Raw genomic sequence first — 87,307 nt, forward strand, 5'->3', positions numbered from 1 at the left:
CTACCGCCACCGATGCCGTCGATTTCCAGTTCATGCCCGGAACCCATCAGGTTGATCAGCAATTCGTCGCGTTCGACCACATTGGCAGGAAGGTCCCATGCATGGAAAAACGGGCCCTTGGAGGTGCCACCGCGCATGAGTACGCAAGGAATTCGTTGCATGATTTCGCACTCTTGTTGATCAATGGACATCATTGATGCTGTGGACAAAAGATTGACAGGGATGGATAAATCAATCCAATGCAAATATCGTAGCTATTGTTCCGATTCAAGCATCAATACCGAACCAGGGCCCAAGAGCGATCCGAGATGGAATATGAGCTGCAAGACATACGATCTTTCGTGAAAATCGCCGAACTCGGTAGTTTCCACGAGGCTGCAGAAGCGTTGCACCTGTCGCAACCCGCCCTGAGCCGGCGGATTAAAAAGCTCGAGGAAGGGTTGGGCACTTCGCTGCTGGAACGCACTACCCGTCGCGTCAGCCTTACCAGCGTCGGGCGTGACTTCCTGCCCAAGGCCAGGCGCCTGCTGGATGACTTCGAAGACTCGATCCTGAGCATTCGCGAACTCGCAGAACGCCAGACCGGGCAGGTCACCCTCGCCTGCATCCCGACCGCGGCGTTCTATTTCCTGCCGTCGGTGATCCGCGACTACAACGAGCAATACCCGAAGATCCGCATCCGTCTGCTGGACCTCAGCGCCAACGACGGGCTCGAAGCCGTGCTGCGGGGTGAGGCCGATTTCGGTATCAACATGATGAGCGGCCAGCACCCGGACATCGAGTTCGTCTCCCTGGTACAGGAGCACTTCGTGCTGGCCTGCCGCAGGGACCACAAGCTGGCGAACCGTGACGCCGTGACCTGGACAGAACTGGCCGACTACCGCCTGATCGGCGTAGGCCGGTTGAGCGGCAACCGGATGTTGCTGGACCATGCGCTGTCCGGGCTCAACCTGCGGCCCAAGTGGTTTTATGAGGTTCAGCACCTGTCCACCTCGCTGGGCATGGTCGAAGCCGGGCTGGGCGTGTCGGCCATGCCCAGCCTGGCCATGCCCAACGCCGACCACCCGACGCTGGTCAGCGTGCCGCTGATCGAACCCCAGGTCACCCGCACCCTGGGGCTGGTCTATCGCAGAGGGGCGTCGCTGTCGCCAGCAGCGGAGAAGTTCGTGTCGATCCTGCTGGACAAGTGGCCCAACCGGTAAGCGAAACGCCTTGCATGTCGCGTGGTGCGGCACAGAGGAAAAACCGGCTGCGTGCATGGTTCACTCCCCTCCCAGACCCAGCTCGTTGGGCCGGCGCTTCTCGATCGCGAACTTCAGCAGTGCCGCGCTGCGGAACAGGCCATGGGCAAACTTGCCATAGGGCAGCGTGATGAACAGCGCCATCACGGTGCCCAGATGGATCGCCAGCAGAATCGCCATCGCTGCGGTATCACGCAGGCCCAGCAACGCAAGGCCCGTGACGCTGACCAGCAGCAGAAGCAGGATGAACGCCCGATCCATGGGCCGCTGGGCAACATCGCCCTGCTCCGGCGCCCTGCGCAGGTTCAGCGCCAACAGCCCGGCCGGCCCGACGACCAAGCCAATTCCGCCCAGAGTTCCAAGCAACACCGGTGCGCTAAGCAGCGGGTACGGCGCCTGCTGGCCCAGCAGGTAGTGATACCCGGTGGCGACTACCGTGGCGGCAAAGCACAGCATGAAGCCGTAGAAGGTGAAGTGATGGAAGCGACGGCGCCAGAGCGTGTAGCGATCATCGGCATTGTTGCAACCTTGGCCGTGCCCACCGTCCAGGTACTTCAAGGTCAATGCCGCGCTCGATGCCTCGAACACCGCCCCTTTGGCGGGTTGCGCCAGCGTCTCGGCAGGCGAGGCCGAGCGCCAGAAGCGACGTACCGCCACCGCCAAGGCCAGAGCTGCAGCGGCAAACACGCTACCGAACATCAGCGCGAGGGTGTTGTGCGGGAAGACCGCATAGAAGTTACCCGCCAATCGCCCCGGCAGCAGCGTGCCGTTGACGAACAAGGTCAGCAGCAGGAATAGCGACAAGGCTACGGCCAATGCAGTGGCGACATAGGTGCCGTTGTGCCTGTACAGCCGCCCGAAGAAGGCCGGCCAGGCGTACTCGGCGTAGGTCTGCCCGCGCACCTTGGCCATCGCCTGAGGCACGTTGACGGCGAATTCATGGGGCTGCGCGTACTGGCAGGCATGCAGGCAGGCGCCGCAGTTGTGGCACAGGTTGGCCAGGTAATGGATGTCGGCCTTGCCGAACTCCAGCCTGCGGGTCATTGCCGGGAAAACTGCGCAGAAGCCTTCGCAGTAACGACAGGCGTTGCATATCCGCATTTGCCGGTCCACTTCCCGCTCCTCGACGTTCAACACCGGGATCAGTTCGAGGGCCGCCCCGGCGGCATCAGGCTGGCGTGGTTCAGGCAGTTGCGCAGTCATGGCGGTTCTCTTTTTCTGGATGTTCGTAACCCGCCGCTGCGGCGGCGCTGGTCCCGGCGATACGGCCGAAAGCGGTGCCGATGGACATGCCGACACCTGCGGTGTAACCCTTGCCCAACACATTGCCCGCCATCATCTCGCCGGCAACGAACAGGTTCGGGCTGGGACGCCCGTCGAAATGGACGGCGGCGGTTTCATCGGTGCGCAGCCCCAGGTAGGTGAAAGTCACGCCAGGGCGCAGCGGGTAGCCGTAGTAGGGAGGCGTATCGATCGGGCGCGCCCAGTGGCTTTTCACCGGCTCCAGGCCAACGGTGTGGCAGTCGTCCAGCCGGGTGTGGTCGAACGTGCCCACCTGGCAGGCACGGTTGTAGGCATGCACGGTTTCGAGGAAGGCCTGCACAGGCAAACCGAGCAGGCCGGCCAACGCCTCCAGGCTATCGGCGGTGGCGCCCGGGAAAACCGGTGGCATGAAGCGCCCGAGGGCCTTGCGGTCGATGATCGAGAACCCCACCTGCCCAGGCTGATGCGCCACCAGGCGCCCCCAGATGGCATAGCGCTTGGGCCAGAAATCCTCGCCTTCATCGTAGAAGCGCTGGCCGTCGCGGTTGACTACCACGCCCAGCGACACACAATCGATGCGCGTGCAGATGCCGCCATCGTAAAGCGGTGCGCGGGCATCGATCGCCACCATGTGCGCCTGGGTCGGGTCGCCAATCGTGTCGGCACCCTGTTCGATCATGCGGCGCAACAGCACACCGTCATTGAAACGAGTGCCACGGATCAAGAAGTTGTCCGAAGGCCACTCCCCTCGCTCGTTCTGCCCCCATGCCTGGCGCAACCATTGGCGGTTGGACTCGAAACCACCGGCGGCAAGCACACAGGTACGCGCCTCGATGCGCTCGGCTGGCAGCTGTCGCCCCTGAACTTCACGCGCCGGCACATGGGCCGCGACGAAGCGCCCGTCCTGCAGCTCGATGTCGGCTACCGGTGTGTCGTAGCGGATCTGTACGCCAAGGTTTTCGGCGCTGCGAAAGTAGGCATTGACCAGCGCCTTGCCGCCGCCCATGAAGAAGGCATTGGTCCGCGCGGTGTGCAGCGCACCGGATAACGAGGGCTGGAAATGCACGCCATGGCGGCGCATCCACCCGCGACAACGGGCGGATGCGCGAATCACCAGGCGCGCGAGCTTTTCATTGGTCTGGCCACCGGTGACCTTGAGCAGGTCCTGCCAGAACTCTTCTTCCGGGTATGCCTCGAGCAGTACGTCCTGGGGGCCATCATGCATGCACCGCAGGTTACGCGTGTGTTGTGAGTTGCCACCACGCCAGGCGCGGGGTGCGGCCTCGAGCAGCAGCACGCTGGCTCCGGCCTCTCGCGCCATCAGCGCGGCACAGAGGGCGGCATTGCCCCCTCCGATGACTAGCACATCGATCATTTCGCCTCCAGATCACGAAGAGCCGAATGTTCGGCTGCTCCTCGTGACCAGGGACTTTAATGAGAGCCCGGAGGGTGCGAAACGCGATCGTCGAGGGGAGGCATTCAGTTTTTCTAAAGGGGCTGGGTGAGCGTATCCAGAATCCGGGTCAAAGCAGCCGGGCCCCAGGCCATCGGCCCTGTTCCACCAGATCCCGAGCGACCTCCTGCAGTACGATCCGGGTCGCCAACGCGGCAGGCGAAAGCTCGTCATCGGTCAGGCTGACAATCACATTGCGACGCTGCGCCTGAGCTTCATCGATGGCAAACACGCGCAGGCCCGCCTGGTGCGCCCGGGCCACTGTCGCGCCGGGCTGGATGGTGGCGGCATGGCCCGCACACACGCAGTCCATCAACAACGACAAACCATCTACTTCCATGACGATGCTGGCCTCCAGCCCTGCCCGCTCGAAAATCGAGCGCAACGTCGTGCGCAGGCCATGTTGCGTGCTGGGCATCACCAAGGGGAGCGTCGCGATCTGCTGCAACGTGAGCGACTCGCCCCACCCTGCCTTGACCAGCGGGGCGGGAACCAGCACGAAAAGCCGCTCCGTCAGAAGCGTCCGGACATCCAGCCGTGGTCCCGTTTCTGCCTGGAACAGCACCGCCAGGTCAAGGTGCCTGGCGTTGAGTTGGTTCATCAGATAACCAGACAGCATTTCCACCAGGTGCAGACGGATGTCGGGGTAGCGCTCGCGCATCCTGTCGATCAACGCCAGGCCAAGAATCGATGCAGTGGTCGGTGCCAGCCCCACACTGGCATAGCCGCTCATGCGACCACTTTGTGCCGCCAGCACGGCGTGTTCCGCCTGGCGAAGCGCCAGGCGCGCATGGTATTCGAAGGCCAGGCCTGCCGCCGTCGGCGAAACGCCGGTGCTCGCACGTGTCAAAAGCCGGGTACTCACCTCGCTCTCCAGCTTCGACAGTTGCTGGCTCAATGCCGAGGCGCCAACCCCTAGCTCGAGCGCAGCCCGGCCAAGACTGCCGTACTCCAGAACACTGAGGAAATAGCGAAGCTGACGTAACTCCATACAGGTCTCTTTTCAACGATGGGGGCGGGCCTGGAGCATGTTAAACGTATTTGCACAGCCTGGATCGACAGAACGCTACCGTGAAAAGGAATGGCCTCGGGACCCTGTGAGAGCAACTGTCTTGGATACCTCTTCAAGCCAGCACTGGCCCTTGTAGGAGCGGCCTTGTGTCGCGATGGGCCGCAAAGCGGCCCCGACAATCTTTGCTGTGAAGCTGAAAACCTGGGGCCGCTTCGCGCCCCATCGCGACACAAGGCCGCTCCTACAGGGATCGCGCAAGCTTTGGGAATTGAGCAAGGCCGTTGCTTTCAAAAGGTGCGCGGAACAGATCCGGCGGCCTTGCAATACATTCGAAAATACGTATATTCGAAAAAACACATATTCTGAATACCCCGCCATAGGCACCCGCTGCCCGCGCCGAATACGCCCATGACTGACTCGCTGACCCCAACCCAGGTCTTCAAATGCCTCGCCGACGAGAACCGCATTCGGATGATGCTGCTGATCGCTCGCGAGGAAGAGCTGTGCGTCTGTGAACTGATCTGCGCCCTGGAAGAAAGCCAACCCAAGGTTTCCCGCCACCTCGCACAACTGCGCACCTGCGGCCTGCTTGAAGACCGCAGGCAGGGCCAATGGGTTTACTACCGCCTGCACCCAGAGCTGCCCAACTGGGTACGCGATGTCCTGGTAACCACGCTGGATGCCAATCGCGAATGGTTGAGCATCAGCGCCAAACGACTGGACACCATGGGTGGCCGCCCTCAGCGCGTCGCTGCCTGCTGCTGACCACTGCCGAGAAATACACTTGAGAACGAGACCATGGCAATCAAAGTAGGCATCAATGGGTTTGGCCGTATCGGTCGTCTGGCGCTACGGGCATCCTGGGACTGGCCGGAGTTCGAATTCGTCCAGATCAATGACCCGGCCGGCGATGCCCAGACCCACGCCCACCTGATCAATTTCGATTCGGTCCACGGCCGCTGGCAGCGTGAAGCCGGGGCAGAAAGCGACTCGGTAGTAATCGAGGGCAAGCGCATCAAGGTCACCGCGAACACGGCGATCACCGACACCGATTGGTCGGGCTGCGACCTGGTCATCGAAGCCAGCGGCAAAATGAAGTCGGTAGCCGTGCTCCAGGCTTACCTGGACCAGGGCGTCAAACGCGTGGTGGTCTGCGCTCCGGTGAAAGAGAAAGGCGCGCTGAACGTGGTGATGGGCGTCAACCAGCACCTGTTCGACCCGGCGCAACACCGTATCGTCACCGCCGCTTCCTGCACCACCAATTGCCTGGCCCCGGTGGTGAAGGTGATCCACGAGAACCTGGGCATCCGCCACGGCTCGATCACCACCATCCACGACCTGACCAATACCCAGAGCATTCTCGATACGCCGCACAAGGACCTGCGTCGCGCCCGTGCCTCGGGGATGAGCCTGATCCCCACCACCACGGGTTCGGCTACCGCAATCGCCGAGATCTTCCCTGATTTGCGCGGCAAGCTGAATGGCCACGCCGTGCGTGTACCGCTGGCCAACGCCTCGCTGACCGACTGCGTGTTCGAGGTGGCGCGCGAGACCACGGCTGAAGAGGTCAATGCGTTGCTGAAGGCGGCTGCCGACGGCCCGTTGAAGGGTATCCTGGGTTACGAAGAGCGACCACTGGTGTCCATCGACTACCGCACCGACCCGCGGTCCTCGATCATCGATGCGCTATCGACTTTGGTGGTCAACGGTACCCAGGTAAAAATCTATGCCTGGTACGACAACGAGTGGGGCTACGCCAACCGTGCAGCGGAACTGGCCCGAATGGTCGGCAAGGCGGAGTAGCCGGCAATCATGAAGGCGTTGTCAGCCCTGCCCGCACAAGTGCGTCAGTACCTGCTGGTTACCGGCAACTACTGGGCCTTCACCCTCACCGACGGTGCATTGCGCATGTTGGTGGTACTGCACTTCCATACGCTGGGCTACACGCCGCTGCAGATCACTGCGTTGTTCCTGTTCTACGAAGTGTTCGGCGTGATCACCAATCTGGTGGGCGGCTACCTCGGCGCCCGCCTGGGGCTCAACCGCACCATGAACATCGGCCTGGGCATGCAGGTGCTGGCCTTGCTGATGCTCACGGTGCCGGCAGCCTGGCTGACAGTACCCTGGGTGATGACGGCCCAGGCGTTGTCCGGCATCGCCAAGGACCTGAACAAGATGAGCGCCAAGAGCTCCATCAAGCTTCTGGTGCCGGACAGCCAGCAAGGCACCCTGTACAAGTGGGTAGCCATTCTCACCGGTTCGAAAAACGCGCTCAAGGGCGTGGGTTTCTTCCTTGGCGGCGCCTTGCTCGCCCTGCTCGGCTTCACCCTGGCGGTGCTGGCCATGGCAGCGGTGTTGGCATTGATCTGGATCGGCAGCCTGATCCTGCTGAAGAAGGACCTGGGCAAGGCCAAGGCCAAACCGAAGTTTCGCGACCTGCTGTCCAAGAGCCGGGCCATCAACATTCTCTCGGCCGCACGGCTGTTTCTCTTTGGCGCTCGTGACGTCTGGTTCGTCGTGGCGTTGCCGGTGTACCTGAGCACGGCTTTTGGCTGGGACTTCTGGCTGGTCGGAGGTTTCCTGGCTACGTGGATTATCGGCTACGGCATCGTCCAGTCGCTTGCCCCCCGCATCACCGGCAAGAAACGCGGCCATGTGCCCGACGGTCGTGCGGCCTTCATCTGGGCGATCGCCCTTGCCGGGCTGCCGGCGCTCATCGCCGTGGGCCTGTCGGCAGGCTGGTCAGCGCAAGTGGTGCTGCTCGGTGGGTTAATGCTGTTCGGCGTGCTGTTCGCGGTGAATTCGTCGCTGCACAGCTACCTGATCGTCAGCTATGCCAAGGAAGACGGGGTATCGCTGGATGTGGGCTTCTATTACATGTCCAACGCGCTAGGGCGGCTGGTCGGTACGCTGCTTTCCGGTTGGCTATTCCAGGCCTGCGGGCTGGTAGCCTGCCTGTGGATCTCCGCAGTATTTGTTCTGCTGGCTGCGCTGATTTCTATCGCACTGCCAAGGCATGCTGCCGGGGTGCTTCAGGCCAACGAAGAGAAAAGGTAATTTTCGCTCTGGGAAAGCTGGCGCTCATCCTTTACAGGAAATGGGCGCCAGCACGTTCATGTATCCCGATGACGCATGTCATGCGGGTAGCCGGAAAGAAGCTCCATATGCAGTCGCTGGCAAGCGGCTGGATCCGTCAGCTCTCAATCTGGATCGCAAGCTCCCGCTCTGCGGACTGGTTCGGTAGAGCCCTCTCTTTTGCAGCTCTGGTACCACCAGTTCCACAAAGTCCTCCAGGGTGCCAGGGCTGGTCAAAGGGTTGAGCATGTAGCCGCTCGTAGCCGAGATCCGCGCATGCTCCTCGATTCGGTCTGCGACCTGTTCCGGGGTGCCCACCAGGATCAGATCGGTGCCCCGTGTGACGTTGGCGAAGCGCTTCCTGACGTCCCCTGCGGTGAGCGGCTTACCGCTTCCGTCGGGTCGCATCATGTAGGAAGTAAGACCTTCGGTATGGTTCGACAATGCATCGCTGTCCGCGTAGCGGCTCAGATCGATTCCTGTGTCGCCAGCATAACTGACAAGTTGTGCTTCCAGATGGTAGTTGCTCTGGAGCTCATCGTACTTTCGCTGGGCTTCAATCTCGGTTTTCGCAGTTACGATGCGCAGCACTGTCAGCGACTGTATGTCATCCCGAGCACGGCCCCGCGCCTCCGCCATCGTCCAGATTTCTTCCAGGCCTTGGCGGATTTCATGTGGGTTCGACTTTGCTATGAAGATCAGTTCGGCATGTTTGGCCGCGAACTCGCGCCCTCTCCCGGACCAACCCGCCTGGATCAGCAGTGGCGTTCGTTGTGGCGACGGAGCAGACAGATGAGGCCCGGCAACTCGATAGCGCTCTCCCGCATGATTGATGGGCTTGACCCGGTCACCTTGGGCGTAAACTTGACGGGCTTTGTCAGCGACCACTGCGTCGTTTGCCCAACTGCCCTCCCAAAGCTTGTAGACCACGTCCATGAACTCCTCGGCACGATCGTACCGATCTCCGTGCTTGATCATTTCCTCCAAGCCGAAGTTGCGCGCGGCGCTGGACAGATAAGATGTGACGATATTCCATCCGACCCGCCCGTTGGTCATGTGATCGAGCGTGCTGAAACGACGGGCATGGGCAAAAGGATGCTCATAAGTCGTGGACACGGTAGCGCCGAACGCCAGGTTCTTCGTGATCGCTGCCAAGCCCGGGATAATCATCAACGGGTCATTTGCAGGAGCTTCGACAGCCCACTTCACGGCTGCCTCCGCGTTACCTCCAAAGACATCATAGAAGCCCAGAACATCTGCGAAAAACAGCATGTCGAGGTTGGCCTGATCAGCGATGCGTGCCTGGTTGGCCCAGAATTCGAAGGTGTTGGCGGCCAGGCGTTCATCCGCCGGATGCGTCCACAAGCTCGGTGCACCACCGCAGCCGACGCTGGCTTGTTCGTAGAGGGCAAACAATAGGGGTTTAGGGTCGGACATCACGGTTCCTGTAATCATTGATATCAGCGCTCACGTCATCGCTGATCCTGAAAGCCTTTGCCGTAGTGGCGCTCGAGCCGGTGCTGGATAAGCTCCAGCCCAATGGACAGAAGCCAGTAGATGAGTGCGGCGGTGGCCAGCATCTCGATGTATCGATAGGAAGAGCGCCCGTAGGACTGCGCCAGGAACATCACTTCCCATACCCCCATCACCGAAATCAGCGACGAGTCTTTCAGCATGGAGATGAACTGGCTGGTGGTCGGAGGGATGATCGTTCGCATCGCCTGAGGGAGAATGATGTAGAAGAACGTCGTTGGCGGCGTCATTCCCAGCGCCACTGCTGCCTGTCGCTGCCCTGGTGGTACAGCCATGATACCGGCGCGGAAAATCTCGCTCAGGTAGGCACCATAGTTGAGGGACAGTGCGATAACGCCGGCACTGATTGCGCCGGGTACTACACCGAGCTGTGGCAGCCCCAGGTAAATAAGCAGAATCTGAATCAGCAAAGGCGTGCCGCGGAAAAAGGAGGCGTAGAAGCTGGCAACTCCAAAGGCCACAGCGCTTCGAGAAAGCCGCGCCAGCGCTGTTACGAACCCCAGCACCAGCGAAAGCCAGATCGAGCAAAAACACAGGAACAAAGTCAGTGCAGCGCCCTGCAGGAACCCATTGGGTCCCAACTTGAGCCCAACCAGATTCGGCAACTTGTCGAGAATGATCGAGAACTTCAGGTCGAAGCTCAGAAAGAAAAACACACAGGCACCGAGCAGGGCCGCCCATGTCAGATACAAGCGGGTTTTAAAGCCAAATATTCGTCGGATGCGATCCGTCTGCGTCCTGGACGCCAGCGCAGTTTTGGCCGGGTGTGGATTGAGGGCTGTCATTTAGTGATATCGGCGCCAATCCACTTTTCCGAGATCCTGGTCAGCGTTCCATCAGCCTTGAGCTCAGTCACGACCTGGGCGACCTTTTCACTCCACTGGGGATCGTTTTTCTCAACGGCGACTACGTTGGGCTCGGCATACAAGGTCTCACCAGCAATCTTGAAGCGTGGATCCTGGGCGATACGTTCTTTTGCCGTGATCAGATTGGTGACCATGGCATCCAGCCGTACGCCGGTCCCCAGTGCCAGATCCTGAAATGCCACGGTTTCGTTGTCGTAGGGCGCAACCTGGACACTGTCAAACGGGTATGTCAGGGGTTTGTCCTCTGCCCCCTCGATGACGAGATCCTTGTTCAGATAGGCTTCGTAGGTGGACGCACTGATGACGCCAACCTTTCTTTGCGACAGGTCTTTACCGGAACTGATGGTGCTGTCTTTAGCGTTGACCACGATCACCGCGGGTGATTGGTAGTACTCGACAGGAAAATCGAACACCTCCGCCCGCGCCTTGCTTGGCGTCATGGAGCAAACACAAATGTCGTAGCGCCCACTCCAGCGTCCAGCGGCGATCACATCCCAAGAAGGTGTCTCGAGCTTGAGCTTGACCCCAAGCCGTTTAGCCACTGCTTTGGCGACATCGACGTCGAACCCGTCGAGCTGGTTCTGTTCATTCAGGAATGAGAACGGGGGGTAATTTTCCATCAGCACACCGGTCAGCTCGCCTTTACTTTCGATACGTTCAAGGGTCGAACCGGCCAAGGCACTTGAACAGGCGGCAAGGAGCGCCAGGCCTGCAGGCAAGAGAGAAATTGCTTTCAACTACAAATACTCCGCTAGTAAAGGGTTTAAATATTAAAACGCAATATAAAAACACTTTGTAATATCATTACGGAATATTAATGGATTGCTCAGCTATATCCCTTCTGTTTCGAGATTGCAGACAATGGGGGAAGTGTCGTGCTGGAGCTATTGGCCTGGCTGGCCGCAATTGCTGCGGCCAGCACTTGTAATGGGCCGGTAACGCAAGGATCAGTCGTCGTGGCGGTGTTTGCGCCAGCCGTAGTGATGACCACGGTCGTGGCGGTGACGACGCCAGCCCCGATCATCGTCATCGTCGTCATCATCACGATAACGATGCCCACTCTCGTCATCGTAGTCCCGGCCCATGTGGTTGCCCAAGGCACCGCCCACACCGCCACCGGCTGCTGCGCCGATCATGCTGCCAGTGGTGCCGCCCATCTTGCGACCCACCACGTTGCCGCCAGCTGCACCCAGTGCGCCGCCAATGGCCGCCTCGCCACGGCTGTGTTTGTTGGCGCCTACCGCACTACCGGCCGCGCCACCCAGGCCGGCGCCGATTGCCGAGCCGGTGCTGCCGCCGATCGACTGGCCGACGACCGAGCCCAATACTCCACCCAATGCGCCACCTATACCTGCTTCGGTATTGCCGCCTGCCGATGCAACGCCGCTCAGCAGGCCAAGTGACAACAAGAGAATCGAGGAGTACTTCATATGTGAAAGCCTCAAAGGGATACGGCGGCGATCCTGAGGCTCTGGACAGGGGCTTACAATTGAAATCCGACGAATGACACGACTTGGAAAAATTCTCCAAGTTACTGTTTTCACAATGGAAACTTTAGGGTTTTTCGACGGTCACAGGCTGATTGCGAAAGGCCTTTCCAGGGATGGAAAGGCCTTTTTCTTTACCGTGTCACGCACTACCCTCCTACCCCAAGCTTGCGTGCCCCAACCCGCTGGATCAACAAGGTGACAAGTGCGCCGAGCAAAGCCAGGGCCATGTCCTTTTGCGCATCCCAAGGATCTTGCTGGGTCGCGAGAAAGGCTTGTGCCTGGTCATCGCCCAGGTATTGGCCGCCTATCCACTCCAGCAGTTCGTACAGCGCCGATGTCGCAAGCACCAACGAAACAGTGCACAACGCCAACCACACGCCTCGCAACAAGGCCTGGCGCTTGAGCAATTCCCTGATCGGCAGGACAAACAGAAGGCCGTAGCTCAGATGCACCAACCGATCGAACTGGTTGCGATGCCAGCCCATCCAGGCATTCAGAGAGTGGTCGGTAAGCGCACGCAGCCAAGCGTCATAGGGCACCTTGGCATAGGTGAAATGCGCACCTAGCTCATGGATCGCCAGCATCATCACGATTGCCAGGTAGGCATGCCATGAAAAGCGCCAATAGCGGCTGGTTGCAGCCAAGGTGAGCAGGAGCGCCAGCGGCAGAACGTTTTCGAGCCACCAATCTGCACGGTCAAGCGGCGCAACCCCCGAGACAAGCACGATCAAGGCGGCCGATGCGAGCAAGCCTGCAGCCTGCCTTGGCGTGGCCGACGGGGCAACGTTTGCTTGCAGCACTGGATGCTTGGTCATGGCTTTACGCTCGGCTTGAGCACGGTTGAGCCTGGCAGGGCAGCTAAAGTTTCCTTCGGCACTGAAACCTGCCACTGGATGATTCCACCTGAACTTTACCTCCCCCCTTGGCTTCCCCTGCATAGACCATCCGGTCCCCCCTCTGCAGGAGATGAACCCATGAGAGCATTGACATACCACGGAAGCCAGGACGTCAGGGTCGACAATGTCCCCGACCCGATCATCCAGGACGAGGACGACATCATCCTCCGGGTAACCGCCACCGCCATCTGCGGCTCCGACCTGCACCTCTACCACGGCAAGATTCCACAGACCGAGCCGGGCGATATCTTCGGCCACGAGTTCATGGGCATCGTCGAGGAAGCCGGTCGCGGTGTCACCAATCTGCAGGTCGGTGACCGCGTGGTGATTCCTTTCGTGATCGCCTGCGGCAGCTGTTTCTTCTGCCAACTCGACCAGTTCGCCGCATGCGAAACCACCAACACCGGCCGTGGTGCAATAATCAACAAGAAAGGCATTCCACCAGGTGCAGCCTTGTTCGGCTACAGCCATCTGTATGGCGGCGTGCCCGGCGGCCAGGCCGATTTCGTGCGGGTGCCCAAGGCCAACGTTGGCCCGTTCAAGGTGCCTACCGCCCTGCCGGACGACAAGGTGCTGTTCCTCTCGGATATCCTGCCCACTGCCTGGCAGGCCGTCACCAATGCACAGGTGGGCCCAGGCTCGACAGTGGCCATCTATGGCGCCGGGCCGGTCGGCCTGCTGAGTGCAGCCTGCGCACGCATGCTGGGCGCCCAGACAATCTTCATGGTCGACGACAACGACTACCGCCTGGCGTTTGCCCGCGACGCGTACGGTGTGGTGCCGATCAACTTCGAGCAGGATGACGACCCGGCCGACAGCATCATCCGCCTTACCCCCGGCATGCGCGGTGTGGATGCTGTCATTGATGCGGTCGGTTTCGAGGCCAAGGGCAGCACCACCGAAACGGTGCTCACCACACTGAAGATCGAGGGCAGCAGCGGCAAGGCGCTGCGCCAGAGCATCGCTGCGGTGCGCCGGGGCGGGGTGGTCAGCGTGCCTGGGGTTTATGCGGGATTTATCCACGCCTTCATGTTTGGCGATGCCTTCGACAAGGGGCTGACGTTCAAGATGGGCCAGACTCACGTGCAGAAGTTCCTCCCGGAACTGCTCGAGCATATCGAGGCCGGGCGTCTGGAACCGGAACTCATCGTCACTCACCGCCTTGCCCTGGAAGAAGCGGCCCTGGGCTACAAGTTGTTCGACCAGAAGCAGGACGACTGCCGCAAGGTCATCCTGGTGCCGGGCGCTGCCGCTGGCACCTTGGGCGCTGACCATGCGTTCGGCGGAATCCAGCGCTGATCGATGCCGTAATCGGGTTTACCCGCAAAACAGGCAACGCGGCTCAGGGCACCGGCTTCGCCGGTGTTCGCGGGCTTGCCCGCTCCCACAGGGATCGCGCCAACCTTTAGAAATTGAGCAAGACAGTTGCTCCCACCTCGAGCACACCGGCCTCAAGCCATGTGCAAAACCCTGTAGGAGCGGCCTTGTGTCGCGATGGGGCGCGAAGCGGCCCCAGGTTTTCAGCTTCGCAGCAAAGATTGCCGGGGCCGCTGCGCGGCCCATCGCGACACAAGGCCGCTCCTACAAGGGCCAGTGCTGGCTTGAGGAGATAGCCCGCTTAACGTTTGCGTTGCGTTTCATCACGAGCTGTTTTCTGCGCAGTGGAATCATGCGACGTGCCAGTGGAACCATCAGGACGCTGCGCATCATTGTCCCGCTCTTCTTCACCCTGGGTTTCGCTGCGAGGTGTCTCAGGCTTTTTGCTCATCTCCCCTCCTAACCCTTGCTATGTTCAGGCGAAGACGGCCCGGTACCGCGCTTGATTCCACGCGGCCCAAGCACGCCCCAGATGGCCAGGCCGACAACGGGCAGCGCCAACAGCAGCAGTGCCCACATCGCCTTCGTCACGTCGCTCTTGTCACTGCGGAAAACACTGACAATGGCCCATACATCAAGCAACAGAATGATCGCTGCAACAGCGATCCAGAAATACGTCACTGGCTCGGTCATGACCGCTTCTCCTCTGCTTGTTCCGGCAGCAGCGCGTGGTCCGCGCTACCTACCTCCTATCCAGAGGAAGCCAGCAGATGGCACAAAGTTCAGGAAGCTTTTCCCGCCATTGATGGGTGGCGCACAAGTAATGAACCAATCCCGCGGGGAACACGTCCACCTCAAAACAACGCACGAGTGACCGACCATGGCAACCGACCCTGTTATAGAGGCCCTTGAATACCTCAAGGCCAACAAGCTGGTGCTGACCACTGCAGAATCCTGCACGGCTGGTGCCATGGTTGCGCTGCTGGCAGCAGTACCCGGAACCGGCGAGGTACTGGAAAGCGGCTACGTGGTGTACTCGCCAAGTGCCAAGAAACGCCTGCTCGGCGTCAACCCACAGACTATCGAACGCTATGGCCTGACCAGTGAGGCGGTAGCCTGGGAGATGGCGCTCGGCGCATTGAAAGACAGCGACGCCACCGTTGCCATCGCCAGCACGGGCGTCGCCGGGCCGCAGCCACAGGACGCCATCCCCCCGGGCACCGTGTGCTTTGCCTGGGCCTTTGCCGGCGAACCCTTTGCCGTATTCACGCGCAGCCAGCGTTTTTTTGGCGAGCGCGCGGATGTAATCCGCCAGGGCGCGCTCTACGGGTTGTCGCACCTGGCTCATTACCACCAGCGCTGGCTGCGCGGTGAGCGCGCCTGAGGGGTCAAGAGCATGGACGAAGAAGAGCTGGCTTCAAGGCACCACCCCGTCGAGGAAGACATGCGCATGCAGCAGCGGGTCTGGCGTTTCGAACGGCTGGGGTGGTATGCCCTTTTGCTGGTCGTGCTGCTGGCCCTGGCCGGGGTGTTCGGCAATGGTCCGCTCAGTGATGCCCAGGTCATGAGTGAAGACGGCCGGGTGCATGTGGAATATCAGCGCCTCAGCCGCAGCGGCACCACCGACAACCTGCGCATCACGGTGCGCGGCACTGCCGGTGAGCCTGTGATGTTGCTGCTCGGGGGTACCCTGCTACGCGAAGCCAGCATCGAAACGCTGCAGCCAGAGCCACAAGTATCGCGTTCCCATGGCAGGTCGCTTCTGCTCCAGCTCGGCACCAGCCAAGAGGGTATCGCCACGCTCTACCTGACCCTGCGCAGCGAATACGTCGGCACTCTGGAAGGTGTTGTCAGCGCCGGCCCGGACAGCGCAGTGCATTTCTCGACCTTTCTCTACCCCTAGGAGCGCGACATGGACTCCATTCTTCGTGCGACAGGCATGTACATCGCGCTGATGTTGCTGTTTCGCGTGGCCGGCAGGCGCTCACTGGCAGACCTCACCACCTTCGACTTCGTCCTGCTGCTGATCATCGGCGAAGCAACCCAGCAGGCATTGCTCGGCGAGGACTTCTCGTTCACCAACGCCATGCTGGTGATCGCCACGCTGATCGTCCTGGATGTCGGCCTGTCGCTGGCCAAGCTCAATTCCAGGCGCCTGGCCCGGCTGCTCGACGGCCACGCGACACTGGTCGTCGAGCAGGGGCGCTTTCTCCACCACCGCATGCGGCGGGCACGGTTGACCGAAGACGACATCCTCGAATCCGCCCGGGACAGCCAGGGTATCGAAAGCGTCGAGCAGATCAAGTTCGCCATCGTCGAGCGCAACGGCAAGATTTCGATCATCCCGCAGGAATGACCCTGCCTGGCCGGTGCGACCGGCGTGGGCCCTTGCAGGGCCAACCTTTCGCGACACCGGTACGCTGATCATCCACTTTGAACCTTGGTGCGCGTGCCCTACTCCATCGAAGGCAACCGTGATTTTTCCGTCCCCGAAGAGGTGCAGCATGAACGCTATCGAACTGTTGATCCAGGACCATGAGCTGGTGAAGAAGCTGCTGGAGGAACTCTCCTCCACCACTGAGCGTGCGGTGAAAAAGCGCGCCGAGTTGCTCGAGCGCATCAAGCAGGAGGTGAGCATCCACACCGCTCTGGAAGAAGAAATCCTGTACCCGGCCATCAAGCAGGCCGGCGGCAAGGAAGAAGCGAAGATGTATTACGAAGCCAAGGAGGAGCACCGCACCGTCGACTCGCTGGTACTGCCGGACCTGCTGCAGACCGACACCGGCACCGTCGAGTTCGCCGGGCGGGTCAAGGTGATGAAGGAGCTGTTGGAACACCATATCGAGGAAGAAGAAAGCGAGCTGTTCCCGACCGCTCGCAAACTGCTGGGCAAGCAGCAGCTGGATGAGCTCGGCCAGGCCATGGAAGCGCAGAAGAAACTGCTCAAGGGCGAACAGCGTGCCGCGTGATGGAGGCCTGGATCGACTTTCTTGAATGGCCCGCCATGGCCCTGACGGTACTTGCCGCCTGGTGCATCGGCTCACGGCGCCCAGGCCGGCGCAAGCTGGGTTTCTGCTGCTTCATTGGCAGCAACGTGCTGTGGGCCGTGTGGGGTTGGCAGGCGCAAGCCTGGGCGCTGATCCTCCTGCAGGTTTGCCTGTGCGCCATGAACCTGCGGGGCTGGAAAAAAAACACTGCAGCGGAGTCGGGCTGAACGCCCGGAAACATGCCTGAACGCCAGACAGCGAGGAGCCAGACCATGATCGACCCCAACCACCCCGACCCTTACCTGGACGACATACCGCACAACCCAGGCGAGCCTGTGCCCGATCAGGAAAAGGAGCAGCAAGCACCCGACTGGCCCGAAGGCCAGGTGCCGCCAGAGGAGCAGTCCGACGGCTGAGGCTCGCCTGCGCAGTGGCGTTGCCTGCCTTGCCGGCAATGCCGCTCCCCCAGTTACCCAATCCTTGCGCAAGGAGGCAAGTTTCTCATGAGTGATCGCATCATCGCGTTGTTCACCGATACCACACTGTTCGGAGTTTCCGTTCTCAATTTGTTGCTGGCACTGGCGGTAGCCCTGCTGACATTCCTCGTGGCTCGAGCGGCCATCAGTTTCATGCTGCATCGGGTCAAACGCTGGTCCGAGCGTGACGGCGCGCTCAGCCAGGTACTGGCCAAGGTGCTTGCCGGTACCAGCAATTTTCTGCTGTTCCTTGCCTCGCTGCTGGTAGGCCTGAGCATGCTCGACCTGCCCGAGCGCTGGCTGACCCGGGTCGGTAGCCTGTGGTTCGTGGTCGCGGCATTGCAGATCGGGCTGTGGGCCAACCGCGCCATCGGCCTGGGCTTGAACCGCTATTTCGCCCGGCACCGCACCGACGGGTTGAACCAGGGCAGCGCGCTGGCCACGCTGTCGGCATGGGGCGCGCGGGTGCTGTTGTGGTCAGTGGTGCTGCTGGCGATGCTCTCCAACCTGGGCGTGAACATCACCGCCTTCGTCGCCAGCCTGGGCGTAGGCGGTATCGCTGTTGCGCTGGCCGTGCAGAACATCCTTGGCGACCTGTTCGCCTCGTTATCCATCGCCGTGGACAAGCCGTTCGAGGTGGGCGACTTCATCGTCATCGGCCCGCTGGCCGGCACGGTTGAACATGTAGGGCTGAAGACCACACGCATCCGCAGCCTGGGCGGCGAACAGATCGTCATGGCCAATGCCAGCATGATCAGCAGCACCATCCAGAACTACAAGCGCCTGCAGGAACGACGGATCGTGTTCGAATTCGGCCTGTCCTACGACACGCCAACCGAAGCAGTGAAGAAAGCGCCCGCCATCGTCGAGGAAGCGATCAAGGCGCAGCAACAGGTGCGCTTCGACCGTGCCCACCTGCGCGGCTTCGGCAAAGAGGCGCTGGAATTCGAGTGCGTGTATATCGTCAAGGACCCCGGCTACAACCTGTACATGGACATCCAGCAAGCGATCAATTTCCACTTGCTCGAGCGCTTCTCGAAGGTCGGTGCCAAATTCGCCGTACCGGTACGGGCGATCAAGGTCACGGCCTTGCCAGAGGAAGCGAAGCGCGGGCCTCAAAGTATTCACGTGGGATAACTCCCTCGTGCATGTCAGCGCTCCATGCATTCCGTCGATTTCACGGCACGGCCGTGGGCAATGCTGGCCGAACGGAAGGTAACCAATACGCAAAGGAGTATCGCCATGAAGATCATGCTGCCTCACTCGTTACTGCTCGCACTGTGCCTGGGGGCTAGTGCACCCGTGGTGCTGGCCGCCACCGACCTGAACGATCAGCGTGCCCCTGGCACGCAGCCGCATGACAGCGGGCATATGAACGGCCAAGGCGGGGCAACAGGCTCCGGTACACCTGCGGACGCCATGGGGTCGGGCTCTGGCGGAACCGATGACAATGATACTGACAACACTGGAGGCGATGGCACCACCGACCAATCGGGTAGTGAGCGCAGTGGGTCGGAACGCGGCAGCGGGACGGGTAGCGGAACCGGAGGCTCTGGTGGTTCGGGCTCCAGTGGTGGCTCCGGTAGTTGAAGGCGGTCGCCCACCCTGCCCCGATGCAGGTTTTTCTAAATGCCCTACGGCCTGCGACGCGTGCCCAACTCGATCCAAACGGGCGCATGGTCGCTGGCCTTGGGCTCGTTACGCACCCAGGCATCGACGCCAGCCCGCTTCAGGTAAGGCGCCAGTTCAGGGTTGAGCAACAGGTGGTCGATACGTAAACCAGCGTTGCGTGCCCAGTGGTTGCGGAAGTAATCCCAGAAGGTGTAGATGCGTTCGTCCGGATACAGATGGCGAAGGGCATCGACCCAGCCTTGCCGCAGCAGTTTCTGGTAATACGCGCGTGATTCGGGCTGCAGCAGTGCGTCCTTCATCCAGGAGCGCGTGTCGTAGATGTCCATATCGGTGGGCACCACATTGAAATCGCCCGCCAGCACCACGGGATGGCCACTGTCATGCAGCCCTTTCGCATGCTCGATCAGGCTCTCGAACCAGCGGAGCTTGTAATCGAATTTCGGCCCCGGTTGCGGGTTGCCGTTCGGCAGATACAGGCAGGCCACCACTATCCCCTGCACTGCGGCCTCAAGGTAGCGGCTCTGGTTGTCATCCTCCATGCCAGGCAGGCCACGCCGTACTTCCAGCGGTTCGCTGCCTCGCGACAGAATGGCCACGCCGTTCCACGAAGGCTGCCCTTGGTAGAGGCTGCCATAACCCGCTGCTTCGAGTGCCTGACGGGGGAACTGCTGATCAGCCGCCTTGAGCTCCTGCAGGCAGGCGATGTCGGGCCTTTCCCGCTCCAGCCAGGCCAGCAGTGCCGGCAGTCGGCTACGAATGCCGTTGATGTTGAACGTGGCAATCTTCAGCGCTTTCATGCGTCGGGGTCGCTGACATGGGCCTGCACGGCATCTTCCAGAGCGCGCACATGGGCGTCATCGGCCAAGGCCTTGAGTGCCAGCCAGTCGTCCCAATCGATGGCGCCATCGTCACGCAGGGCCTCGGCGGTGCGCAGCAGTTCATGGTGGTAGGCATCCGGCGACTCACGGCGGTAACTGATGTCGTCGTACTGGGCGTACCAGGCCTCGAGTTCGGGGATGCTGCGTTCAATGCTCATGATGGAGCCCTCACGGTGTCCTTTGCATTAAGAGCCACAACCGCACAGCGACGTTCAAATTCAACGCCACGGGCCTGATGCCTGTCTCAGGAGTGCGCAGAACTCAGCAATTGCGCAATCTCTGTGGGGGCAACTGTCTTGGATATCTCTTCAGCCAGCACTGGCCCTTGTAGGAGCGGCCTTGTGTCGCGATGGGCCGCGCAGCGGCCCCGACTATCTTTGCTGCGAAGCTGAAAACCTGGGGCCGCTTCGCGCCCCGTCGCGACACAAGGCCGCTCCTACAGGTATTTGCACATGGCTTGAGGCCGTTGTAATCGAGGTGGGATCTGCGCATTGAACGAGCTCGCCGCGAACCAGGTTTCCCGGTTCGCGGCGCAATCGAAGCGTTACTCAGGCAGTCAGACAGGAATGCCTGCCAGTCGCCAGACAGGCGCTGGAACCGGTTCGGCCTGGCTGCGGCTGCGTGCCCACTGGGTCAGGGCAGCCATCATGGCGAAGCCGAGCAGGATCAGTACCGGATAGGCCAGCAGCAACTCGGTCAAGGAGTATTTCCAGGCCAGTGGCCGACCGACGCCCAGCATCGCCGCATACAGCCAGGACACACCCGACAATGCGCCGGAGAACAGCGCGAACATCCGCACGCCAAAGTTCAGGTCGAGCAAGTTGCCCGCTTTCAGCAGGGCAGGCAATACATAGCGATGCAACAACATGCCGTTGAAGGTCAGCAACATGACAATAATGACCTTCGCTTGAAGTTTCGGATTGGCAAAATAGTTCATACCTTTATCAAGGTAGTCAATTCCAATCACTGCGGCACCCGTGAGCCACAGGAAGATCAGGGCATTGGCCACGGATTTCTGCAAGCTCGTCATATGCTGACTGTCATGCCCGGCCTGTTTATGACCTTTCAACAAGTTCCTGACCATCTCGGCGTCACTGGCGAATACCAGACCGATGGCGATACAACAGGCCAGTAAATGAACGTAAATCACCGACAACCGCACCAGCTCCATGGATTCTTTCTGCCCGAACAGGCTAATAATTGTATTAATCTCCACGACGTTTTCTCCACGTAATGCGTTAGCGCTAGATGACCTTGCAATAGGCGTACGAACGATTTAATCGCAGCGGCAAAGTCAAATTCGAATCGTTAAATGAAAAAGCAGATAGTTATTCAACACACACACGGTGGCTCACCCGAAGAGCCTCGGTTTGGCATGGCATTACTCCGGTATTCAGGAAAAAAAAAGCCCCATGAGCATCCCAGTGATGCCGATGAGGTTGAACGTCCATATGTTCTGGGGAAAGGCGCGAGGTGCAATCACATTGAAGGCACCTGCTGGCAAATAGGAGTCAGCGTCACCCAAATCGTTCATTTCTCGAGTAAAACGACCGACAGGCGGCATACTAAATGAAGTTAGTTAGTTTGCTAAGTTGTTGTAATTTGACCGAATGGAAAGTTTTACCAGGCAACTGGATCCAAACTTCGCAAGTGACTTTGAATGCTCTATTTCGCCGTTTCGCAGTTCTTGGTTTGCCAGCGGCCGTGGCTGAAGTGCCATCAGCCAGGCCAGGGCCAGCCCCATTCCGATCGCCACGCACGGTCAGCAATCCGTCTGTCGCCTTCAGCCTGCCAGCACCCTCAATTTGCCCTGGGTTATGGCAGGCAGTGCAAATAACCTCAATGATTGCCGAGAGCTACAGACGCCACGTGCCCCGGCGCCTCCTCATCGATCTGCGCCATGCTCAACCGCGCTGTCTCGCGCAACATGAGCGAACATACCGCCACCAGTGCCAGGGCCCCCGCGCCATACAGCGCCACGCCCAGCGGGTCATGGTCGGTGAGGATCAGGATGGCCGTGGCGATGCTCGATGCAGTGCCGCCGCCCAGCGCGGCGCCGATCTGGTAGCTGGCCGAGATGCCCGAGTAACGCATGCTGCGCGGGAACTGCTCGCCGAGGAAGGCCGGGATAGGCCCTTGGGTCGCCCCCATCAGCAGGCCGGTCAGGCTGTAGGCGCACAGGGCGATGGCGAAGCTCTTCATGCCCACCAGGGAAAAGAACACGAACAGCCCCAGGGCCATGGCCACTGCGCCGAAGGCCATTACCGTGCGCCGCCCCAAACGGTCCGACAGGTAACCGAAAAACGGCGCCGACAGCACGATGGCGACCGACAGCGCCAGGTCGAACATCAACGCGTCGGTACTGCCAAAGCCCACCTGCGTGGCGTAAGTCAGGAAAAAGGTGCTGCCGATATAGGCAATGGTGCAGTAACCGAAGGCGATCCCGGTGCACAGCAGCAGCTGCCGCGGACGTTGGCGCAAGGCCGCGGCCAACGGCGCAGCTACGGGCTTGGGCAAGGGCGCGGTGACCGCTGCCGGCGCCTTCAAGCGCGCGTACAGGCCGACCAGCACCAAGGTGCCGCCCAGCCAGAACGGGATGCGCCAGGCGAAATCGACCAGGTTGTCGTCGAAGGCCGCACTGACGATGGCGAATACTCCAGCCCCGAGGATGCCACCCACACCGATCCCCATGCTTGTGAAACTGCCCCACAGCCCGCGCCGCCCTGGTGGCGCCGACTCGATGCCGAACAGCGCGGCGCCACCCCACTCCCCGCCTGCCGCAAAGCCCTGCACCAGGCGCAGCAGCACCAGCAGGACCGGTGCAGCCACGCCGACGCTGGCATGGCCGGGCAGGCAGCCGATGAGGAAGGTACTCAGGCCCATCAGCAGCAAGGTGGCGACCAGCACCTTCTGCCGGCCGATGCGGTCACCGAAGTGGCCGAATACCAGGCCACCCAACGGTCGGGCAAGAAAGCCCGCACCGAACGCGCTGAAGGCCACCAGCGTGGCGGTGAGGTGGTCCATCTGCGGGAAGAACACCTGGGGAAACACCAGTGCGGCGGCGGTGCCGTAGATGATGAAGTCATAAAATTCCAGCGCCGTCCCCAGGCCGGAGACGCAGAAAGTTCGCAGGGCGGAGCGGGATGACGCAGGGCGGGAATGTTGCGCATGCATTGTTGTTGTTCTCGTTCAGCGGTGCCGCCTTGGGCTGGCGGCACCGGGTTGGCTCAGAAGGTGTCGAAGCCGGCCTTGGCCAGTTGCACAGGCGTGCCGGCCACGTACTGCAGGGCACAGCGTTCGGTGTCGATGCCGACGCTGAGCAAGGTTTCCCAGCGCTCGGTATCAGGCATCGTCATGTCCGGGTGGAAGCAGATCGGCGCCCTGTCGCCCTCGGCGCCGCACATGGCCTGGGCTCGGGCACGCAGGTCAGCGCTGGCCATCTGGCCGACCACCTGCTCAAGGTGGCCCAGGCGGCATTGGGTATCGGCACGGTCGGCGACCTGCTCGCCCAGGCTCAGTTGTGGGTCGAGGAAGTGGTTGGTGTGCAGCAGCCAGCCGTCTTCTCGCGGCAGGACCAACGCTGTGCGCGCGGGGCTCAGTTCGATGCTGGCCGCGCGCGGGCTGCTGTCCTGGCGGGAGAACACTGTCAGCACGGTAGAGGCACTGACCCGCGCCGACCGGGCAAGCTCGATGGCCTCCTCGACGCTGCTGGCTTCCTCCAGCAGACGCCGGGCGATGGCGTGCACCGGCACACCACCACTGTCGTTGTCACTGGCGTGGTGGAGGATATTGAAGTGCAGGCCGAGGCCCGCGCTGTTCACACCAAGCTTTGCAAGCATGCCGAACTCGCAGAACAGCTTGACGTTCATGCCGCGCTCGGTGTGCAGCGCCAGCATCAGGCCGTGGGGGCACAGGCTGTCATGCCAATCCCAGGTCTGCAGGGTCTGCGGTGCACGTGCACCACGGGGTGCATGCACGGTGGTCGAGCATTCGCTGTGGCGGGTTCGGGCCGCCAGCACTTCGGTGCGGGCGTTCAGACTCGCCAGTTGCCACAGCGGCAGTTCGGCACCGCTGGCCATGCCGACCACTTCAGCGGCCAGGCCCGGGCTCCAGGCCTCCAGGGCGGCCAAGCTGTTTTCGCCGATGCGCTGCGCCTCACTCAAAGGCACGCCTACCCGCGGAAAAAAGTCCAAGTACAGTGCAGTGGTGGTACGGATCTGCTCGGCGAAGCGCGCACCTGTCTGGTGGCCTCGCTCGAGGGGGTTGCGGATGTCGCTGACATGGGTGTGGATCTTCAAGGCGGGGAACTCCTGGTACAGGCCGGGGTGGTCCGGCAAGTACCGCTAGCCTAGCGAGCCCCCCCCAGTCGATCATCGCCACAACCCGCACAACTTTTGTGCCCCGATGGAAAAACTCAGCCCCGCACCAGCGTCTGCACTTCCTGCCCATGCAGGTGCTCATGCAGCAAGGCAATGAACGCCTGTACCTTGCGGGTATTGCGCCGGTGCGGCAGGTACAGCACGTGCACCCAGGGGCCGAACGCGCTCAGCGCCCGCCAGTAATCGGGCATTACCTCCACCAGCTGTCCATTGGCCAGGTAGGGGGCGGCACACCAGGTGGGTACGAACTGCAAGCCCTGCCCATCGAGCAGGCAGGCCAGCAGGAAGTCGAAGTTGTCGCTCACCAGTCGGGGGGTGGGCTGGCGCACACGCAGCGTCTGGCCGCCGTGTTCAATCCACCAGAAGCTGCGGTTGAGCAGCGGGTGGCGCAGCAGCAGCCAGTCGTGCTGGGCGTAGTTCTCCAGGGTGATCGCCTCGCCGTGTCGGGCCAGGTAGGCAGGGCTGGCGCAAAGGATCACGCGGTTCTCGATCAGCGGCTGGGCGATCAGCTCTGGCTGGTCGGTGGGGCCGTCGCGCAGAGACAGGTCGTAGCCGCCATCGATCAGGTCCTCGTTGGCATCGTTGAGATTGACCTCCAGGCGCACTTGCGGGTGCTCGCGCATGAAGCGGCAGCACACCTGGTTGAGAAACGCAGGGCCGAACGACGGTGGCGCGGTGATGCGCAGGGTGCCGCGCAGCGCGTGCTGCAACTGCTCCACCTCCTCCGTCACCCGTTGCAGGTGCATCAACGCCTGGCGGGCGCCTTCCAGGTACAAGGTACCGGCCTCGGTCAGGGCCATGCGCCGGGTGGTGCGTTCGAACAGGCGCACGCCCAGTTCGCTCTCCAGGTGCGCAACAGCCTTGGTGATGGCAGACGGTGTTTTGCCCAATTGCTCGGCCGCACGGCTGAAGCTGCCGTGTTCGGCAGCAGCGACGAAGATGGTCAGGGCCATCATCTTGTCCATGGTTTCTTCCTGTTCGGCACAAACGGTGGGGGCAATGCGAAGGTGGCGAGTATCTGCCCCTCGCTATCAAACCCGCAAATGCTGGCAATTTGAATAGGCACGGCGAAGGCCGCTGCTTGCACCTTGGCAATCGATGGCTGGGGATTGTTTCCCGATGGCAAAAAAAGTTGTGCCTGCCCTCGCCTTTATCCGCCCTTGCCCCCTTGACTAGGCTGCGGCGCCATCACGACAAGAACGAGGCACAGCATGAAGCAGCTCCTGAAAATGGCAATCAGCGCCGGCCTGGCCTGCACGTGCACACCGGGTTTCGCGGCGGTGGACCTGATCCTGCACAACTCCAAGGTCTACACCGCCGAACCCGGCCAGCCCTTGCAGCAGGCCGTGGCCGTCGAAGGCGAGAAAATCGTCGCGGTAGGTTCCGATCAGGCCGTACTACGCCTGAAGGCCGAAGGCACCCGGGTCATCGACCTGGGCGGCAAGGTACTGATGCCTGGCATGCTCGACGCCCACTCGCATGCCATCAAGGGTGGCCTGCAACTGGTGCTGGCCGACCTGGCAGGCGAGCAGGTCGCCCTGGACGAACTGGAGCGACGCCTGAAGCAATGGCGCAGCGACGGCAAGGCCGTACGCGGCGAGTTCCTTGTCGTCGGTGGTGTACCGGGCACCTACTGGAATGACATCCCTGCGCTGGAACAGCGCTTCAACCACGGCGAATGGGCCGCGCAACCGATTCTGTTCGCCGCCAACGACATGCACACCGGCTGGGCCAACCAGGCCATGCTCAAGCGTGCTGCAATCGATGCCGAAACCATCGCTGCCCTGCCTGCCGAGGCACGCAACACCATTGGCCAACACCCGGACGGAACACCAAACGGTTTCCTCGCCGATGCCAGCTACTACCCGGTGACCGACCTTCTGCCCCCGCTGCCCCACGCCACCCTGCTGAGCGCAGGACGCATGGCCCTTGACCACTACAAGCAGCTGGGCATCACCGGCTGGATGGACCCGCTGGCCAACGAGCTGCCGGGGGCCGATGTGAAAAACCATTCGCTGGGCGTGCTGCCGGTGTACAAGGACCTCTCCGCGCGTGGCGAGCTGACCGCCCACGTCGCCGCCCTGCTGATGGCCGATTCCAGGGCCCGCCCTGCCGACCTGGACGAACTGGACCGGGTTCGTCAGCAATTTCTCGGCGTTCGCAACCTCACCCTGCCAGGCATCAAGGTATTCGCCGACGGCGTTGCCGAAGCGCCTGCGCAGACGGCGGCAATGCTCGAGCCCTACAGCAACTCCGGCAAGCACGGTGAACTGCTGCTGGACCCGCAACACTTTGGCGAACTGGTCAGCGCCGCCGATGCCCGTGGCTGGTTGGTGCATGTGCATGCCATCGGCGACCGCGCCGTGCGCGAGGCGCTCAACGGCATCGAGCAGGCCCGGCGTGATCGCCACAGCGGCATCCCCCACTCCATTACTCACTTGCAGCTGGTCAACCCCAGGGAATACGCCCGTTTCAAACAGCTCGACGTGATTGCAGCAATGCAGCTGTACTGGGCCAGCGCCGACCAATCGAACATGGAACTGGTCAAGCCGTACGTGAATGCCATGGCCTTCATGCACACCTACCCGGCACGTTCGCTGCTCAAGCATGGCGCTACCATTGCGGGCGCCAGCGACTGGCCGATCACCACCCCGGACCCTTGGCAAGCGATCTACCAGGCCATCAGCCGCAAGGGGCCCAAAGGCGTGCTCAACGCCGCTGAAGCCATCGACCGCCAGGTGATGTTCCAGGCCTATACCCTCAACGCCGCCCGCACCATGCGCCTGGAGCAGCAGATCGGTTCGCTCAAGGTTGGCAAGCAAGCCGACATGATCGTGGTTGACCGCGATGTGCTCGACGTCGATGCCGAAACACTGCGCGATACCCAAGTGGTGCAGACCTGGTTTGCCGGGAAGCAGATCTACTCACGCTGATCGGCGAACGTCATCGACGCGGTCTATCAGATCATCCATCCCATCGATTTGACCGCGTCAAATTGCCTCATGTAGCTTGCCGCCCTCTTCGAAGTTGGCCCAAAGGTGTGCGTTACACCGCAGGGCCGACTGCGCAGGCCATCCCCGTACTGTTAAAGCCCCACCACGGCGAGCCTACCCGCTGTAGTCGCCGTCACTGTGTTCGAGTTTCCGAAATGTCCGTCAATAGCCCCACCCGTATCACCGAGCTCGTCATCGAGAGCGGCGTCAAAAAAGCCCATCTATCCACCCAGGCGACACTGGTCCTGGGGTTTCTCGCAGGTGCATTCATTTCGCTGGGGTTTCTCCTGGCTATCCACGTCAGCACCATGATCCCGGCACAGTGGGCCTCGTTCGGCACACTGCTGGGCGCCGCGGTATTCCCCATCGGCCTGATCCTGGTGATTCTGGCCGGTGGCGAACTGCTCACCGGCAACATGATGAGCTTGCCCTTGGCGATGTTCGCCCGACGTATCGGCCCAGGCGCCTTGGCGCGCAACTGGCTGCTGGTGACGGTAGCCAACATGTTGGGTGCACTGTTCGTTGCCGGGTGCTTCGGGCACCTGCTGGGCCTGACCGAGGGGGCCTACCTGAACAAGGTGCTGGCGGCTGCGACCAGCAAGACCAACGCCGACTTCCTTCACGCCTTCGTGTCCGGCATCGGCTGCAACTGGTTGGTGTGCCTGGCAGTGTGGCTTTCGTATGCCAGCCGTGAAATGAGCGGCAAGATTCTCGGCATCTGGTTCCCGATCATGGCGTTCGTCGCCATCGGTTTCCAGCACGTGGTCGCCAACATGTTCCTGATCCCCGCTGCGATTTTTGCCGGGTACTTGAGCTGGGCGCAGCTGGCGGAGAACCTGGTGGCCGTGTTCCTGGGTAATGCGGTGGGTGGGGCGATATTCGTGGGGCTGGCGTATTACGTGTCCTACGGTGTGCCTTCGCAGGAGGCGTGCGAGGTGCAGTGAAGCTTTACGCGACCGAGGTGCATGGCACCGGCTTCGCCGGTGTTCGCGGCTGAAGCCGCTCCCACAGGGACCGCGCATTGTCTGAGCATCGCGCCAAACCTGTGGGAGCGGGCAAGCCCGCGAAGGGCCGCAGCCGCCCCAATTGGCTTGACTGCCCGCCTGCACCTGCATGAATTGCTACCCAACGCCGATCTCTAGAAGGGCGACAGGTAACGCAGCGTCAGCTGCTTGCCCTCAGTTCGGTTCCTTGCACCCTGCTCCACATAGAAGTTGGCGTAGAACGCCTGCTTGCCTCTGCTGTACATCACACCAGGCCCCAGGGCCAGCACGCGTTCCTTGGACGCTGACTGCCGGTGGCCGTCGATCCGGTCGGCCGATATCTGCTCCAGGTGATAACCGGCAAGGCCCACCCGCCAGGCATCGGAGATTGCGTAAGACACCGAGAAGTTGCTGTGCACCGCCTCGCCGGGCTGGATATCGTCGGCCTGCAAATGCCTGGCCGGGTCTTCGTTGCGGCTCGACCAGGCGTAATGAAGGCGCCCACTGACCTCGAGCCGGTCGGTCAGCTCCCAGGTAAAGGCGTAGTGCGGGCTGACCACCCACAGGTTGCTGCCGACGTTGATGCTGGCATCACGGTGGTAATCCCCGGTGGGTGCGGTGATTACCAGGTTCAAACGCTGCCAGTACGGGCGCCCGAACAGTTGCACCGGCGCCCATTGCAATAGCAATGGGCTGAAGATCAGGTCGCCCTGGCGCGTGCGTGAACCGTCAGGGCCGTTGTCGATATCGACGTCCAGGTGCACCAGCGGCAACAGCACTTCCATGCCGTAGTTGGCGCCCAGCAGCTTGTGTTCGGTAATGTAGGCCAGGTGCGGCAGCACAGTGGTGCTGTGCACTTTCTGACGGCCCGGCACCGCGCTGCCGTGGCTGTCCGTGGCGTCCTGGGCACGATAGTGCTGGATCGGCAGCTCGAACAGCATGCCTGGCCGTACGATCCCATCCAGGAAGCTGGTGTTACCCAGCGGCAACGGCGGCAGGCTGACAGCATCGGCCATGACTTTGGCGCTACCCAGTGCCGTCGCCAGCGACAACAGTGCAGCGGACTTTCTATAAGGCCTCATTCAGGTCTCCTGTGGGCATTAATGTTTCAACGCCAAGCTGGAAACGTTAGTGCCCTCACGCTGCAAGCGCTAGAGCTGATAGATTGGCCACAGAGTTCCATCTGGTGAACGATCGAACATGGAAGACCTGAACGACCTGTACTACTTCGCCCAAGTCGTCGAGCACGGCGGTTTCGCGCCTGCCGGGCGGGCACTGAACATTCCAAAATCCACACTCAGCCGACGCGTCCTGCAGCTGGAGGAACTGGGCGTTCGCCTGCTTCAGCGTTCCACCCGACACTTTTCGGTGACCGCGACGGGCCAGGAGTTCTTCCAGCATTGCAGGGCCATGCTGGTGGAAGCGGAAGCGGCCCAATGGGTGGTCGAACGCACCCGCGCCGAGCCCCAGGGCACCGTCCGCATGAGCTGCCCGACAACCCTGCTGCATTACCGGGTCGGCGGGCTGGTCAGTCGTTTCATGGCCGAAAACCCGAAAGTGAAGGTGCACCTGGAACCCACCAACCGCCGTGTGGATGTATTGGGCGAAGGCCTCGACCTGGCGCTGCGGGTGCGCTTCCCGCCGCTGGAGGACAGCGACCTGGTCATGCGCACACTGGCCAGGAGCCCGCAGCGGCTGGTCGCCAGCCCCTCGCTGGTGGAGCGACTGGCGCTGCAGCTGCCCATCGAACCAGAGCACCTGAGTCAGCAGCCGAGCCTGGATTGGGGGCCGCCCAGAGACCACATCTGGCAACTTGAAGGGCCCGATGGCGCGCATGCCGAAATCCGCCACACGCCGCGCTACATCACCGATGACATGAGCGCTCTGCGGCAGGCGGCGCTTGACGGTGTAGGCATCGTGCAATTGCCGTTCATGGTGGTTGACCAGGACCTGAAAAACGGCCGGTTGGTGGAGCTCAACCCGCAATGGGAACCGCGCTGCGGCATCGTCCATGCGGTGTTCCCTTCCCGCCGCGGGCTGTTGCCCTCAGTGCGCAGCCTGATCGACTTTCTGGCCGAACATATCTGGGAATGACCGGCGGGGGCCGCCTTGCGGCCCTTCGCGGGCACGCCCGCTCCCACAAGTACGGCTGCGCTGTCGCGTAGAGAACTGAATTCGCAAGCAATCCGCGTCACCCTGTGGGAGCGGCTTTAGCCGCGAAGAATCCAACGCGGTGCATGGCACCGGCTACGCCGGTGTTCGCGGCTAAAGCCGCTCCCACAAGGCCCCTGCTAATTCAATGAGATATGTGCAGTTCCATGAGAGCGGGCTTGCATGACCAAGAATCATCCCTTCAGCGGGCCTGTGCGTCGTGGCTTGCGCACATCACACGATCAAAACAGGCTGATCGGGTAATCGATGATCAGCCGGTACTCATCGGCACTGGAGTTGCCGCGGGTATTGCCGGGCGCGGTATAGCCATCACCCTCGCGATGCGTTGCCCAGCGCAGGGTCAGCGAGAGGTCCTTGGCCGGGCCGGCTGGTACCTGGTACTTGAGAGCAAGGTCGCGTTCCCAGTGCTTGGCGTGCTTGCCGTCCGGGTTGTAGATATAGCCATAACCGACGCTTGCTGGGTCGACCCGGGTGAGGTCGGCCTCGCCCCGGGTGTAGGCCGCGATGAACTGCAGCGCAGGCGCTCCCAGCGGCGCCAGGCTGGTTTCGTACTGCAGGCGCCAGGACTTTTCACCGGGGCCGTTGAAATCGGCAAATTGCTGGGAATTGCTCAGGTAAAGGAAGACACGGTCGTTCTGCGTGATGTAGTCGAACGGCGTTCGGCCGTCGACCTTCTGCAAGCCCAGGGTCAGGGTCTGGCCATAGGCGGTCGCGGAGATGCCGGCGCTGTAGGTGTCGTTATCGATGTCACCCAGCTGGCTGCGCCCTTGGTCCCGGGTCTTGAAGTAGTGCAAGTAGGGTTTGAGCAGCAGCGCATCATTGACCCGAAACACCTCCGAAACCCCCAGGTAGTACTGATTCCAGATGTCTTCCAGCTGGCCGCCATAAACGGTCAGCTGCAGCCCTTGCGGCCGGCCATACACCGCGCCAAGCCAGCCGATATGAGGGCTTTCGCGGTCCGCCGCCACACCCGCGCCGTTACGCGCGCCATAGGCGGTGACCAGGTGGGAGTGGCCGCTCTGGTTGCGCAGCCGGGTAGATTCCACCAACCCGGCATCCAGCCACAGGTCGTCAATGCCATGGTTCTTCAGGGTGACGCCACGATACGTCTGCGGGAACAGCCGGCTTGTGCCACTCGCCACTACCGGGTTCTCGACCAACTGGTCGCCGGCCTTCACCAAGGTGTCGAGGTACCTCAGCTTGAGCGCCGCGCCGCCACTGGAAAACATGTCACCCGGCTTGAGCGATGAGTCGAGCGGGAGCAAGCCAGCACCGCCACTTCCGCCGCCGCCATCGAGCTTGATGCCGAGGAAGGCATGCGCATCCAGGCCCAAGCCGACAGGCGTATCGGTAAAACCCGACCGGAACGAAAGCAGAAAGCCCTGGGCCCATTCGGTCGGGTCGCGGGGTACCAGGTCAGAGTGGTTATCGCGCTGGAAATAGTAGTTCCTCACCAGCGCATCCAGGCGCGCGCCTTCGACCAGACCGGGCGCGATGCCCAGCTCCACGGCCTGTCTGTCGTTGACACCGGTGAAAATGTTGTCCTTCTGGCCCAAGGCGTTGTCGGCCTGAGCCGGCACGGCAAACAGCAGACCGAGCCCCAAGGGGCAAAGCAGCAGACACCGGTTGGCGTTCAGGGCCACCATCGTCGTACTCCTCAGGTTCGCCAACGGTCAGGCGGCGGCAGCCGGCAGGCGCAACGCTGCACGTTGCCTCATTCAACCAGCTTGCTGGCGATGATGATTTCGCCGCTCAACACCTTGTGAATAGGGCAGGCATTGGCAATTTCCAGCAAGCGTGTGCGTTGCTCTTCGCTCAGCGGCCCGCTCAAGCGAATGTCACGAGCGATCTGGATCCGGGGTTCACGCCCCAGTTGCTCCTGCTCGATACGGACATCCACATCGATGGCTTCCAACGGCATTTCCTTGCGCTGTGCATACATGGCCACCGTAATGGAGGTACAGGCGCCGAGGGATGACAGCAACAGCCCATGGGGTGACGGCCCGACATCCCCGCCACCTGCCGTCGCCTCGACATCGCTGGCCCACTGGTGCAGGCCATCTGTCACGTTCACCTGGTACGCCACACCTGCAAAAGAAGCGCGGATTGCTCGCTCTGACATTGAAACTCCTGATTGACGGTTGCCTGTGGCCACCTTGCTGCACAGGCTGCAAAGCTTGAATGATAGGTGCACGACGCAGCTCACGATAGGTGGTGAAATGCGCCGCTGCGTTCTGCCTGATGAACGCTGCCCCGGTCAAAGGCGCTACGCCGAACGCTCGAACGCCACCGCAAGAAAGTCGATCAGCTCCCGTACAGCCGGCGTCAGCCCTCGCCGCGAAGGAAACAGGGCGATTACCTCGCCCATCCTGGGTACCCAGCCCTCCAGCACGTTCAGCAAGCGCCCGGCGGCCAAGTCATCCTCCACCATGTCCGCTGGCAGCAGCACCACGCCTACGCCTGCAAGCGCGCCCTGGTACAGCACCGCGATATCGTCGGAGACCAACCGTGGGCGGAAGCGAATGGAAGCCACCCCGCCTTCGGGGCCGTCCAGGTCCCAGACGTACTCCTGAACATTCGCCCCCCAGCCAAGGCTGGGCAGCTCAAACAGGTCGGCAGGCTGCAGAGCGCGGTCATACTGCGCCAGCAACCCGGGTGCAGCCACCAGGCACTGGCGGCTCTGCGCCAGTTTGCGCATCACCAGCTCGCTGCTCTCCAGCGGTTGATGGCGCACGCTCAGGACCAGGTCGAAGCCCTCGCCGATCACATCGACCCGCCGGTTGTAGCTTTTCACCAGCAATTCCACCGCCGGGCATTGCACCATGAACTGCCCAAGCATCGGCGCCAGGCGTGCATCCAGCAGTGAGGTGCTGCAGGCCAGCCGGACAATACCGCTGGGCACGGCGCGGCTGCGCTGGATAGCATCCTCGGCAGCAAATGCCCGATCGACCATCGACATACAGTGATGGTAGTACTCCAGCCCCACCTCGGTGACCGCGAACTGCCGGGTGGAGCGCTGGATCAGGCGCACCCCCAGGCGGTCCTCCAGATTGGCGACTCGCCGGCTCAGCCGCGACTTGGGCAGGCCGAGCGCGCGCCCGGCCGATGCGAAACCGCCACACTCGACCACCTTGGTATACAGGTACAGCTCATTCAAATCGAACATCATGCTCATCGCCCACCCCCTGCTATTCGAGAATGGTCACGGTGGCAGTGGTACCCGCACGCAAGGGTGGGGCGTCGGCACTGCGCTCCAGGCGCAGCCGTACCGGGATGCGCTGGGCAAGCTTGACCCAGGTGTAGCTCGGGTTGACGTTGGCCAGCAGGCGGTTGCCCGGCTGGTTCTCACGGTCGGTAATGGCATAGGCGATGCTTTCTACCGTGCCATCCAGCACCTCGCCACTCATCAAGGCGATGCGCGCACGGCTGCCCACCTTGATTTTCGGCAACTTGGTTTCCTCGAAATAGCCACTGACATGGAACGACGAACTGTCGACCAGCGCCAGCAGCGGCATGCCCGGCTGGGCATAGTCGCCCTGGCGGGTCAGCAGGTTGGTCACATACCCACTGGCCGGGGCGCTGACCCGGGTGCGTTCGAGGTCGAGCCGGGCCTGTTGCAGCGTGGCCTCGGCGAGTTGCACGTTGGCCTGTGCCAGGCCGAGGTTGGACTGTTCGCGCAGCAGGTCGGCCTGAGCCACGGCCACGTCGGTGCCAGCCTTTTCCCATTCTTCGGCAGAGATTGCCGACATCGATTGCAGCTTGCGTCGACGTTGCTCTTCGCTACGCCGCTGCTTGAGCTGCGCCTCGTTGGCGACGATGGCGGCCTGCGACTGGCCCAGCGCCGCGCGTGCGACCTCGACGGCTCGCACGGCATGCAGCACGGCCAGCTCGTAGCGCGCCGGGTCGATCTGCAGCAACAGGTCGCCTTGCCTGACGAACTGGTTGTCTTGCACCGGTAGCTCGATGATGCGCCCGGCCACCTCGGCCGACAGGGTCACCACATCGGCCCGCACACGGGCATCACGGGTCCAGGGCGCACGGGTGTAGTAGTCCCAGGCAAACCAGCCCAGCACCACCGCAAGCGCCAGCACTGCCAGGGTCACGGCCTTGGCTAGAACAGGTTTCAACACAGGCATTTTCAGGCACTCACTCCCATCGACAACACCAGCACCGCGCAAATCGCGGCATACAAGGCGCCCTGCAACAGTGCCGGGTGCCACACACGCGCCAGCACACCACTACGCCGCAACAGGGCGTCCAGCACCAGGAACAACGGCAACCCCAGCAACAACGCCTGGGCAATCGGCGGTAGGTAGACCCCGCCAAACTCGAAATCAACGGGCATAGGCGCCCTCCTCCTCAGGCAACGTCTGCGCTGCCAGCACCCGCCGATAGCGCTGCAGCAGCAGGCCGGCAACCAATAACGCGACCCGCAGGATGAACAACTGCCGCAGCGTCTCGCGGCCCGCCTCGGCGTGGGCCTGGTGCAGTGCATCCAGGCTTTCGCCAAGCTCGGCCAGCTCGCGCAGCAGCCCGTCCACATCCACTCGCCGGCGTGCTCCGATCAGATCTGCCATCTCCTGCAACCCTAGGCGCAAACGCGCCCTCGTGCCTTCAGGCAGCACCGTGAGGTTCACCCACTGGGCATGTGCCTGGCCCAGCGCAATGGCCAGCGCCGGGCACACCAGGCTGCAATCGAACAGTTCCCGGGAGCGCGGATCAGTGGTAGCGGGCAACAGCCCGATCATCGCCGACAGGCGGTCCAGCATGCGGCTCTCGAAATCGAACTGACGCACCACGCTGGCGGGTGCTGTCACGTACTCATGCACATCCTCGCGGGTCAGGTGAAACAGCCGGGCCATGCGCTTTTGCGGGTTGAACGGGAACACCAGGGCGAACACCGCCATCGCCAGCCCGCCAGCGGCCGCATAGCCCCCGGCGAATTCGAACCACTGCATGGCACTGTTGTGGTAGGCGCCAACATTCTGTGGCCCGATCATCAACAGGCTGATCAGCCCGATGCCCATGCCGATGCCCGCGGTCATGGGGCTGGCCAGGCCGACGGCGGCCAGGTACAGCAACGGCACCAGGCACACGGCAAGCATTTCGAAATCGGTGAATATCGGCAGCAGGGCAAACTGGTACAGGGCGGACAACAGCAGCGCTACCAGCAGGCCACGGTTATAGTTCTGGCTGGCCAGCAATGGCCGTGGCAGCGTCGCCATCAGCGAGCACATGACACCGATCAGGATCACCCCGGCACGCGCACCGTCCCAGGCCGTTTCAATCCACAGCCAACCGGCGAGAAACAGCGCCAGGAAGGCCCGCACGGCGTTCATGCCGGCCAGGCGGAAGTCCAGGTGCAACGCGCTGGCCTGCCCCTGGGCGTGTGGGCAGCTGGCGCTCCTGCCCTGCTGGATCGCCTCGTTGAGCTCGATCAGTTCATTCAGCTGCTGCAGCAGGCGCGCCTGCTCCCAGCGCAAGGCCCAGGCCAGCGAGCGCATGTGCGGGGGCAAGGGCTCGTCGAGAAACTCGACCCGGTCCGCGGCGGCGTCGAAGCGCTGGTACAGCTGGTGGATCGCTTCGCGGCGCTGCGCCGGCAACTTCACGCCGTCACGGGCCAGTGCCTCCAGGTTGTCCAGCTCGTCCTGGCGCAGTACCTGGATTTCTTCTGGCAACGGCCCTTGCCATTGCTGCTTGATCAACTCGCGCTGTTGGCGCAATACCAGCAGGCGCGACACCAGCAGCACCAGCTGGTTGGCCAGCAGCTGCACCAGCCCATCGGCGTTGCGCAGGTGCGGTGCGTCGAAATAGAGATGGCGGCGCAGGCCTTCCAGCGCACTGATCTCGCTGATCAATTGCACCTGCCGCTGGTGCAGCGCGGCTTCGTCCTCTTCGCTGCGCACCACCTCGGCCGCGTGCCGGGCGATCAGCCTGACCAGGCTATCGACCTTGCTGAAGTAGCCCTGCGCCACTGCCTGTGGGCGCGCACTCAACAGACTGACCACGGCTACGCAGGCAACCGCCAGCAGGGTTTCGGTCAACCGGGTGATGGCCAGCATGAGGATGCCGTCCGGTTCCGGCACGGCCAGCATCGCGACCACCACGGCGGTAAACCCGCTGAGGACGAAGGCATGCGAATCGGTATAGCGCAGCAGCGTGCCGCCTGCCGTGCAGAACGCCAGCCACAGGGCCAGGCAGACGATGAAAGGCATTGGCGCCTGGGGGAACAAGGCCATGATCACCACCGCCATGGCCGCCCCCGCTGCGGTGCCCAGTACCTGGGCGAAACTGCGCTTGAGGGTCATGCCGGCCAACGGCAGGCTGATGATGATCACCGTCATCAGCGCCCACTTCGGCTGCTCAAGATCGAAGATGAACGCCAGGTAGAGGCACAACAGGCCTGCAACGATGGTACGCAGCGCGAAGAACATCACCCCACGGCCAGGGTTCAAGGCCATCTTGAAATAGGAAATCAATGGAGCCATCCGGCACCTCGGGACACGGCCAGGGAACCGCGCATGGGCGCATGGCTTTCCGGACCGGGTTGATTCATGAGCTGGAGGCGTCTCTACGCGTCCGCGAGCGCACTCCATTACCGTTCAAGTGCGCGAGTCGAGCAACCGTAAGATATATAAGCAGGTTAATAGACGACAGGTTGGATTCCGGGACACTGTGTCTCATCTCACGAACAACGGCCCAGGCATGCCAAGGGGCTCTCCTGCGCATGGCATGCTAAATACTATGTGCATGCACCTTATCAAGGAGCCTGCAATGATTGCGGTACGCGAAGCCTGGAAAGCCGGCTTGTTCAAGCGTGAACACTGGATGCGCAACCTTGTATCCGGCCTCATCGTCGGGGTTGTTGCGCTTCCCCTCGCCATGGCCTTCGCCATCGCTTCCGGGGTCAAGCCGGAACAAGGCATCTACACGGCAATCATAGGTGGGCTGCTGGTTTCCTTGCTGGGCGGCAGTCGATTGCAGATCGCCGGGCCGACCGGGGCCTTCATCGTGATCCTCGCCGGGGTAACGGCGAAGTACGGGGTGGAAGGCCTTCAGCTGGCCACGATGATGGCTGGCGCCATCCTGCTGGTGCTTGGCATCACCCGCCTGGGCGCAGTCATCAAGTTCATTCCCGACCCGGTGATCGTGGGTTTTACCGCCGGTATCGGCATCATCATCTGGGTGGGTCAATGGCGTGATTTCTTCGGCCTGCCCGAAATCGAAGGCGGGCACTTCCACGAAAAACTGTGGCATCTGTTGCAAGCCCTGCCGGACCTCCATATTGCCACGACGCTGCTTGCAACATGCAGCCTTGCCCTGCTGATCCTGGCGCCAAGGTTGCCCGTGCTGAAACGCCTGCCCGGGCCACTGGTAGCCATGGTGTTCGCGACGCTCGTCCAATCGCTGTTCCATTTTGACGGTGTGGCTACCATCGGTACCGCCTTCGGGGCAATCCCACAAGGTTTGCCGTCACTCACCTGGCCCGAGATCTCCCTGGCGCGCGTGATCGAACTGATCGGGCCGGCGTTTGCGATCGCCATGCTGGGGGCCATTGAATCGTTGCTCTCTGCTGTCGTCGCCGACGGCATGGCAGGAACCAGGCACGACTCGAACCAGGAACTGATCGGCCAGGGGGTCGCCAACCTGGTAGTGCCGCTGTTCGGGGGCTTTGCCGCCACAGGTGCCATTGCCCGGACAGCGACCAACATCCGCAATGGTGCTACCGGGCCACTGGCCGGCATCATTCATGCGCTGACACTGGTACTGATCATCCTGTTCCTGGCGCCACTGGCGTCGAACATTCCACTCTGCGCACTGGCAGCGATCCTGTTCGTCGTCGCCTACAACATGAGCGAGCTGAAGCATTTCAAGCGCATGCTGCAACGCGCACCGCGAGCCGACATCGCCATCCTGCTGGTCACCTTCACCTTGACGGTGTTCAGCGACCTGGTGATCGCCGTGAATATCGGCGTCATCCTCGCCATGCTTCAGTTCATGCGCCGCATGGCATCGTCCGTCGAAGTGCAGCAGGTGGTCGAAGAGGAACTGGCCAATGAACTGCACAGCAATGGCCAGGCATCGCTCCCTTCCGGCGTGATGGTGTACACCATCGAAGGCCCGCTGTTCTTCGGCGCCGCTGAAACCTTCGAGCGCGCGCTGTCACAAACGCATACCGACCCTGAACTGCTGGTGGTCTGCCTGAAACGTGTGCCCTTCATGGATATCACCGGGCTGCAAACCCTGGAGGAAGTGATCCAGCAACTGCATGAACGCCAGATCGTGGTGAAACTGTGCGAAGCCAACGGCAAGGTACTTGGCAAGCTGGAACGGGCCGGTATCCTGCGGCTGCTTGGCCCCGGGCACTATCACCAAACGCTCGGTACCGCCCTGCTTGAGGCGCAGGCACCGGCGGCACAAAACTGACGTGTGACACAAGCGATCGGGGAGCCGTGCACGCGCATGGCTCCCCGGCCGGATTACTTCGAAAGCTTGCTGAAGCTGGTCATCAGGTTGCGGTAGTCCGGGATGTGGTTGGAGAACAGCGTGCCCAGGCCTTCGATGTCGTTGCGCCAGTCGCGGTGCAGCTCGCAGGCCACGCCGAACCAGGTCATCAGCTGCGCGCCGGCGGCTTCCATCCGGCGCCAGGCCGAATCACGGGTCAGTTCGTTGAAGGTACCGGAGGCATCGGTGACCACGAATACATCGAAGCCTTCTTCCAGGGCCGACAGTGCCGGGAAGGCCACGCAAACCTCGGTCACCACACCGGCGATGATCAGTTGCTTCTTGCCGGTAGCCTTGACCGCCTTGACGAAGTCTTCGTTGTCCCAGGCATTGATGTTACCCGGGCGCGCGATGTACGGCGCGTCAGGGAACTGCTCCTTGAGTTCGGGCACCAGCGGGCCATTTGGGCCGTTCTCGAAGCTGGTGGTGAGGATGGTCGGCAACTTGAAGTACTTGGCCAGGTCCGACAGGGCCAGCACATTGTTCTTGAAACGGTCGGGTTCGATATCCCTTACCAAAGAGAGCAAACCCGTCTGGTGATCCACCAGCAGTACGGCGGCGTTGTTCTTGTCCAGTCGCTTGTATTGAAAGGCCATGATGTTTTCCTTGCTCGGGTTGGATGCGTTTGGTGCGCCCCGGTAAGATAGCCAGCCAGGCAGAGCCGCGACAGGCTGACATCCGCAACACTGAGTCCCATTTCGGGAACAGCCACCTGGCACTACGCGCCCCCCTGTAGGAGCAGCACAAGGCTGCTCTCATGGAACTGCACATAACTCATTGATTTAGCGAGGACCCTGTGGGAGCGGCTTTAGCCGCGAACACCGGCGCAGCCGGTGCCATGCACCGCGTTGGATTCTTCGCGGCTAAAGCCGCTCCCACAGGGTACGAGGATCGCTTGCGAATGGATTGAGGCCTCAGCCCAGCAACTGGCTCAATACCGCACGCAACTTCCCCGGTTTGACGGGCTTGTTCAGCAACGGCGCGCCGAGCTTGTTCAAGGAGCGTCGGCACTGATCGCTGCGGTCGGCGGTGATGATCACCGCCGGAATGGCGGTGCCAAAGTGCTCGCGCAAGTGCCTGACCACCTCGCAGCCGACAACACCGTGGTCCAGGTGAAAGTCCGCCAGGATCAATTCCGGTGCCCGCCCCTGCAAGGCCAGCAAGGCCCCGGCCTGGTCGGTCGCGGTAACCACTTCGCAGCCCCACTGCCCGAGCAGAGCGCCCATGCTCTCGAGGATGCTCACTTCGTTGTCGAGTACCAGCAGGCGGCGGCCCGGCAACGGGTTGCCGGCGCCCGGCTGCGGCGCGGCCTGGTGGATAGGCAGCGGCATGGCTTCGCCGATCGGCACGTCGATGCTGAACATCGAGCCACGCCCCGGCCACGAACGCACCTCGATGCGGTAGCCGAGAATCTTGGCGATCCGCTCGACGATCGCCAGCCCCAGGCCCACGCCCTTGCGGTCGGCGGCGCGGCCTACGTCCAGTTGGTTGAACTCGAGGAAAATGGCCTGCAGCCGATCCGCCGCGATGCCCCGCCCGGTATCCCAAACCTCCAGGCGCAAGTGATCGCCGCGGCGCCTGGCCCCCAGCAGGATCCTGCCCTCGTCGGTATAACGGCAGGCGTTGCTGAGAAAGTTGCGCAGGATCCGCGTCATCAGCCGCAGGTCGGTACTGATGGCGTAGTCGCCAATGCGCGCGCGCAGCTTCAGGCCTGCCGCATCGGCCACCGTGCGGAATTCCGAGACCAGTGGCCCGAACAGTTCGTCCAGACGGTACAACGCCACGTCCGGTTTGACCGCCGCCTGGTCGAGCCGGGAAATGTCCAGCAGGTCGGTCAGCAGGTCTTCGGCACCCTCCAGCGCCTGGTGGGTACGCTCCACCAGTACTTTCTCCGCCTCTGGCAGTGGCCTTTCGCGCAAGGTCGAAATCAGCAGCCGCGCGGCATTCAGCGGTTGCAGCAGGTCATGGCTGGCGGCAGCGAGGTACTTGTCCTTGCTGCGGTTGGCGGTTTCCGCGGCATCGCGGGCATCGCGAAGGGCGCGGGCGATCTGCTTGCGCTCGGCGATCTGCTGTTGCAGGTTGCGGTTGGCCTCAAGCAGTTCATCGGTGCGGGCGGCCACCCGTTGCTCGAGCTCGTCATTCAGTTGCTGCAGGCGCTGCTGGGCCAGCTTGCGTTCGGTGATGTCGGCGACAAACCCTTCCACCAGCCCTTCCTGCCCGGGCTTGAGCAACAGGTTCATCAGCACATCGAGGTGGCTGCCGTCCTTGCGCCGCAAGCGGGTTTCGTAGCCGTGCAGGCTGCGTTCACGGGCGAGGGTCGCGGTGATGGCGTGCAGCTCTTCGGCGCCGCCGACAAACAGGTTGGCGGCAAGGTCGGTCAGCGGAAATAGCAAGGCTTGCGGATTATCGTAACCGAGCATGCGTGCCAACGCCGGGTTGGCGGCACGCATGCCGTCTTGCAGGCTGGCCTGGAAAATCCCATGCACGGCGTTTTCGAACAGCCATTTGTAGCGGTTGCGTTCAGCTTCCAGCTCGTCCAGGCGCGCCGCCAGCTCTGGGTAATGGCTCTTGCGCGCCGAGTGGTCGCCCAGCCCCAGCAGCCCGGCCAGCGCCCGTTGCTGCTCGTCAGAGGGCCTCGCCATAAACCACCTCGACATCACGCTGGCTCGACGCACGCGGGTTGGTGAGGATGCACGGGTCATCCATCGCATGTTGCGACAGGAACGGGATATCGGCCGTGCGCACCCCATGCAGGCCCAGGGTTTCATGAAAGCCGATGGCATGCTTCAGCGCAATCAGGTGCTCCACCAGGCGCGCGCAGATCTGCCGATGGTTGAGGCCACGGCAGTCGATCCCCAGCACTTCGGCAATCACCTTGAAACGCTCCGGCGCCGAGCTGTAGTTGAACGCCACCACGTGCTCCACCAGCACCGCATTGCACAAGCCATGCGGCAGGTCGAGGAAACCGCCCAGGCTGTGCGACATGGCATGGACCGCACCCAGAATCGCATTGGAAAATGCCAGCCCGGCCTGCATGCTGCCCAACATGATCTTCTCGCGCAGGGCGATATCGGTCGGGTTGGCGATCATTTCCACCAGGTTGCCGTTGATCAGGCGCATGGCCTCCAGCGCATGGGGGTCGGTCAGCGGGCCGTGGCCGGTGGAAACGAAGGCTTCGATGGCATGCACCAGCGCATCGATACCGGTGCAGGCCGACAGGAACGGGTCCATGCTCAGGGTGGTTTGCGGGTCGATCAGCGACACATCCGGCACCACCGCCTTGCTGACGATGGAGAACTTCATGCGCTCCTGCTGGTTGGAAATGATCACGAACTGCGACACGTCCGCCGAGGTGCCGGCCGTGGTCGGGATCAGAATCAGCGGCGGGCTGGGCACGCGGATCATGTCCACGCCTTCGAATTCGAGGATGCTGCGCCCGTGGGCGACCACGATACCGATGGCCTTGCCGCAATCCATCGGGCTGCCGCCGCCGACCGCGACGATCACATCACAATGGTTTTGCCGGTAGATCTCGGCGCCGAGCATCACCTCTTCGACCCGCGGGTTGGGTGATACGGCGCTGTACAGGCAGTAGTCGATGCCCTGGGCCTGCAGGCTGGCCTCCACGTCGGCCACCCAACCGGCGGCAATCACACCGGGGTCGCTGACCACCAGCACCTTGCGCGCACCGAAGGTCTTGGCGTAATTGGCAACATTGTGCCGGCAGCCGGCACCAAAGATGATCTCGGGCGAAACGAACTTGCGAAGCGGGCTGAAACTCTGGCTCATCGGGAAGCCTGTTCTTATTGTTCTGGAAGGTAACCGCCAGCGTAAAGCATCCCGTAGCGAAAGCAACCAGACCAAAGCGTGACCACGGCTCATTCGATCCAGTACTTGGCACGGGCCACCTCCAGGAACGCCAGGATGTCCTCGTCGAGCCCCGGCACACCGGGGAAGCGCTGTGCCAGGCGGTCGATGACAGCCGCAACGCTGCGCTGGCCATCCAGCAACTCCAGCACCCAGCCGGCACTGGCATTGAGCTCGATGATGCCCTCGGGGTAAAGCAGCACATGGCACGCCTGGCGCGGTTCCCAGCGCAGGCGAAAGCCCTTGCGCAAGGCCAGGGCTTGTTCGCGATCGATCAGGTTCACAACAGGTTTGCTCAGTGAAGACCCGGCCATCGTGGTGATGGCCGGACAGGCATCAACGATTGGCGAAGTACATCGTCACTTCGAAGCCGATGCGCAGGTCGGTAAAGGCGGGTTTAGTCCACATGGGGCATTCCTCTTCTTGGTGCCGGGCGATTCCGGTAGAGGCATTAATGCACGAGGGGCGACGGGGCCGAATGCTACTTTGGGACAGGTTTGCGGGGTGCGTTGGTAGGGGGATCGGTTGCGCGATACCTGTAGGAGCGGCCTTGTGTCGCGAAAGGGCTGCAAAGCAGCCCCAGGAATTCGGCATGAATGCACAAATCGCCGGGGCTGCTTCGCAGCCCTTTCGCGACACAAGGCCGCTCCTACAATCGACCGCGTCAACCGACCAGATTTTAGAAGAAGCCCAACGGATTAATGTCGTAGCTCACCAGCAGGTTCTTGGTCTGCTGGTAGTGATCGAGCATCATCTTGTGCGTCTCGCGGCCAACCCCGGACTTCTTGTAGCCACCGAACGCGGCATGCGCCGGGTACAGGTGGTAGCAGTTGGTCCACACGCGCCCGGCCTTGATCCCACGGCCCATGCGGTAGGCACGGTTGATGTCACGGGTCCACAGCCCCGCGCCCAGGCCAAACTCGCTGTCGTTGGCGATCGCCAGCGCTTCGGCTTCGTCCTTGAAGGTGGTCACGCCCACCACCGGGCCGAAGATCTCTTCCTGGAACACGCGCATCTTGTTGTTGCCCTTGAGCAGGGTCGGCTGGATGTAGTAACCGCTGGCCAGGTCGCCGTCGAGCCGCTCGGCAGCGCCACCGGCGAGCAGCTGCGCGCCCTCCTCGCGGGCAATCTGCAGGTAGGAAAGAATCTTGTCATATTGCTGCTCAGAGGCCTGGGCGCCGACCATGGTCTCGGTGTCCAGCGGGTTGCCACGGGTGATCTTGGCGATCTTCTTCATCACCTCGGCCATGAACGGCTCGTAGATCGACTCCTGGATCAGCGCCCGCGACGGGCAGGTGCACACTTCGCCCTGGTTGAAGAACGCCAGCACCAGGCCTTCGGCTGCCTTTTCGATGAACGCGGGCTCGGCCTGCATGATGTCTTCGAAGAAGATGTTCGGCGACTTGCCGCCCAGTTCGACGGTGGACGGGATGATGTTCTCGGCCGCGCACTTCATGATGTGCGAGCCCACCGGGGTGGAGCCGGTGAAGGCGATCTTGGCGATGCGCTTGCTGGTGGCCAGGGCTTCGCCAGCTTCGCGGCCAAAGCCCTGGACGATGTTCAGCACGCCTGCCGGCAGCAGGTCGGCGATCAGCTCGGCGAAAATGGTGATCGACAGTGGCGTCTGCTCCGCTGGCTTGAGCACCACGCAGTTGCCGGCGGCCAGTGCCGGGGCGAGTTTCCAGGCGGCCATCAGCAGCGGGAAGTTCCATGGGATGATCTGCCCGACCACGCCCAGCGGCTCATGGATATGGTAGGCCACGGTGCCTTCGTTGATCTCGGCGGCGCCGCCTTCCTGGGCGCGGATGCAGCCAGCGAAGTAGCGGAAGTGGTCCGCCGCCAGCGGCACGTCAGCGTTGAGGGTTTCGCGCACGGCCTTGCCGTTATCCCAGCTTTCGGTAACCGCCAGTACTTCAAGATTCTGCTCGATACGGTCGGCGATCTTCAGCAGCGCCAGGGCACGGTCCTGCACCGAGGTCTTGCCCCAGGCCTCGGCAGCGGCATGGGCGGCGTCAAGGGCCTGCTCGATGTCCTCGGCGCCAGAGCGCGGAAACTCGGCAATCGGCTGGCCGTTGACCGGCGAGCTGTTGGTGAAGTACTGGCCGCCCAGCGGCGGCACGAATTCACCGTTGATGAAGTTGCCGTAGCGTGGCTTGAAGGAGACGATGGCGCCTGGGGTTCCGGGTTGTGCGTAGATCATGCTGAGCCTCTGTGGGTCGATGCCTGTCCGGCGACAGGCGATGAGCCGATGGTAAAAAGCTCCGCCTGCCGGGCGAATGCATCGTTGGCAGCGGGGCTCTCGTCATTTGGTAGTAGGGCCGCTTGCCCCAGGGGCGCTGGCAGCAAGCGGCAGGTGAACGGCTTAGCGGCTGGCACTTGCCGTTTGCAGTTGCTTGGGCAGCTTGAAGGTCCAGAGCATGCCGCCCTGGTTGAAGTCCTTGACCCGCTTGGCCACTTCGCCGCCCCACAGCGGCACCGCACCGCCCCAGCCGGAAACCACCGAAACGTACTGCTCGCCGTCCATTTCCCAGGTCACTGGCGAGCCGAGCACGCCGGAGCCGGTCTGGAACTCCCAGACCTTGTCGCCGGTCTTGGCGTTGAACGCCTGCAGGAAGCCTTCCGGCGTGCCGGTGAATACCAGGTTGCCCTTGGTGGTCAGCACCCCGCCCCACAGCGGTGCGAAGTTCTTGTGGCGCCACACTTCCTTGCCGCTGACCGGGTCGATGGCGCGCAGCACGCCAATGTAGTCTTCGTTGAGCGGCTTGATGGTGAAGCCGGCACCGAGGAACGCCGCGCCTTTCTTGTAGGCGATGCCTTCGTTCCAGATGTCCATGCCCCACTCGTTGGACGGCACATAGAACAGCCCGGTGTCCTTGTTGTAGGCCATCGGCATCCAGTTCTTGGCACCGAGGAACGCCGGGGCCACGAACACCGAGCTGCCCTTGGCCTCGCTACCCGGTGCACCCGGCCGGCTGGCCTCGTTGTAGATCGGCCGGCCGTCCTTGTCCAGGCCGGTGGCCCAGGTGATCTTGTCGACGAAGGGGAAGCCGCGAATGAACTTGCCGTTGGTGCGGTCCAGCACGTAGAAGAAGCCGTTGCGGTCAGCGGTGGCAGCGGCCTTGACCTCTTTGCCGCCGTCCTTGTAGTTGAACGAAATCAGCTCGTTGACACCGTCGAAGTCCCAGCCGTCATGTGGCGTGCTCTGGAAGTGCCACTTGATGGTGCCATCGTCGGGGTTCAGGGCCAGGCGCGACGAGGAATACAGGTTGTCGCCCGGGCGCAGGTGCGAGTTCCACGGTGCTGGGTTGCCGGTGCCGAACAGTATCAGGTTGGTTTCCGGGTCGTAGTAACCGCCCAGCCAAGGCGCCGCACCACCGGTCTTCCACAGGTCGCCGGGCCAGGTCTTGCCTGCCTCGCCGCCGGAAATGCCATTCTCGATCGCCTTGCCGTCCTTGTACACGTAGCCCATGTGCCCTTCCACGGTCGGGCGCATCCACAGCAGCTCGCCGTTTTCCGGGTTGTAGGCCTGAATCTTGCCCACCACGCCAAACTCGCCGCCGGCGACACCGGTGATCAGCTTGCCGTTGACGATCATCGGCGCGGCACTGATGGAGTAGCCTTCCTTGTGGTCGGCCACTTTCTTGCTCCATACCACCTTGCCGGTGTCCTTGTTCAGCGCCACCAGCTTGGCATCCAGGGTGCCGAAGAACACCAGGTTGCCGTACAGGGCCACGCCGCGGTTGATCACGTCGCAGCACGGGCGGATGTCATCGGGCAGGCGCGCATCGTATTGCCACAGCTTCTTGCCGGTACGGGCGTCCACAGCGAACACCCGCGAGTAGGAGCCGGTCAGATACATCACCCCGTCCTTGACCAGCGGCTGGGCCTGCTGGCCGCGCTGCTTCTCACCACCGAAGGAAAACGCCCAGACCGGCCGCAGGTCCTTGACGTTGTCGGTATTGAGCAGGTTCAGCGGGCTGTAGCGCTGGCCCTGCACGCCCAGGCCATTGGTCACGATCTGCTGCGGGTTCTTCGGGTCCTGGAGAATTTCTTCGTTGCTGACAGCGGCGTGGGCTGCACCGGCAAGCAGCATGGCGCTGAGCACCAGGCTCAAGGCGAACACGGGACGACGTGTGGATCGGGTCATGACGGCTACCTTTGGTTTTTTTGTTGTATCCGGGAAAACTTCCCGGTGTGTCGGGAATTCTTGGTCCCGACCTGCTTGCCAACAATTGCCCGCAGTGCGGAGTTTTCTAGTTCCTTGGTATCGGTGAACTTGCGCGTTCCCCCCTGTGGGAGCGGCCTTGTGTCGCGAAAGGGCTGCAAGGCAGCCCCGGCGATTTCAGCCATCGACACAAATTCTGGGGCCGCTTCGCGCCCCTTTCGCGACACAAGGCCGCTCCCACAGGGAACCGCGTTACACCCTCAGATTGGGGGCTTGGCGTCGACACGCCGCAGCTGCTGGCGTTCATAACGCGGATACAGGTGGCTGACACTGCGAATCAGCTCGTAACGGGTCAGGCTGATACGGGAAAACCGCTCGGGTATCGGGCTGCGGATCATCTCGGCCATGTCATCGCCACGCGCCGCACCGTCACGCATCAGCCCGTCCAGCCAGCCCAGGTAATCACGCATCTGCGCAAACGGCCGGGCATCGCTGGCCAGCGGGCCGTGACCGGGTACAAGTTGCTTCCAGGGCAGCGCTTGCAAGGTGTCCAGGTCCTTCAGCCACACCTCCAGCCCCGGGCTGTTGGGCGTGGTCAGCGCGCGCTGGAAAAACACCAGGTCGCCGGCGAACAGCACGCCAGTGGTTTCATCCAGAATCGCCAGGTCGGCACCGGTATGCCCGCCCAGTGCCAGCAGCCGCAGGCGGTGCCCGCCCACCTCGTGGATACCCGGCTCCAGCACCCGGGTCGGCAGTACTACCTCGGTACCGCGCATCCAGTCGCCGACCAGGCGGTACATGTTCTCGGCCATGGCCTCGCCCTGCTGGTGCAACAGCTCGCCGGTACCGGCCAGGGCACCGATGGGCACATCGGCAAACGCCTGGTTGCCCAGCACATGGTCGGGGTGGTGATGGGTCAGCAGCACTTCGAGCACCGGCTTGTCGGTGGTGGCGGCAATGGCTTGGCGCAAAGCCTCGCCGTAGCGTTTCGATGGTCCGCTGTCGATCACCACCACCCCGCTGTCGGTGACGATGAACGCGGTATTGACGATATTGCCGCCATTATCCTTGGCGAAATTGTCGGTGCTGCCCTCCAGCAGCCAGGTGCCCTCGGCGATCTGCCGGGGCTTGAGCCGATAGTCCAGGTCTGCCCAGGCCGGCAGGCCCAGGCACAGCAGCAACAGCAGAATGCAACGCATGACAGGCGCCTCTGGTCAGGGGTGAAGTCGGGCAACACGCTCAGGGCACTGCCGCCTCGAACTGGTTGCCGCTGTTGTCCTGCAACACCAACCGGGTCGGCCCGGGGCCCTGGATGTCGAAGCCCAGGTTGGGGTTTTCGCTGACTGCCGGGTACAGTTCCAGGCTGGCCAGGCGCTGGCCGTCCGCGCCTTGCAGCTCGGCATGGTTGAGGAAGAATTCGGGAATGCCGCTGACCAGGCCGTTGTCCATCGGGTGGGCCACCTGCAGGCGCAAGCGGCTGCTGTCGCCACGCGGGTAGCGCCCGCCCAGGACTTCACCGAGGTGCTCCTCCCAGCCGGGCTGGGTGCGTACCACGCTAGGCGCGGTACACCCGCCGCCAGCGGCATCGATCAACGCCGAGCCCACGTGCCACAGACCGTCGCGCGTCAGCACCGCTGCGCGCAGCGGTGTGGCCTGTTCGATGCGGATGCGGATCGACAACCAGGGCAGCACGCGCTCGCCGGGCTGGAAGTCGACAATGCGCGGCAGCGGGTTGAGTTCGGCCCAGGCGACAATCCGCACCACCTCGCCGCCGAACGCCCGGGCGTCGATCTCCAGCGGCACCTGACGGGCGTCCTCGGCAAAGGGTGGCGCCAGCAGCTTTACCCGGTCATCGAACACGAATGCGGCCTGGCCCAGCAGCTGCTTGTGGTAGAAGTCCCACATCACTGACGGCACCGGGTCCTTGTGGTTATTCGGCTCGCTGGCCAGGGCCTGTGCGGCCCAGGGCATCCAGCAGGCCAGCAGGAAAGTTGCTCGCCAGTTCATTGCCCCCCCTTTGATCAACGCAAATCTGGCTGACATTGCACGGTCCTTGTGGGAGCGGGTTCACCCGCGAAGAATGCGACGCGGTATATGGCACCGGCTTCGCCGGTGTTCGCGGGTAAACCCGCTCCCACAGGGGGATGCTTTGCCTTTAGAAACCCGCAAGCCTGCGCAGCTTGTTACTGATACATTTCCGGCACCTGGTAACGCAGGCCGTAACTGGCATAAATCGCCTTCATCCGCCCATCGCGAATCAACGCCTCAAGCGCCTCCTCCACCGCATAGGCCAGTTGCCGGTTGCTTTCATGCACCGCCATGCCAATCTCCCAGGCCTGCTTGCCAAGGTTCGGGTAGGCGTTTTCCGCCAGGGCCAGTTGCGGGTCGGCAGCCTGGTGCAGTTGCCAGTCGACCTCGCCGCGCATCGCCATCACCGCGTCAACCTGGCCGGCCTGCATGGCACCGAAGGCCTGCTGCACATTGGGGTAATGATGGGTCCTGGCGCTGAGCATGCCGTTGAACACGGAAGTCAGATAAAACGACGGCACGCTGTCCACCTCGACCCCGATCGGGTGCTGCTGGAACACAGCGACACTGGCCACCGAGGCCAGGCGACGGCGATCGTAGGCGACCTGCCAACGTTCCTCCTGATAGGGCCCGAACATGACCACCTGGGCGTTTTCCAGCTCGCCCACCTCGTTGCGCCGCTGCGCGTAGGCATGGTCATACGGCACCCGCATCATCAGGTCTGCCAGCTGCTGGTGGCGCAGCGGGCTGCCGCGCCAGATGTAGTCGCGCAGATCGTCGTCGAGCTTTTCCCCCGGTGGTGCCCAGATCAGCTGCAGGCGTACCCCCAAAGCCGTGGCCAGGGCCTGCGCCAGCTCCACGTCGACACCGCGCGGTTGGCCATGGTCCTCGAAGCTGTAGGGCGCAAAGTCCTTGTACACCGCCACCTTCAGTTCGCCGGCGGCAATGATCGCGTCGTAGCTGCGCACCTGCGCCTGCGCCGCCGCGCAACACAGCAGCAAGCCACTCAACAGCGCCACCAACAGACGCATGGCCGTCACTCCTCGACGTGCACGCTGTCCAGGTAGGTGCGCACTGCCCACAGGGCTTCCTGGCTCAGGTAATCAGCCATCTTCGGCATGTACACCCGGCCGTCGCGCACCGCACCATGGCGTACGCGCTCGACGAACCATTCATCCCCGGCCTCGCCAGCATCGAGCATGCGCAAATCCGGTGCGATACCCCCGGACTTGGCCTCCAGGCCATGGCAGGCGGCGCAGTTCTGGTTGTAGGCCGATGCACCGATTTCCACGGCTTTGTCGCGCTCGGGAGAGGTGCGGTACGGGTTGACCGCAGCCCAGCCATCGCCGTCCAGGCTTACGCCAGCGTCCTTGATCGGGGTCAGGCCTTTGGTTTCCACGGCCTGGGGCACCACATTGCCATGTGCCCAGGCCGTACCGGTCAGCACCGCACTGGCAAGCAGCCCGGCAGCCAGCAAGACGTTGCGTTTTGTTGTCATTCTTATGCCCTCACGGTTGCACGCAAGGCCTCAACCACAGAGGCCGTCTCGCCATCTTAAAAACAGCCCGCAGGCGGCCGAATGCTGCTTTGGTGGCCGCACCTTACTCCCTTGGTAGTAGGGCTTGTGGCGAAGGGCCAAATGAGGTGCCCTACGGGAACTATTCCCGGCAAGGGCGGGACTTTTTCCGTATCCCGCGACACCCACCCCGTCCCACCCTGTGCAGGCCAAAACCTCCACTGGGAACTGCAACCATGACAACAAGAACGCTACCCGCCCTTTCCCCTCTGGCCCTGAGCGTGCGGGCCTTGCTGCTGGTCGGTAGCCTGGCCATGGGCAACGCGGCCACCGCCGCCACCGCCCCATCTGCACCTGCCGGCAACAACGTCACCTGGGAAGACATCGCCAACGACCACCTGACCACCCAGGACGTGCTGCAGTACGGCATGGGCACCAACGCCCAGCGCTGGAGCCCGCTGGCCCAGGTCAACGACCAGAACGTGTTCAAGCTGACCCCGGCCTGGTCCTATTCCTTCGGCGACGAGAAGCAGCGCGGCCAGGAATCCCAGGCCATCGTCAGTGACGGCGTGGTCTACGTCACCGGCTCCTATTCGCGGGTGTTCGCCCTCGATGCGAAAACCGGCAAGCGCCTGTGGACCTACAATCACCGCCTGCCGGACAACATTCGCCCCTGCTGCGATGTGGTCAACCGCGGCGCGGCGATCTACGGCGACAAGATCTACTTCGGTACCCTCGACGCGCGGGTCATCGCCCTCGACAAGCGCACCGGCAAAGTGGTGTGGAACAAGAAGTTCGGCGACCACGCCGCCGGCTACACCATGACCGGTGCCCCGGTGCTGATAAAGGACAAGACCAGCGGCAAGGTATTACTGATCCACGGCAGCTCCGGTGATGAATTCGGCGTGGTCGGCCAACTGTTCGCCCGCGACCCGGACACCGGCGAAGAGGTGTGGATGCGGCCCTTCGTCGAGGGCCACATGGGCCGCCTGAACGGCAAGGACAGCACGCCGACCGGTGACGTCAAGGCGCCGTCCTGGCCGGACGACCCCACCAGCGAAACCGGCAAGGTCGAAGCCTGGAGCCACGGCGGCGGTGCGCCTTGGCAAAGCGCCAGCTTCGACCCCGAAACCAACACCATCATTGTCGGCGCTGGCAACCCCGGCCCCTGGAACACTTGGGCGCGCACCTCGAAGGACGGCAACCCGCATGACTTCGACAGCCTGTATACCTCAGGGCAGGTCGGCGTCGACCCGAGCACCGGTGAAGTGAAGTGGTTCTACCAGCACACACCCAACGATGCCTGGGATTTCTCCGGCAACAACGAGCTGGTGCTGTTCGACTACAAGAACAAGGACGGCAAGCTGGTCAAGGCCACCGGACACGCCGACCGCAACGGTTTCTTCTATGTGGTGGACCGCAGCAACGGCAAACTGCAGAACGCGTTCCCCTTCGTCGACAACATCACCTGGGCCAGCCACATCGACCTCAAGACCGGGCGCCCGGTGGAAAACCCCGGCCAACGCCCGCCCAAGCCGCTGCCAGGTGAAACCAAGGGCAAGCCGGTAGAGGTCTCGCCACCGTTCCTGGGTGGCAAGAACTGGAACCCCATGGCCTACAGCCAGGACACCGGCCTGTTCTACATCCCCGGCAACCAGTGGAAGGAGGAGTACTGGACCGAGGAAGTGAACTACAAGAAGGGCTCGGCCTACCTGGGCATGGGCTTCCGCATCAAGCGCATGTACGACGACCATGTCGGCACCCTGCGCGCCATGGACCCGACCACCGGCAAGCTGGTGTGGGAACACAAGGAACACCTGCCGCTGTGGGCCGGCGTGCTGGCGACCAAGGGCAACCTGGTGTTCACCGGCACCGGCGATGGTTTCTTCAAGGCCTTCGACGCCAAAACGGGCAAGGAACTGTGGAAGTTCCAGACCGGCAGCGGCATCGTCTCGCCGCCGATCACCTGGGAACAGGACGGCGAGCAGTACATCGGCGTGACCGTGGGCTACGGCGGCGCGGTACCGCTGTGGGGCGGCGACATGGCCGAACTGACCAAGCCGGTGGCCCAAGGTGGTTCGTTCTGGGTGTTCAAGATCCCCAGCTGGGACAACAAGACTGCACAGCGGTGACTGCCTGAGCTGACGTATCACTGGGGCTGCGTTGCAGCCCCTCACTTGTAGGAGCAGCCTTGTGCTGCGAAGAGGCCATTACAGCCGAAGCAGATCTGTTGCCTTGCTGGCCTCTTCGCAGCACAAGGCTGCTCCTACAGGTGATGGGCCGCGATGCGGCCCCAGGACGCACACCCGACTTCACATCGAGAGCCTTTCGCCATGAACTACCTGCCATTTGCCCTGCTGATCGTGCTGTCCCCTGCCGTGGCCGAGAATGCCGACGACGCTGGCAACGATCCCCCCCTGACCATCAACGGCTGCGTGATTGCCGAAGCCAGCCAGTGCCCGGGGGCCGACCTGCGTGGCGCCAAACTGGCCAACCAGGACCTGCGCAAGATGAACCTGGCCGGCGCCGACCTGCGCGATGCCGACCTGCGCCATGCCCGGCTGGACCTGGCCAACCTGGAAAAGGCCAGCCTGCAAGGCGCCAACCTGACCCGCGCCAGCCTGCAGCAGAGCAACCTGCGCCTGGCCGACCTGAGCCATGGCCAGCTCGTGGCCATTCAGGGCTGGGGCCTGTTTGCCCAGGGTGCGCAATTTGCCAAGGCCGACCTCAGCGCGGCCTACCTGCAGTTCGCCAGGTTGTCAGGGGCAAAGATGCAGCAGGCCAACCTGCGGGCGGCGGACCTGGAAATGGCCTGGCTGAGCAAGGCTGACCTGCAAGATGCCGACCTTGGCGATGCCAACCTGCAGGAGGCCAAGTTTGGCCAGAGCAACCTGGCCCGCGCCGACTTGCGTGGGGCGCGGCAGCATTACGGGAATTTTCAGGAGGCCAACATGGAGGGGTGCAAGGGGTGCCCCGAGACCTGGGATGATTGAGCAAAGCGTGCTTGGGCACATTGTTCCCCTGTGGGAGCGGGTTCACCCGCGAACACCGGCGAAGCCGGTGCCATATACCGAGTCGCCTCATTCGCGGGTGAACCCGCTCCCACATAGTCCCTGCTAATTCCATCAGTCACATGATGGTCTTCGAAGAAAGAAACCTCACCCCGCCACCCGCACCACCCCCAGATCAATCCCCAGATGCACCAGCTCGGCATGTGAACTGACCTGCAACTTGCTCTTGAGCAAGGTCAGGTGGTTGGACACGGTCTTGGCGCTGATGCACAGCTGCTCGGCAATCCCCCGCACCGGTGTGCCCTTGGCCAGCATCACGAAAATCTCCAGCTCACGCTGGGTCATGCGTTGCAGGCGCGGATCGCTGGCAGTCTGCTGTGAGGTGCAGGCCAGCTGGGTGGCCAGAGGCTGTTCGATATAGGCATGCCCCGCCAACACGCGCTGCACTGCCTCGATCAGCACTTCGGGCGCCGAGTTCTTGGTCAGGTAGCCCGAGGCCCCGGCATCCAGCGCCTGGCGCACCAACGGCAGTTCGTCATGCATGCTGAAGAACAGCACCCGCAATTGCGGCAGGCGCTGACGCAGGCGCCGGGTGGTTTCCAGGCCGCTGATACCTGGCAGGCCGAAGTCCATGATCACCAGGTTGGGCACTTGCTCCTGAACCCGGGCCAGCGCCTCTTCGCCACTGGCAGCCTCACGCACCTGTACTGTCGGCAGCACCGCCCGCAGCAGGCTGGCATAGCCCTGGCGGACCACGGCGTGGTCATCGACCAACACGATATTCATCACACCTCCATGGGAATGTACAGGTCCAGCGCCCAGCCGGCACCCGGGCGGCTGAGGATGCGCAGTTCACCGCCCAGGCTACGGGCACGCTCGGCCATCGAGTGCAGGCCTACCCCGGGCCGCTGGGGCTGGCTGGCACCGCAGCCGTTGTCGCGAACCAGCAGGCGCAAGCCCTTGGCGCTGCGTTGCAGGCGTACCCGCACCTGGCTGGCGCCAGCGTGCCGGGCGACGTTGGTCAATGCCTCCTGCAGCAAGCGATACAAATGCGTCCGGCTTGCCCCGGGCAGCACCGGCAGCTGCTCGCCGACCCGCAGGCGACAATCGATACCCTGACTGGCCTGCCATTGGCTCACCAGCAGGCCGAAGGCCTCGGCCAGCGGCATGTGCTGCAACGCCAGCGGGTACAGGTCATGTACCAAGGCGCGGAAACCTTGCTGCAGGCGTTCGCAATCGAGCTCCAGGGTGCGTGTCGTCTGCGCCACCACGGTTGGCTGCTCGGCGAATATGCGTAGCAGGCAGAGCTGGGCGCGAATTCCCGCCAGGTATTGCCCAAGGTCGTCGTGCAGGGTCTGCGCCAGCTGGGTGCGCTCCCGCTCCTGCACCGCCAGCAGGGCCTGGGTGAGTTGAGTATTGTCGGCCCGGGCCTGCTGCAGAGACGCGGTCATGCGGTTGAAGTGCTCGGCCAGCTGGCGCGCCTCCGGCAGGCCGGCCTCGCGCAGACGCGCGGTCAATTGCCCCCCCGAGACTTGGCGCAAGGCCTGCAGCAGATCGTCCAGCAAGCCCATGCCCCGCCGCACCGCCCAGCGGATGGTCAACAAGCTCAGCAACAACGCCAGGCCGCACAAGACCAACAGCTGCTGCAGGGAGTCGCGAACCTCGTCGATCTCATCGCGCGCATCCACGGCAATCATTACCCGGCGCCCGTCACCCAGCTCCAGCAGCCGACTGCTGCCGTGGCGCTGGCCAAGCAGTTGGCGGCCCAACCAGGCATCCAGGCCGGTCTCTTGCGGCAGCTGCGCGGCTTCGCCCGCCGCCAGCCAGTGCACCCGCACATGGCGCAGGCTTTGCGTGAGCCGTGGTTGCAGGCTCTGCGGGGCGCGCTCGGCGGTGTCGCCAAGGTAGGCCACCACGGCTTCTGCAGATTGCAACTCTCGATCCACATCGGCTACTGCCTGGTGCAACAGCACCCCGGCACAGGCCAGCGTCACCATCGCAAAGCAGCACGTGACCCACAGGTTGATGCGCCACAGGGCCGACAGGTTGACAAGGCGCATCAGCAGTTCTCCTAAGGGGGGGCTGCGGCTCATCGTAAAACCCGGGCCCAGGTGGTGAATTACTACCTTGGTACCGGCCGAGCGCTACTTTCTGCATATTTCCCACTCCCGGCGGGCTTCCTATGCTGGCGCCATCTGCCGTGGAGTTGCCTTATGCGCCAGCCTGCCTACCTTGCCCTGACCTGCCTGCTGGCCCTGGCCGCGACGCTTTCTGCGAGCCCGACATCCGCCGCGCAGGCCCAGGGCGTGGAACCGTTGCAGGTGCGCATCGGCTACCTCGGCTATCGTCCCGATCCCGGCCCGCTGCTGTCCAACATCCTTCCCGAGCCCACCGATGCCGGGCTGCAGGGCGCCGAACTGGCGATTGTCGACAGCAACAGCAGCGGGCGCTTTCTCAAGCAGGAGTTCCACCTGGCCAACGCCAGCGTCGACAGCCCCGAAGCCCTGCTGCAAGCCGCCAAGGCCCAGCATGATCAGGGCCTGCGGCTGTTCGTGGTAAATGCCCCCGCCGCCAGCCTGCGCGCGCTGTCTGCTGCCCTGCCCGACAGCCTGCTGTTCAACGCCGGCAGCCCGGACGACAGCCTGCGCAGCAGCCAGTGCCTGGGTAATGTACTGCACAGCCTGCCCAGCCGCGCCATGCTGGCCGATGCCCTGGCGCAGTTCCTGGTGCTGCGCAAATGGCAGCGGGCGCTGTTGATCGTCGGCCAGACCGACGACGACCGGGCCTACGCGGCGGCCCTGCGCCGCGCCATGAAGCGCTTCGGCATGCAGCTGGTTGCGGAGAAAGCCTGGACGTTCGACAACGACCAGCGCCGCAGCGCCCAGGCCGACATGCCGCTGTTCACGCAAACCGCCGAGTACGATGTGGTGCTGGTGGCCGACGAGCGCGGCGACTTCGGCGAGTACCTGCCCTACCAGACCTGGTACCCGCGCCCGGTGGCCGGCACCCAAGGCCTGACCCCCACCGGCTGGCACAAGACCGTGGAAACCTTCGGCGCGGCGCAGTTGCAAAAGCGCTTCGAAGCCCAGGCCGGGCGCTGGATGAACGACCGCGACTTCGCCGCCTGGATGGCCGTGCGCAGCGTTGCCAGCGCGGTGAGCAAACTTCGTCAGGCCGAGCCCCGCGCCCTGCAACAACTGCTGCTCAGCGAGCAGTTGCCGCTGGACGGATTCAAAGGCCGCAAGCTCAGCTACCGCCCGTGGAATGGCGAGCTGCGCCAGCCAATCCCACTGGTGCAGCCGCGGGCCCTGGTCAGCACCTCGCCGCAAGAGGGCTTCCTGCACCCGTTCAACGAAATGGACAGCCTGGGCTACGACAAGCCCGAAGTGACCTGCGGCTACCCCTGACCCGATAACCACAACAAAAAAGGATTTCGCCATGCGTCGCTCCCCTTTTCACCGCGCGCTGCTCTACCCCAGCCTGCTGTCGGGCGCCCTGGCGCTTGCTTGCGGGCACGCCATGGCAGCCACCGCCTGGGTGTCGAACGAGAAGGACAACAGCCTCAGCCTGATCGACATGCAGACCCTGCAAGTCACCGAGACCCTGCCGGTGGGCCAGCGCCCGCGCGGCCTGCTGCTGTCTCACGACAAAAGGCTGCTGTACATCTGCGCCAGCGATTCCGACCGGGTGCAGGTGATGGACGTGGCCACCCGCAAGATCATCAAGGAGCTGCCCTCCGGCAAGGACCCCGAGCAGTTCGCCCTGCACCCCAACGACCGCTGGTTGTACGTGTCCAACGAGGACGACGCGCTGGTGACGGTGATCGATACCCAGACCGACAAGGTGCTCGGGCAGATCGACGTCGGCATCGAGCCGGAAGGCATGGCGGTGAGCCCGGATGGCAAGTGGGCGGTGAACACCAGCGAAACCACCAACATGCTGCACTGGATCGACACCAGCACCCAGACCTTGGCAGAGAGCACCCCGGTGGACCAGCGGCCGCGCTTCGTCGAGTTCAGCCAGGACGGTTCGCGGTTGTGGGCTTCGGCGGAAATCGGCGGCACGGTAACCATTCTCGATGTGGCCAGCCGCCAGGTACTGAAAACCCTGAACTTCCAGATCAAGGGCGTGCACCCGGACAAGGTCCAGCCGGTAGGCATCAAGCTCAGCGCCGATGGCAAGTACGCGTTCGTCGCCCTGGGCCCGGCCAACCATGTGGCGGTGGTCGATGCCAAGACTTATGAAGTACTCGACTACCTGCTGGTGGGCCGGCGCGTCTGGCAACTGGCGTTCACCCCGGACCAGAGCCAGTTGCTGGCCACCAACGGGGTCAGCGGCGACGTTTCGGTGATCGATGCAAAAAACCTCAAGGTGCTCAAGTCGGTGAAGGTCGGCCGCTACCCCTGGGGCGTGGTGGTGACGCCATGAATACTCTCGAAGTCAGTGACGTGAGCTTTGCCTACGGCCAGCGCGAGGCGCTCAGGCAGGTCGACTTCAGCCTGGCGCCCGGGCGCTTCGCCGCCTTGCTGGGCCCCAACGGCGCCGGCAAGTCGACCTTGATCGCCCTGCTCACCCGCTTGTACGACCTGCAGCATGGCGACATCCGTGTGTGCGGCTGCTCGCTGCGCAACGCCACACGCCCGGCCTTGCGCCAGCTGGGCGTGGTGTTCCAGCAAAGCACCCTGGACCTGGACCTGAGCGTGGAGCAGAACCTGCGCTACCACGCCTCGCTGCATGGCCTGTCGCGGCGCCAGGGCAGTATTCGGGTGGATGCCGAGTTGGCCCGCCAGGGCCTCGATGAACGGCGGCGTGAACCCGTCCGGGCGCTGAACATCGGCCATCGGCGCCGGGTGGAGATTGCCCGCGCGCTGCTGCATGAACCGCGTTTGCTGTTGCTCGACGAAGCCAGCGTCGGCCTTGACCCGGCCAGCCGCCTGGCGCTCAACCAGCACCTGCGACTGCTGTGCCGCGAGCAGCACCTGAGTGTGCTGTGGACCACCCATTTGCTGGACGAAGTGCAGCCCAGCGATGACCTGCTGATCCTGCATCAAGGGCGCCTGGTGGCCAGCGGCACGGCCGATGCCCTGAGCCTGGAGCACGGCGGTAACCTCGACCATGCCTTTGCCAGCCTGACCCGCGCCCCCAGAGGAGCCAATGCACGATGAACGCTTACTGGCAGTGCTTCAACGGCATTCTCCTGCGCGAATGCCTGCGTTTCGTCCTGCAGCGCACCCGTTTTCTCAGCGCCCTGGTGCGCCCGCTGCTGTGGCTGCTGGTGTTCGCTGCCGGCTTTCGCGCGGCCCTGGGCATTGCGATCATCGAGCCCTACGACACCTACATCCCCTACGAGGTGTACATCATTCCGGGCCTTGCCTGCATGATCCTGCTGTTCAACGGCATGCAGGGCTCGCTGTCGATGGTCTATGACCGGGAGATGGGCAGCATGCGGGTGCTGTTGACCAGCCCGTTGCCGCGGCCCTTCCTGCTCGGCAGCAAGCTGCTGGCGACCTCGTTGATTTCCTTGCTGCAGGTATACGCCTTCCTTGCCATCGCCTGGTTGTATGGCGTGCAGCCACCGGCCGCGGGCCTGTTGCTGGCGCTGCCGGCGTTGTTGCTGGTGGCGCTGATGCTCAGTGCCCTGGGGCTGCTGCTGTCGAATGCGATTCGCCAGCTGGAGAACTTTGCCGGGGTGATGAATTTCGTGATCTTCCCGCTGTTCTTCCTGTCCTCGGCGCTATACCCGTTGTGGAAGATGCGCGAGGCCAGCCAGTGGCTGTACTGGTTGTGCGCCATTAACCCGTTCACCCATGCCGTGGAACTGGTGCGCTTTGCCTTGTATGAGCGCTTTAACCTGCTGGCGCTGGCGGTATGCCTGGGGCTGACCGTGCTGTTCACTCTGCTGGCGATTCTTACCTTCAACCCCCAGCATGCCGCGCTGCGCAAGCCGCGCTGATTGGTATGCACATGGTTCTTGTGGGAGCGGGTTCACCCGCGAAGAAGGCGACGCGGTGCATGGCACCGGCTGCGCCGGTGTTCGCGGGTAAACCCGCTCCCACAGGGACCGCGCCAGCATGCAGATAATGAGTGGGCCTGAAATATTGGCCACTCCAACCATCTACTACTTTAGTACTACCTTTGCTATCTGATCGTCGCATTCACAATGCACCTTCACTGGCATGTAATGGGTCTATAACAAAAAGGACAAACCCCATGCCACGTGCCCTGCCCCGGCTGCCACGCCCATTGCTGGCGGCGCTTTCCCTGAGCCTGTCGCTGGGCATCGCCCAGGCCGACACCACGCCGCTGTTCTCCGCCGAGGGCTATCGCACCACCCTCTACCGCAGCCCGACCCCACAACAGGTCGAGGGCGGCCAGGTCATCGATACCGCCGGGCTGCAAGGCCTGCTGGGGCACACCCCCAAGCCGGTGCTGATCGACGTCTACCGCCGCCAGTGGCTGCAAGGCCGCTTCATCGAAGATGAACCCCACGCCAACATCCCCGGCAGCCGCTGGCTGGCCAACACCGGCGACGGCGAGCTGAGCCCGGCGTGGCACGATTACTTCGTGCGCAACCTGCAACAAGCCACCGCCGGGCGCATGGGGCAACCGCTGGTCTTTTACTGCCGCTCCGATTGCTGGTTAAGCTGGAACGCGGTAAAACGCGCCAAAGCCCTGGGCTATAAGAATCTGTATTGGTACCGCGATGGCCTGGACGCCTGGCAGCAGGCCAACCTGCCGCTGCAGCCGGCGCAGCCAGAACCCTTCCCCTGAATTCATCGCCTGCGAACGCGTGCCCGCTCCATCCAATAAAAACGAGGTGAAAAGGCCATGTACAAAATTCTGATTGCCGACGATCACCCCCTGTTTCGCGAAGCCATCCACAACGTTATCAGCGATGGCTTCCAGGGCAGCGAAGTCATGGAAACTGCCGACCTGGACAGCGCCCTGGCGCTGACCCACGAGCATGACGACCTCGACCTGATCCTGCTCGACCTGAACATGCCTGGCATGCATGGCCTCAATGGCCTGATCACCCTGCGCAACGAGGCACCGACCACGCCGGTGGTGATTGTCTCGGCCGAGCAGGAAAAGCAGATCGTGCTGCAGGCCATCACTTATGGCGCGGTGGGCTTCATCACCAAGTCCTCGCCACGCTCGCAGATGATCGAAGCGATAGAGCAGATCCTCAATGGCAATGTCTACCTGCCGCCCGACATCATCCGTGCCCAGAAAAGCAGCACCAGCCGGCGCCTGAACGATGCCCCGAGCTTCCCGCCGGAAATGCTCCAGGCCCTGACCCGCAAGCAGCTGCTGGTACTCGAGCGCATGACCAAGGGCGAGTCGAACAAGCAGATCGCCTACACCCTGGATATCGCCGAGACTACGGTAAAGGCTCACGTTTCGGCGATCCTGCGCAAGCTCAACGTGCACAACCGGGTGCAGGCCATCCTCAGTGCCGGTGATATCGATTTCGGTGATTACCTGCGGCGTTGACCTGTTCCGGCCTCTTCGCGGGCTTGCCCGCTCCCACAGGTATTGCGCAACACTGAAACAGCGGGAATCCTGTGGGAGCGGGCAAGCCCGCGAAGAGGCCGGCGGCTATGCCACACTGCTGCCCAGCAAGTGGCTCATCGCTGCCTTCAGCTTCATCGGCCGCACCGGCTTGTGCATCAGAGTGTGGCCCAGCTCGCGAATCTGTTGCTTGAGCTCGTTGCTGTAGTTGGCGGTGATCATCATCGCCGGCAAGGGCTGGGTGCGGCGGGCATTGATCCGCGCCACGGCGTCGACGCCATTGCAGTCGTTGTCCAGGTGGTAGTCGGCGATCAGCAGGTCGGCCTCGGCATGGTAGTTGTCCACCTGGCGCGCCAGGTCCTCCTCCGATAGCGCGGTGACCACACGGCAACCCCACCCCTCCAGCAGGGTGCGCATGCCGGCGCAAATCGCCGCATCGTTATCCAGCACCCACACCCGCGCCCCGCGCAGGCGCTCGAGCATCGGCTCGCTGATCGCCAGGCTCGGCTGGGCCTTGGGCGCGGTGGCGCTCAGCGGCACTTCGACCGCGAATACCGAGCCTTTGCCAAGCCATGAACGCACCCGAATCCGGTGGCCGAGGATGCCGGCGATCTTTTCCACGATCGCCAGGCCCAGGCCCAACCCACGGTCCTGGTCCGGGCGCTGCACATCGCCGCGCCTGAACTCCTGGAACATTTCGTCCAGGTGCTCTTCGGCGATACCGATACCGCTGTCCCATACTTCGATCCGCAAGCCGCCACGCTGGCGCCGGCAGCCCAGCACCACGCGGCCGCTGCGGGTGTAGCGAATGGCATTGCTGAGCAGGTTGCGCAGGATCCGCGCCAGCAGCTGAATGTCACTGCGCACCACGGCGGAACAGCCGACGAAATGCAATTCAAGCCCTTCGCTGCGCGCCACCTGGGCGTATTCGGCAGCGAGGTTGTCCATCAGCTCGCGCAGGGCGAACGGGGCGACATCGGCCTTGATCACACCGGCATCGAGTTTGGATATGTCCACCAGGGTACCTAGCAGGTTCTCCACATCCTGCAGGGAGTTGCTGACATTACGCACCAAATGAGCACTGTTCTGCGGCTCGCGGTGCTCCAGCAAGGCACTGGTGAACAGCCGCGCCGCGTTCAGCGGTTGCAGCAGGTCATGGCTGACGGCGGCAAGGAACTTGGTTTTCGACAGGTTGGCCTGCTCGGCCTCGCGCTTGGCCTCGCGCAAGCGCGATTCCACCCGGCTGCGCTCCTCGATTTCGCGCAGCAGCTGCTCGTTGAGGCTGGTCAGCTCGGCGGTGCGCTCGCGCACCCGTTGCTCCAGGTGCTGATACGCCTGGTGCAGCGCCTGTGCGGTATTGCGCCGCTCGGTGATATCGCGGATCAACACGAAGATGCCCACCACTTCACCATTGGCCAGGCGGTTCGGCACGTAGGAGCGCAGCATGTAGCGTTCCTGGCCGTTGATGTTGGTTTCGGCAAACTCGAAGGTTACGCTCTCACCCGCCAGCGCACGCGCCACGTAGGCTTCTAGGCGCTGATAATGCTGTTCGCTGTGGGCCTCGCGCAGGCTCTGGCCCAGCATCACCCCGCGAGGCCAGCAGTACCATTCTTCATAGACCTTGTTGGTGAACTCGTAGACCAGGTCGGCATTCAGGTAGGCGATCAGCGCCGGCACATGGTCGGTGATCAGGCGAATCTGGTGCTGGTGGGCAGTCTCGGCCCGCTGCCGGGCCTCGCTGAGCAGGTGGTTGACGGCCTTGAGCTCGGCCATGGCCTGGTTCAGCGCTTCGGTACGCTCGCGCACCTGCTCGGCCAGCACCACCGAATGCTGGAACGCGGCATAAGGGTCGTTGCCCCGCGTTACGCCAGACTCGATACGCTCGATCAGCGCGCCGTTGATACGCTGCAGCTTGTGGTTCTGGTGCTGCAGCCGGGCGACCTCGGCCTGCAGTTCAGCGACCGACAGGAGGCCGGTTGCGGGCAATGGCGACCCCGGTGAAGGTCTGGTTGATGTGCATGCCATTGAACTGTTCTCCGTAGGTGTTGAAGCCAATCACCCGCTGCTCGCGCAGGAACGCGCCGATCGGCTCCAGGCCTTGCCGGGCTTCCAGCTCCAGCCGCCGCAGAAAGCAATCGCAACCGATGGTCAGCAGCAGCGGGCCGAGGCGCTGCTGCAAGCCGTCGAACAACTGGTGCAGGTTCGGCAACAGCGGGCCCGGGGTCATGGCGGTGAGCACGATGCCGTTTTCCACCGCGCAGTAGAAACTCAGGCTCAGGTCCGGGTGCACTTGCTGGATCGCCCGCACGTAATACTGGTCGTGGATGCGCACGGCCAGTGGATGGGCGGCGAATACCCGATGATCGAGCTCGGCCACCGGCACGCCGATGTGCCGGGCGTATTCCTCGGCAGCAGGCTCGGCATTCAGCTCGAAGACCCGGCGCTGGGCACTGTCGGCGCCGGTGACCACCAGCTTTTCCTGGCGCGGCAGGATGTGGTGGGTGGTGAACACTTCGAAGTCGAGCCAGGTATTGACCAGCACCACTACCGCTGCGCCATGGTGGAACGCGCCGCCGAAATACACGTGGGTGCGGGTCAGGTAGTTGTCGTCGCCGGCCGAACCGCCGAAATGCGGGATGTCGCCCAGGGCCGCACTGAGGGCGGCGAGCACCATCTCCTCGCGGCTGGACAAGCCGTCGAGCAGGGTCAGGGCAAAGCTGCGGCCCTTGATCGGCGCCAGGGCATTGCTGCGGCAGGTGCCGACCAGGCGCTCGACCATCTGCTGGGCGTCGATCAGGCTGAAGCTCTCCATTTCATCGATCAGCTCGGCGGCGATGGAAAAGTGCCGATGATCGAACCCGACCGCCGTTATGCAATTGCGGCCGTAGCCCAGCGGGGTGATTTCCCCGGCGCTGGTGCAACCGACCAGGCGGATGCCACCAAAACCCTGCTCCAGCGCTTCGCCCAAGGCCTGCAGGTCGTATTCGGCAGAGCAGAAGAACAGCACGAAGCCCAGGTGCGGGTGCAGCAACTGCGCCGCCAGCTCCTGGGCTGCCTGCCGGGCGTCGGTTGCCTGCGACATGGCGCTGACCACACCGTCGTTGTGAGCCTGCTGCATGGTGGTCTCCGGCGCGGGGTGGCTGAGGGTTCAGTGTACGAAGGTGGGTACCGGGGACGAATGCTACTTGGGTAGCGGGTGGGCGGTTCGATGGGTGTAAATGCAGGGAACCAACCTCAGGCCAGCCGTGGTCACTGTGGGAGCGGGTTTACCCGCGAAGAATGCGACGCGGTGTATGGCACCGGCTTCGCCGGTGTTCGCGGGTAAACCCGCTCCCACAGGGGCCTCAGCCACGGTGCGATGCGCACACCGTGGCTGGAGGCAGGGTCATTACCAGGTCAGCACCGCCCCCACCGCAAAGGTATCGGTGTCTTCGTTCTGGTCACTGGTTTCATGGCCATCGATGGAAAACTGGTTGTACTCGGCAACCAGCTTGAGGTTGTCGTTGACGTCATGGAACAGCGCCACGCCACGGGTTTCATAATCCGCACCACTGCCCACCGCGCCGTTGCCGTCGTCCTTGGTCTTGCCATAGGACAGCGCCACGCGGTTCTTGCCGACCTTGTAGGAGCCCTGCAGCAGGTAACCGTCACTGTCGACATTGCGCAAGGTCGGCTCGCCAGCGTTGTTGGTGAAGAACGGGTTGATGCCTTTGGCCTGGAACCCCGAGCCGGTCAGCGACAGCCCGCCCATCTTCGCCTGCACACCATAGCCGACACCTTTGGAGGTGACCGACTGCACCGCCGGGTCGGTGTTGTCGGAGGTCTGGTAGCTGCCGTTGAGCCAGCTGTAGATCTGCGCCCCGCCCAGGTCGAACTGGTAGGTGATCTCGCTTTCGGTACGCGGGTTCTCCTGGTAGGCCTTGCCGGTCGGGCTGCTGTCGTTGGTGTCCACCGGGTCCATGATGCCCACCGCCACCCGCAGGCCGTCCATCACCGGCGTGCGGTAGGTGATCTGCGATGTGGGGAACGGGTAAGGGTAGCCGCTACCGATATTGCCGAACGATACACCGCCGCCGTCCACCAGCCCCAGGGTGTCACTGACCTGGCCGTAGCCGGCCAGCAGTTCGTCGAGCAGGATGTTGGAACGGGCGAACAGCCCGAAGTCCTTGCCGATCAGCACCTCTCCCCACTCGGGGTTGGCCACGGTACCGTAGAACTGGCGCACGTCGATGGCGGTGTCGGTACCGTTGGTTTCGCTGTCGTTGATGGTGACCCAGAACGAGGCGCGTGCGCCGAGCTTCAGGTCATCCACCTGCTTGCCCATGTTGAAGCCCAGGTAGTTGGGCAGAAAGCCCATCTTCACCCGCGACTGGCGGCGGTCGAATTGCTCGCCTTCGCGATCGACATCGCTGTTCACGTAAAAGGCGTTGATGTAGCCGTCGGTGGAGAAAGTCGTCTGGTCCTTGTCGTACAGCATGATCTCGGCCTGGGCGACGCTGCTCAGGCAAAAGGTCGACAGGCTGACGGCAGCAGCCGCAAGCAAACGTGGGGATAGATTCTTATTGTTGTACATGGCGCGCTCCGAAACGGGGACGGGATGTCGGAGGCGATTATCAGAAGCGGGCAAACAGCCAGAAACGCTGCCTTGGAGGGGGCTGGCAGGTGCTTTGGGCCGACGCGCAGGGCGTGATGATTCCGGCCCAGGACCGGATTACGCCCAGAGGCAAGACTTCTGGTGTAACCCGTAGTAGGCGTCGGGCCTACTACCGCCCTTCAGCTGAACACCCAGAGCACGCGGGTGGGCTTGTCGGTGAGGTTGGCGTAACGAAAACTGGCGTGGGGTTGCAGCTGAAAACTGTCACTGGCGCGCAGCGTTACCGGCTCGCCGCCATCCAGCCAGACGGTCAGTTCGCCTTCGAGCACGAAGCAGCCCTGCTCCGAGCTGTCGTCCAGATACTCCTCGCCACTGCTGGCCCCCGGCTCCAGATGGCTGTCGAGCATGGAGAACGCGCCCGTTATCGTCGGGGATGCCAGCACATCGGTGATGCCACCGGCCAGGTGAAGGGTACGACGCTCGTGCGGGCGGGTGACCCAGTCGAGTTCGCGGGGCTTGTCCAGCTTGTAGAAATAGGCGGTGGAGACGCCGAGCTCTTCGCTGATAGCCGTGAGATCGGCCACGGTCGGGCGCGACACGCCTCGTTCGACCTGGGACAGAAAGCCCACCGAACGGCCGATGCGCTGGGCCAGTTCGCCCAGTGTCAGGCCCTTGAACTTGCGCAGGTCGCGAATCAGTACGGCCAGGCCTTCGATTTCTTCGTGCACTTTCATGGTTGAATCGCGACTTTCGGATGGGAAAAATTGATGCCCTGAAAAGTACATGATTCATTTCACAAAGCAAGATGCTTCATGGCGATCTTAGGGCTGCTTTGCAGCCCTTCGCGGGCACGCCCGCTCCCACAGGGATCGCGCTTCTCCTGAACCCGGCGCCAGACCTGTGGGAGCGGGCGTGCCCGCGAAGGGTCGCAAAGCGGCCCCAAACTATTCAACTGACTGGCACCAGTCCCAGGGCTCTTCCCTTAACGAACAGCCTCGTATGTCAGGTCCAGGCACTTGCGGGCTTTTTCAACCAGTTCGTCGATCTCCTCGATGCTGATCACCAGCGGCGGCGCGATGATCATGGTGTCGCCCACGGCACGCATGATCAGCCCGTTGTCGAAGCAGTGCTGGCGGCAGATCATGCCGACACCTTTGCCTTCATAACGCGCGCGGGTGGTCTTGTCCTTCACCAGCTCGATCGCGCCGAGCATGCCCAGGCCGCGTACTTCGCCCACCAGCGGGTGGTCGGCCAGCTCGCGCAGGCGTTGTTGCAGGTAAGGAGCGGTCTTGTCGTGCACCTGCTCGATGATCTGTTCGTCACGCAGGATCCGCAGGTTCTCCAGGCCCACCGCAGCCGCTACCGGGTGGCCGGAATAGGTGAAGCCGTGGTTGAAATCACCGCCTTCGCTGATGACTCTGGCCACTTCATCACGCACGATCACGCCGCCCATGGGGATATAGCCGGAGGTAAGGCCTTTGGCGATGGTCATCAGGTCAGGCTTGAGGTCGTAGTAATCGCTACCGAACCACTCGCCTGTACGGCCGAAGCCGCAGATCACTTCGTCGGCGACAAAGAGGATGTCGTACCTGGCCAGGATCTCCTTGACCTTCGGCCAGTAGGTTTGCGGTGGAATGATCACCCCGCCAGCGCCCTGGATCGGTTCGGCGATGAAGGCGGCAACATTGTCCACGCCAACTTCGAGTATCTTCTTCTCCAGCTGTTCGGCCGCCCACACACCGAAGTCGGCCTCGGTCATGTCGCCGCCTTCGCCATACCAGTACGGCTGCGGGATGTGCACGATATCCGGGATCAGCCCGCCCTGCTGGTGCATGCCGCTCATGCCGCCCAGGCCCGCGCCGGCCACGGTGGAGCCGTGGTAGCCGTTGATGCGGCCGATGATCACCTTCTTGTTCTTCTGGCCCTTGAGCGCCCAGTAATGGCGGACCATGCGCAGCACGGTGTCGTTGCCTTCGGACCCGGAGCCGGTGAAGAACACATGGTTCATGCCTTGCGGGGCCACATCGGCGATCGCCTTGGCCAGTTCCAGCGCAGGCGGGTGCGCGGTCTGGAAGAACAGGTTGTAGTACGGCAGCTGCCTCATCTGCCGGCTGGCGACGTCGGCCAGCTCATCGCGCCCGTAGCCCACCGCCACGCACCACAGCCCCGCCATGCCATCGAGAATCTTGTGCCCTTCGCTGTCCCAGAGGTACACGCCCTTGGCCGAGGTGATGATGCGCGGGCCTTTCTCGGCCAGTTGCCTGACATCGCTGAACGGGGCCAGGTGGTGATCGCGGCTCATGGCTTGCCAGGCAAGGGTCTGCGAATTGTGCTCACTCATTGACTTCACTCCATCAGTTTGCGCAGCCGTGCTGCGCAGGTACTTTTTTGTAATTGGTAAAGATCGCTGTCAGGCGGACTTCAACAGCATCTGGCGCAATACCGAGCGATGCCGGCAGGCCTTGCCAAAGGACTGGAAGATGGTCAGGTAATGCGGGTTGTCCATGACCTGGTACTCGGGGTGCCATTGCACGGCAAGGGCAAAGCCTTTGCTGTTCTCGACCGAAATCGCTTCCACCAGGCCATCGGGCGCCAGCGCCTCCACCCTCAGCCCGGGGGCCAGTACATCGATGCCCTGGCCGTGGATGGAATTGACATCGATGATCGCCGGCAAGCCCATGCGGTCGAGCATGCCGCCAGGCTCTATATGCAGGGCGTGACGCGGGCCGTATTGCTTTTCGATGGGCTCACCCTTGCTTTCGCGGTGGTCCATGAACATGCCGGTCTCGTGTACCTTCTGGTGCAGGGTGCCGCCCAGCGCCACGTTCATTTCCTGAAAGCCACGGCAGATGCCGAGCACCGGCACGCCGGCGGCGATGGCCGCACGCATCAGCGGCAATGTGCTGGCATCCCGCAGCGGGTCGTGATGGGTACCCGCTGCACTGGCCGGGCCGTTGTAGTGGAATGGTTCGATGTTGGACGGCGAACCGGTGAAGATCAGCCCATCCACCACGTCGAGAATATCGGCGCTGTCCATCAGGTCGGCGAGGCTGGGTATCACGATGGGCAGCCCACACGCTGCCTTGGCCGCCGCGCGCGCGTACTTCTCGCTGATGGTCTGGGTTGCATGCAGCTCGATCATGCTGGTGCATGCGGTAATGCCGATAACGGGCACACGTGGCATATCTTCCTCCGGCAAATCCATATTGCGCGTTGTGTTGAAACGGTAGAAACGGAGGGTGCAGCGGCGCTGCCCCAACCTCGGCACCTACAGGAACCAGCGGTATTCGCGGGCATCGATGTGGCGCATGAAGTCCAGTTGCTCCTGGTATTTGTTTTCGCAGTAGACCATCACGAATTCACTGCCCAGGCCTTTGTTCACGTCCGGCTGGTGACGCATGGCCGCCAGGGCACTGAAGGCATCCTTGGGGAACTCGATACCGCTCTGGCGGTTGTCGTTCAGCGGGGCGATGGGCTCGACGCCACGGTCCAGGCCATGCTCCATCCCGGTCAGGATGGCCGCCAGCACCAGATACGGGTTGGCATCGGCACCGGCGAGGCGGTGCTCGATGCGCAGGTTGCGCGGGTCGGACTCGGGGATGCGAATACACGCATCGCGATCTTCGAAACCCCAGCTGGCTTTGCTCGCCGCGTTGACCATGGCGCCGTAACGGCGGTAGGCATTGTGGTTGGGGGCGAAGATCGGCATGCAGTGCGGCAGCAACTCCAGGCACCCTGCCACCGCATGGCGCAGCTTGCGCTGGTCGTCGCCGGCCAGGATGTTGTTGCCGGCGTTGTCGTACAGGCTGACGTGCACATGCATGCCGCTACCCGGCGCATCGAGGTACGGCTTGCTCATGAAGCTGGCTCGGTAGCCGTGCTTCATCGCGATACCGCGGGTACTGCGGCAGAACAGCGCCGACCAGTCGGCCGCACTCATCGCATCGTCGCTGTGCGAGAAGTTGATCTCGAACTGGCCTGGGCCCAGCTCCGCGGTGATGACGTTCGCCGGCACGCCCTGCTTGTTGGCGCCATCGACCATCTCGTGCAGCACCGGTGCGAAGCGCGACAGCCGCTCGATGTGCATGTTCGGCTGATCGTCGTGATCGTCGGTCGCCTTGTCGCGTGGGTACTGTGGCAGGCCGTTATCGAGCTTGCGGTCGAACAGGTAGAACTCCAGTTCGAAGGCTACCACCGGGCGAATGCCACGGCTGGCCAGGCGCTGGATCACCCGGGCCAGCACTTCACGGGGCTCGAACTCGATGGGCTTGGCGGTGCCGTCGGAGGTGATGAGCATCTGCGCGATCGCTTCCTTTTCCCAGCGCACCGGCTTGAGGGTACCCGGCACCAGGCGGCGGACGGCATCCGGGTCACCATCGGCGAAGCAGTAGTCACCGATTGGGTAAAGGCCACCCTGGGTGCCCAGCAGCACGCAGTTCTGCGGCAACTTCAGCGGCGCGCCGGCTGCAACTTTTTCCAGCATGTCCATGGGGTAGCGCTTGCCGTAGAAGTGCCCGGGGATATCTAGCGCAATCAGGTCGACATAACGTATTTCTGGGTATTCCGCTCGGAACGAGCGCACTTCAGTCAGCAGATCCGGAAAGACGACACTCATCTTCTTGTCCTTGTGAGGTGAACGAATTCAATTGAAGACCCAGAGCACGCGGGTGGTTTTTTCCGTCAGGTTGGCGTAACGGAACTGCGCGTGGGGGTGCAGCTGGAAGCAGTCGTTGGCCTGCAGGGTCACGGCGTCGCCGTGGTCCAGCCAGACCGTGAGTTCGCCTTCGAGCACGAAACAGCCCTGCTCGGAACGGTCGGTCAGGTACAGTTCGCCACTGCTGGCGCCTGGCTCGAGATGGCTGTCGAGCATGGAGAACGCGCCGCCGATGGTGGGCGAAGCCAGCACATCGGTGATGCCCGACTCGAGGTACAGCGTGCGCCGCTCGTGGGGGCGCGTGACCCAGCTGACGCTACGGGGCTTGCTCAGGTTGTAGAAATACGCGGTTGATACGCCGAGCGCTTCACTGATGGCGGTAAGGTCCGCCACGGTCGGGCGCGAAACCCCGCGCTCCACCTGGGACAGGAAGCCGACCGAGCGGTTGATGCGCTCGGCCAGTTCGCCCAGGGTCAGGTTCTTGAATTTGCGCAGGTCGTGAATAAGGATCGCGAGGGCTTCAACCTCTTCGTGCATCTTCATCGATTGAGACTGCCGTGAAATTTTTAGAGTTATTTTTCATGAAAAAATACATGAAAAATTTCACGAGTCAAGCCGAACCTGACGATGAGAGGCCGCGATTGGAGATGTGGGAGGTAACAAGTAGCGAAGAGGCGTAACGAGAAAAGTACCTTGAAGCCCTCAGGACGCGAGGGCCTGCGGACGCTGCCGTACCGGCATTTCATAGCGGTGCGGTTGCTGCCAGGCCAGCTGTGCCTGGACATCGGCCGCGGCATCCATCACCTTCTGCGCCCAGTTCTCGTCTTTGGGGCACACCACCACCACGCGAAAACCGTGGTCGACGCCTTCCAGCCGCACGCCTTCGGAATCATCGACATGCAGGTCAATATCGAAGGCCGACGGCAACTTCGAGGGGGCATTCTCAAGCCCGTTGACGGCCAGGATATGCTGGTGCCGGTCACTGTTGACCACGCCATCGACACGGATACCGTAGAGCATCAGCCAACGGCGGATGTAGGACGGCGTGCGCCCCGACGAGGTGTAGATCCAGATGCTGCAGCCCTGGCGGCGCAGGTCGCGGATCAGCGAGCGCGTGCCACTGCGCAGGGGTTCACCCAACCAGCGGTGGATGAACGCCGGCAGCTTGCTGTCCTCGGCGGCGGCGTGGTCGGCCTGGCAGGCGAGCGTGTCGTCGATATCGAACGAAATGCGTACCTGCGGGCGATTGAACGTGCGCTCGAGGGCTTGCCGCCCGCGTTGGAACAGAGAAGCGCTTTGCATCAGCGGCACCTCTCGCGCACAGGCATGGATGTGCCGCCCAGGAAGAACTTGCCGGGCTCGGGCGCGTGCGCTTCAAGGAAAGCTGCATACTTTTTCTTGATCTTGGGTAGTTCGTACAAAGCCTTGACACCATGCTTGGCAGAGTTGCGTATGACCGAGGACGGGTTGAAGTAACCCTCGGCGTTGTCCAGCGACAGCACGAATGGTGGTAGCCCCGCGCGCATCAGCAAGTAGCTGACAATGAGCGAACCCGTGCGGTTGTTGCCTTCGATGAACAGCTGCGGCTTGCTGAGAATTCGAACGTAAACACCCGCCGCGCGCTTCCAGATCGAGTCGCTGCCATACGAGCAATACCAGTTGTAGAGGTCCTTGATGCCACCCTCCACATTGTTGAAAAAGTGCGCCTCGGTCGCCGCCAGGTGCGGGGCGAACTCCAGCCGGCGTGCCGGGTCGTTGCCGCACAGCACGGTGGCATTGATCTCCAGCATCAGGTTCAACTGCTGAAGGTCGAAAAGGTCGACACCCCGGGCGACATAGTCGTCAATCAGGGCATAGCCTTCAACCACATTCAGCAGCACCTCGTCGGTAAACGGATCCCGCGGTTCGGTGAAGTGCTGGCTGAGTTCGGCAAAGCGGGCCTGCACCTCACGCAGTGCGCGCTCTACCGCTGGCAGATCAAGACGACGCGTCGCTGGCATTGGAAATCCCTGGTAACACTTACGGAAGGTAATGCGGCCGGGTGTTGCTGCCCTCCTGGCTGCAACACCCGGCCACCTTGGCACGAACGGCCTCAGCTGAACTTGCCGCTGATGTAGTCGGCGGTCAGCTGCTCACGCGGGTTCTGGAAAATCTGCGTGGTCGGGCCCATCTCGACCAGGTAGCCGGTACGGGTGCCCTTGGAGATGTCGACCGAGAAGAACGCGGTGGTGTCGGCCACACGAATAGCCTGCTGCATGTTGTGGGTCACCAGGGCGATGGTGTAGTCCTTCTTCAACTCGACCATCAGTTCTTCCACCCGGCGGGTGGCAATCGGGTCGAGTGCCGAGCAGGGTTCGTCCAGCAGCAGCACTTCCGGCTCGGTGGCGATGGCGCGGGCAATGCACAGGCGCTGTTGTTGGCCGCCGGACAGGGCCAGGCCGCTGACCTTGAGCTTGTCCTTCACTTCGTCCCACAGCGCGGCGCCCTGCAGGGCGTGCTTGACGCGGTCGCCGATGTCGCCCTTGTAGCGGTTCAGGCGCAGGCCGAAGGCGACATTGTCGAAGATGCTCATCGAGAACGGGTTGGGCTGCTGGAACACCATGCCGATGTAGCGGCGCACCACCACAGGGTCGACGCCCTTGCCGTAGACATCCTGGCCCAGGAAGTGCACATGGCCTTCGAAGCGGAAGCCCTTCACCAGGTCGTTCATGCGGTTGAGGCTACGCAGCACGGTACTCTTGCCGCAGCCGGACGGCCCGATGAAACCGGTGATCTCGTTCTTCCTGATCGGTACATGGCTGTCGCGAACGGCCATGAAATTGCCGTAGAAGATCTTGTCCAGCTTGCAGTCCATGACGATGGGGGCTTCGCTGACCACGGGAGCGGCTTTTGGCGCAGTGGATACGTTCAAGGTCGGATGCTCCCTTTCTCAATACTTGGGCTTGCCGAATACTCGGCTCAGAATGTTGATTACCAGCACGATCATCACCAATACCAGCGAGGCCGCCCAGGCGAGCTCGAGCTGGTTGTCGAATGGCATGCCGGAGAAGTTGTAGATCAGTACGGCGAGCGAGGCGGTCGGATTCATGACCGCCAGGTCGCCGTCATGCAGGATCCAGTAGTTGCTGAACAGCGCGGTGAACAGCAGCGGCGCGGTCTCGCCGGCAGCACGGGCCACGGCCAGCATGACCCCGGTCAGGATGGCCGGCAGGCCGGTGGGCAGGACGATTTTCCAGATCACCTGGGCTCGGGTGCAGCCCATGCCGTAGGCGGCATCCTTCATGATCTTGGGCACCATCTTCATCGACTCTTCAGCGGTCAGCACGACGATGGGCAGCATCAGTACCGCCAGGGCCACACCACCTGCCGGTGCGGAGTAGGTGCCGGTGGTCATCACCACCAGGGCGTAGGCGAATACGCCGGCCAGGATCGACGGCAGGCCGGTGAGCATCTTGGCGGCGAAGCGCGCGGCGTTGGCCAGCTTGCTGTCCGGGCCGAGTTCGGCCAGGAACACCGCGGCCAGGATACCGACCGGCACGGCGATGGCAGCAGCGATGCCGACCATGACGAAGGTACCGGCCATGGCGTTGCCAAAGCCACCGCCCATCTCGAAGCCGGTGGGTGGCAGCTCGGTGAACACTTCAAGGTTGAGGCGTGCACCGCCACGGGTGATCAGCATGTACAGCACGGAAATCAGCGGCACGCTGGCCACCAGAGCCGCGAACCATGCCAGCGTGGTCAACACCAGGCTGCGCAGGGAACGGCCTTCCAGCTTGCGCTGCAGGCTGGGCAACGCATTGGCAGGGGTAGTGAGGTTGGTCATTATTTGTTACCCCGCTGGGCGTAGAGCATGATCATCGAGCCGAGCACGTTCACCAGCAGGGTGATGAACATCAGTACCAGTGCGGCATACATCAGCACCTCGATCTCGTTCGGGCCGGCCTCCGGGAAGTTCAGGGCCAACAAGGCCGCCAGCGTGTTGGCCGGGGCGAACAAGGACAGGGAAATGTTGTTGGCATTGCCCACCAGCATGGCCAGCGCCATGGTTTCACCCAGCGCACGGCCCAGGCCGAGCACCAGCGAACCGAAGATGCCGGTGGCTGCCGATGGCACCATTACCTTGAGAATGGCCTCCCAGTGGGTGGCGCCCAGGCCGTAGGCGGCCTGCTTGGTCTTCATCGGCACGCTGGTCAGGGCATCCTGCGAAACGGCAGCGATGGTCGGCAGAATCATGATCGCCAGCACCAACGCGGCAGGCAGCAGCCCGGGCCCGCTCAGCGAGGTGCCGAAAAAGGGAATCCAGCCCAGCTCGCTGTTCAGCCAGGTGGTCAGCGGGCGAATGGCCGGGATGACCACATAGATCCCCCACAGGCCGTAAACGACACTGGGGATGGCAGCCAGCAGCTCGACGATGGTGCGGAACACCGCCGCCAGCCTGGCCGGGAGGAAGTCCTGGGTGAGGAAAATGGCCATGCTGACGCCGAAGAAACCGGCGATCAACAAGGCGATCAGGGCGCTGTAGAGCGTGCCCCAGATCGCTGGCAGAATACCGTACTTGCCTTGGTTGACGTCCCAGACACTGCCGAACAGCACGTCAAAGCCATGCTTCTCGATGCCAGGCAGTGCCTTGCGGCCCACTTCGTAGACCAGCGCGAAGACCAGCGCCAGCACCAGCACCACACCGATGCGTGCAAGCGCACGGAAGGTGCGATCAACCAGAAAGTCTTTCGCAGACGGTGGCTGGCACGCGGAGTCGGGGTTAGCCGGGATGGCAAAAGGAGTGTTCATTGGCAAGTTCCGGGACAGAGGGCAAACCCACCCGGCATGGTCGCCAGACCACACCGGGAGCGCCTGGGCGTGTTACTGGATGTTGGCGGATGCTTTGCGTACCTGGTCGACAACCGACGGTGGCAGCGGGATGTAGCCCATCGAGTCGGCGATCTTCTGGCCTTCGGTCAGGCTGTATTCGACCATTTCGCGCATGGCCTTGGCCTTGGCGGGGTTACCGTTGTCCTTGCGGAAGATCATCCAGGTATAGGAGGTGATCGGGTAGGACTTGGCACCATCCGGGTCAGGCAGCCAGGCCACCAGGTTCTCCGGCATGTTCACCGCTGCCAGCGCCTCGGCACCGCTCTCGGCGTTCGGCACGACGTATTGGCCGGCCTTGTTCTGCAGCTGGGCGAAGTCGACCTTGGCCAGCTTGGCGAAGCCGTATTCGATGTAGCCGATGGCGCCTGGAGTCTGGCGGACGGTGGCGGTTACGCCATCGTTCTTCGGCGACTTGATGAACTTGTCACTGGCTGGCCAGTTTACGGTGTTGCCTTCACCCAGCGCTTGCTTGAAGTCCGGGTTGATGGCCGACAGGTGCTTGGTGAATACCGCGGTGGTACCGCTGGAGTCGGCACGCACGACCACGGTGATCGGGGTAGCTGGCAGTTTCAGCTCGGGGTTGGCAGCGGCGATCTGCGGGTCGTTCCACTGGGTGATCTTGCCGAGGAAGATGTTGGAGTACACATCGCGCGGCAGCTTCAGCCCTTTAGGGTTGCCTGGCAGGTTGTAAGCCAGGACGATTTCACCGGCGGTCATTGGCAGCAACTGCACGCCCTCGCCAACCTTGGCGATTTCTTCGGCCTTCATTGCCGAGTCGCTGGCGGCGAAGTCGACGGTCTTGTTCAGAAAGTCCTGAACACCCGCCCCGCTCCCCTTGGACTGGTAGTCAACGGTGACACCGTCGGTTTCCTTGCTGAAGGCCTTGAACCAGGTCAGGTAGATCGGTGCCGGGAAACTTGCGCCGGAACCGGTCAGGCGGACGTTCTCTGCGGCAAAGGTTGCCGAAGTGGCGCAAAGAGAAACGGCAACGGCGAGTGCAGCGGACTTCATCAGGCGTATCATCGAAAAGCGCTCCGTGTGATGGCCGGCACACTTTGCAGCAGCAATGTTACAGCTTTGTGACCAATGAATGGCAGGCCGCACGGTAGAGCCGTCTGGCGGCGCCATCACGGCAACATCAGGGGCCAGAGCCCTGGAGTGGTTCCTGTCTCAACCCTAGGGGCTCGATGTGTCGGTTGAATGACAGTTTCCAGCGGCAGCAGGTTTACTGGCACCGCTCGTCCATTACCGGGCACTCTTGCGTTGCCCCGGCATTCAACCGCTCATGCAACCACACGGGAGAGAATGCCATGCCACGCGGCGACAAGGACAAATACACCGACAAGCAGAAGCGCAAGGCCGAACATATCGAGGAAAGCTACGAACACAAAGGCGTGCCGAAAGAGCAGGCCGAAGCGCGCGCCTGGGCCACCGTCAACAAACAGTCCGGGGGTGGCGAGAAGAAAGGAGGTTCGGGTAAGGCCACATCTACCAGCGAGAAGAAAACAGCCCGCTCGGACTCGGCCAAACGGGCGGCCAAGTCACGCCAGGGCCATTCCCGCACCTCGGGCAGTTCCCTGGAAACCCAGACTAAGCAAAGCCTGATGAAAGAAGCGCGCAGCAAAGACATCAAGGGGCGCTCTACCATGACCAAGGCACAGTTGGTGGAAGCGCTCAAGCACGCATGATGCGAGCCTGAGCCATCCGCAGAGTGGCGCCAGCTCTGTGGGAGCGGGCGCGCCCGCGAAAAATGCGACACAGTGCCTGGCACCGGCTGCGCCGGTGTTCGCGGGTAAACCCGCTCCCACACCGACCGTGCTGGCATCATGATCCTTGGCCAAGGCCATGGCCTTTACAGGAATGGCACCAACTCCGGGCCATACGCGATCCCTGTGGGAGCGGGTTCACCCGCGAAGAATGCAACACGGTGCATGGCACCGGCTGTGCCGGTGTTCGCGGGCATGCCCGCTCCCACACCGACCGTGCAAGCTTCAAGATCCTTGGCCGAAGCCATGGCCTTTACAGGAATGGCACCAACCCCGGGCCATACGCGATCCCTGTGGGAGCGGGCGCGCCCGCGAAAAATGCAACGCAGTGCCTGGCACCGGCTGTGCCGGTGTTCGCGGGCATGCCCGCTCCCACACCGACCGTGCAAGCTTCAAGATCCTTGGCCAAGGCCATGGCCTTTACAGGAATGGCACCACCCATCGGGCCAGGCGCCATCCCTGTGGGAGCGGGTTCACCCGCGAAGAATGCAACACGGTGCCTGGCACCGGCTGTGCCGGTGTTCGCGGGCATGCCCGCTCCCACACCGACCGTGCAAGCTTCAAGATCCTTGGCCAAGGCCATGGCCTTTACAGGAATGGCACCACCCCTTTGGCCATACGCGATCCCTGTGGGAGCGGGCGCGCCCGCGAAGAATGCAACGCAGTGCCTGGCACCGGCTGTGCCGGTGTTCGCGGGCATGCCCGCTCCCACACCGACCGTGCAAGCTTCAAGATCCTTGGCCGAAGCCATGGCCTTTACAGGAATGGCACCAACCCCGGGCCATACGCGATCCCTGTGGGAGCGGGTTCACCCGCGAAGAATGCGACACGGTGCCTGGCACCGGCTGTGCCGGTGTTCGCGGGCATGCCCGCTCCCACACCGACCGTGCAAGCTTCAAGATCCTTGGCCAAGGCCATGGCCTTAACAGGAATGGCACCAACCCCGGGCCACGCACAATCCCTGTGGGAGCGGGTTCACCCGCGAAGAATGCAACGCAGTGCCTGGCACCGGCTGTGCCGGTGTTCGCGGGCATGCCCGCTCCCACACCGACCGTGCCGGCTTCAAGATCCTTGGCCAAGGCCATGGCCTTTACAGGAATGGCACCACCCCATTGGGCCAGGCGCCATCCCTGTGGGAGCGGGTTCACCCGCGAAGAATGCAACACAGTGCATGGCACCGGCTGTGCCGGTGTTCGCGGTTAAAACCCCATACACACAAATGGTGCATGCCTTGAAAATTGAGCAAAGTCAGTTGCGCCAACATACAAACACAATGCCACTGCGAGACCAGCAGCCAGACTGCGTCACCAGGCAAAAGAACTCACCACCTTCACTGCGATAACTACGCAAAAGCCCAGCAAGCAGACAACCCCTATGCCATAAAACACCGTGCGCCACGGCTGCACCCCTGCCAGATAGGCCCATGTGTGCAGGACCCTGGCAAAGGTGAACACGATGCTCAGCCAGACGTTCGGCCCCGCCGCTGTGTCGAGGGCAATGGCGAGCCCGCAGAGAGCGAAGAATGCTGGGATATTTTCCAGGTCGTTGGCCCAAACCCTGGCGGCACGGGCTACCTCCGGCCGCTCCGCTTCCTGCGCGTTTCGCTTGAAAACAGCGGCATCCTCCGCGTTGGTGAAAGCCACGAATCGCAAGCGGTAATAGCCCTGATAACACGAGACCACGAACATCTTGAAGAACAGCACCACAACGCACAGCGCGTATACAGCCAAGGCACTGTTCATGGATGACGCTCCCCGGCAACGCCGCTGGCCACCAGGTGGCGCAGATGACCCATCGAAACGACCACAGCTTTCAGCCGCACTGCATCGAGTAGAAACGGTTCCAGCAACACCAACGCACAGATACGCGAGCCCATCGTCCTCTCCTGAGTAGGGTTTCCCGGCAAGGTAGTGCTAGGGTTGTCTGCGCTCAATGACCTGTGAGGTCATGGACGCTTTACTCACGGACGATCAGGGTCAACGCATGAGCCATCAACTGTTCCATCGGAAAAGCCCTGCGCCGCAGACCTCGGCAGGCCAGCATGTGCGCCAACTGCGCCAGCAAGCCGGGCTCAGCCAGCTTGAGCTTTCGCTGCTGGCAGGCCTGTCGCAGCGTCATCTGAGCTGCGTGGAGACAGGGCGGGCCAAAGCCAGCCCCAGTACGTTGCATGCCCTGCTTTCAGCGCTTGGCGCGCCACTGGAACACTGCAACGAAGTGTTCGTCGCGGCCGGATACGCCCCCCGGTATGCAGCCTCGCCGCTCGATGCTCCTGAATTGGCCTTGGTGCATGGCGCCATCGAGCACATCCTGCAGGCAAACAACCCCGCACCTGCGATCGTCATCGACAGCGGCTGGAACGTCATCGCCGCGAATGCGAGTACCGGCTTGCTGTTGGCGATAGTGGGCATTCCCACACACGCGGCGTCAGGCCTCAATCTGTTGGAAACCCTGCTTCACCCCGGCGGCCTGGGGGACCATCTGGCCAATGCAGCGCAGATCCGCGCCGTTGCCTGGCAACGCGCATCCAGGGAAGCCGCCAGCAACCCAGCGCTGGCAAGGCGCTTGCGCGACTTGCCCGCCCCATCCACCTCCACGCAGGCGACAAGTGCCACGCCGGTGCTACTGACGCGTGTGAACACCCCGGAAGGTGAACTGAGGTTTCTGTCCACCTTCACCACCTTTGGCATGCCGCTGGACATCACCGTGGAATCGCTGCGCATCGAGCATTTGATTCCTGCCGACCCGCAGACTCGGCAAAGAATGCTGGCGGCGTTCGAACAGGGCTATCCGCCTGGTTCGCCCCTACGCGGGTAAACCTGCGCTACCAACAAGCAGCCCGCCGGCTTTGAAGTGCTCAGCTCGAGCCAGGGGCTCCACTCCATTGACGCACGTCAAGCCGCCGGGCCGGGTTCGCGCGAGGATGGTTGTCAGCAAGGAACGTCTCGACAACCGCCATGCGCCGTGCTCAAGGTCATCGCCATCGATCACTGTGCGCGGCTTTGGACAAGGAGCCCCACATGAGCCAACTCAACCACGTACTGGTAGCCACCGACCTGTCCACCTCCGCCCGCAATGCGGCAGAGCGCGCTGCGTACCTGAGCAAGGCGCAACAGGCATCACTGGACCTGCTGTACGTTGCCAACCCGGCCCCCTTCGAGCGCCTGAAGCATCTGATCGCACCTGGTGACGATCTGCTGAAGCGCGTACTGGATACCGCTGGCGAAAAAATTCGCGCACTGGCTGCAATGCTGTTCCAGCGCCATGACATCGCCGCTGGCGTACAGGTCGCGCACGGCTCGGTGACCACGGAGATCACCCGTGTGGTGCAGGACAAACGCAGCGATCTGCTGGTATGCGGGGCGAAGGGCCAGAGCGTGGCGCGGCGCCTGCTGCTGGGCTCAACCGTGCAGAAAATGCTGAACCACATGCCCTGCCCTTTGCTGGTAGTCAAACAGGCGCCACGCGACGCGTACCGGACCTTGCTGGTTGCAGTCGATTTTTCGCCTTCGTCCCTGCGCTCGATCGAACTGGCGAAAGCCATCGCCCCACAGGCCGAGATCATTCTGCTGCATGTGTACGAAGCGCCATTCGAAGGCAGCATGCGCTTTGCTCATATCGACCACGACACCCTTGCACACTATCGCAATGTCATCCGCAAGGAGGCGGTGAAGCAGCTCGCGGCCTTGAGTGAAACCGCAGGAGTGGCAGATGCTCGGCAAATCGTGGTGCATGGTGACCCTGGCTGGCGGATTGCCGAGCAGGAACAAGAGCTGGAATGCGACCTGATCGTAGTCGGCAAGCAAGGGGAAAGCGCGCTTGAAGAGCTGCTGATAGGCAGCGTCACCAAGCATGTGCTGAACGAATCCCAGTGCGATGTGCTGGTGTCGCCATAGGATACAAATGATGTGGAGGACGCCTGCGTGTCCTCCACCGAAGCCCGCGCCGCCCACCGCGGCGCCTGCTTCGCGGGTAAACCCGCTCCCACATCGATCGCGCTGACCTTCAGGTTATGGGCAAGACCGTTGCGCCCCCAGGGTTTTCTTGCTTCAAGCACCACGCAAACCTGTGGGAGCGGGTTCACCCGCGAACACGGGCGAAGCCCGTGCCATCCACCCCAACCCCTGCTTCGCAGTTCAGATCGGAACAGACAACCCGACCTTGACCTTGTCCAGGACAATCAGCGTCCGATAGGTCAGGATGTCCTCGTTGTCTGCAAAATGCAGCCTGACCAGTTTTTCGAAATGCGCCACATCACGGGCAAGCATGACGATGATGAACGAAACCCCTCCGTTGACGAAATAACACTGCTGGATCTCCTCGACATTGGCGAAGTACCGCTTGGCGCGATCCATCACCAAGGATCGGTCGTCCCGCAAGCGCGATTCGACAATGGCGGTAATCATCTGGCCGACGCTCTGCGGGGCGATCACTGCTGTGTTGGCGACGATCACCTCGCTTGCCTCCATCTGGGCGATACGCCGCTGTACAGCAGGCGTGGACAAGCCGATTTCCTCGGCAATCGCTCGCTGGGAGGTTTTGTTGTCACGCTGAAGCAGGCGCAGAATCGCATGATCGAAGCCGTCAAGCGGGCGGCTGGTGGAGTCACTCATTTTCGGGTTCCAAAGAAAGCAGTTCGCTCGTCAGGGGCCTATTTTCACAGCAATTGCTTCGAACGCCGAGCCCTAAAATTGCGTCTCGCATGTTGTTGGAGACGAACGTGGACTCGAAAAGTGTTGGAGCATTCGCGCCGGTCGGTGCTGCCATTGCCGCCCTGGTGTCCGTGCAGACCGGTGCTGCCTTGGCCAAGACCCTGTTCCCACTGGTCGGCCCCGAGGGCGTGGCTGCGCTGCGCCTGGGCTTGTCAGCCGTGATCCTGCTGGCCGTGTTGCGCCCCTGGCGCATCTGGCACCAGGCGAACATGCTGCACCTGCTGGGCTATGGCGTGATGATGGGGCTGATGAATCTGCTGATCTATCGTGCATTTCTCTACATCCCGGTGGGTATCGCGGTGTCCATCGAGGTGATCGGCCCTCTGGGTGCGGCCTTGTTGTCTTCCCGACGCCGAATCGACCTGCTCTGGATCGCCTTGTCGGTCGCCGGCCTTGCCTTGCTGCCCTGGGGCACGGATAGCCATGGCCTGGACCCGCGCGGGGTGTTGTACTCGCTCGCCGCTGCGCTGGCCTGGGGGCTGTACGTGATGCTCGGCAGCAAAGTGGCGGTTCACGGCAAGCAGGCGGTTGCCACCGGGATGTTGTTCGCAGCGCTGCTGGGTGTACCATTTGGCATTGACCAGGCAGGGGCCGACCTGCTGGCTCCCTGGGTGCTCACGGTAGGCCTGGGCGTCGCCCTGCTCTCCAGCACCGTGCCCTTCCTGCTCGACATGTATGCAATGCGGCACCTGCCGCCAAGCATATTTGGCGTGCTGCTCAGCGCTTCACCCGCCGCCGGTGCCATAGCCGGTTGGCTGATCCTCGATGAGGTGCTGACGCAGGTCCAGTGGCTGGGCATTGCAGCAATTGCCATGGCCTGCGCAGGCGCAGCACTGATCGGCCAGCGCCGCTGAAGGCTTGTTTCCGGAGCCTGCAGCATTACTCCCCCTCCAACAGCGGGCGCTCTGCGCAAGGCGTTTCATCGATTGCGCTGATGATTACTATCGAACGACCCGCATGTTGGCCAGGCAAAACCGTCCCCTATAATCGCCAGCAAATTTCCCCCGCTCCTTTGCGCCTGCTTCAGGCGACATCCCTCTCTTGGAACCCAATACCATGCCAAGTGCCAGCCAGGCCCCTCGCGGCCTTCCCGAACATGATCAACAAAGCGTCAGCCAGCAGTGGCTGGCAATCCTGTCGGTCGCCGTCGGCGCCTTCGCCCTGGTGACCAGCGAGTTCCTGCCGGTAGGCGTACTCAACGATGTCGCCAGCGACCTCGGCATCAGTGCAGGCCACGCCGGCCTGATGGTCACCCTGCCCGGCATCATGGCCGCCCTCGCCGCCCCACTGCTGTCGGTGGGCATTGGCGCCCTGGACCGTCGCTACCTGTTGATCGGCCTGACGCTGATCATGATCATCGCCAACGCGGTGGTGGCCTACGCCAGTGACTTCAACCTGCTGCTGTTCGGCCGCGTGCTGCTGGGCGTGAGTATCGGCGGCTTCTGGGCGACGGCCATTGCCCTCAGCGGCCGCCTGGCGCCCAAGGGCGTGGGCGTAGCCCAGGCCACCTCGATCATCATGGTCGGTGTAACCCTGGCCACCGTGCTGGGCGTGCCGGTAGGCACCTGGTTGAGCGGCCTGATGGGCTGGCGCATGACCTTCCTGGTAACCGCGCTACTGGGCGTACCGGTGCTACTGGCGCAGATCCTGTTGCTCCCCCGGCTCAACCCGGACAAGGCCATTCGCATCAGCGACCTGCCGGCCCTGTTCATCAACCCGCAGGCGCGGGTTGGCCTGATCGCCGTGTTGCTGATCGGCCTAGCCCACTTTGCTGCGTACACCTATGTCGCCCCCTTCTTCAAGCAAAGCTCCGGCTTCGATGGGCCTACCATTGGCTCGTTGCTGCTGCTTTATGGCGTGGCCGGGGTATTCGGCAATATCTTCGCCGGTTTCGCCGCCAACCGCAGCGTACGTCACACCCTGCTGCTGGTAGCGCTGATGATCGGCACCAGCACTGCCCTGTTCCCCCATTTCGCCACCGGCATGACCGGTGCCGCGATGCTGATCGGGTTGTGGGGCTTCGCCTTCGGCGCGTTCCCCGCCTGCGCCAGTATCTGGATGTTCGTCGTCGCGCCCAAGGATGTCGAACGTGGCATGCCGCTGTTCGTTGCCATGTTCCAGGTGATCATTGCGCTGGGCTCGTTCTTCGGCGGGCGGATCGTCGACCAGCTGGGCAGCTCGGTGCTGCTGAGCTTGGCCACGGCGTTGGTGGGCTGCGGTTTCGCTACGGTGCTGGTGCTGGGGCGTAATGTCAGCAACAGCCTGGCGGCGCAACCTGGCTGACCTATCCCGCCTTTATATTCTGCCATTGACCGAGGCGCCGCCCCTGGGCAGGGCGCTGGCCAATGCCAGTCAGCTAAGGTTTCTACAGGCTTCACTGGGGCTGCTTTGCAGCCCCGAATGGCTGACGCATGCTGATTTTTTACGCTCTTTTTACGGCTGAGCCGACACACAGAAGGAATACTGGGCGCGCATTGCTCAGGGATGGCATGCATTTCTAGCCGCCAGTCCAGAGAAGCCTTTCGTGAGCCAGTCCACCGTCATCGCAAATCAATCCGTTCCCGGCAAGTCCAACCCCATCGGCATGCTCGTCGCCGCTGTCGGCGTTGTGTATGGCGACATCGGCACCAGCCCGCTGTACACCCTCAAGGAAGTGTTCGCAGGGCACTATGGCGTACAGGCCAACCCCGTCGGTGTACTCGGTGTGCTGTCGCTGGTGTTCTGGTCGTTGCTCTGGGTGGTGTCGCTCAAGTACGTACTGTTCATCCTGCGTGCCGACAATCAGGGCGAAGGTGGCATCATGGCCCTGACCGCCCTGGCACATCGGGCGGCGGCTCCCTACCAGCGCCTGGGCAGAATACTGGTATTGCTCGGCCTGTTCGGCGCCGCGCTGTTCTACGGCGACAGCATGATCACGCCGGCGATTTCCGTGCTATCGGCCGTCGAGGGCCTGCAACTGGCCTTCGACGGCATCGAACACTGGGTCGTGCCGCTGTCGGTGGTGGTGCTGGTGGCGCTGTTCCTGATCCAGAAGCACGGCACCGCGCGCATCGGCATTCTCTTCGGGCCGATCATGGTGCTGTGGTTCATCGTACTGGGTGCATTGGGCCTGCACGGCATCGTCCAGCGCCCGGAGGTGCTGCAAGCGGTCAACCCACTCTGGGCAGTGAAGTTCTTCGTGCTGCACCCGGGCATGGGGGTGGCGATTCTGGGCGCGGTGGTGCTGGCGCTGACGGGCGCCGAAGCACTGTACGCCGATATGGGACACTTCGGCCGCAAACCCATTGCCCGGGCCTGGTTCCTGCTGGTGTTGCCCGGGCTGGTGCTGAACTATTTTGGCCAGGGCGCACTGATCCTCGGCGACCCGCAGGCAGTGCGCAACCCGTTTTACCTGCTGGCACCCGAATGGGCTTTGCTGCCCATGGTCGGGCTGGCCACACTGGCCACCATCATCGCGTCCCAGGCCGTGATCTCCGGCGCGTTCTCGTTGACGCGCCAGGCTATCCAGCTGGGTTATGTACCGCGCATGTTCATTCAGCATACCTCCAGCGAGGAACAGGGGCAGATCTACATCGGCATGGTGAACTGGGCACTGATGGTCGGCGTGGTGCTGCTGGTGGTTGGCTTCGAGTCATCCGGGGCGCTTGCCGCAGCCTATGGGGTAGCCGTGACCGGGACCATGCTGATCACCACGCTGCTGGCTTCGGCAGTGGTACTGTTGTTGTGGAAGGCACCACGCTGGCTGGCGGTGCCGATGCTGCTGGCGTTCCTGTTGGTAGACAGCCTGTATTTTGCCGCCAATGCGCCGAAGATCCTCCAGGGCGGTGCATTTCCGGTGATTGCGGGCCTGGCGCTGTTCATCCTGATGACTACCTGGAAGCGCGGGCGAAGGATCATCGTCGAGCGGCTGGACGAGAGCTCACTGCCACTGGAGCTGTTCATTACCAGCCTCAAGGCCCAGCCGCCTCACCGCGTCGGCGGTACTGCCGTGTTCCTGTCCGCCAGGCCCGAGGCGGTGCCCCACGCTTTGCTGCACAACCTGCTGCATAACCAGGTACTGCATGAACAAGTGGTGCTGTTGACCGTCGTGTTCGAGGATGAACCACGGGTCAGCGCAGGCAAGCGCTGTGAGGTCGAGGCATTTGGTGACGGCTTTTTCCGCGTGAGCCTGCATTTCGGTTTCATGGAGGAGCCCGACGTGCCGTTGGCGTTAAGCCGCTGCCAACGTGCGGACCTGGAGTTCGGCCCCATGCGCACCACCTATTTTCTCAGCCGGGAGACGGCCATTGCAGGCAGGAAGATGGGCATGGCCCGCTGGCGGGAGCACCTGTTTGCCTTCCTGCTGAAGAATGCCAACAGCAACCTGAAGTACTTCCAGCTGCCGCTGAACCGGGTGATTGAGCTGGGCACTCAGGTCGAAATCTGAGCAGTCATGGATCGCAACCCTTCTGTCAGGACAACAGAACTTGCGAAGCCGTCGCATGTCTTATCGGCACCTTAGCTCTATCTGCGCCGTTGGAGGCGAAACGACATGAGAAAAACCCTGGTGGCCGTCTTTGCGTGTGCCTTAGCACTCGGCGCGACTGCATTGTTGCCTGCCGATGTCTCGCCGATCGGTTCCGCGCATGCCAAAGGTGGTGGCAATGGCGGCGGCAAGGGTGGGTTCAACGGTAATGGCGCCGGCTACGAGAGTGATCATGCCGGCAAGGCCACCCGCAACCATGGCGAGAGCGGTAATCACTATGGAAGCCTGCGCAACGATGACAACGGCCGTGGTACTACCCGGTCCGGCCTTGCCCATTCCAAGGAACACGACAAGGCCGGGCGCTCCTCTTCGAAACACAATCGTTAACTGAACGCGCGGATGATGTGCCCTCGAACCGGGCGCTGGTGTGGATGGCACCGGCTACGCCGGTGTTCGCGGGTGAACCCGCTCCCACAGGCATGGCGCATTCCTTCAGCTGGCGGGGTTCCTGTGGGAGCGGGCATGCCCGCGAAGCAGGCGACGCGGTGGATGGCACCGGCTACGCCGGTGTTCGCGGGCGCGCCCGCTCCCACGGGTACAGCACATTCCTTCAGTTGGCGAGGTCCCTGTGGGAGCGGGTTTACCCGCGAAGCAGGCGACGCGGTGGATGGCACCGGCTGCGCCGGTGTTCGCGGGTGAACCCGCTCCCACAGGTATGGTGCATTCCTTCAGCTGGCGAGGTCCCTGTAGGAGCGGGTTTACCCGCGAAGCAGGCGACGCCGTGGATGGCCGGCTGTGCCGGTGTTCGCGGGCGCGCCCGCTCCCACAGCCTGCCCGACAGATCTCAAACTTTGAACCGCCCCACCAACGTCGTCATCTCCCCCACCAACCCCGACAACGCCTTGCTCGCCTCACTGGTCTGCTGCGCCCCCGCGGCCGAGAATGTCGACAGCTCGCGAATGTTCAGCAGGTTGCGGTCCACCTCTCGCGCCACCTGGGC

Annotated in this window: 85 protein-coding genes and 1 pseudogene; 31 read left to right on the top strand and 55 right to left on the bottom strand. The window is 62.7% G+C overall.

The genetic code is table 11. The annotated features are described in order from the left end of the window. On the bottom strand, positions 1-161 hold a 161-nt coding region (locus JV551A3_RS17420; protein ID WP_328592105.1), incomplete at its 3' end, for a PrpF domain-containing protein. A 147-nt stretch (positions 162-308) separates the two neighbouring features. On the opposite strand from JV551A3_RS17420, the gene JV551A3_RS17425 reads away from it, so the two are divergent. Further along, positions 309-1,202, top strand: coding sequence for a LysR family transcriptional regulator (locus JV551A3_RS17425; RefSeq protein ID WP_085622438.1), 894 nt, complete (start codon positions 309-311; stop codon positions 1,200-1,202). A gap of 60 nt (positions 1,203-1,262) precedes the next feature. On the opposite strand, the gene tcuB is transcribed toward JV551A3_RS17425, so the two are convergent. From tcuB to JV551A3_RS17440, 3 genes are all read right to left on the bottom strand, one after another. Continuing rightward, positions 1,263-2,444 (bottom strand): tricarballylate utilization 4Fe-4S protein TcuB, encoded by a 1,182-nt coding sequence (tcuB, locus tag JV551A3_RS17430; RefSeq protein WP_133973399.1) that lies wholly within the window; start codon positions 2,442-2,444, stop codon positions 1,263-1,265. Beyond that, on the bottom strand, positions 2,425-3,879 hold the full coding sequence (gene tcuA / locus JV551A3_RS17435; RefSeq protein WP_133973401.1) for an FAD-dependent tricarballylate dehydrogenase TcuA: 1,455 nt from the start codon (positions 3,877-3,879) through the stop codon (positions 2,425-2,427). Before tcuA ends, tcuB begins: the two co-directional genes overlap by 20 nt. 148 nt (positions 3,880-4,027) lie before the next feature. Then, positions 4,028-4,948 carry a LysR family transcriptional regulator gene (locus JV551A3_RS17440; RefSeq protein WP_133973403.1) on the bottom strand — a complete coding sequence of 307 codons (921 nt, stop codon included), beginning with the start codon at positions 4,946-4,948 and terminating at the stop codon, positions 4,028-4,030. 429 nt (positions 4,949-5,377) lie between these two features. Here JV551A3_RS17440 and JV551A3_RS17445 point away from each other — a divergent pair, with 429 nt between their 5' ends. The 3 genes from JV551A3_RS17445 to arsJ are packed head-to-tail and all read left to right on the top strand — an operon-like array spanning position 5,378 to position 8,026. Next, entirely contained in the window at positions 5,378-5,734 is a 357-nt protein-coding gene (locus JV551A3_RS17445; protein ID WP_133973405.1) for a metalloregulator ArsR/SmtB family transcription factor, read from the top strand. A gap of 33 nt (positions 5,735-5,767) precedes the next feature. Next, positions 5,768-6,772 (top strand): ArsJ-associated glyceraldehyde-3-phosphate dehydrogenase, encoded by a 1,005-nt coding sequence (locus JV551A3_RS17450; protein ID WP_133973407.1) that lies wholly within the window; start codon positions 5,768-5,770, stop codon positions 6,770-6,772. 9 nt (positions 6,773-6,781) lie between these two features. Next, positions 6,782-8,026 (top strand): organoarsenical effux MFS transporter ArsJ, encoded by a 1,245-nt coding sequence (gene arsJ / locus JV551A3_RS17455; RefSeq protein WP_133973409.1) that lies wholly within the window; start codon positions 6,782-6,784, stop codon positions 8,024-8,026. A 78-nt stretch (positions 8,027-8,104) separates the two neighbouring features. On the opposite strand, the gene JV551A3_RS17460 is transcribed toward arsJ, so the two are convergent. From JV551A3_RS17460 to JV551A3_RS17480, 5 genes are all read right to left on the bottom strand, one after another. Continuing rightward, positions 8,105-9,481, bottom strand: a complete 1,377-nt coding sequence (locus JV551A3_RS17460; RefSeq protein WP_133973411.1) for an LLM class flavin-dependent oxidoreductase — start codon at positions 9,479-9,481, stop codon at positions 8,105-8,107. A 35-nt stretch (positions 9,482-9,516) separates the two neighbouring features. Then, positions 9,517-10,362: an amino acid ABC transporter permease gene (locus tag JV551A3_RS17465; RefSeq protein ID WP_133973413.1), complete on the bottom strand. Its 846-nt coding sequence runs from the start codon at positions 10,360-10,362 to the stop codon at positions 9,517-9,519. Continuing rightward, positions 10,359-11,180, bottom strand: a complete 822-nt coding sequence (locus JV551A3_RS17470; RefSeq protein ID WP_133973415.1) for an ABC transporter substrate-binding protein — start codon at positions 11,178-11,180, stop codon at positions 10,359-10,361. Before JV551A3_RS17470 ends, JV551A3_RS17465 begins: the two co-directional genes overlap by 4 nt. Before the next feature lie 210 nt (positions 11,181-11,390). Continuing rightward, positions 11,391-11,873, bottom strand: coding sequence for a glycine zipper domain-containing protein (locus JV551A3_RS17475; RefSeq protein WP_133973417.1), 483 nt, complete (start codon positions 11,871-11,873; stop codon positions 11,391-11,393). Positions 11,874-12,079: 206 nt separating this feature from the next. Next, positions 12,080-12,823, bottom strand: coding sequence for a DUF2238 domain-containing protein (locus JV551A3_RS17480; protein WP_235874600.1), 744 nt, complete (start codon positions 12,821-12,823; stop codon positions 12,080-12,082). A gap of 84 nt (positions 12,824-12,907) precedes the next feature. Here JV551A3_RS17480 and JV551A3_RS17485 point away from each other — a divergent pair, with 84 nt between their 5' ends. Continuing rightward, positions 12,908-14,128: a zinc-dependent alcohol dehydrogenase gene (locus JV551A3_RS17485; protein WP_133973419.1), complete on the top strand. Its 1,221-nt coding sequence runs from the start codon at positions 12,908-12,910 to the stop codon at positions 14,126-14,128. A gap of 319 nt (positions 14,129-14,447) precedes the next feature. On the opposite strand, the gene JV551A3_RS30705 is transcribed toward JV551A3_RS17485, so the two are convergent. Together JV551A3_RS30705 and JV551A3_RS17495 are read right to left on the bottom strand one after the other, a co-directional pair. Continuing rightward, complete coding sequence (locus JV551A3_RS30705; RefSeq protein ID WP_167494832.1) at positions 14,448-14,597, bottom strand: hypothetical protein; 150 nt, start codon at positions 14,595-14,597, stop codon at positions 14,448-14,450. An 8-nt stretch (positions 14,598-14,605) separates the two neighbouring features. Beyond that, positions 14,606-14,839 (bottom strand): PLDc N-terminal domain-containing protein, encoded by a 234-nt coding sequence (locus tag JV551A3_RS17495; protein ID WP_133973424.1) that lies wholly within the window; start codon positions 14,837-14,839, stop codon positions 14,606-14,608. 187 nt (positions 14,840-15,026) lie between these two features. Here JV551A3_RS17495 and JV551A3_RS17500 point away from each other — a divergent pair, with 187 nt between their 5' ends. The 7 genes from JV551A3_RS17500 (at position 15,027) to JV551A3_RS17525 (ending at position 18,746) form a co-directional block, all read left to right on the top strand. Further along, a complete protein-coding gene (locus JV551A3_RS17500) occupies positions 15,027-15,530 on the top strand; it encodes a CinA family protein (protein ID WP_133973426.1) in 504 nt (167 codons plus the stop codon). 12 nt (positions 15,531-15,542) lie between these two features. Further along, a complete protein-coding gene (locus JV551A3_RS17505) occupies positions 15,543-16,049 on the top strand; it encodes a hypothetical protein (RefSeq protein WP_133973428.1) in 507 nt (168 codons plus the stop codon). 9 nt (positions 16,050-16,058) lie between these two features. Next, positions 16,059-16,502, top strand: a complete 444-nt coding sequence (locus tag JV551A3_RS17510; protein ID WP_133973430.1) for a DUF421 domain-containing protein — start codon at positions 16,059-16,061, stop codon at positions 16,500-16,502. Positions 16,503-16,650: 148 nt separating this feature from the next. Then, positions 16,651-17,115, top strand: coding sequence for a hemerythrin domain-containing protein (locus JV551A3_RS17515; protein WP_112253846.1), 465 nt, complete (start codon positions 16,651-16,653; stop codon positions 17,113-17,115). After that, the gene (locus tag JV551A3_RS17520; protein ID WP_133973432.1) at positions 17,115-17,360 is read left to right on the top strand and encodes a hypothetical protein; all 246 of its coding nucleotides are present in this window, start codon (positions 17,115-17,117) and stop codon (positions 17,358-17,360) included. Before JV551A3_RS17515 ends, JV551A3_RS17520 begins: the two co-directional genes overlap by 1 nt. 45 nt (positions 17,361-17,405) lie before the next feature. After that, complete coding sequence (locus JV551A3_RS30710; protein ID WP_166674272.1) at positions 17,406-17,549, top strand: hypothetical protein; 144 nt, start codon at positions 17,406-17,408, stop codon at positions 17,547-17,549. Between the two features lie 87 nt (positions 17,550-17,636). Next, the gene (locus tag JV551A3_RS17525; RefSeq protein ID WP_133978992.1) at positions 17,637-18,746 is read left to right on the top strand and encodes a mechanosensitive ion channel family protein; all 1,110 of its coding nucleotides are present in this window, start codon (positions 17,637-17,639) and stop codon (positions 18,744-18,746) included. Between the two features lie 497 nt (positions 18,747-19,243). Here JV551A3_RS17525 and xth read toward each other — a convergent pair whose 3' ends face one another. The 6 genes from xth to JV551A3_RS17560 all read right to left on the bottom strand — a co-directional run bounded on the left by xth (position 19,244) and on the right by JV551A3_RS17560 (position 25,463). Beyond that, positions 19,244-20,038: an exodeoxyribonuclease III gene (xth, locus tag JV551A3_RS17535; protein WP_133973438.1), complete on the bottom strand. Its 795-nt coding sequence runs from the start codon at positions 20,036-20,038 to the stop codon at positions 19,244-19,246. After that, the gene (locus JV551A3_RS17540; protein ID WP_003257678.1) at positions 20,035-20,277 is read right to left on the bottom strand and encodes a hypothetical protein; all 243 of its coding nucleotides are present in this window, start codon (positions 20,275-20,277) and stop codon (positions 20,035-20,037) included. Before JV551A3_RS17540 ends, xth begins: the two co-directional genes overlap by 4 nt. A 398-nt stretch (positions 20,278-20,675) precedes the next feature. Next, complete coding sequence (locus JV551A3_RS17545) at positions 20,676-21,290, bottom strand: hypothetical protein (RefSeq protein WP_133973544.1); 615 nt, start codon at positions 21,288-21,290, stop codon at positions 20,676-20,678. A 668-nt stretch (positions 21,291-21,958) separates the two neighbouring features. Beyond that, a complete protein-coding gene (locus JV551A3_RS17550) occupies positions 21,959-23,293 on the bottom strand; it encodes an MFS transporter (protein WP_133973440.1) in 1,335 nt (444 codons plus the stop codon). A gap of 53 nt (positions 23,294-23,346) precedes the next feature. Then, a complete protein-coding gene (locus JV551A3_RS17555; protein ID WP_133973546.1) occupies positions 23,347-24,417 on the bottom strand; it encodes a C45 family autoproteolytic acyltransferase/hydolase in 1,071 nt (356 codons plus the stop codon). A gap of 116 nt (positions 24,418-24,533) precedes the next feature. Continuing rightward, complete coding sequence (locus JV551A3_RS17560) at positions 24,534-25,463, bottom strand: LysR family transcriptional regulator (protein WP_133973442.1); 930 nt, start codon at positions 25,461-25,463, stop codon at positions 24,534-24,536. Positions 25,464-25,709: 246 nt separating this feature from the next. Between JV551A3_RS17560 and JV551A3_RS17565 the strand changes: the two genes are divergently transcribed. Together JV551A3_RS17565 and JV551A3_RS17570 are read left to right on the top strand one after the other, a co-directional pair. Further along, positions 25,710-27,431, top strand: a complete 1,722-nt coding sequence (locus JV551A3_RS17565) for an amidohydrolase (RefSeq protein ID WP_133978996.1) — start codon at positions 25,710-25,712, stop codon at positions 27,429-27,431. Positions 27,432-27,646: 215 nt separating this feature from the next. Next, on the top strand, positions 27,647-28,435 hold the full coding sequence (locus tag JV551A3_RS17570) for a formate/nitrite transporter family protein (protein WP_133973446.1): 789 nt from the start codon (positions 27,647-27,649) through the stop codon (positions 28,433-28,435). A 194-nt stretch (positions 28,436-28,629) separates the two neighbouring features. Here JV551A3_RS17570 and JV551A3_RS17575 read toward each other — a convergent pair whose 3' ends face one another. Further along, positions 28,630-29,556 carry a SphA family protein gene (locus tag JV551A3_RS17575; protein WP_205125954.1) on the bottom strand — a complete coding sequence of 309 codons (927 nt, stop codon included), beginning with the start codon at positions 29,554-29,556 and terminating at the stop codon, positions 28,630-28,632. 118 nt (positions 29,557-29,674) lie between these two features. Between JV551A3_RS17575 and JV551A3_RS17580 the strand changes: the two genes are divergently transcribed. After that, positions 29,675-30,568, top strand: a complete 894-nt coding sequence (locus JV551A3_RS17580; RefSeq protein WP_133973448.1) for a LysR family transcriptional regulator — start codon at positions 29,675-29,677, stop codon at positions 30,566-30,568. Positions 30,569-30,867: 299 nt separating this feature from the next. Here the strand turns inward: JV551A3_RS17580 and JV551A3_RS17585 are convergent, their stop codons facing one another. The 6 genes from JV551A3_RS17585 to JV551A3_RS17610 all read right to left on the bottom strand — a co-directional run bounded on the left by JV551A3_RS17585 (position 30,868) and on the right by JV551A3_RS17610 (position 37,134). Further along, the gene (locus JV551A3_RS17585) at positions 30,868-32,292 is read right to left on the bottom strand and encodes an OprD family outer membrane porin (RefSeq protein WP_133978998.1); all 1,425 of its coding nucleotides are present in this window, start codon (positions 32,290-32,292) and stop codon (positions 30,868-30,870) included. A 68-nt stretch (positions 32,293-32,360) separates the two neighbouring features. Beyond that, positions 32,361-32,768 (bottom strand): OsmC family protein, encoded by a 408-nt coding sequence (locus tag JV551A3_RS17590; protein WP_133973452.1) that lies wholly within the window; start codon positions 32,766-32,768, stop codon positions 32,361-32,363. A 144-nt stretch (positions 32,769-32,912) separates the two neighbouring features. Further along, on the bottom strand, positions 32,913-33,812 hold the full coding sequence (locus JV551A3_RS17595) for a LysR substrate-binding domain-containing protein (protein WP_133973550.1): 900 nt from the start codon (positions 33,810-33,812) through the stop codon (positions 32,913-32,915). Between the two features lie 22 nt (positions 33,813-33,834). Beyond that, on the bottom strand, positions 33,835-34,773 hold the full coding sequence (locus tag JV551A3_RS17600) for an HlyD family efflux transporter periplasmic adaptor subunit (RefSeq protein ID WP_133973552.1): 939 nt from the start codon (positions 34,771-34,773) through the stop codon (positions 33,835-33,837). A gap of 11 nt (positions 34,774-34,784) precedes the next feature. After that, positions 34,785-34,991 carry a DUF1656 domain-containing protein gene (locus tag JV551A3_RS17605; protein ID WP_133973454.1) on the bottom strand — a complete coding sequence of 69 codons (207 nt, stop codon included), beginning with the start codon at positions 34,989-34,991 and terminating at the stop codon, positions 34,785-34,787. Further along, a complete protein-coding gene (locus JV551A3_RS17610) occupies positions 34,981-37,134 on the bottom strand; it encodes an FUSC family protein (RefSeq protein WP_133973456.1) in 2,154 nt (717 codons plus the stop codon). The genes JV551A3_RS17605 and JV551A3_RS17610 overlap by 11 nt, the downstream gene beginning before the upstream one ends. Positions 37,135-37,420: 286 nt before the next feature. On the opposite strand from JV551A3_RS17610, the gene JV551A3_RS17615 reads away from it, so the two are divergent. Then, complete coding sequence (locus JV551A3_RS17615; RefSeq protein WP_133973458.1) at positions 37,421-39,073, top strand: SulP family inorganic anion transporter; 1,653 nt, start codon at positions 37,421-37,423, stop codon at positions 39,071-39,073. A 53-nt stretch (positions 39,074-39,126) separates the two neighbouring features. On the opposite strand, the gene ycaC is transcribed toward JV551A3_RS17615, so the two are convergent. The 11 genes from ycaC to pedF form a co-directional block, all read right to left on the bottom strand. Continuing rightward, on the bottom strand, positions 39,127-39,747 hold the full coding sequence (gene ycaC / locus JV551A3_RS17620) for an isochorismate family cysteine hydrolase YcaC (RefSeq protein ID WP_046613875.1): 621 nt from the start codon (positions 39,745-39,747) through the stop codon (positions 39,127-39,129). A 318-nt stretch (positions 39,748-40,065) separates the two neighbouring features. Beyond that, on the bottom strand, positions 40,066-41,793 hold the full coding sequence (locus tag JV551A3_RS17625) for a PAS domain-containing hybrid sensor histidine kinase/response regulator (RefSeq protein WP_133973460.1): 1,728 nt from the start codon (positions 41,791-41,793) through the stop codon (positions 40,066-40,068). Continuing rightward, the gene (ercA, locus tag JV551A3_RS17630; protein WP_025339550.1) at positions 41,777-42,940 is read right to left on the bottom strand and encodes an alcohol dehydrogenase-like regulatory protein ErcA; all 1,164 of its coding nucleotides are present in this window, start codon (positions 42,938-42,940) and stop codon (positions 41,777-41,779) included. Before ercA ends, JV551A3_RS17625 begins: the two co-directional genes overlap by 17 nt. Before the next feature lie 89 nt (positions 42,941-43,029). Further along, entirely contained in the window at positions 43,030-43,302 is a 273-nt protein-coding gene (pqqD, locus tag JV551A3_RS17635) for a pyrroloquinoline quinone biosynthesis peptide chaperone PqqD (RefSeq protein WP_025339551.1), read from the bottom strand. A 52-nt stretch (positions 43,303-43,354) separates the two neighbouring features. Then, positions 43,355-43,426, bottom strand: coding sequence for a pyrroloquinoline quinone precursor peptide PqqA (gene pqqA, locus JV551A3_RS17640; RefSeq protein WP_003253598.1), 72 nt, complete (start codon positions 43,424-43,426; stop codon positions 43,355-43,357). A 271-nt stretch (positions 43,427-43,697) separates the two neighbouring features. Beyond that, a complete protein-coding gene (gene exaC / locus JV551A3_RS17645) occupies positions 43,698-45,218 on the bottom strand; it encodes an acetaldehyde dehydrogenase ExaC (protein WP_133973462.1) in 1,521 nt (506 codons plus the stop codon). Between the two features lie 162 nt (positions 45,219-45,380). Then, the gene (gene pedH / locus JV551A3_RS17650) at positions 45,381-47,165 is read right to left on the bottom strand and encodes a PQQ-dependent alcohol dehydrogenase PedH (RefSeq protein WP_025339553.1); all 1,785 of its coding nucleotides are present in this window, start codon (positions 47,163-47,165) and stop codon (positions 45,381-45,383) included. A 278-nt stretch (positions 47,166-47,443) separates the two neighbouring features. After that, positions 47,444-48,382: a quinoprotein relay system zinc metallohydrolase 1 gene (locus JV551A3_RS17655; protein ID WP_133973464.1), complete on the bottom strand. Its 939-nt coding sequence runs from the start codon at positions 48,380-48,382 to the stop codon at positions 47,444-47,446. A 40-nt stretch (positions 48,383-48,422) separates the two neighbouring features. Beyond that, the gene (locus JV551A3_RS17660) at positions 48,423-49,190 is read right to left on the bottom strand and encodes a quinoprotein dehydrogenase-associated SoxYZ-like carrier (RefSeq protein WP_133979000.1); all 768 of its coding nucleotides are present in this window, start codon (positions 49,188-49,190) and stop codon (positions 48,423-48,425) included. Between the two features lie 176 nt (positions 49,191-49,366). Then, on the bottom strand, positions 49,367-50,242 hold the full coding sequence (locus JV551A3_RS17665) for a substrate-binding periplasmic protein (RefSeq protein WP_133979002.1): 876 nt from the start codon (positions 50,240-50,242) through the stop codon (positions 49,367-49,369). A gap of 5 nt (positions 50,243-50,247) precedes the next feature. Next, entirely contained in the window at positions 50,248-50,709 is a 462-nt protein-coding gene (pedF, locus tag JV551A3_RS17670) for a cytochrome c-550 PedF (protein WP_133973472.1), read from the bottom strand. A 332-nt stretch (positions 50,710-51,041) separates the two neighbouring features. On the opposite strand from pedF, the gene exaA reads away from it, so the two are divergent. Both exaA and JV551A3_RS17680 read left to right on the top strand, forming a co-directional pair. Beyond that, positions 51,042-52,859 carry a quinoprotein ethanol dehydrogenase gene (gene exaA / locus JV551A3_RS17675; RefSeq protein WP_372239054.1) on the top strand — a complete coding sequence of 606 codons (1,818 nt, stop codon included), beginning with the start codon at positions 51,042-51,044 and terminating at the stop codon, positions 52,857-52,859. A gap of 201 nt (positions 52,860-53,060) precedes the next feature. Further along, on the top strand, positions 53,061-53,720 hold the full coding sequence (locus tag JV551A3_RS17680; RefSeq protein ID WP_133973476.1) for a pentapeptide repeat-containing protein: 660 nt from the start codon (positions 53,061-53,063) through the stop codon (positions 53,718-53,720). A gap of 165 nt (positions 53,721-53,885) precedes the next feature. Here the strand turns inward: JV551A3_RS17680 and JV551A3_RS17685 are convergent, their stop codons facing one another. Then, positions 53,886-54,524 carry a response regulator gene (locus tag JV551A3_RS17685; RefSeq protein ID WP_133973478.1) on the bottom strand — a complete coding sequence of 213 codons (639 nt, stop codon included), beginning with the start codon at positions 54,522-54,524 and terminating at the stop codon, positions 53,886-53,888. Further along, entirely contained in the window at positions 54,524-55,798 is a 1,275-nt protein-coding gene (locus JV551A3_RS17690) for a HAMP domain-containing sensor histidine kinase (RefSeq protein ID WP_133973480.1), read from the bottom strand. Before JV551A3_RS17690 ends, JV551A3_RS17685 begins: the two co-directional genes overlap by 1 nt. Positions 55,799-55,951: 153 nt before the next feature. Here JV551A3_RS17690 and JV551A3_RS17695 point away from each other — a divergent pair, with 153 nt between their 5' ends. The 6 genes from JV551A3_RS17695 to JV551A3_RS17725 all read left to right on the top strand — a co-directional run bounded on the left by JV551A3_RS17695 (position 55,952) and on the right by JV551A3_RS17725 (position 61,232). Next, complete coding sequence (locus tag JV551A3_RS17695) at positions 55,952-57,145, top strand: ABC transporter substrate-binding protein (protein ID WP_133973482.1); 1,194 nt, start codon at positions 55,952-55,954, stop codon at positions 57,143-57,145. A gap of 31 nt (positions 57,146-57,176) precedes the next feature. After that, positions 57,177-58,166, top strand: a complete 990-nt coding sequence (locus tag JV551A3_RS17700) for a YVTN family beta-propeller repeat protein (protein WP_133973484.1) — start codon at positions 57,177-57,179, stop codon at positions 58,164-58,166. Next, the gene (locus JV551A3_RS17705; RefSeq protein WP_133973486.1) at positions 58,163-58,903 is read left to right on the top strand and encodes an ABC transporter ATP-binding protein; all 741 of its coding nucleotides are present in this window, start codon (positions 58,163-58,165) and stop codon (positions 58,901-58,903) included. The genes JV551A3_RS17700 and JV551A3_RS17705 overlap by 4 nt, the downstream gene beginning before the upstream one ends. Further along, a complete protein-coding gene (locus JV551A3_RS17710; RefSeq protein ID WP_112253872.1) occupies positions 58,900-59,691 on the top strand; it encodes an ABC transporter permease in 792 nt (263 codons plus the stop codon). Before JV551A3_RS17705 ends, JV551A3_RS17710 begins: the two co-directional genes overlap by 4 nt. A gap of 257 nt (positions 59,692-59,948) precedes the next feature. After that, on the top strand, positions 59,949-60,509 hold the full coding sequence (locus tag JV551A3_RS17720) for a PQQ-dependent catabolism-associated CXXCW motif protein (RefSeq protein ID WP_133973490.1): 561 nt from the start codon (positions 59,949-59,951) through the stop codon (positions 60,507-60,509). A 57-nt stretch (positions 60,510-60,566) separates the two neighbouring features. Then, positions 60,567-61,232 carry a response regulator transcription factor gene (locus JV551A3_RS17725; RefSeq protein WP_013972165.1) on the top strand — a complete coding sequence of 222 codons (666 nt, stop codon included), beginning with the start codon at positions 60,567-60,569 and terminating at the stop codon, positions 61,230-61,232. 105 nt (positions 61,233-61,337) lie between these two features. On the opposite strand, the gene JV551A3_RS17730 is transcribed toward JV551A3_RS17725, so the two are convergent. The 14 genes from JV551A3_RS17730 to pstS form a co-directional block, all read right to left on the bottom strand. Beyond that, entirely contained in the window at positions 61,338-63,236 is a 1,899-nt protein-coding gene (locus tag JV551A3_RS17730) for a PAS domain-containing hybrid sensor histidine kinase/response regulator (RefSeq protein ID WP_133973492.1), read from the bottom strand. After that, on the bottom strand, positions 63,205-64,368 hold the full coding sequence (gene nosP / locus JV551A3_RS17735; protein ID WP_133973494.1) for a nitric oxide-sensing protein NosP: 1,164 nt from the start codon (positions 64,366-64,368) through the stop codon (positions 63,205-63,207). The genes JV551A3_RS17730 and nosP overlap by 32 nt, the downstream gene beginning before the upstream one ends. A 270-nt stretch (positions 64,369-64,638) precedes the next feature. Continuing rightward, positions 64,639-65,823, bottom strand: a complete 1,185-nt coding sequence (locus tag JV551A3_RS17745) for a porin (RefSeq protein ID WP_133973496.1) — start codon at positions 65,821-65,823, stop codon at positions 64,639-64,641. Positions 65,824-66,023: 200 nt separating this feature from the next. After that, positions 66,024-66,578: a helix-turn-helix domain-containing protein gene (locus JV551A3_RS17750; RefSeq protein ID WP_063913578.1), complete on the bottom strand. Its 555-nt coding sequence runs from the start codon at positions 66,576-66,578 to the stop codon at positions 66,024-66,026. A 248-nt stretch (positions 66,579-66,826) separates the two neighbouring features. Further along, the gene (locus tag JV551A3_RS17755; protein ID WP_133973498.1) at positions 66,827-68,185 is read right to left on the bottom strand and encodes an aspartate aminotransferase family protein; all 1,359 of its coding nucleotides are present in this window, start codon (positions 68,183-68,185) and stop codon (positions 66,827-66,829) included. Between the two features lie 69 nt (positions 68,186-68,254). Further along, a complete protein-coding gene (locus JV551A3_RS17760) occupies positions 68,255-69,028 on the bottom strand; it encodes a gamma-glutamyl-gamma-aminobutyrate hydrolase family protein (RefSeq protein ID WP_133973501.1) in 774 nt (257 codons plus the stop codon). An 84-nt stretch (positions 69,029-69,112) separates the two neighbouring features. After that, complete coding sequence (locus JV551A3_RS17765; RefSeq protein WP_133973503.1) at positions 69,113-70,459, bottom strand: glutamine synthetase family protein; 1,347 nt, start codon at positions 70,457-70,459, stop codon at positions 69,113-69,115. A 27-nt stretch (positions 70,460-70,486) separates the two neighbouring features. After that, positions 70,487-71,041 (bottom strand): helix-turn-helix domain-containing protein, encoded by a 555-nt coding sequence (locus JV551A3_RS17770; protein WP_013972148.1) that lies wholly within the window; start codon positions 71,039-71,041, stop codon positions 70,487-70,489. A 159-nt stretch (positions 71,042-71,200) separates the two neighbouring features. Then, complete coding sequence (locus JV551A3_RS17775) at positions 71,201-71,800, bottom strand: trehalose-phosphatase (RefSeq protein WP_133973505.1); 600 nt, start codon at positions 71,798-71,800, stop codon at positions 71,201-71,203. After that, complete coding sequence (locus JV551A3_RS17780) at positions 71,800-72,498, bottom strand: hypothetical protein (protein ID WP_133973507.1); 699 nt, start codon at positions 72,496-72,498, stop codon at positions 71,800-71,802. The genes JV551A3_RS17775 and JV551A3_RS17780 overlap by 1 nt, the downstream gene beginning before the upstream one ends. Before the next feature lie 92 nt (positions 72,499-72,590). After that, positions 72,591-73,352, bottom strand: coding sequence for a phosphate ABC transporter ATP-binding protein PstB (gene pstB, locus JV551A3_RS17785; protein WP_031324478.1), 762 nt, complete (start codon positions 73,350-73,352; stop codon positions 72,591-72,593). A 75-nt stretch (positions 73,353-73,427) separates the two neighbouring features. After that, positions 73,428-74,321, bottom strand: coding sequence for a phosphate ABC transporter permease PstA (gene pstA / locus JV551A3_RS17790; protein WP_024086822.1), 894 nt, complete (start codon positions 74,319-74,321; stop codon positions 73,428-73,430). Further along, the gene (pstC, locus tag JV551A3_RS17795) at positions 74,321-75,286 is read right to left on the bottom strand and encodes a phosphate ABC transporter permease subunit PstC (RefSeq protein WP_061302441.1); all 966 of its coding nucleotides are present in this window, start codon (positions 75,284-75,286) and stop codon (positions 74,321-74,323) included. The genes pstA and pstC overlap by 1 nt, the downstream gene beginning before the upstream one ends. 72 nt (positions 75,287-75,358) lie before the next feature. Continuing rightward, a complete protein-coding gene (gene pstS / locus JV551A3_RS17800; protein ID WP_133973509.1) occupies positions 75,359-76,390 on the bottom strand; it encodes a phosphate ABC transporter substrate-binding protein PstS in 1,032 nt (343 codons plus the stop codon). Positions 76,391-76,677: 287 nt separating this feature from the next. Here pstS and JV551A3_RS17805 point away from each other — a divergent pair, with 287 nt between their 5' ends. Further along, positions 76,678-77,055 (top strand): termination factor Rho, encoded by a 378-nt coding sequence (locus JV551A3_RS17805; protein ID WP_133973512.1) that lies wholly within the window; start codon positions 76,678-76,680, stop codon positions 77,053-77,055. 1,382 nt (positions 77,056-78,437) lie between these two features. Here the strand turns inward: JV551A3_RS17805 and JV551A3_RS17845 are convergent. Further along, positions 78,438-78,875, bottom strand: a complete 438-nt coding sequence (locus JV551A3_RS17845) for an MAPEG family protein (protein WP_133973514.1) — start codon at positions 78,873-78,875, stop codon at positions 78,438-78,440. Further along, positions 78,872-79,009 (bottom strand): hypothetical protein, encoded by a 138-nt coding sequence (locus tag JV551A3_RS30715; protein WP_166674273.1) that lies wholly within the window; start codon positions 79,007-79,009, stop codon positions 78,872-78,874. Before JV551A3_RS30715 ends, JV551A3_RS17845 begins: the two co-directional genes overlap by 4 nt. 107 nt (positions 79,010-79,116) lie before the next feature. Here JV551A3_RS30715 and JV551A3_RS17850 point away from each other — a divergent pair, with 107 nt between their 5' ends. Together JV551A3_RS17850 and JV551A3_RS17855 are read left to right on the top strand one after the other, a co-directional pair. Beyond that, positions 79,117-79,947: a helix-turn-helix domain-containing protein gene (locus JV551A3_RS17850; protein ID WP_133973560.1), complete on the top strand. Its 831-nt coding sequence runs from the start codon at positions 79,117-79,119 to the stop codon at positions 79,945-79,947. 203 nt (positions 79,948-80,150) lie between these two features. After that, entirely contained in the window at positions 80,151-81,026 is an 876-nt protein-coding gene (locus JV551A3_RS17855; protein ID WP_133973516.1) for a universal stress protein, read from the top strand. A gap of 240 nt (positions 81,027-81,266) precedes the next feature. Here the strand turns inward: JV551A3_RS17855 and JV551A3_RS17860 are convergent, their stop codons facing one another. Next, positions 81,267-81,743: an Lrp/AsnC family transcriptional regulator gene (locus JV551A3_RS17860; RefSeq protein ID WP_133973518.1), complete on the bottom strand. Its 477-nt coding sequence runs from the start codon at positions 81,741-81,743 to the stop codon at positions 81,267-81,269. A 107-nt stretch (positions 81,744-81,850) separates the two neighbouring features. On the opposite strand from JV551A3_RS17860, the gene JV551A3_RS17865 reads away from it, so the two are divergent. The 4 genes from JV551A3_RS17865 (at position 81,851) to JV551A3_RS17880 (ending at position 86,694) form a co-directional block, all read left to right on the top strand. Beyond that, a complete protein-coding gene (locus JV551A3_RS17865) occupies positions 81,851-82,696 on the top strand; it encodes an EamA family transporter (RefSeq protein WP_133973521.1) in 846 nt (281 codons plus the stop codon). Between the two features lie 202 nt (positions 82,697-82,898). Continuing rightward, positions 82,899-84,125, top strand: coding sequence for an MFS transporter (locus tag JV551A3_RS17870; protein ID WP_133973523.1), 1,227 nt, complete (start codon positions 82,899-82,901; stop codon positions 84,123-84,125). 301 nt (positions 84,126-84,426) lie between these two features. Beyond that, a complete protein-coding gene (locus tag JV551A3_RS17875) occupies positions 84,427-86,268 on the top strand; it encodes a potassium transporter Kup (protein ID WP_235874602.1) in 1,842 nt (613 codons plus the stop codon). Positions 86,269-86,373: 105 nt separating this feature from the next. Beyond that, positions 86,374-86,694 (top strand): hypothetical protein, encoded by a 321-nt coding sequence (locus tag JV551A3_RS17880; RefSeq protein ID WP_133979006.1) that lies wholly within the window; start codon positions 86,374-86,376, stop codon positions 86,692-86,694. A gap of 457 nt (positions 86,695-87,151) precedes the next feature. Here the strand turns inward: JV551A3_RS17880 and JV551A3_RS17885 are convergent. Then, positions 87,152-87,307: pseudogene (locus tag JV551A3_RS17885) on the bottom strand (methyl-accepting chemotaxis protein); the annotation flags it as partial.

The organism is Pseudomonas inefficax (assembly GCF_900277125.1).
Classification (GTDB): domain Bacteria; phylum Pseudomonadota; class Gammaproteobacteria; order Pseudomonadales; family Pseudomonadaceae; genus Aquipseudomonas; species Aquipseudomonas inefficax.

What these genes read in the sequence shown, in the direction of transcription:
- JV551A3_RS17495 (WP_133973424.1), bottom strand. Translation starts at nt 14,839, where the DNA reads ATGACCGAGCCAGTGACGTATTTCTGGATCGCTGTTGCAGCGATCATT.
- exaA (WP_372239054.1), top strand. Translation starts at nt 51,042, where the DNA reads ATGGGCAACGCGGCCACCGCCGCCACCGCCCCATCTGCACCTGCCGGC.
- JV551A3_RS17745 (WP_133973496.1), bottom strand. Translation starts at nt 65,823, where the DNA reads ATGTACAACAATAAGAATCTATCCCCACGTTTGCTTGCGGCTGCTGCC.
- JV551A3_RS17875 (WP_235874602.1), top strand. Translation starts at nt 84,427, where the DNA reads ATGCTCGTCGCCGCTGTCGGCGTTGTGTATGGCGACATCGGCACCAGC.
- JV551A3_RS17425 (WP_085622438.1), top strand. Translation starts at nt 309, where the DNA reads ATGGAATATGAGCTGCAAGACATACGATCTTTCGTGAAAATCGCCGAA.
- JV551A3_RS17565 (WP_133978996.1), top strand. Translation starts at nt 25,710, where the DNA reads ATGAAGCAGCTCCTGAAAATGGCAATCAGCGCCGGCCTGGCCTGCACG.
- JV551A3_RS17485 (WP_133973419.1), top strand. Translation starts at nt 12,908, where the DNA reads ATGAGAGCATTGACATACCACGGAAGCCAGGACGTCAGGGTCGACAAT.
- JV551A3_RS17880 (WP_133979006.1), top strand. Translation starts at nt 86,374, where the DNA reads ATGAGAAAAACCCTGGTGGCCGTCTTTGCGTGTGCCTTAGCACTCGGC.
- JV551A3_RS17575 (WP_205125954.1), bottom strand. Translation starts at nt 29,556, where the DNA reads ATGAGGCCTTATAGAAAGTCCGCTGCACTGTTGTCGCTGGCGACGGCA.
- JV551A3_RS17515 (WP_112253846.1), top strand. Translation starts at nt 16,651, where the DNA reads ATGAACGCTATCGAACTGTTGATCCAGGACCATGAGCTGGTGAAGAAG.
- JV551A3_RS17505 (WP_133973428.1), top strand. Translation starts at nt 15,543, where the DNA reads ATGGACGAAGAAGAGCTGGCTTCAAGGCACCACCCCGTCGAGGAAGAC.
- JV551A3_RS17460 (WP_133973411.1), bottom strand. Translation starts at nt 9,481, where the DNA reads ATGTCCGACCCTAAACCCCTATTGTTTGCCCTCTACGAACAAGCCAGC.
- JV551A3_RS17710 (WP_112253872.1), top strand. Translation starts at nt 58,900, where the DNA reads ATGAACGCTTACTGGCAGTGCTTCAACGGCATTCTCCTGCGCGAATGC.
- JV551A3_RS17805 (WP_133973512.1), top strand. Translation starts at nt 76,678, where the DNA reads ATGCCACGCGGCGACAAGGACAAATACACCGACAAGCAGAAGCGCAAG.
- JV551A3_RS17775 (WP_133973505.1), bottom strand. Translation starts at nt 71,800, where the DNA reads ATGCAAAGCGCTTCTCTGTTCCAACGCGGGCGGCAAGCCCTCGAGCGC.
- JV551A3_RS17615 (WP_133973458.1), top strand. Translation starts at nt 37,421, where the DNA reads ATGATTGCGGTACGCGAAGCCTGGAAAGCCGGCTTGTTCAAGCGTGAA.
- pstB (WP_031324478.1), bottom strand. Translation starts at nt 73,352, where the DNA reads ATGGACTGCAAGCTGGACAAGATCTTCTACGGCAATTTCATGGCCGTT.
- JV551A3_RS17445 (WP_133973405.1), top strand. Translation starts at nt 5,378, where the DNA reads ATGACTGACTCGCTGACCCCAACCCAGGTCTTCAAATGCCTCGCCGAC.
- JV551A3_RS17750 (WP_063913578.1), bottom strand. Translation starts at nt 66,578, where the DNA reads ATGAAAGTGCACGAAGAAATCGAAGGCCTGGCCGTACTGATTCGCGAC.
- JV551A3_RS17610 (WP_133973456.1), bottom strand. Translation starts at nt 37,134, where the DNA reads ATGGCTCCATTGATTTCCTATTTCAAGATGGCCTTGAACCCTGGCCGT.
- pstA (WP_024086822.1), bottom strand. Translation starts at nt 74,321, where the DNA reads ATGACCAACCTCACTACCCCTGCCAATGCGTTGCCCAGCCTGCAGCGC.
- JV551A3_RS17520 (WP_133973432.1), top strand. Translation starts at nt 17,115, where the DNA reads ATGGAGGCCTGGATCGACTTTCTTGAATGGCCCGCCATGGCCCTGACG.
- JV551A3_RS17525 (WP_133978992.1), top strand. Translation starts at nt 17,637, where the DNA reads ATGAGTGATCGCATCATCGCGTTGTTCACCGATACCACACTGTTCGGA.
- exaC (WP_133973462.1), bottom strand. Translation starts at nt 45,218, where the DNA reads ATGATCTACGCACAACCCGGAACCCCAGGCGCCATCGTCTCCTTCAAG.
- JV551A3_RS17770 (WP_013972148.1), bottom strand. Translation starts at nt 71,041, where the DNA reads ATGAAGATGCACGAAGAGGTTGAAGCCCTCGCGATCCTTATTCACGAC.
- JV551A3_RS17450 (WP_133973407.1), top strand. Translation starts at nt 5,768, where the DNA reads ATGGCAATCAAAGTAGGCATCAATGGGTTTGGCCGTATCGGTCGTCTG.
- JV551A3_RS17780 (WP_133973507.1), bottom strand. Translation starts at nt 72,498, where the DNA reads ATGCCAGCGACGCGTCGTCTTGATCTGCCAGCGGTAGAGCGCGCACTG.
- JV551A3_RS17765 (WP_133973503.1), bottom strand. Translation starts at nt 70,459, where the DNA reads ATGAGTGTCGTCTTTCCGGATCTGCTGACTGAAGTGCGCTCGTTCCGA.
- JV551A3_RS17695 (WP_133973482.1), top strand. Translation starts at nt 55,952, where the DNA reads ATGCGCCAGCCTGCCTACCTTGCCCTGACCTGCCTGCTGGCCCTGGCC.
- JV551A3_RS17475 (WP_133973417.1), bottom strand. Translation starts at nt 11,873, where the DNA reads ATGAAGTACTCCTCGATTCTCTTGTTGTCACTTGGCCTGCTGAGCGGC.
- JV551A3_RS17660 (WP_133979000.1), bottom strand. Translation starts at nt 49,190, where the DNA reads ATGAACTGGCGAGCAACTTTCCTGCTGGCCTGCTGGATGCCCTGGGCC.
- JV551A3_RS17870 (WP_133973523.1), top strand. Translation starts at nt 82,899, where the DNA reads ATGCCAAGTGCCAGCCAGGCCCCTCGCGGCCTTCCCGAACATGATCAA.
- JV551A3_RS17570 (WP_133973446.1), top strand. Translation starts at nt 27,647, where the DNA reads ATGTCCGTCAATAGCCCCACCCGTATCACCGAGCTCGTCATCGAGAGC.
- pedF (WP_133973472.1), bottom strand. Translation starts at nt 50,709, where the DNA reads ATGACAACAAAACGCAACGTCTTGCTGGCTGCCGGGCTGCTTGCCAGT.
- JV551A3_RS17540 (WP_003257678.1), bottom strand. Translation starts at nt 20,277, where the DNA reads ATGAGCATTGAACGCAGCATCCCCGAACTCGAGGCCTGGTACGCCCAG.
- JV551A3_RS17580 (WP_133973448.1), top strand. Translation starts at nt 29,675, where the DNA reads ATGGAAGACCTGAACGACCTGTACTACTTCGCCCAAGTCGTCGAGCAC.
- JV551A3_RS17595 (WP_133973550.1), bottom strand. Translation starts at nt 33,812, where the DNA reads ATGTTCGATTTGAATGAGCTGTACCTGTATACCAAGGTGGTCGAGTGT.
- JV551A3_RS17605 (WP_133973454.1), bottom strand. Translation starts at nt 34,991, where the DNA reads ATGCCCGTTGATTTCGAGTTTGGCGGGGTCTACCTACCGCCGATTGCC.
- JV551A3_RS30710 (WP_166674272.1), top strand. Translation starts at nt 17,406, where the DNA reads ATGATCGACCCCAACCACCCCGACCCTTACCTGGACGACATACCGCAC.
- JV551A3_RS30705 (WP_167494832.1), bottom strand. Translation starts at nt 14,597, where the DNA reads ATGAGCAAAAAGCCTGAGACACCTCGCAGCGAAACCCAGGGTGAAGAA.
- tcuA (WP_133973401.1), bottom strand. Translation starts at nt 3,879, where the DNA reads ATGATCGATGTGCTAGTCATCGGAGGGGGCAATGCCGCCCTCTGTGCC.
- pstS (WP_133973509.1), bottom strand. Translation starts at nt 76,390, where the DNA reads ATGATACGCCTGATGAAGTCCGCTGCACTCGCCGTTGCCGTTTCTCTT.
- JV551A3_RS17685 (WP_133973478.1), bottom strand. Translation starts at nt 54,524, where the DNA reads ATGAATATCGTGTTGGTCGATGACCACGCCGTGGTCCGCCAGGGCTAT.
- JV551A3_RS17585 (WP_133978998.1), bottom strand. Translation starts at nt 32,292, where the DNA reads ATGGTGGCCCTGAACGCCAACCGGTGTCTGCTGCTTTGCCCCTTGGGG.
- JV551A3_RS17705 (WP_133973486.1), top strand. Translation starts at nt 58,163, where the DNA reads ATGAATACTCTCGAAGTCAGTGACGTGAGCTTTGCCTACGGCCAGCGC.
- JV551A3_RS17855 (WP_133973516.1), top strand. Translation starts at nt 80,151, where the DNA reads ATGAGCCAACTCAACCACGTACTGGTAGCCACCGACCTGTCCACCTCC.
- JV551A3_RS17850 (WP_133973560.1), top strand. Translation starts at nt 79,117, where the DNA reads ATGAGCCATCAACTGTTCCATCGGAAAAGCCCTGCGCCGCAGACCTCG.
- arsJ (WP_133973409.1), top strand. Translation starts at nt 6,782, where the DNA reads ATGAAGGCGTTGTCAGCCCTGCCCGCACAAGTGCGTCAGTACCTGCTG.
- ercA (WP_025339550.1), bottom strand. Translation starts at nt 42,940, where the DNA reads ATGAGCCAGAGTTTCAGCCCGCTTCGCAAGTTCGTTTCGCCCGAGATC.
- JV551A3_RS30715 (WP_166674273.1), bottom strand. Translation starts at nt 79,009, where the DNA reads ATGGGCTCGCGTATCTGTGCGTTGGTGTTGCTGGAACCGTTTCTACTC.
- nosP (WP_133973494.1), bottom strand. Translation starts at nt 64,368, where the DNA reads ATGCAGCAGGCTCACAACGACGGTGTGGTCAGCGCCATGTCGCAGGCA.
- ycaC (WP_046613875.1), bottom strand. Translation starts at nt 39,747, where the DNA reads ATGGCCTTTCAATACAAGCGACTGGACAAGAACAACGCCGCCGTACTG.
- JV551A3_RS17760 (WP_133973501.1), bottom strand. Translation starts at nt 69,028, where the DNA reads ATGCCACGTGTGCCCGTTATCGGCATTACCGCATGCACCAGCATGATC.
- JV551A3_RS17545 (WP_133973544.1), bottom strand. Translation starts at nt 21,290, where the DNA reads ATGGAGCTGGTGCGGTTGTCGGTGATTTACGTTCATTTACTGGCCTGT.
- JV551A3_RS17510 (WP_133973430.1), top strand. Translation starts at nt 16,059, where the DNA reads ATGGACTCCATTCTTCGTGCGACAGGCATGTACATCGCGCTGATGTTG.
- JV551A3_RS17690 (WP_133973480.1), bottom strand. Translation starts at nt 55,798, where the DNA reads ATGCGCCTTGTCAACCTGTCGGCCCTGTGGCGCATCAACCTGTGGGTC.
- JV551A3_RS17700 (WP_133973484.1), top strand. Translation starts at nt 57,177, where the DNA reads ATGCGTCGCTCCCCTTTTCACCGCGCGCTGCTCTACCCCAGCCTGCTG.
- JV551A3_RS17550 (WP_133973440.1), bottom strand. Translation starts at nt 23,293, where the DNA reads ATGCATGCGCAACATTCCCGCCCTGCGTCATCCCGCTCCGCCCTGCGA.
- JV551A3_RS17725 (WP_013972165.1), top strand. Translation starts at nt 60,567, where the DNA reads ATGTACAAAATTCTGATTGCCGACGATCACCCCCTGTTTCGCGAAGCC.
- JV551A3_RS17720 (WP_133973490.1), top strand. Translation starts at nt 59,949, where the DNA reads ATGCCACGTGCCCTGCCCCGGCTGCCACGCCCATTGCTGGCGGCGCTT.
- JV551A3_RS17665 (WP_133979002.1), bottom strand. Translation starts at nt 50,242, where the DNA reads ATGCGTCTGTTGGTGGCGCTGTTGAGTGGCTTGCTGCTGTGTTGCGCG.
- JV551A3_RS17590 (WP_133973452.1), bottom strand. Translation starts at nt 32,768, where the DNA reads ATGTCAGAGCGAGCAATCCGCGCTTCTTTTGCAGGTGTGGCGTACCAG.
- JV551A3_RS17680 (WP_133973476.1), top strand. Translation starts at nt 53,061, where the DNA reads ATGAACTACCTGCCATTTGCCCTGCTGATCGTGCTGTCCCCTGCCGTG.
- JV551A3_RS17500 (WP_133973426.1), top strand. Translation starts at nt 15,027, where the DNA reads ATGGCAACCGACCCTGTTATAGAGGCCCTTGAATACCTCAAGGCCAAC.
- JV551A3_RS17440 (WP_133973403.1), bottom strand. Translation starts at nt 4,948, where the DNA reads ATGGAGTTACGTCAGCTTCGCTATTTCCTCAGTGTTCTGGAGTACGGC.
- JV551A3_RS17465 (WP_133973413.1), bottom strand. Translation starts at nt 10,362, where the DNA reads ATGACAGCCCTCAATCCACACCCGGCCAAAACTGCGCTGGCGTCCAGG.
- tcuB (WP_133973399.1), bottom strand. Translation starts at nt 2,444, where the DNA reads ATGACTGCGCAACTGCCTGAACCACGCCAGCCTGATGCCGCCGGGGCG.
- pstC (WP_061302441.1), bottom strand. Translation starts at nt 75,286, where the DNA reads ATGAACACTCCTTTTGCCATCCCGGCTAACCCCGACTCCGCGTGCCAG.
- JV551A3_RS17560 (WP_133973442.1), bottom strand. Translation starts at nt 25,463, where the DNA reads ATGGACAAGATGATGGCCCTGACCATCTTCGTCGCTGCTGCCGAACAC.
- JV551A3_RS17625 (WP_133973460.1), bottom strand. Translation starts at nt 41,793, where the DNA reads ATGGCGAGGCCCTCTGACGAGCAGCAACGGGCGCTGGCCGGGCTGCTG.
- JV551A3_RS17755 (WP_133973498.1), bottom strand. Translation starts at nt 68,185, where the DNA reads ATGAGTGAGCACAATTCGCAGACCCTTGCCTGGCAAGCCATGAGCCGC.
- JV551A3_RS17860 (WP_133973518.1), bottom strand. Translation starts at nt 81,743, where the DNA reads ATGAGTGACTCCACCAGCCGCCCGCTTGACGGCTTCGATCATGCGATT.
- JV551A3_RS17655 (WP_133973464.1), bottom strand. Translation starts at nt 48,382, where the DNA reads ATGCGTTGCATTCTGCTGTTGCTGCTGTGCCTGGGCCTGCCGGCCTGG.
- pedH (WP_025339553.1), bottom strand. Translation starts at nt 47,165, where the DNA reads ATGACCCGATCCACACGTCGTCCCGTGTTCGCCTTGAGCCTGGTGCTC.
- JV551A3_RS17845 (WP_133973514.1), bottom strand. Translation starts at nt 78,875, where the DNA reads ATGAACAGTGCCTTGGCTGTATACGCGCTGTGCGTTGTGGTGCTGTTC.
- xth (WP_133973438.1), bottom strand. Translation starts at nt 20,038, where the DNA reads ATGAAAGCGCTGAAGATTGCCACGTTCAACATCAACGGCATTCGTAGC.